Origin of the sequence: Pseudomonas lalkuanensis (assembly GCF_008807375.1) — a bacterium.
GTDB classification, from domain to species: domain Bacteria; phylum Pseudomonadota; class Gammaproteobacteria; order Pseudomonadales; family Pseudomonadaceae; genus Metapseudomonas; species Metapseudomonas lalkuanensis.
Genome location: NZ_CP043311.1, coordinates 4947590 through 5060484, shown reverse-complemented (window position 1 = coordinate 5060484; position 112895 = coordinate 4947590). Strand labels below are relative to the sequence as shown.

Genomic DNA, 112895 nt, shown 5'->3' with positions numbered 1-112895 from the left:
TACGCTTCGATGACCGCCTACCGCCGCAACAACGCTGCTCACCCGATCGAGCAGGTTGGTGAGCGTCTGCGTGCGATGATGCCGTGGATCTCCGCCAACAAGATCGTCGACAAGACCAAGAACTAAGGTCTTTTCCGATCCAGAAAGAACGCGGCCCCGGCCGCGTTCTTTCGTTATGGCGGCAGGGTTCTGGTATAAAGCCTGTCTGCCGGGCGCTGCATCCCGCGTGTCGCCCACCACAAATCGTATTCGTTGCAAGGATGTTGTTCATGAGTGACCGTCCCGAAGAGCCGAATCAGCCCACCGAGGGCGAGAGCCTGTTGCCTATCGACGAGCATGTCGAGGAAGGCCAGGACGCCGATGGGCGCAAGGTTCGCCACCGCGGCATCTACCTGCTGCCCAACCTCTTCACCACCGCTAATCTGTTTGCCGGCTTCTATGCCATCGTCAATGCCATGAACGGCAACTTCTCGGTGGCCGCCGCTACCGTTTTCGTTGCCATGGTGCTGGATAGCCTCGACGGCCGCGTTGCTCGACTCACCAATACCCAAAGCGCTTTCGGTGCCGAGTACGACTCGCTGTCGGACATGGTCGCCTTTGGCGTTGCGCCGGCCCTGCTGGCTTTCGAATGGGCCTTGAGTGGCTTGGGCAGCGTAGGTCTGACCGTCGCCTTCATCTATGTCGCAGGCGCCGCACTGCGTCTGGCGCGTTTCAATACCCAGATCGGCAAGGTGGACAAGCGCTACTTCATCGGCCTTGCCAGTCCGGCTGCCGCAGGCGTAGTGGCCGGTACCGTCTGGGCGTTCAGCGACTTCGGTATCAAGGGCTCGAACATGTCGTTCATCGTTGCCCTGCTGGTCGCCCTGGCCGGCATGCTGATGGTCAGTAATATCAAGTTCTACAGCTTCAAGGATCTGGATCTGAAGGGGCGCGTGCCCTTCGTGGCCATTCTCGTGGTCGTGCTGGTCTTTGCCGTGGTGTTCAGCGACCCGCCGCGCATCCTTCTGCTGATCTTCCTGGCTTACGCCGCTTCCGGCCCGGTGCAATACTTGCTCCAGCTGCGTCGCCGCAAACAGGTCGAGTGATGTAATTTCCTCGCGGCTCCGCAGTCTACTGGGCATCCCTGCCCAAGTTGCGGAGCCGCCATGCTGATCCAGATTCCCCCTTCCTCTGCGTGCCGCGAGAGCGAAGTCACTCCCGAGTCCATCTACCTCTCCCGTCGCCAACTGCTCGGTGCGGCCGGCACCCTGGCGGCCGTGGCTGCGTTGCCTGGTCAGGCCCAGGATGCGTCGGCCTATCCGGATGTCGAGCCAGCGCCGGCACCCGCGTGGTTCAGTGAGAAGCTCGCCAGTACCCGATGGCAGGCGGTTACGCCGGGGAACGAGTCGATCACCCCGTTTCAGGATGCGACCCACTACAACAACTTCTACGAGTTCGGGACCAACAAAGGGGACCCGGCGCGCTATGCGGAGAAGATGCAGGTCGAACCCTGGACCGTGCGAGTCGATGGTGAAGTGGCCAAGCCGGGTACTTACTCAATAGAGGACCTGGTCGGGCCCCACGGGCTGGAAGAGCGCATCTACAGGCTGCGTTGCGTCGAGGCCTGGTCCATGGTCATTCCCTGGCTGGGCTTCCCCTTGGCTGAGTTGCTCAAGCGGGTCGAGCCCACGAGCAAAGCCAAGTACGTCAGCTTCGAGACTCGTCTTGCTCCAGAGGAGATGGCTGGCGTGCGGTCTGGTTTCTCCCTGATTGATTGGCCTTATGTGGAAGGGCTCAGGCTGGACGAGGCCATGCATCCGCTGACGATTCTTGCTGTGGGGATGTATGGTCGCGTGCTACCGAACCAGAACGGAGCGCCGTTACGTCTGGTGGTGCCCTGGAAGTATGGATTCAAGGGCATCAAGTCCATCGTGCGTATCAGCCTGGTCAGTGAACAACCGCCTACGACATGGCAATCCATCGCACCTGAGGAATATGGCTTCTTTTCGAACGTCAATCCTGAGGTGGATCATCCCCGCTGGAGCCAGGCCCATGAACGACGCCTCCCCAGTGGCCTGTTCAGTCCGAATATCGTGCCGACGCGTATGTTCAATGGCTATGACGAAGTGGCCAGCCTCTATACCGGGCTGGATCTGAGGAAGTACTACTGATGCGGTTCAGACTCTGGAGACTGTTCGTCTTTCTCGTGGCGCCGATCCCGGTCGGTCTGTGGCTCTATCAAGCCTGGATATTTGCCCTCGGGCCGGACCCGGGCAAGGTTCTGGTGGATCGTCTGGGGCTGGGGGCGCTCTGGTTGCTGCTCATCACCTTGTCCATGACTCCGCTGCAGAAGCTGACCGGTTGGGGCGGGTGGATTGCGGTGCGCAGGCAAGTAGGGCTCTGGTGCTTCACTTATGTAATGCTGCATATCAGCGCGTACGCTGTTTTTCTGCTGGGCCTGGACATGCAGCAATTACTGATTGACCTGGGCAAGCGTCCCTACATATTCGTAGGTGCTCTGGGGTTCTGTGGGTTGCTGGCCCTGGCGGTAACTTCGAATCGGTTCAGCGTCCGGCGCCTGGGTAAGCGCTGGAAGCAATTGCATCGGCTGGTGTATGCCATCCTGGCGATCGCTTTACTTCATATGCTTTGGGTTGTGCGGGCAGACATGGCTGAATGGTCCGGCTATGCCGTTACAGGTATTGGGCTACTTCTGTTGCGAGTTCCAATCGTGGAGCGTTACCTGCCCAGGGGGTTCGCGCTGTTCAGGCGGGATGACAAAAAAGTTTCAATTTAGTGTTGACGGCAGATTCTGCATCCCTATAATGCGCCCCACTTCCGGCGCAGTCGTCAAGCAAAACTCCTTGTAGATCAATGAGTTAAGTGTTTGGCGGGTGTACTGGAAGGTTCCGCTTCGAAAAGTTCGCCGCTGGCGAATGAAGCTGAATCGGAGGTGTTGACAGCAAGTTGTAACGCTGTAGAATGCGCCTCCCGCTGACGAGAAGAGTGAATCGGATCGGAAGCGCAAGCGGTTGAGTAGAAACGAAAATTTCGAAAAACAGCTTGACAGCAAGAATGGCTAGCGTAGAATGCGCGGCCTCGGTTGAGACGAAAGACTTGATCGAAACGCTCTTTAACAACTGAATCAAGCAATTCGTGTGGGTGCTTGTGAGGTAAGACTGATAGTCGACTGATTATCAGCATCACAAGTAACACTCGTGAATTCGAGAGTTTATTTGCGATTGCTGAGCCAAGTTTAGGGTTTTCTCAAAACCCAAGCAGTATTGAACTGAAGAGTTTGATCATGGCTCAGATTGAACGCTGGCGGCAGGCCTAACACATGCAAGTCGAGCGGCAGCGGGTCCTTCGGGATGCCGGCGAGCGGCGGACGGGTGAGTAATGCCTAGGAATCTGCCTGGTAGTGGGGGATAACGTTCGGAAACGGACGCTAATACCGCATACGTCCTACGGGAGAAAGTGGGGGATCTTCGGACCTCACGCTATCAGATGAGCCTAGGTCGGATTAGCTAGTTGGTGGGGTAAAGGCTCACCAAGGCGACGATCCGTAACTGGTCTGAGAGGATGATCAGTCACACTGGAACTGAGACACGGTCCAGACTCCTACGGGAGGCAGCAGTGGGGAATATTGGACAATGGGCGAAAGCCTGATCCAGCCATGCCGCGTGTGTGAAGAAGGTCTTCGGATTGTAAAGCACTTTAAGTTGGGAGGAAGGGCAGCTAGTTAATACCTGGTTGTTTTGACGTTACCAACAGAATAAGCACCGGCTAACTTCGTGCCAGCAGCCGCGGTAATACGAAGGGTGCAAGCGTTAATCGGAATTACTGGGCGTAAAGCGCGCGTAGGTGGTTCAGCAAGTTGGAGGTGAAATCCCCGGGCTCAACCTGGGAACTGCCTCCAAAACTACTGAGCTAGAGTACGGTAGAGGGTGGTGGAATTTCCTGTGTAGCGGTGAAATGCGTAGATATAGGAAGGAACACCAGTGGCGAAGGCGACCACCTGGACTGATACTGACACTGAGGTGCGAAAGCGTGGGGAGCAAACAGGATTAGATACCCTGGTAGTCCACGCCGTAAACGATGTCGACTAGCCGTTGGGATCCTTGAGATCTTAGTGGCGCAGCTAACGCGATAAGTCGACCGCCTGGGGAGTACGGCCGCAAGGTTAAAACTCAAATGAATTGACGGGGGCCCGCACAAGCGGTGGAGCATGTGGTTTAATTCGAAGCAACGCGAAGAACCTTACCTGGCCTTGACATGCTGAGAACTTTCCAGAGATGGATTGGTGCCTTCGGGAACTCAGACACAGGTGCTGCATGGCTGTCGTCAGCTCGTGTCGTGAGATGTTGGGTTAAGTCCCGTAACGAGCGCAACCCTTGTCCTTAGTTACCAGCACCTCGGGTGGGCACTCTAAGGAGACTGCCGGTGACAAACCGGAGGAAGGTGGGGATGACGTCAAGTCATCATGGCCCTTACGGCCAGGGCTACACACGTGCTACAATGGTCGGTACAAAGGGTTGCCAAGCCGCGAGGTGGAGCTAATCCCATAAAACCGATCGTAGTCCGGATCGCAGTCTGCAACTCGACTGCGTGAAGTCGGAATCGCTAGTAATCGTGAATCAGAATGTCACGGTGAATACGTTCCCGGGCCTTGTACACACCGCCCGTCACACCATGGGAGTGGGTTGCTCCAGAAGTAGCTAGTCTAACCGCAAGGGGGACGGTTACCACGGAGTGATTCATGACTGGGGTGAAGTCGTAACAAGGTAGCCGTAGGGGAACCTGCGGCTGGATCACCTCCTTAATCGAAGACATCAGCTTCTTCATAAGTTCCCACACGAATTGCTTGATTCAATTGCGAAGGCGATTGGGTCTGTAGCTCAGTTGGTTAGAGCGCACCCCTGATAAGGGTGAGGTCGGCAGTTCGAATCTGCCCAGACCCACCAATTGTCGCGGGGTCGAATGACCGGTTGACATTGGGGCCATAGCTCAGCTGGGAGAGCGCCTGCTTTGCACGCAGGAGGTCAGGAGTTCGATCCTCCTTGGCTCCACCACTCTCAGTTAGGCAGACCAAGAGCTCAGAATTGAATATCCGTGGTTGGATATTGAATTCTGAACTTTGTTTCAGAATCGTTCTTTAAAAATTCGGGTATGTGATAGAAGTGACTTATTGGGTGTTTCACTGCACTCAATAATTCAAGGCAAAATTTGCGAGTTCAAGCGCGAATTTTCGGCGAATGTCGTCTTCACCCCTATGATCGCAGGCAGATTGCTTGGGGTTATATGGTCAAGTGAAGAAGCGCATACGGTGGATGCCTTGGCAGTCAGAGGCGATGAAAGACGTGGTAGCCTGCGATAAGCTTCGGGGAGTCGGCAAACAGACTTTGATCCGGAGATCTCTGAATGGGGGAACCCACCTAGGATAACCTAGGTATCTTGTACTGAATCCATAGGTGCAAGAGGCGAACCAGGGGAACTGAAACATCTAAGTACCCTGAGGAACAGAAATCAACCGAGATTCCCTTAGTAGTGGCGAGCGAACGGGGACTAGCCCTTAAGCTTCTTGGATTTTAGCGGAACGCTCTGGAAAGTGCGGCCATAGTGGGTGATAGCCCCGTACGCGAAAGGGTCCAGGAAGTGAAATCGAGTAGGACGGAGCACGTGAAACTTTGTCTGAATATGGGGGGACCATCCTCCAAGGCTAAATACTACTGACTGACCGATAGTGAACCAGTACCGTGAGGGAAAGGCGAAAAGAACCCCGGAGAGGGGAGTGAAATAGAACCTGAAACCGTATGCGTACAAGCAGTGGGAGCCTACTTTGTTAGGTGACTGCGTACCTTTTGTATAATGGGTCAGCGACTTATATTCAGTGGCGAGCTTAACCGTATAGGGGAGGCGTAGCGAAAGCGAGTCTTAATAGGGCGTTTAGTCGCTGGGTATAGACCCGAAACCGGGCGATCTATCCATGGGCAGGTTGAAGGTTAGGTAACACTGACTGGAGGACCGAACCGACTACCGTTGAAAAGTTAGCGGATGACCTGTGGATCGGAGTGAAAGGCTAATCAAGCTCGGAGATAGCTGGTTCTCCTCGAAAGCTATTTAGGTAGCGCCTCACGTATCACTCCAGGGGGTAGAGCACTGTTTCGGCTAGGGGGTCATCCCGACTTACCAAACCGATGCAAACTCCGAATACCTGGAAGTGTCAGCGTGGGAGACACACGGCGGGTGCTAACGTCCGTCGTGAAAAGGGAAACAACCCAGACCGTCAGCTAAGGTCCCAAAGTTCTAGTTAAGTGGGAAACGATGTGGGAAGGCTTAGACAGCTAGGAGGTTGGCTTAGAAGCAGCCATCCTTTAAAGAAAGCGTAATAGCTCACTAGTCGAGTCGGCCTGCGCGGAAGATGTAACGGGGCTCAAACTAGACACCGAAGCTACGGGTTCGTCGTAAGACGAGCGGTAGAGGAGCGTTCTGTAAGCCTGTGAAGGTGAGTTGAGAAGCTTGCTGGAGGTATCAGAAGTGCGAATGCTGACATGAGTAACGACAATGCGAGTGAAAAACTCGCACGCCGAAAGACCAAGGGTTCCTGCGCAACGTTAATCGACGCAGGGTGAGTCGGCCCCTAAGGCGAGGCAGAAATGCGTAGTCGATGGGAAGCGGGTTAATATTCCCGCACTTCTAGTTACTGCGATGGAGGGACGGAGAAGGCTAGGCCAGCTTGGCGTTGGTTGTCCAAGTTTAAGGTGGTAGGCCGAACACTTAGGCAAATCCGGGTGTTCAAGGCCGAGAGCTGATGACGAGTGTTCTTCTAGAACACGAAGTGGTTGATGCCATGCTTCCAGGAAAAGCTTCTAAGCTTCAGGTAACTAGGAACCGTACCCCAAACCGACACAGGTGGTTGGGTAGAGAATACCAAGGCGCTTGAGAGAACTCGGGTGAAGGAACTAGGCAAAATGGCACCGTAACTTCGGGAGAAGGTGCGCCGGTGAGGGTGAACGATTTACTCGGTAAGCCCATGCCGGTCGAAGATACCAGGCCGCTGCGACTGTTTATTAAAAACACAGCACTCTGCAAACACGAAAGTGGACGTATAGGGTGTGACGCCTGCCCGGTGCCGGAAGGTTAATTGATGGGGTTAGCGCAAGCGAAGCTCTTGATCGAAGCCCCGGTAAACGGCGGCCGTAACTATAACGGTCCTAAGGTAGCGAAATTCCTTGTCGGGTAAGTTCCGACCTGCACGAATGGCGTAACGATGGCGGCGCTGTCTCCACCCGAGACTCAGTGAAATTGAAATCGCTGTGAAGATGCAGTGTATCCGCGGCTAGACGGAAAGACCCCGTGAACCTTTACTGTAGCTTTGCACTGGACTTTGAGCCTGCTTGTGTAGGATAGGTGGGAGGCTTTGAAGCGAGGACGCCAGTTCTCGTGGAGCCATCCTTGAAATACCACCCTGGCATGCTTGAGGTTCTAACTCTGGTCCGTCATCCGGATCGAGGACAGTGTATGGTGGGCAGTTTGACTGGGGCGGTCTCCTCCTAAAGAGTAACGGAGGAGTACGAAGGTGCGCTCAGACCGGTCGGAAATCGGTCGCAGAGTATAAAGGCAAAAGCGCGCTTGACTGCGAGACAGACACGTCGAGCAGGTACGAAAGTAGGTCTTAGTGATCCGGTGGTTCTGTATGGAAGGGCCATCGCTCAACGGATAAAAGGTACTCCGGGGATAACAGGCTGATACCGCCCAAGAGTTCATATCGACGGCGGTGTTTGGCACCTCGATGTCGGCTCATCACATCCTGGGGCTGAAGCCGGTCCCAAGGGTATGGCTGTTCGCCATTTAAAGTGGTACGCGAGCTGGGTTTAGAACGTCGTGAGACAGTTCGGTCCCTATCTGCCGTGGACGTTTGAGATTTGAGAGGGGCTGCTCCTAGTACGAGAGGACCGGAGTGGACGAACCTCTGGTGTTCCGGTTGTCACGCCAGTGGCATTGCCGGGTAGCTATGTTCGGAAGAGATAACCGCTGAAAGCATCTAAGCGGGAAACTCGCCTCAAGATGAGATCTCACTGGGATCTTGAATCCCCTAAAGGGCCGTCGAAGACTACGACGTTGATAGGTTGGGTGTGTAAGCGCTGTGAGGCGTTGAGCTAACCAATACTAATTGCCCGTGAGGCTTGACCATATAACACCCAAACAATCTGGTGATTGTGGGTGCGACTGGTGAAGTCGACAGACCGAAAATTGGCCTGAACCGCAAAGCCAGACTGTCACATACCTGATTCGGGGTAGCGTCCCAGACGATGCCCCAACCGAATTGCTTGACGACCATAGAGCGTTGGAACCACCTGATCCCATCCCGAACTCAGCAGTGAAACGACGCATCGCCGATGGTAGTGTGGAGCTTCTCCATGTGAGAGTAGGTCATCGTCAAGCTTCTATCCCAAAGCCCCGGTATGCACAGCGCATGCCGGGGCTTTGCCTATTAGTGAAAGCCATCGAAAGATGAACTTTCTGCGGTCGCCGAAAGGCACTGTTGGGTTGTTCCTGGATAAGAAATGACTCAAAACGCAAGCGGTTGAGTAGAAACGAAAATTTCGAAAAACAGCTTGACAGCAAGAATGGCTAGCGTAGAATGCGCGGCCTCGGTTGAGACGAAAGACTTGATCGAAACGCTCTTTAACAACTGAATCAAGCAATTCGTGTGGGTGCTTGTGAGGTAAGACTGATAGTCGACTGATTATCAGCATCACAAGTAACACTCGTGAATTCGAGAGTTTATTTGCGATTGCTGAGCCAAGTTTAGGGTTTTCTCAAAACCCAAGCAGTATTGAACTGAAGAGTTTGATCATGGCTCAGATTGAACGCTGGCGGCAGGCCTAACACATGCAAGTCGAGCGGCAGCGGGTCCTTCGGGATGCCGGCGAGCGGCGGACGGGTGAGTAATGCCTAGGAATCTGCCTGGTAGTGGGGGATAACGTTCGGAAACGGACGCTAATACCGCATACGTCCTACGGGAGAAAGTGGGGGATCTTCGGACCTCACGCTATCAGATGAGCCTAGGTCGGATTAGCTAGTTGGTGGGGTAAAGGCTCACCAAGGCGACGATCCGTAACTGGTCTGAGAGGATGATCAGTCACACTGGAACTGAGACACGGTCCAGACTCCTACGGGAGGCAGCAGTGGGGAATATTGGACAATGGGCGAAAGCCTGATCCAGCCATGCCGCGTGTGTGAAGAAGGTCTTCGGATTGTAAAGCACTTTAAGTTGGGAGGAAGGGCAGCTAGTTAATACCTGGTTGTTTTGACGTTACCAACAGAATAAGCACCGGCTAACTTCGTGCCAGCAGCCGCGGTAATACGAAGGGTGCAAGCGTTAATCGGAATTACTGGGCGTAAAGCGCGCGTAGGTGGTTCAGCAAGTTGGAGGTGAAATCCCCGGGCTCAACCTGGGAACTGCCTCCAAAACTACTGAGCTAGAGTACGGTAGAGGGTGGTGGAATTTCCTGTGTAGCGGTGAAATGCGTAGATATAGGAAGGAACACCAGTGGCGAAGGCGACCACCTGGACTGATACTGACACTGAGGTGCGAAAGCGTGGGGAGCAAACAGGATTAGATACCCTGGTAGTCCACGCCGTAAACGATGTCGACTAGCCGTTGGGATCCTTGAGATCTTAGTGGCGCAGCTAACGCGATAAGTCGACCGCCTGGGGAGTACGGCCGCAAGGTTAAAACTCAAATGAATTGACGGGGGCCCGCACAAGCGGTGGAGCATGTGGTTTAATTCGAAGCAACGCGAAGAACCTTACCTGGCCTTGACATGCTGAGAACTTTCCAGAGATGGATTGGTGCCTTCGGGAACTCAGACACAGGTGCTGCATGGCTGTCGTCAGCTCGTGTCGTGAGATGTTGGGTTAAGTCCCGTAACGAGCGCAACCCTTGTCCTTAGTTACCAGCACCTCGGGTGGGCACTCTAAGGAGACTGCCGGTGACAAACCGGAGGAAGGTGGGGATGACGTCAAGTCATCATGGCCCTTACGGCCAGGGCTACACACGTGCTACAATGGTCGGTACAAAGGGTTGCCAAGCCGCGAGGTGGAGCTAATCCCATAAAACCGATCGTAGTCCGGATCGCAGTCTGCAACTCGACTGCGTGAAGTCGGAATCGCTAGTAATCGTGAATCAGAATGTCACGGTGAATACGTTCCCGGGCCTTGTACACACCGCCCGTCACACCATGGGAGTGGGTTGCTCCAGAAGTAGCTAGTCTAACCGCAAGGGGGACGGTTACCACGGAGTGATTCATGACTGGGGTGAAGTCGTAACAAGGTAGCCGTAGGGGAACCTGCGGCTGGATCACCTCCTTAATCGAAGACATCAGCTTCTTCATAAGTTCCCACACGAATTGCTTGATTCAATTGCGAAGGCGATTGGGTCTGTAGCTCAGTTGGTTAGAGCGCACCCCTGATAAGGGTGAGGTCGGCAGTTCGAATCTGCCCAGACCCACCAATTGTCGCGGGGTCGAATGACCGGTTGACATTGGGGCCATAGCTCAGCTGGGAGAGCGCCTGCTTTGCACGCAGGAGGTCAGGAGTTCGATCCTCCTTGGCTCCACCACTCTCAGTTAGGCAGACCAAGAGCTCAGAATTGAATATCCGTGGTTGGATATTGAATTCTGAACTTTGTTTCAGAATCGTTCTTTAAAAATTCGGGTATGTGATAGAAGTGACTTATTGGGTGTTTCACTGCACTCAATAATTCAAGGCAAAATTTGCGAGTTCAAGCGCGAATTTTCGGCGAATGTCGTCTTCACCCCTATGATCGCAGGCAGATTGCTTGGGGTTATATGGTCAAGTGAAGAAGCGCATACGGTGGATGCCTTGGCAGTCAGAGGCGATGAAAGACGTGGTAGCCTGCGATAAGCTTCGGGGAGTCGGCAAACAGACTTTGATCCGGAGATCTCTGAATGGGGGAACCCACCTAGGATAACCTAGGTATCTTGTACTGAATCCATAGGTGCAAGAGGCGAACCAGGGGAACTGAAACATCTAAGTACCCTGAGGAACAGAAATCAACCGAGATTCCCTTAGTAGTGGCGAGCGAACGGGGACTAGCCCTTAAGCTTCTTGGATTTTAGCGGAACGCTCTGGAAAGTGCGGCCATAGTGGGTGATAGCCCCGTACGCGAAAGGGTCCAGGAAGTGAAATCGAGTAGGACGGAGCACGTGAAACTTTGTCTGAATATGGGGGGACCATCCTCCAAGGCTAAATACTACTGACTGACCGATAGTGAACCAGTACCGTGAGGGAAAGGCGAAAAGAACCCCGGAGAGGGGAGTGAAATAGAACCTGAAACCGTATGCGTACAAGCAGTGGGAGCCTACTTTGTTAGGTGACTGCGTACCTTTTGTATAATGGGTCAGCGACTTATATTCAGTGGCGAGCTTAACCGTATAGGGGAGGCGTAGCGAAAGCGAGTCTTAATAGGGCGTTTAGTCGCTGGGTATAGACCCGAAACCGGGCGATCTATCCATGGGCAGGTTGAAGGTTAGGTAACACTGACTGGAGGACCGAACCGACTACCGTTGAAAAGTTAGCGGATGACCTGTGGATCGGAGTGAAAGGCTAATCAAGCTCGGAGATAGCTGGTTCTCCTCGAAAGCTATTTAGGTAGCGCCTCACGTATCACTCCAGGGGGTAGAGCACTGTTTCGGCTAGGGGGTCATCCCGACTTACCAAACCGATGCAAACTCCGAATACCTGGAAGTGTCAGCGTGGGAGACACACGGCGGGTGCTAACGTCCGTCGTGAAAAGGGAAACAACCCAGACCGTCAGCTAAGGTCCCAAAGTTCTAGTTAAGTGGGAAACGATGTGGGAAGGCTTAGACAGCTAGGAGGTTGGCTTAGAAGCAGCCATCCTTTAAAGAAAGCGTAATAGCTCACTAGTCGAGTCGGCCTGCGCGGAAGATGTAACGGGGCTCAAACTAGACACCGAAGCTACGGGTTCGTCGTAAGACGAGCGGTAGAGGAGCGTTCTGTAAGCCTGTGAAGGTGAGTTGAGAAGCTTGCTGGAGGTATCAGAAGTGCGAATGCTGACATGAGTAACGACAATGCGAGTGAAAAACTCGCACGCCGAAAGACCAAGGGTTCCTGCGCAACGTTAATCGACGCAGGGTGAGTCGGCCCCTAAGGCGAGGCAGAAATGCGTAGTCGATGGGAAGCGGGTTAATATTCCCGCACTTCTAGTTACTGCGATGGAGGGACGGAGAAGGCTAGGCCAGCTTGGCGTTGGTTGTCCAAGTTTAAGGTGGTAGGCCGAACACTTAGGCAAATCCGGGTGTTCAAGGCCGAGAGCTGATGACGAGTGTTCTTCTAGAACACGAAGTGGTTGATGCCATGCTTCCAGGAAAAGCTTCTAAGCTTCAGGTAACTAGGAACCGTACCCCAAACCGACACAGGTGGTTGGGTAGAGAATACCAAGGCGCTTGAGAGAACTCGGGTGAAGGAACTAGGCAAAATGGCACCGTAACTTCGGGAGAAGGTGCGCCGGTGAGGGTGAACGATTTACTCGGTAAGCCCATGCCGGTCGAAGATACCAGGCCGCTGCGACTGTTTATTAAAAACACAGCACTCTGCAAACACGAAAGTGGACGTATAGGGTGTGACGCCTGCCCGGTGCCGGAAGGTTAATTGATGGGGTTAGCGCAAGCGAAGCTCTTGATCGAAGCCCCGGTAAACGGCGGCCGTAACTATAACGGTCCTAAGGTAGCGAAATTCCTTGTCGGGTAAGTTCCGACCTGCACGAATGGCGTAACGATGGCGGCGCTGTCTCCACCCGAGACTCAGTGAAATTGAAATCGCTGTGAAGATGCAGTGTATCCGCGGCTAGACGGAAAGACCCCGTGAACCTTTACTGTAGCTTTGCACTGGACTTTGAGCCTGCTTGTGTAGGATAGGTGGGAGGCTTTGAAGCGAGGACGCCAGTTCTCGTGGAGCCATCCTTGAAATACCACCCTGGCATGCTTGAGGTTCTAACTCTGGTCCGTCATCCGGATCGAGGACAGTGTATGGTGGGCAGTTTGACTGGGGCGGTCTCCTCCTAAAGAGTAACGGAGGAGTACGAAGGTGCGCTCAGACCGGTCGGAAATCGGTCGCAGAGTATAAAGGCAAAAGCGCGCTTGACTGCGAGACAGACACGTCGAGCAGGTACGAAAGTAGGTCTTAGTGATCCGGTGGTTCTGTATGGAAGGGCCATCGCTCAACGGATAAAAGGTACTCCGGGGATAACAGGCTGATACCGCCCAAGAGTTCATATCGACGGCGGTGTTTGGCACCTCGATGTCGGCTCATCACATCCTGGGGCTGAAGCCGGTCCCAAGGGTATGGCTGTTCGCCATTTAAAGTGGTACGCGAGCTGGGTTTAGAACGTCGTGAGACAGTTCGGTCCCTATCTGCCGTGGACGTTTGAGATTTGAGAGGGGCTGCTCCTAGTACGAGAGGACCGGAGTGGACGAACCTCTGGTGTTCCGGTTGTCACGCCAGTGGCATTGCCGGGTAGCTATGTTCGGAAGAGATAACCGCTGAAAGCATCTAAGCGGGAAACTCGCCTCAAGATGAGATCTCACTGGGATCTTGAATCCCCTGAAGGGCCGTCGAAGACTACGACGTTGATAGGTTGGGTGTGTAAGCGCTGTGAGGCGTTGAGCTAACCAATACTAATTGCCCGTGAGGCTTGACCATATAACACCCAAACAATCTGGTGATTGTGGGTGCGACTGGTGAAGTCGACAGACCGAAAATTGGCCTGAACCGCAAACAGACTGTCACATACCTGATTCGGGGTAGCGTCCCAGACGATGCCCCAACCGAATTGCTTGACGACCATAGAGCGTTGGAACCACCTGATCCCATCCCGAACTCAGCAGTGAAACGACGCATCGCCGATGGTAGTGTGGAGCTTCTCCATGTGAGAGTAGGTCATCGTCAAGCTTCTATCCCAAACCCCCGATACGCCCAGGCGTGTCGGGGGTTTGTCTTTGCGCGTGAGAAAGATTCAGGCCGGGTCGTGAAGTTGGTAGCGACCGGAAACTCTTGAATCGCCACCGCTTTCGGTCCGCTCGACTAGAATAGCCGCGATACCCTGAGAGCCTTGCCGCCATGCCTGAACAGGCTGAACAACGTCCACTATCCGAACTACCGCTGCATGATCTGATTGCTTGCCATGAGTGCGACCTGCTGATGCGTCGCCCGGAGATTGGCGAAGAGCAGAAGGCCTGCTGCCCCCGCTGTGGCTATGAGTTGGTGGTGCACCGTTCCCAGATGGAGCGCCGCGCCCTGGCTCTGGTGCTGACCGCATTGCTGCTGTTCGTGCCAGCCAACTTCCTGCCCATCATGAAGCTCAATCTGCTCGGGCAGACCACTCACGACACCGTTTGGACAGGGGTTGTAGGTCTCTATAACACCGGTATGGAAGGCGTCGCCTTGCTGGTATTCCTGTGCAGCATGGTCATCCCCCTGATCAAGCTACTCTGCCAGTTGGCCGTACTGATCTGCATCAACACCCGTCGTGCGCTCGGCCTGGGTGTGACGTTCTATCGCCTGTACCACCATCTCAAGGAGTGGGGGATGCTCGAGGTCTATCTCATGGGCATCCTCGTTTCCATCGTCAAATTGATCGACCTCGCCGACCTGCACCTGGGCATCGGCCTGGTCTGCTTCATCGGCCTGCTGCTGGCCCAGGTGTGGCTGGAAGTAACCATGTCGCCGCACCAGGTCTGGGATGCGCTGGATGCCGAAGGAGAAACCCATGCGCGCCATTGATGCCGGCATCATCGTCTGCGACGAATGCCATCAATTGAACCGCCCCGAATCGGACGACGACCATGGTCACTGCAGCCGTTGCGGCGCTGTCCTGCATCCGCGTCGCCCGGACAGCATCGTCCGCACCTGGGCGTTGCTGATTACCGCCACCATTCTCTACATACCGGCCAACGTGCTGCCGATCATGACGGTGAACTTCTTTGGCAACGGGGCACCGTCCACCATCATGGGCGGCGTGCTCGAACTGATTCATGCCGAGATGGTTCCCATCGCGCTGGTGGTGTTCGTGGCCAGCATCCTGGTGCCCACTTTCAAGCTGGTAGGCATTGCGCTACTGCTTTATTCAGTACAGCGGCGGCTACCCATGTCGCCGCGTCAGCGAATCCTGATGTACCGCTTCATTGAATGGATCGGCCGCTGGTCCATGCTGGATATCTTCGTCATCGCCATCCTCGTGGCGCTGGTGAACTTCGGCAACCTGGCAAGCATCGAAGCGAACCTGGGTGCTGCTGCCTTTGCCAGCGTCGTGGTGATCACCATGATCGCGGCAGTGACCTTCGACCCCAGGCTGATCTGGGACAACACCGATATGGACGACGAGAATGCCTGAGCTGCCAACGCCCAAAACCCGCAAAACCACGAGCTGGTCCGCCATCTGGGTGCTACCGTTGGTGGCGCTGCTCATCGGCCTCTGGCTGGCCTGGAAGGCCATGAGCGAAGCAGGCATCGAGATCCAGATCCGCTTTGAAAACGGTGACGGCATCCAGGTCGGCAAGACCCAACTGATGTACAAGGGCATCCAGGTCGGCAAGGTGGTCGACCTGCATGTCAGCCAGGACATCAAGGGGGTGATCGCCACGGTCGAAGTGATGAAGGAGGCCGAGCCCTACCTGAGCAAGGAGACCCGCTTCTGGCTGGTTCGCCCGCGTGTTTCGCTGGCGGGGGTTACCGGGCTGGAAACCCTGGTTTCCGGTATCTACATCGCCATCGACCCGGTGAAGGGTGAACTCACGCGCAAATACACCGCGTTGGCCGAACCACCGCCACTCTCCGATTCCCTGCCGGGCCTGCACCTCACCCTGAAGGCCGAGCGCCTGGGCTCCCTGGAGCAGGGCAGCCCGGTCTATTACCGGCAGATCCAGGTCGGCCAGGTGAAGAGCTACCAGTTGGCTGAAGACCAGCGCACCGTCGAAATCAAGGTGCACATCGACCAGCCCTATGCGCATCTGGTGCGCAAGCACACGCGTTTCTGGAATGCCAGCGGCCTCAATGTCACCGCCGGCCTGTCCGGGGTGAAGATCCGCACCGAATCCCTGTTCAGCATCATGGCCGGCGGCATTGCGTTCGCCACCCCGGAGCATCGCCAGGACAGTCCGCCCACCGACCCCAGTATCCCGTTCCGCCTGTATGACGGTTTCGAAGCCGCCGAGGCCGGCCTGCGCGTGTTGCTGCGCATGGACGATGTCAGTGGCCTCAGCCCGGGCAGCACCCCGGTGATGTACAACGGCGTGCAGGTCGGCACCCTGAAGAAGCTGGACATGGACAAGGATTTCACCGGCGCCACTGCTGAGCTGACCATGGAGCCGCGTACCGAAGATTATCTGGTGGAAGGCACCGAGTTCTGGACAGTGAAACCGTCCATCTCGCTGGCGGGCATCACCGGCATCGAGGCACTGGTGAAGGGCAACTACATTGCCGTGCGCTTCGCCAAGGAAGGAACGCCCACTCGCGAGTTCAAGGTCCGGCCCAAGGCTCCGCCGCTGAACACAGATGCGCCCGGCCTGCACCTGGTCTTGACCAGCGACCGCCTCGGCTCCCTGGAAGTGGGCAGCCCGATCCTGTTCCGCCAGTTGCGCGTGGGCAGCGTACAGAGCTACCAGCTCTCCCGCGACCAGCAGCGCGTGGTGATCGGCATCCATATCGAGCCCGAGTTCACCAAGCTGGTGAACGAGTCCACCCGCTTCTGGAACTCCAGCGGCATCACCCTCAAGGGCGGCCTGTCGGGCGTCGAGGTGAAGAGCGAATCGTTGCAGACCTTGCTGGCCGGCGGCATCACCTTCACCACGCCGGATCCGAAGGCCAAGCCGGTGACTCGCCCGCGTCGCTTCACGCTGTACGACGACGAGTCCCTGGCCATCGTCAAAGGCACCGCGATCGAAATCGCCGTTCCCCAGGCCGAGGGCGTCAAGGAGGGCACACCGATCCGCTTCAAGGGCATCGACATCGGCGAAGTGGAGAGCGTGAGCCTGAACAACGACCTCTCCGGCGTGACGCTAAAAGCGCGCCTGACCCAGGCCGCCGATCGCATCGCCCGTGCCGGTACCCAGTTCTGGGTGGTGCGTCCGGAGCTCGGCCTGCTGCGTACGGCCAACCTGGAGACACTGGTCAGTGGCCAGTACCTGGAAGTGCTGCCGGCGCCCAAGCCGGGTGCCGCACAGACCCGCTTCACCGCGTTGCCGGAGGCACCGGATGCGCTTGCGCGCCAGGAGGGCCTGCGCATCACCCTCAGCGCGCCACGCCGTGGCTCCATCAAGCCGGGCGTCATCGTCAGCTACCGTGAAGTGCCGGTGGGCAAGGTGTTGTCCTATGAGCTGGGCAAGACCGCCGACCGCGTGTTCATCCACGTGCTCATCGAACCGCGCTTCGCGCCCCTGGTGCACAGTGGCAGCCGCTTCTGGCACACCAGCGGGGTTGGCGTGGATGCCAGCCTGTTCAACGGCGTGAAGGTCCGCACCGGGTCCCTGGAGTCCATGGTGGAAGGCGGGATTTCCTTCGCCACGCCGAACGAGGCGCAGATGGGCAACGCTGCGCTCAATGGCCAGACCTTCGCGTTGCATGACGACGCCGAGGACGAATGGCTGACCTGGGCGCCGAAGATTCCCCTGGCGAAATGACCTCCCCGTAAAACAAAGGGCCGCATAGGCGGCCCTTTGTTTTTGCAGCGAAGTTATCAGGCGGGTTCGGCCGCCTCGTCCGTCGCGTCCTGGGTGGCCTTGGCCACATCGCGACGCTTGATGAACTTCCAGTCCGCCTCGTCGATGTAGATGCCGTTCGGACCGCTGCCACCTTCCAGGTCGATGGCGACGTTGGCCGATACCTGTGGCTTCACCGACGCGAGGATCGGCGTGAAGCCCAGCTGCTGGCTGGTCTCGATCAGCGCCTGCTGGTTGCGCTCGTCGATATCCGCGGCCTCGTCCAGGTAGTAGGGGAGGCGGATGCGGCCGGCCTGCTCGCGGTCCATCAGGTGCAGCAGCAGGTACATGTTGGTCAGGGCCTTGATGGTCATGGTGGTGCCGTTGGAAGCGGCGCCATCGATGTCCGTGTGGATGACCGGTTGGCCGTGCACCTTGGTGATCTCGAAGGCGAGCTCGAACAGGTCCTTCAGGCCCAGCTGGTTGCCGTTGGCCGCCACCAGGCGCGCGAGGTATTCCTTGGCCTCTTCGTTCTTCGCATCCTGGTCGCTGGAGTTGGTCAGGTCGAACACCGAAAGGGTCTCGCCTTCCTCGTACTGACCGGCGCTGTGGATGATCTGGTCGATGTGGCGCAGGGCTTCCTTGTTCGGCGCGAGGACGATGCGGAAGCTGGCGAGGTTGGAGACCTGGCGCTTGTTGATCTCGCGGTTGAACAGGGCCAGTTGATGCTCGAGGTTGTCGTAGTCGCTGCGGATATTGCGCAGGGTACGGGCAATGTCGGTGACCGCCGCACGACGTGCCTTGGCCAGGGTCAGTGCCTCGTCCTGGCGGTGCGCGTAGGCGTTGATCAAGAGTTGCAGGCGGCGCTCGGCATCGTCTTCGCTGTCGAACTTGGCCACACCCTTCAGGCGTACCTGGGCGTACAGCGCCTCGATCTGGCCGTCGATGCGCTGCAGTGCCTGCCAGGTGTCCTGGTAGTCGTTGAGCAGCGGCAGCAGGTTGTCCAGGCTGTCGTCCACGGGGTCCATGAAGGGGGTGCCGAAAGGCAGGTCGGCAGGCAGCAGCTGGCGACGGCGCAGGGCGTCTTCCAGGGTGCGTTCCTTGGCTTCCAGATCGGCGAGCTGGCGACCCACCAGCTGCAGCTTGGCGGACAGTTGCTGGACGCGTTCGGTGAAGGCGTCGGCAGAACGCTTGAGCTCGTCCTGGGTGGCTTCCAGCTGCGCCAGCTCTTCCAGCTTGGCCGGCTCTTCGGCGGACAGGGTCTGGGCCTTGCGGAAGTCTTCCAGGGCCTTCTGCGCGTCCAGCACGTCCTGATAAAGCTTCTCGGCCTGGGCCTTGCTCGCGGCGCGGTCGGCGGCCACGGACTGCTGGGTCCTGAGCTGCTTCAGCTCGCGCTCCAGGCGGTCCTTCTGGTCGCGCAGGGCGGCGCGGTCGGCCAGGGCCTGCAGGGCCGGCGGCTCGATGTGGGACAGGTCGATGGACAGGCCGGGCACCTCGAACTGGCTGCCCTTGAACTGGTCGAGCACGGTTTCCAGGGTCTTCACCCAGGCTTCACCGTCGTCCAGCTGAATGCCTTTCTCGCCGAGGGGCAAGCTGAACAGCTGGCCATTGAACAGGCGCATCAGGCGGTCCACGTCGGCTTGGGAGAACTCTTCGCGCAGACGCGAGTAGCTGTTGTTGTCGGCGTGGTCGAGCTGCTGCTTGACCGCCTTCAGGCGTTTTTCCAGGTCACGCAGGCGTTCGTCCAGATCCTCGGCGGAGAATTGGCGGGACTGCGCGAGGGCGCCGGCCAGTTCGTCGTGGGCGTCCTTGGCGGCGAGCAGCTGCTGCTCCAGCACCTTGGCGTCGTCCACCAGGGCGAAGCGGTTCTTCAGCACCGCCAGTTCGCCCAGCCAGCGCTGGTTCTCGGTGATGGCACGCTCCAGGCGCATCATTTCCTGGGTGCCGCCACGCTGCTCGTTCTGCAGGCCGTCCTGCTCGCCACGGTAGTGCTCGGCCTGGATCACCAGCTCCTCGCGACGGGCGCCGGAATAGTCCTGCCAGGTGCCCAGCAGGGAATCGAGCAACGGCGAGATGCGGTGCAGCTTGCCGCGCAGGATTTCGCGCTGGGTCACGCCATTGGCCAGGGCCTCCACCAGCGGGCCGGCGGCCACCAGTGCCTGGTAGTCCTGCTCCATGCGGCGTACGTCGCGGAAGGCCTCTTCGCAGGCGGCGATGTAGTCCACGCTGCCCGAGCGCAGGCTGTGCTCGAAGGCATCGAGGAACAGCTGCTTGAGCTTGGCCGCGGTGATTTCGCGCATGTGCAGCAGGTTGATGAACAGCGAGCGGAAGGTCTTCAGGCTCTGTTCACTGGTGGAGCGCAGCGGGATCAGCGTCAGGTCCAGCGGGATGGAGGTGTGGCCGCCCACCAGCAGGCGGCGCAGCTCATCGGGCTTGAGCTCGTAGGCCTTGATGCCTTCGCGCTCGAGGTTGTTGAACAGCTCGCGCTGGCGCAGGCAGGTGCCGTCACGCTGGTAATGGTCCAGGTCCAGCTCGCCACGGTAGGCGAAGAACTGGTGGCCGAAGCCGCCGCCCGGGCCGCGGCCGGCGACGCCGATCACGTGGGGGCCGTGGGGCAGGGAGACTTCGACGAGAATGTAGCTGGTGTCGGTGGCGAAGTAGAACTTGCGCGATTGCTCCAGGCTGTACTTGCCGAAACTCATGTCAGACATGCGCGCCAGGATCGGGAACTGCAGCGCATTGATCGACGCCGATTTACCCAGGTTGTTGGCGCCGTAGATCGACAGCGGGGTTTCCAGCGGGAACAGGCCGAGGCTGTAGCCGGCGGTGTTCAGCAGGGCGAAGCGGCGGATGCCGTAGCGTTCCTGGCTCATGCGTCTTCCTCCTGGACTGCGCGTTCTTCGGCCATGGCGCGAGCCAGGGCGTCTTCTTCCGATTCCTCGACGGACTCAGACGTCTCGATGGGAATGATGGTGTCGCCGCTGTCGTCATCCATCAGCACCGGAGCTCGCAGCTCCAGGTCAGTGCTGTGCAGGCTGGCGGCCAGGTCGCGGTCGTGCTGCACCGCCAGGCAGACGTCGAGGAATCGGTGCATCGGCGGCAGGAAGCGGTACACGCCGTTGCTGTCTTCGGCGAAGCCCAGCTGGGTGAGGCGGCGGATGACCTTCTCTTCCAGCTCTTCATGGGTAGTCACCTCGGCCTGCATGAACAGGTCGCGGTATTTCTCCAGCAGCGCGGGCAGCTCATCCCGGCCGATGGTGCCGCCGTCGAGCACCGAGAGCGGGTCCCGGCCCTGATCGGCCAGGTGCTCCACCAGAATGAAGGTGAACAGTGCCAGGCGCTGGGCGGTCTTGTTCACCTGGGCGCCCATCTGCTCGGGCACGAAGTAATAGAAACCACGCGGATCGCACACCAGCTCGAAGCCGAGCGCCTTGAACAGGGCGCGGTACTGGTCCTGCATGGTGGACAGCTGGGCGTAGCACTCCGGCTCACTGCGGGAGAGGTGATAGCCCTTGAACAGCTCGCGGAAGATGGGGGCGAGCTGGGTCATTTCTTTCAGGTCGATATTCATCAGGAAGTCTTCTCGGCCGCGGCGGTGGGGCTCTTGATCAGGGCGTAGGAACTCAGGCTGACCTGGTGCTCGGCGGTCAGGTAGTCACGGCGCTCCAGGCGATCGCGCGAGAAGCGCGCATCGCGGGACAGACGCGAGAACCAGTAGAGGAGTTCGTCGGTGGCGCCTTCGGGCTCCTGCTCCAGCAGCCAGACCATCAGGTCCGGCAGCGGCAGGGCCTGCTCGCAACGGTCGAGCATTTCCCGCGCGGTCTTCGGCGAACGCGGAGCGGTGGCCTTGCGCGGGCCGCCGGATTTGGGGAATTGCGCCGGTTTCGGCTGGAAGCGCGCCAGGGCGTAGACGTACGCCTCCACCTGGGAGCCGCTGCCGAGGAAGGTGGTCTGCGGGCGGGTGAACAGCGGCATCGCTGCCTGGGGCACGGCGTCCAGGCCCTTCTTGCGGATCACCGACAGCGCCAGGGCGGCGCCACGGGTCACGGCGTTGTGCCGGCGGGCCTCTTCACGTAGCGGCAGCAGCAGCTCGCGGGCCTTGCGCAGGGTCAGCTGGGCGCTGGTCTGCATCTCCAGGATACGTGCGTGGGTGCGCAGCAGCAGGTCGTCGTCCACCAGTTGGCCCAGGCGCTGCTGTTCGCCCAGCAGGCGCAGCAGCACCTGCTCGACACGCCGCACGCCCTGTTCGAAGGCGCCGTCTGCGGCCACCAGCTGGATCATCGGCTCGACGTATTCGTCCCAGGTGGCCAGCACTTCGGCGTAGCGCTGGCGCAGCGGAATCTGCCGGTCGCTGGTCTTGGCGCGATCAGCCACGGCCACCAGGGCCTGCTCGTCGTTGTCGAGCTTCTTCAGCACGTCGCGCACGCGCATGTCGAGCAGGCGCAGCTGGCGCGCCAGGTCGTTGCCGTCGCGGATTTCGAAGGCCTCCTGGATATAGCCGGCGAGGCGTTCCAGGTGGCGCAGATAGGCTTCGATCTCCAGGCACAGGCCGAGGCGGTGTTCGCGCCGCAGGTAGGCGAGGAAGTCATGGATCTGCGCGTTCAGCTCGAAGCGGTTCGGGCTCTTGGCCACGGGAACCAGGATGTCCAGGCGCACCCAGAGGTCGAGCAGGGCGGTGATATCGGTGGGCGTGCCCTCCGGCAACTGGCCGGCGAGCTGCACGCGCAGTTCCACCAGGCTCAGGGTGCCGGTATCGAAGCGCTCGCAGAGCGGCTCGAGCAACGTCCAGTGTTCGGCGAGGGCGCGCAGTACGCGCTTGGGATCGATCATCGATTGGCCGGTGTTCGCTGAAAAAAGAGGCGATTGTACTTCAGGTTGCCGGTGGCGACTGAGCTTCAACCGATCAGAGGAGCGACACCCGTCGCGGACTGACAATTTTGGGCAGTTTTCGACTGGCATCGTGCCATCAATTGCACCGAACAGGCTCGTACCCCCTGTCCAAGTGATTGAATTCGCTGGCATGTTTTCTGCGTTAGGAGCGTGACTGTCGTACGACCGCAGGAACCATGAGCCCCGAATCCGCACTACTAGCCGACGCCCGCTGGGCCGAGCTGGAACGCCAGACCGACCTGGACTGGGACCTCGACGCCATCACCAACCGGCAAGAGGCCATCGACTTCCTGCTGCACTTCGAGAACCGCCTGTGCGTGTATTCCGGCTACGTGGAAAAGCTCTACAGCCGCTACAGCTTCGTGGTGCCTGAGGAAGAGCACGGCAGCATCACGATCCTTCCCGACGAGATGGCCTGGCACGACACCTTCCACGACATCCCGGCCGATGCCGTGCTGCCCACCGGCATCCATATCCTGCCGGGCGAAGTGTTGGGCGCGTCCGGCCTTTTCCTGAAGATTCCCGGTGAGCATCGCCTGAGCCCCTCCCACGAACTGCCCTTCCAGGACGGCCTGAAAGTGCTGATCCAGCGTTACCAGAACCGTGGCCAGCAGTTCCTGCCGGTCCTGGCCAAGGGCGACCTGCGCGAGTACGAGGCACGCATGCCGTCGCTGCATCTGCATCGCATCGATACGAGCCGTTTGGGACGCAACTCCCGGCTGGATATTTCGAACATCAAGGGGGCCATCGCCGACCACCTGATCGGCCTGTTCCGCCAGGGCTGACCTTGGCGTTACCCCGTTGTTGCGATGGGTAACAGCTGCCCGTCGCAGACGTCCTGACAGGCGCCCTCAACTCGACTATGGGTCGGGACGCTTCCCTTCCGCGCTCCCTATAGTGGCTAGAAAGGGGACGAGTCTTCGTCGCTTGCCCATACAAGAACAATCAGGGAAGTCGCCATGCGTTCGAAATCGTTGCTTGCCTGGAAGCTCAAGGCCGTATTCGTGGCCGGGCTGTTGTCCACGTCCATCGCCCAGGCGCGCATGGAAGAGCTGGCCGATAGCGAACTGTCCAATGTCACCGGCCAGGCCTTCATCAACCTGACCACCGACGCCAATGCGGGGATCAACTACACCCGGGTCAACTTCGGGGTGAACGTCGACACCCAGCTGAACATGAAGAAGCTCCAGCTCGGCCAGTACGACGACACCCTCACCCGGACCGGCGAGACAGCCGGCTCGTCCGACATCCTGATCAACAACTTCGCCCTCGGCACGGTGAATGCCGATGGCTCGGTGAACCCCTTCAAGATCGCCAACCCCTTCGTCGAGCTGGCCTATTCCGGCAGCAAGGTGGTGGGGGTGCGCATCGGCTTCGGCGAGTCCAAGGGCGTGCTCTCCGGCGACATACAGAGCCTGACCGGCAGTATCCCGGTGCACATCAAGGGCACCGGCAATGCCATCTACGACAAGTCCAACTTCCTGCAACAGAGCGCCCTGTTCCTGGCTGGCGTGTACCGCAGCAGCGTCGTCGAGGCCGACGCGGAACTGGTGACCGCCCAGGGCGTGGCGGACCCCGTCCGCGCCGGCATGTCCGGCATCAAGAACGGCGACGGCCTGACCTGCACCTCGGGCTGCGCCGGCGGCTGGACCGATGCCCTGCTGGGCGCTTTCGCCTCGCAGAACTGCAGCATCCTCGGCATCGCCACCTGTTTCCCCTTGTCGCAGTTCCAGTCCCTGCCGGTGGGCAACATCAGCAACATGAGCAACATGGAAGGCGCGGCCCGGGGCTTTTTCATCTCTTTCCAGACCCAGGACCTGGCCTGGAAGGACATGGACCGCAACACCTTCCTGACTGCCCTCAAGGGGGCCTTCATGAACATGCCCAAATACCGGGACGCCAACGGCAACCTGGTGGCGCCGATCAATATCGACTTCGACCAGGCGTTCAATGGCATTCCGCGCCAGGACACCTGCCTGGGCACAGCTGCCGCGGGGTGCTGACCATGGGCCGGACGACTTTCCTGTTGGTCCTCGCGCTGTTCGCCGGTACCACCCGTGCGGAGCTGCAGGCCCTGGACGACCATGAGCTTTCCGACGTGCAGGGGGCGGGCATCGGCTTCGTGCTGGACCAGGTGCTGCTGGATGCCAACAACGCCACCATCACCATCAACGACATCACCAACGCCGCCAAGCAGAACGTCCCGATCTCGGTGAAGGAGTTCTACCTCGGTGCCGCCGGCAGCAACAAAGGCGCGAACCTGAGCCCCGTGACCATCGGCCGCCTCGATCATCCCTTCGCTCTCAACCTGGCCAAGGGCGAAGACATGCGTACCCTGCGAGACGACGGGCAATGGGTGCAGACCACGCCGAGCAACATCACTGTCCTCGAGTTCATGTTCCCCGAGCGTCTCACCGGCGCCGCCGGCCAGGCCTGCATTTCTGGCTTCGCGGCAGCTGGCAACAACTGTTCCAGCCGTGCCAGCGAAAAGGTGGACCTGGGGATTCGCTTCGACTTCCAGGTCGCCGCCGGGCGCACCGATATCCTCAACCTGGACTTCGCCGAGCTGGCGATGGACGGTTCCTACCTGCGCCTGTGGGGCGACAGTGGGCGCAGCCAGATGGTGGGCGAAGCGCGCATCAACATTTTCACCAGGAGTCTGCAGATCATGAGCTGCGCGGCCGGCACCACGGGCTGCACCACCGCCACCGAGCAGCGTGACCGCACCATCTTCCTCAACAACGCCTACGCCAACATCTCCCTCGGCTACGGCAAGACCCAGCCATTGCTGTTCGACGTGAGCAGCAATGGCCAGTTCGTACTGGAACTGCCCAACCCCACCGCGTCGGGCACCACCCAGGCGCAGAAGGACGCACTGGCCGCCGACTTCTACGCCAACGCACCGCGCACCAACATTGTCATCAACGGCCTCCAGGCCGGCAGCGGCAGCGCCGCCAGCGGCGGCTACAACTTCGGCTACAACGCCATCCAGGGCCTCAGCATCAACTACCTGAAGGTGACCAGCCATGATCTCTAGGGCGCTCTACCTGGTGCTGTTGGCGCTGCCGACGTTGTCGCAAGCCGAACTGCAGGCGCTGGAAGACGCCGACCTGAGCCAGATGAGTGGGCAGGGCGGGGTGTACCTTTCCGGTGAATTCAGCATCAACAAGAACGGTGGCGTGCTGTGGAACACCCCGGCGTCCAATGACCCGACCACCTGGAAAGCCAATGAACGCAGTTGCGCCATCGCCGGCGCCGGCAGCCCGGAAAGCTGCGGCCTGCGCATCGCCATCCGCTCCGAGGCCAACGGCGGCTGGTACGTGCTGGACAACCTCAAGGGCATCTTCAGTTTCGAAGGCCTGACCCTGAATACCCGTCTCATCAACAGCGGCTTCGGTGGCGACGGCGCGGCCTTCAACCAGGATGTGCTGGCACTCGGCCTGCCCAACGAGGTGCGCTTCAAGAACGGCAGCTTCGCCTTCGGTGTGGCCAGCCAGGGTGGTTGGCAGAACAAGTCCGGCACCGTCGCCAATGGCGGCAATGCCAGTTACCAGCAGACCAATATCTTCTCGGCGAAGATCGACGGCAGCATCCGCATGCAAGGCAGCGTGCTGGTCTTCCCGAAGAACTGAGGAACCGACCATGCGCCCAGCCCCCTTGCTGTTCGGCATGCTCCTCGCCTCCCAGGTGCAAGCCATGGAGGCCCTGGACGACTCGTCTATGGCGGCGGTCAGCGGCCAGGGCGGCATCAACCTGGAAACTTCCAGCCAGGGCTGGTCGGCCAGCAATATCAGCTACACCCAGGATGGCCGCAGCCTGAACCTTCGCGATGTGAGCAATCGCGCCGCCAGCGGCTCCACCAGCACCTCCCAGACGACCCTCGACGTGCAGGACGGCCAGCTGCAGGTCCAGCACAGCGCCAGCCCCCAGGTGCTGGCGGTGAACAACATCGAGATGGATGGCAGCAGCAAGAGCTTCGGTGCCTTCCGTGCCTTCTACACCCTGGGGGCCACCCTGAAGCTCAAGGGCGGCGGGGCCAGCGGCGTCAGCGGGATTGCGGTGGACGACAGCCGGCTGTCCCTCACCGACGTGACCTTCTACTACCGCGACAACGGTTACGACCTCGTCGTCAAAGGGCTCTCCTTCGACACCTACCTGGACAACGCGTACCTCGACATCGTCAGCGGTGGCAACGGCAAGGAGGTCAAGCTCAACCTCGGCGACGCGCGTTTCATCGGCACCATCGGTGGCATCAGCCTGGACCTCGCCCACGGCGACCCTACCGCTTCGCCCGTGACACCCTCCGCGCCGGACCTGCGCGACCCCAACGCCAGCCGCAGCTTCGGCAAATTGAGCATGGACCTGCGCCTGGGCGGCAGCCTCAGCGTCGCCAGCGGAGGCGCCAGCGGCGAAGGCATCCGCATTAGGCCGGACCTGAATATCGGCAGCAGCCTGTTCCAGTACCAGGATGAAGGCATCCTGCGCGCCGAGAACTTCTCCGGCACCCTGCGCAGTCTTGGCGGCTTGACCATCGACCTGGCCCAGGACGCGGGTGGCAGTTATGCACAGGTGGCGTTCCAGGACCTCAAGCTCAACGCCACGCTGGGCGGCCTGATCATCGGCAACCCGACCAACCAGAAGCTCGGCAGCCTGGCCATCGACCTCAACTTCGCCGACGACGGCGCCAAGCAGAACTGGCTCAAACTGCGTCCGGGCGGCGACCCCAACTCCGGTGCCAAGGGCCTGACCGCCGATGTCAGCTGGAACATGGCCAACAGCTCGGTTTCCCTCACCGATAACGACAACAGCATGTGGTTCAGCGGCCTGCGCACCAACGGCACCGGCCAGATCACCCTGGACCTGACCAAGAGCTGCGCCGGCGGGGCCAGCACCGGTTGCTACGCCGGCACCCAGAGCGACATGAGCAAGGGGAGCTACAACGGCCATTTCGACGGCCTGCGCCTGGGGCTTTCCAACATCAAGGGCGGCTACAGCTTCGACGGCCTGCGCGTGGGTTCGGCCAACGCGCCGCTTCAGGGCGGCACCGAGTTGCTGGTGCTGATGGAAATATTCCCGGCCTACGACTTCACCCTGAACGGCCAGATCACCCTGTTGCCGGGTGGCAGCAGCGGCGACGGTGTGCGCTACAACGCCGATTTCGTCTTCAGCGATGCCCGCGCCGCCATCACGGTGGACGAAACCGGTAAGGGCCTGTGGCTGGCCGGCACGACCTACGACATGCATTTCCGCGATGGCTCGGTGGACGTGAGCAACAACGGCGTGGAGCTGCGCAAGGGCTCCTACTGGTCGAAGCTGGAAGTCAGCGACCTGCGCTGGGGCGACCGCGCCACTGGCACCAGCCTCGGCCGGCTGGTGCTGAAACGCTACGAGCTGGGTTCCACGCTGGCGCTCAGCTCCGGCGGTGCCGGCGCCCTCTGCGTGGGCGGTAGCGGCACCAACGCCGGTGCCTGCTCGGCCAGTGGTGGCCGCTGGGAAGACCGTGGCAATGAAGGTGTGTCGGTCAAATTGAAGAACGTCTTCGTCCGCGACACCGCCATCGAAAGCACGACCAACGGTGTGGCCACGGACGAGAAGCGCAACCAGGTCGTATGGGAAACCAACCGCGTCAATAGCGCCGCCGGCAGCGGCAGCCAATTGGTTGTGGATAACTTCTATACCTCCGACGGCAATCCCAGCGACCCCAACGCCAACACCTATGGCTTCAACGCCGACCTCAACCTGGACGTGGCGCCCACCAGGGTCTGCGCCACGAACGGCGGCAACTGCACCCCGGTCAGCCCCGACCCGCTGGGTTTTGCGGTCAACGGCCGCATCCACTTCAAGGAAATCAACGTCGACCGCCTGCAACACGTGCACCCCACCGGCGGCGCGGTCACCTCCATGTACGGCATCAAGGTGCAGAATGCCGATATCAGCGCCAACCTGACGGCGACGCCGATCAATTGAGAAGGAGGGCTCCAGATCTCCGTGGGGGCGAATTCATTCGCTGACCGAGCCGAAGGTTCGGCTTGTGGCTGCCCACGAGAATCTGCAGGAGCCCAACTTTTTCGCACCTGCAGGGGAATCCCCGCGCAGAATCCACCCGCCCACCGCCCTTTCCGCCTACCGCTTTTCACGCCACAATTCCCTGATCTGGAGCCGTCGCCACAAGCAGTCCGGCACCATCAGCCTGAGCCCCGGCCGCATGCACGGTGGGGCCGTGAGGAGCGAGCCATGAGCAGCCAAGATCGCGTCATCATCTTCGATACCACCCTGCGGGACGGCGAGCAGAGCCCCGGCGCTTCCATGACCAAGGAAGAGAAGCTGCGCATTGCCAAGGCCCTGGAACGGCTGCGGGTGGACGTGATCGAGGCCGGCTTCGCCATTGCCAGCCCCGGTGACTTCGAGGCAGTCAAGGCGATCGCCGACAGCATCAAGGACAGCACCGTATGCAGCCTGTCCCGCGCGGTGGATGCCGACATCGATCGCGCCGCCGAAGCGCTGGCCGGGGCCAATTCCGGACGCATCCACACCTTCATCGCCACCAGCCCCATCCATATGCAGTACAAGCTGCGCATGGAGCCGGACCAGGTGGTGGAACAGGCCGTCCGCGCTGTGAAGCGCGCGCGCAACCTCTGCGCCGACGTGGAGTTCTCCTGTGAAGACGCCGGTCGCTCCGAGATCGACTTCCTCTGTCGCATCATCGAGGCCGCCATCGATGCCGGCGCCCGCACCATCAACATCCCCGACACCGTGGGCTACGCCATTCCGCACCAGTACGCGGACACCATGCGCCAGTTGCTGCAGCGCATCCCCAATGCCGACAAGGCGGTGTTTTCCGTGCACTGCCACAACGACCTGGGGCTGGCAGTGGCCAACTCCCTGGCGGCGGTCGCCGTGGGCGCGCGCCAGGTGGAATGCACCATCAACGGCCTGGGCGAGCGCGCCGGCAACGCCGCGCTGGAAGAAATCGTCATGGCCATCAAGACCCGCCAGGACGTGCTCGGCGTCTACACCAACATCGACACCCCGCACATCCTCAGCACCTCGCGCATGGTCTCCGGCATCACCGGCTTCCCGGTCCAGCCGAACAAGGCCATCGTTGGCGCCAACGCTTTCGCCCACGAGTCCGGCATCCACCAGGACGGTGTGCTCAAGCACCGCGAGACCTACGAGATCATGTCCGCCCAGTCCGTCGGCTGGCACACCAACAAGATGGTGCTGGGCAAGCACTCCGGGCGTAACGCCTTCCGCACCCGGCTGGAGGAATTGGGCATTGCGCTGGGCAGCGAAGCCGAGCTGAATGCCGCCTTCGCCCGCTTCAAGGAGCTGGCGGACAAGAAGCACGAGATCTTCGACGAAGACCTGCAGGCGCTCGTCTCCGATACCCTGGGCGAGGAAGCCCCGGAACATTTCAAACTGGTCTACCTGGAAGTCGCATCCAAGACCGGCGAAGTGCCCCACGCCAAGCTGGTCCTGTCCATCGATGGCGTGGAGCAGGGTTCCAGTGCCGAGGGTTCCGGCCCGGTGGACGCCACCTTCAAGGCCATCGAAAGCCTGGCCACGTCCGAGTCGAGCCTGCAGCTCTACTCGGTCAACGCCATCACCCAGGGCACCGATTCCCAGGGTGAAGTTACCGTCCGCCTGGAAAAAGCCGGACGAATCGTCAACGGAAACGGTGCGGATACCGATATAGTTGTCGCCTCCGCAAAGGCCTACCTCAACGCGCTGAACCTGATGCAGGCAGGCGTGCGCAAGGCTCATCCACAGGTTGCTGACGTTTGATCACAGAACACCGTCGTCGCGCGTATCTCGATGCCATGCAGGTAGCCACCTGGCTACCTCGCACGGTATTGCCCTTTGCCGCGCCCTCCAACCCCGAATTGCTGGCGCTGGCCCCGGAAATCCCCCTTGAGGACGCCCCCGCGCCAGTGGCCGACGTAATCCCCGAAGCGCCAGCCGCCGAGGCCCGTCCGGCAGCGACGTCGGTGCGCGCCAGGATCGAGATTCCGCGCCCTGGCAGCAACCCGCGCCCGGCCGTGCAGTCCGCCCCCGAAGCTGCCGCCGAGCCCGAAGCCGCCCCGGCCAAGCAGGAAGCGCCGCCTCCGCCGCGCTTCTCCTTGCAGCTGTTGCGTGCCGGCAACTGCCTGCTACTGGTGGAACTGCCCACCGGCGAGCCCTTCCAGAGCCGCGACCCGGCCTACCTGCTGCTGAAGGACCTGCTGCGCGCCGCCGGCCTGCCGGACAGCCCGCAGATACTCGGCGAGCCGGTGCGCTGGCCGTTGCTCAGCCGCGGCAACATGGACCAGGGACCCGACGCCGCCCGTGACTTCGTCCAGGGCTTCGTCGGCATGCGAATGGAAGAGCAGGGCGACTGCGCCTGTCTCTGGCTCGTGGGCCTGCCGGCAGTGCGCTTCGCCGGTGAAGCCGATGCCGGCGCATTCAATCGCGAACTCCAGGTCGAGGGGCTGGGCGCCACCTGGGCCCTGCCGGGCCTTGAACTGCTGATGGACGAGCCCGAGCGCAAAGGCGAACTCTGGCAAGCCATGCGCCGTGTGATGCGCCGCTGGAAGCATACTGAATGACCGATGCCGTTTCCTTCCGCCCGATGACCGAGGCGGACCTCGATGCCGTCCTGAAAATCGAGTATGCCGCCTTCAGCCACCCCTGGACGCGCGGCATCTTCACCGACAGCCTCAAGTCCTATGATTGCTGGCTGATGTTCGAAGGCAGCCAGCAGGTCGGCCATGGCGTGATCAACGTCATCGTTGGTGAAGCCCACCTGCTGAACATCACCGTCAAGCCGGAAAGCCAGGGCCGTGGCCTGGGCCTGCTCCTGCTGGAGCGCCTGATGGACCGCGCCCGCGAGCTGCAGGCCGGCGAATGCTTTCTGGAAGTGCGCGCCAGCAACCAGTCCGCCTACCGACTGTACGAGCGCTATGGCTTCAATGAAATCGGCCGTCGCCGCGACTATTACCCCGCCGTGGGTGGTCGCGAAGACGCCCTGGTGATGGCCTGCACGCTGATCGACTGAACCCCGCGCAGGCCATTGCCAAAGCTCCCGGCGCTCCGTAAGGTGCCGCCAGCCTCGAGAGGAGAAGACGCATGAGCGACCTGCAACAGCTGATCGACAACAACGCCCGCTGGGCCGAGAAGATCAAGCAGCAAGACCCCGACTTCTTCGCCAAGCTGGCCAAGCAGCAGGTGCCGGAATATCTCTGGATCGGCTGCTCGGATGCCCGCGTGCCGGCCAACGAAATCGTCGGCATGCTGCCCGGAGACCTGTTCGTCCACCGCAACGTGGCCAACGTGGTGCTGCACACCGACCTCAACTGCCTGTCGGTCATCCAGTACGCAGTGGACGTGCTCAAGGTGCGCCACATCCTCGTCACCGGCCATTACGGCTGCGGCGGTGTCCGCGCTGCCATGCGCGACACCCAGTACGGCCTGATCGATGGCTGGCTGCGGACCATCCGCGACCTCTACTACGACCAGCGCGAGCACCTGGCCACCTTCGCCACCGAGGAAGAGCGCGTTGATCGCCTGTGCGAGCTCAACGTGATCCAGCAGGTGGCCAACGTCAGCCACACAACCATCGTCCAGAACGCCTGGCACCGTGGCCAGGAGCTCTCCGTCCACGGCTGCATCTACGGCATCAAGGACGGCATCTGGAAAAACCTCAACGTCACCGTCAGCGGCATGGAACAACTGCCGCCGCAGTACCGCCTGCGCCCTCTCGGACAGAGCTGAACCATGTCAGACCCCAATAGCCGGGCCGTTACCCTGGCCTGGCTCGGCCTGCTTGTGGCCAGCGTTTTCTGGGCCGGCAACGCCCTTGTGGCCCGCGCCTTCCACGATGCCATTCCACCATTCACCCTGGCGTTCTGGCGTTGGAGCCTGGCGCTGGCCATCCTCCTGCCCTTCGTCGCCCGGCCCATGTGGGAACATCGCAGCGCGTTGTGTCGTGCAGGCTGGCGCCTGCTGGTGGTGGCCGCCCTTGGCATCAGTACCTACAGCGTGCTGCTCTACTTCGCCGCGCGTACCACGGTGGCCATCAACCTCACGCTGCTCAATACCTGCCTGCCGCTGGCCACCTTCATTGGTGCCGGTGTGCTGCTCAATGAGTGGCCACCCCGGCGCGCCTGGCTTGGCATGGCGGTAGCGACCTGCGGCCTGCTGGTCCTGATCGCCCAAGGGCAGTTGGCGCAACTTGCCGCGCTGTCGTTCAACCCGGGCGACTTGATCATGCTGCTTGCCGTGGTCGACTGGGCGCTCTACACCCTTCTGCTGCGTCGATGGAACAACTACTTCAAGCTGCCGCCGCTGGTGCTGCTGGGTGCGCTGGTGGCGTGTGGCGTGCCCATGCTGCTGCCGTTCTATCTGCTGGAACTGGCCAGTGGGCAGCGCTTCGAACTTTCCGCCGAGAACTTCGCCGCCATCGGCTACACCGGACTTTGCGCCTCTCTTCTGGCCTACCTGTTGTGGAACCAGGGCATCCGTGTGCTGGGTGTGGCCAAGGCGGTGCTCACCAACTACCTGATGCCAGTGTTCACCGCGCTGCTCGGTTACCTGCTGTTGGGCGAGGGATTGCAGGCCTACCATTGGTTGGGTGGGGCGATGATCTTCGCCGGCCTGCTGTTGGCGACGCGCCCCTCATTGAGGTGAGCCCATGCACACGCTAGTCGTAATCCCCGGGGACGGCATCGGCCGCGAAGTGGTGCCAGTGGCAGTCGAGGCCCTGGAGACACTCCTGCCCGACCTGAAAACGGTGGAAGCCGAGGCTGGCTGGGACTGTTTCCAGCGCACCGGCAGCGCCGTACCCGAAGCCACCTTCCAGGCGCTGCGCGACAGCGGGGCGGGCATTTTCGGCGCAGTGTCGTCTCCCACCGGCCAGCGTGTACCCGGCTATCGCAGCGCTATCCTGCAACTGCGCCAGGTTCTCCAGCTCAATGCCAACCTGCGCCCGGTGCGCAGCTGGCCCTGCGTTTCGCATCGGACCGGGGTAGACCTGATGATCCTGCGTGAGAACAGCGAAGGTCTCTACAGCGGCCGCGAGCACTGGGAATCCGAAGGCGTCGCCATCGCAGAACGGGTCATCAGCCGCGGAGCCTGTGAAGCCCTGGCCCGTCGCGCGCTGGAAGTGGCCAAGGCACGCAAGGCACGGCGCATCACCCTGGTCCACAAGGCCAACGTCCTGCCCGTGACCTGCGGCCTGTTCCGCGACACTTGCCGCGAAGTGCTGGAAGGGGAGGGCTGGGCCGCAGAAATCGACGAACGCCTGGTGGACCTTGCCGCCCTGCAACTGGTGGAACAACCGGAGGCCTTCGATCTGATCGTCACCACCAACCTCTTTGGCGACATCCTCTCCGACATCGCCTGCCATTGGAGCGGCGGTCTCGGCCTGGCCCCGTCCCTGAATTGGGGCAACGGCATCGCCCTCGCCGAACCCGTCCACGGCAGCGCCCCCGACATCACCGGCAGCGGCCGCGCCAACCCTATCGCCGCCATCCTCAGCGCGGCCCTGCTGCTGCGCTACCACTGGCAGAAGCCGGCCCCGGCTAAACGCCTGGAAACCGCTGTGGAAAACTTCCTGCGGGAAGAAGGCAAGGCCGACTTCGGCTTCGAGACAACCCAGGTAGTGCGGCGGGGCATCCTGGCTGCTCTCTAGGGCTTTTGCTCCTTTCTCCTCTTCAGGGAGAGAGGCCGGGGGAGAGGGCAACCAACCCGGACGTCGATCGTCCATTCCTCCAAAAGAAAACCCCGCCAAAGCGGGGTTTCCACAATCATCCGGAATCAGTCTCCGGCGGGCCCGGCAGAGCCTTCTCCACCAGGACCAGCATCCGTTTTGGCGCCCGAACCTCGATCCGCGCCGAGCCATTCGAAATTGGCCCAACTACGATTTCGATCCCCTCCGCCTTCAACATCTCCATCAACACTGATTCGCAGACTCCTTCCAGCACCCTCAGCGTAAGCACGTCACCTTCCCTGCGTTCGCCAACATGAATTTGCATGTGGATTGCCTCGCATGGACGACCGCGCAAGGTCATCACGAAGCGTGGGGATGGTCTATGCGATCAGGAATGAATCGGATTACTCCTACGCAGGTATTCGTGGATGCTGATATTCATGTCCTGCAGGGTGGTATTTCGGAGTGCGTACCAACGCTGTGGCCTCCACACACCAGGGCAGATGACCCACATCCTCCGGCACACCTTTGCCAGCCACTACTTGATGGGTGGAGGGGACATCCTCAGCCTGCAGCGGATCCTCGGGCACTCGTCGATTGCGATGACCATGCGCTATGCGCATCTTTCGCCGGATCACTTGGAGTCTGCATTACGTCTGTCGCCATTGGCGCAAAGCAGGCACCTTCCAGTATGATTTCAGTGATTGCAATGATTCCACTGGAGGTCCCTATGGCTAGCATCACGATTCGCAACCTGGACGATGAGCTGAAAGCTCGGCTTCGTGTCGTCGCCGCCAGCCATGGTCGCTCGATGGAGGAAGAGGTGAGGGTGATCCTTGCCGAGGCACTTGCGAAGCAGAACAAGCCCAGCGGAATGGGCACTCGGATTCACGAACTTTTTGCCGCAGCGGGCGGTGTGGACTTGGAATTGCCTCCCCGCAACACAAAGGCACGTGCAGCGGACTTTGATGAATGATCCTGTTAGACACCAATGTCCTTTCGGAGATGATGAAAACCAGGCCTGACCCAAACGTCGTTGCATGGCTGGATGCTCAGCCAGGCGGCGAACTGGTGATCTGTTCCATCTCAGTGGCTGAGATCCTTTATGGGATCGCCAGGATGCCAAACGGTAAGCGGAAGGATTTGTTGGCGATGGGCGCCGACACGCTTTTCAACAAGCTCTTTGCCGGTTGCATTCTGTCTTTTGATGCGGATGCAGCTGTGCACTACGCGGCCCTGGTTTCGGCCAGTCAGGCCAAGGGAAGGGCGACGGATATGGCGGATGCACAGATTGCGGCGATAGCCCGACTCTACAGCGCCCAGGTCGCTACTCGAAACACCCGTGACTTCGAAGAGTTGGGGGTGGCCCTCGTGAATCCTTGGGAAGGTGCCTAGCAAAGGCTCGGTAGTCGGGATGTAGTCTGTTTGTAGTCTGCCGCCCAAAACAAAAAAGGGTTAGCTTGCGCTAACCCTTTGATTTGTATGGTGGCTACACCGGGACTTGAACCTGGGACATCAGCATTATGAATGCTGCGCTCTAACCGACTGAGCTATGTAGCCGAGTGGCGCGCATTTTCCGTATCTCGCGGGGGGCTGTCAACCCCTTCGCTTAGATAATTTTGTGATCTTTCAAGCGTTTAGGCGGTAAGGGGGTTTTCAGGAGGGCGCGGTGGCATTCGGCGGGGCGAGGGAGGGGGCAGTGATGGGCTTCGCTTCGTTCTCCGCCATCCTGCGGAAGCAAAAAGCCCCGGAGGTCCGGGGCTTTCTGTGGATCAGACGTTAAAGCGGAAGTGCATCACGTCGCCGTCCTTGACGATGTAGTCCTTGCCTTCCAGGCGCCATTTGCCGGCTTCCTTCGCACCGTTTTCACCCTTGAACTGGATGAAGTCGTCGTAGGCGACCACTTCGGCGCGGATGAAGCCTTTTTCGAAGTCGGTGTGGATGACGGCGGCTGCCTGCGGGGCGGTGGCGCCGACGCGGACGGTCCAGGCGCGGACTTCCTTCACGCCAGCGGTGAAGTAGGTCTGCAGGTTGAGCAGGTCGTAACCGGCGCGGATCACGCGGTTCAGGCCGGGCTCTTCGAGGCCGAGGGCTTCGAGGAACATGTCCTTTTCTTCGCCGTCATCGAGCTCGGCGATTTCGGCTTCGATCTTGTTGCACACCGGAACCACGATGGCGCCTTCTTCTTCGGCGATGGCTTTAACCACGTCCAGGTGCGGGTTGTTCTCGAAGCCGTCTTCGGCAACGTTGGCGATGTACATCACCGGCTTGCTGGTGAGCAGGTGGAAGCCGCGTACCAGGCGCTTTTCGTCGTCGCCCAGGTTCTTCAGCAGGGAGCGCGCCGGCTTGCCTTCGCTGAAGTGGGGGATGAGTTTTTCCAGCAGGGCCTTCTGGGCCAGGGCGTCCTTGTCGCCGCCCTTGGCGTTACGGGCGACTTTCTGGAGTTGCTTCTCGCAGCTGTCGAGGTCGGCGAAGATCAGTTCGAGGTCGATGATCTCGATGTCGCGCTTGGGGTCGACGCTGTTGGAGACGTGGATGACGTTCTCGTCTTCGAAGCAGCGCACCACGTGGGCGATGGCGTCGGTTTCGCGGATGTTGGCGAGAAACTTGTTGCCCAGGCCTTCACCTTTCGACGCGCCCGCTACCAGGCCGGCGATGTCGACGAATTCCATGGTGGTGGGGATCACGCGCTCGGGCTTGACGATCTCTGCCAGCGCGTTGAGGCGCAAGTCGGGCATCGGCACGATGCCGCTGTTCGGCTCGATGGTGCAGAAGGGGAAGTTCTCCGCTGCGATGCCGGACTTGGTCAGGGCGTTGAACAGGGTGGACTTGCCGACGTTGGGCAGGCCGACGATGCCGCAATTGAATCCCATGGAATGTGCCTCTGCGCGGAGTGGGTTCAGGCCTTGCGACTGTGCAGCTTCTGCATGGCGCGGGTAAGGTCACCGGCGAGCAGTTCTGGCATCACGTCGAGGGCGAAATCGATGCTGGTGTCTAGCAGTTCCTGTTCGCTGCGCGGGGCGCGGCTGAGTACGAAACCGGATACCAGGCTGCTGTGCCCCGGATGGCCGATGCCAAGCCGCAGGCGATGGAACGAATTCTGGTTGCCGAGCTGGGCGATGATGTCGCGCAACCCGTTGTGGCCGCCGTGGCCGCCGCCGGTCTTGAGCTTGGCGACTCCAGGGGGCATATCGAGTTCGTCGTGGGCCACGAGGATGGCTTCGGGCGGAATGCGGAAGAACCCGGCCAGGGCCGCTACGGACTGGCCGCTGCGGTTCATGTAGGTGGTGGGGATCAGCAGACGAACATCGCGACCTTGGTGGGAGAACTTCCCGACCAGGCCGAAGTACTTCTTGTCGAGGCTCAGGTTGACGCGTTCGCGGTCGGCCAGGCGCTCAACGAAAAGGGCCCCTGCGTTATGCCGGGTCTGGTCGTATTCGGGGCCGGGATTACCCAGGCCGACGATCAGTTGAATGGCAGTCACTACAGGGGCCCTTTGTCAGGCTGATACAGAGTAAGAAATTACTCGGCTTCGCCTTCTTCCTTCACCACGCGGGAAGCATGGATGTTGGCAACTGCCAGGTCGTTGCCGTGGGCCAGGGCCACCAGCTCGACGCCTTTCGGCAGTTTCAGGTCGGACAGGTGAACGGTCTGACCTACTTCGACCTTGGCCAGGTCGACTTCGATGAACTCCGGCAGGTCTTTCGGCAGGCAGGAGACTTCGACTTCAGCGATGGTGTGGGAAACTTCGCCGCCGCCTTGCTTCACGCCAACGGAGGTAGCTTCGTTGATGAAGTGCAGGGGGACGTGGGCGGTCAGTTTCTGGCCGGCCACTACGCGCTGGAAGTCAGCGTGCAGTACGAAGCCTTTGGCCGGGTGACGCTGCAGGGCCTTGATCAGAACGGTTTCGGTAGCACCGGAAACGTTCAGGGCGATCACGTGGCTGAAGGCAGCTTCGTTTTCCAGCAGCTTGGCCAGGTCTTTGGCCAGCAGGCTTACGGATACCGGGGCTTTCTCGCCGCCGTATACAACAGCGGGAACCAGGTTGGCATTACGACGCAGGCGGCGGCTCGCACCTTTCCCCAGGTCGGAACGCGCTTCGGCATTCAGGGCGAAATCAGTCATTACAGTTCTCCAAAATAACCAAAACGCCCGTAATGCTTGCGACCAGCATCCGGGCGGTTGGGCAAAAAGCCCCGCCTGAGCGGGGCGCGTTTCGTCAGGGATGGCCGCTTAGCGGAACATCGCGCTGATCGATTCCTCATTGCTGATGCGGCGAACCGCTTCAGCCACAACCGGCGCGATATCCAGTTGGCGGATACGCGAGCAGGCTTGTGCCGCGGCGGACAGGGGGATGGTGTTGGTCACCACCAGCTCGTCCAGCACGGAGTTTTCGATATTCTCGATGGCTCGGCCAGACAGCACCGGGTGGGTGCAGTAGGCGTAAACCTTGGCGGCGCCGTGGTCCTTCAGGGCCTTGGCAGCGTGGCCCAGGGTGCCAGCGGTATCGACCATGTCGTCGACCAGCACGCAGGTGCGGCCTTCGACATCGCCGATGATGTGCATGACTTCGGACTGGTTGGCCTTCGGACGACGCTTGTCGATGATCGCAAGGTCAACGCCGAGGGACTTGGCCACGGCACGGGCGCGAACCACGCCACCGATGTCCGGGGAAACGATCATCAGGTTTTCGAAGCGCTGGTCTTCGATGTCGTCGACCAGGACCGGGGAGCCGTAGATGTTGTCCACCGGAATGTCGAAGAAACCCTGGATCTGGTCGGCGTGCAGGTCGACGGTGAGTACACGGTCGATGCCGACGACGGTCAGCATGTCAGCCACTACCTTGGCGCTGATGGCCACGCGGGCGGAACGCGGGCGGCGGTCCTGGCGGGCATAGCCGAAGTAGGGGATGACCGCAGTGATGCGGGAGGCCGAGGAACGGCGGAAGGCGTCAGCCATCACCACCAGTTCCATCAGGTTATCGTTGGTCGGTGCGCAAGTCGGCTGGATCAGGAAGACGTCCTTGCCGCGGACGTTTTCATTGATTTCAGCACTGATTTCGCCATCGGAGAATTTGCCTACGGAGGCATCACCGAGGGGAATATGCAGTTGACGTACGACGCGACGCGCCAGATCGGGGTTGGCATTCCCCGTGAAGACCATCATCTTGGACACGCGCAGTACCTGCCGGCTGAGGGTAGACCTGATGAATCAAAAAGCCGTTCAAAGGCCGTGGGCTTTTGAACAGCTTTTCAAGTGTATGGCAGGGGCGGCTGGATTCGAACCAACGCATGGCAGGATCAAAACCTGCTGCCTTACCGCTTGGCGACGCCCCTATGTATGTAACTCGCTCTGCAGGACTTTCGTTTCGTTGTACGCATAACCCGTTGGGTTAATGGCAGGGGCGGCTGGATTCGAACCAACGCATGGCAGGATCAAAACCTGCTGCCTTACCGCTTGGCGACGCCCCTGTATCGGACAACCGACTGTCTTGCATTCCTTCTCAAACCAGACTTTGAAGCTTGCGGTGCAACATGGAGATGTTGCGGCCTTGGGCTACGAAGCTCGGCAGAGTGGCCGGAAGTTGGCGGCGAACTTTATCAGCATCGCCCTTGTTTGGGAAGCTCCCAAACACACAAGCTCCAGTGCCGGTCAATCTAGCTGAAGTGAATTTATTCAACAAGATCAGCGCGTTACGTACATCTGGGTAACGCTTCTCGACCACCGGCTGGCAGTCATTACGACCACCCCCCTCAAGAAGGCTGCGAACTTTAATGGGCGGAGTATCCCGTGTCAACTCGGGATCGGAGAAAACTTCTGCTGTGCTGACAAAGACTTGCGGCGCTGCGACGAGGAACCATGGCTCCGGCAGGTCCACTGGGGTCAGCTGTTCGCCGACACCTTCCGCAAAGGCCGCCCGACCACGCACGAATACCGGTACGTCGGCACCCAGGCTGAGCCCCAGCGCGGCCAGGCGATCCTCGCTCCAGCCCAGGTTCCACAGGCGGTCCAGGGCAAGGAGGGTGGTGGCCGCATCAGAGCTGCCTCCACCGATGCCGCCGCCCATGGGCAGGCGCTTGTCCAGCCAGATGTCGGCGCCCAGCTGGCAACCGGATTCGGCCTGCAGCTTGCGGGCCGCCCGGACGATCAGGTTGCTGTCATGGGGGACGCCCGGGACGTCGGTGCGCAGGTGGATTTCTCCATCCTGGCGAACGGAAAAACCCAGTTCGTCGCCGTGGTCGAGGAATTGGAAGAGCGTCTGCAGCTCGTGATAGCCATCGGCGCGACGGCCGAGGATGTGCAGCATCAGATTGAGCTTGGCCGGAGCCGGCAGGATGAGTTGAGCGTCCTGCATGTCACTGGCCGAGCTGGCGCGGCTGCCAGTCCTTGATCACCAGGGTGACATCAAGGTTCTCGCCGCTGAGCTTGATGCGCTCGGGCAAGGCATAGCCGTTCTGTTCCACGTAACTCAGGTACTGCACCTGCCAGCCGTCCTGCTCAAGACGGGCCAGGCGACTGTCGCCATCGAGGGTCAGGCGGCTGCGGCTGTCCGGGGCGGGCAGGCCGCGCACCCACCAGAGCAGGTGGGATACCGGCAGGCGCCAGCCGAGTTGTTCTTCCAGCAGGGCTTCAGGGGTTTCGGCCTGATAACGGCCTTGGTTGGCCACTTCTAATTCGATCTTGCCCGGGCGGCCGGTCAGGCGAGCCGCACCACGACCCAGCGGGCCGGACAAGCGAATGTCGTAATAGTCCTGGCGTTGCAGCCAGAACAAGGTGCCACTGCCGGAATCCTTGGGGGCGCGGATGCCCACCTTGCCGCTGATCTGCCAGCCATCGAGGGCACTGACCTGGGTCTTGTGGGCGTCCCAGCTGGCCTGGTTGCCCTGGCCTTCGAGGGTTTCGTGGGGGGCGAGGGCGGCGCAACCGGTGAGCAGGATGAGCGCACCGGCGGCCAGGAAGTTACGTAAACGCATGGATCAGATGTTTCCGGAGCCGGTCAGGCGTTGCAGGGTGTCTCGGAGGATGGCGCTGTCAGGCTGCTTCTGCAGGGCATCGGCCCAGACCTTGCGGGCTTCGACCTGCTTTCCCTGGGCCCACAGCACTTCGCCCAGGTGAGCGGCTACTTCGTGGTCGGGGAACTCCTGCAGAGCCTGGCGCAGCAGGCGTTCGGCCTCCGGCAGGTTGCCCATGCGGTAGTTGACCCAGCCGAGGCTGTCGAGAATCGCCGGGTCGTCCGGATTCAGCTTGTGAGCCTGTTCCACCAGCTTCTTGGCTTCGTCGTAGCGCGTGGTGCGGTCGGCCAGGGTGTAGCCGAGGGCGTTCAGCGCCATCGCGTTTTCCGGCTCGCGCTCGATGATGAAGCGCAGGTCCTTCTCCAACTGGGCCAGGTCGTTGCGCTTCTCCGCCAGCATGGCGCGGGTGTAGAGCAGGTTGAGGTCGTCCGGGAACTGTTGAAGGCCCTGGTGGACGACCTTCCAGGCGCGTTCCGGCTGCTGGCGCTCGGCCAGGCTCTCGGCTTCGATCAGGTAGAGCTGGATGGCATAGTCGGGCTGGGTATCGCGGGCCTTGGCCAGGCGGGTTTCGGCCTCGTCGGCGCGGCCGCTGTCCAGAAGGATGTCCACCTGGCGCATCTGCGCCGGCAGGTAGTCGTTGCCAGGGCCGACCAGCGCGTACTCGATCAGCGCACTTTCCTTGTCGCCGCGCTTCTCGTAGACCTGGCCAAGGTTGAAGTGGGCGGAATCGAGGTGGCTGCCACGGTCCACCAGTTCTTCCAGGTAGACCTGGGCTTCGTCCCAGGCTTCGCCTTCCAGGCAGACCAGTGCCAGGGAGTAGCGCAGGTCGTCGTCATCGGGGAACTGCTGGACCAGTCCGGAAAACTCGGACTTTGCCTCATCCAGGCGACCTTGCTCCACCAGCATGCGGGCGTAGGTCAGGCGCAGGCGCTTGTCGTCCGGATGCTGCTTGATGGATTTCTGCAGCAGTGGCAGGGCCTCGTCGCCGCGCTTGAGCGCCTGCAGCAGGCGGGCGCGGAGCAGGAGCGGGGCGATTTCCTTGTCGTCGGCGGGCACCCCTTCGAGCAGCTTGAGGGCTTCTTCGGTGCGTCCATCCTGCTGCAGCAGTACGGCTTTGCCGAACACCAGCTGGCTGTTGTCAGGGTGCTTGGCCAGCAGGCGGTCGAAGCTCTGCAGCAGGCCGGCGCGGGTGTCGGCGTCGGTTTCGGCAGCGGAAAGGGCAAGGAAGTCGAAATGGGTGTCGCCCTGGCCCTGGAGCACCTTCTCCATGTAGGCCATGGCTTCGTCATAGCGGCCGGCGCGGGCCAGCTGCACGGCGGCGGCGCGCTGGGCATCGAGGTTGTCGGGGGCGTTCTTCGCCCAGATCAGCGCGGTATCCAGGGCTGCCTGGTCGGCGCCGAGGTATTCGGCGATGCGGAAGGCGCGCTCGGCCACGGCTGGATCCTGCGTCGCGTTGGCCTGTTGTACATAGTTGCCGAGGGCGATGTCGAAGCGGTTGCGTTGCCCGGCCAGTTCAGCCGCGAGCAGGGCGTAGAGGGTTTCGCGGTTGAACGAGCCATAGACCTCAGGCTTGGCGGGCGTGGAGGCCTGGTTGCCTTCCTCGACCGGCGGAGTGCCGTCCGGGGACTTGTGGGTCAAGCTCTGACAGCCGCCGAGAAACAGGAGGGCGGTCAGCAACGCGAGGGATCTATTCATAGGAAGGAAGGCGACTAACCAGCGAGTGGCTCATCATGACACAAGCCGTCAGGCTAGCACATGGGGCGGGGCCCAACCTGCGGCTGGGGAAAACCTGTTCGGCCAGACAATTATCGTCGGTGGTTGTCGTCGTTCGGGTGAAGTAGGACAATTGCGCGCCCTCCTGTTTCTGTTAGCGACCCTGCATGGCCTTCATTGCTCTTGGTATCAACCACAAGACCGCTTCGGTGGACGTCCGCGAACGTGTGGCCTTCACTCCCGAGCAGTTGGTGGAGGCCCTGCAGCAGCTGTGTCGCATCACGCCCAGCCGCGAGGCGGCCATCCTCTCCACCTGCAACCGCAGCGAGCTGTATCTGGAGCAGGATCATCCCAGCACCGATGAAGTGCTCGCCTGGCTGGCCGGCTATCACAACCTGAGCCTGGAAGAACTGCGTGCTTGTGCCTACGTACATCAGGATGATGCTGCCGTCCGTCACATGATGCGCGTCGCATCCGGGCTGGATTCCATGGTCCTCGGCGAGCCGCAGATCCTTGGCCAGATGAAGTCCGCCTACGCAGTGGCGCGCGAGGCCGGTACCGTCGGTCCGCTGCTCGGCCGCCTGTTCCAGGCCACCTTCAGCACCGCCAAGACAGTGCGCACCGACACTGCCATCGGCGAAAACCCGGTTTCTGTGGCCTTCGCCGCCGTCAGCCTGGCCCGGCAGATCTTCTCCGACCTGCACCGCAGCCAGGCACTGCTGATAGGTGCCGGTGAAACCATCACCCTGGTCGCCCGCCACCTGCATGAGCAGGGCGTGAAGCGCATCGTGGTCGCCAACCGCACCCTGGAGCGCGCCAGCCTGCTGGCCGAGGAATTCGGTGCCCACGCTGTGCTGCTGGCCGATATGCCCCAGGAGCTGGTCAACAGCGATATCGTCATAAGCTCCACTGCCAGCCAGTTGCCGATCCTCGGCAAGGGCGCGGTGGAGCGCGCGCTGAAGCAGCGCCGGCACAAGCCGATCTTCATGGTCGACATCGCCGTCCCGCGTGACATCGAGCCCGAAGTGGGTGAACTGGACGACGTCTACCTCTATACCGTGGACGACCTGCACGAGGTGGTCGCGGAAAACCTCAAGAGCCGCCAGGGCGCGGCCCAGGCCGCCGAAGAGCTGGTGGGGGCCGGTGTCGAGGACTTCATGCAGCGCCTGCGCGAGCTGGCGGCAGTCGACGTGCTGCGTGCCTATCGCCAGCAGGCCGAGCGTCTGCGTGATGACGAGGTCGCGAAGGCCCAGCGCATGCTGCAGAACGGCGTTGCGGCCGAGGACGTGCTGGCCCAACTGGCCCGTGGCCTGACCAACAAGCTGCTGCACGCCCCCAGTGTGCAGCTGAAGAAACTCTCCGCCGACGGCCGCTTCGACGCGCTTGCCGTAGCCCAGGAGCTCTTTGCCCTCGACGAGGGCTCGGATAAAAGTTCGCAATGAAAGCTTCCCTGCTGAACAAGCTCGACCTCCTCCAGGACCGCTACGAGGAACTCACCGCCCTGCTTGGCGATGCCGAAGTCATCAGTGACCAGGGCAAGTTCCGTGCTTACTCGAAAGAGTTCGCCGAGGTCGAGCCGGTGATCCTCGCATTCCGCGAGTTCCGCAAGGTCCAGGGCGACCTCGAGGGCGCCCAGGCGCTGCTCAAGGACAGCGACCCGGACCTGCGTGAAATGGCCGAGGAAGAAGTGGCCCAGGCCCGCGAACAACTGGTTGATCTGGAAGACCGCCTGCAGCGCATGCTGCTGCCCAAGGACCCCAACGACGGCCGCAACGTGTTCCTGGAGGTTCGCGCCGGTACCGGTGGCGACGAAGCGGCGATCTTCTCCGGCGACCTGTTCCGCATGTATTCCCGTTATGCCGAGCGCCAGGGCTGGCGCGTCGAGATTCTCTCCGAGAATGAGGGTGAGCACGGCGGCTACAAGGAAGTGATCGCCCGCGTCGAGGGCGACAACGTCTACGCCAAGCTCAAGTTCGAATCCGGTGCGCACCGCGTGCAGCGCGTGCCGGAAACCGAATCCCAGGGCCGCATCCATACCTCCGCCTGCACCGTCGCCGTGCTGCCGGAGCCGGATGAGCAGGCCGCCATCGAGATCAACCCGGCCGACCTGCGCGTCGATACCTACCGCGCTTCCGGCGCCGGTGGCCAGCACGTGAACAAGACCGACTCGGCGGTGCGCATCACCCACATCCCGTCGGGCATCGTGGTCGAGTGCCAGGAAGAGCGTTCCCAGCACAAGAACCGCGCCAAGGCCCTGGCCTGGTTGGCCGCGAAGCTGAACGACCAGCAGGAAGCCGCCGCCCACAAGGAAATGTCCGATACCCGCCGTTTGCTGGTGGGCTCCGGCGACCGCTCCGAGCGTATCCGCACCTACAACTATCCACAGGGCCGGGTCACCGACCATCGCATCAATCTCACCCTCTACGCGCTGGACGACATCATGGCCGGTGGCGTGGAAGCGGTGATCGAGCCGCTGCTCGCCGAGTACCAGGCGGACCAACTGGCGGCTCTGGGAGACTGACGTGACCATCATCGCCAGCCTCCTCGGCGAAGCCCGCCTGCCGGACTCGCCCACCCCGCGCCTGGATGCCGAATTGCTGCTGGCCGCCGCCCTCGGCAAGCCGCGCAGCTTCCTGCATACCTGGCCGGAGCGCGTGGTTTCCAGCGAAGTGGCCGAGCGCTACGCCAGCTACCTGGAACGTCGCCGCAGCGGCGAGCCGGTGGCTTACATCCTCGGCCACCAGGGATTCTGGAGCCTGGATCTGGAGGTGGCGCCAGACACCCTGATCCCGCGTCCGGACACCGAACTGCTGGTGGAAACCGCGCTGGCGCTGCTGCCCGCGAATCCGGCCGAGGTGCTCGATCTGGGTACCGGCACCGGTGCCATCGCCCTGGCCCTGGCCTGTGAGCGCCTGGGCTGGAAGATCACCGGTGTCGATCGAATTTCCGCCGCCGTGGAACTGGCCGAGCGCAACCGCGCGCGACTGAAACTGAACAATGCCCGGTTCTTGGAAAGCCACTGGTTCTCCGCGCTGGGCGAGCAACGCTTCGCGATGATCGTCAGCAACCCGCCGTACATTCGCGCCCAGGACCCGCACCTGGTCGAGGGCGATGTGCGCTTCGAGCCCGCCAGCGCGCTGGTGGCCGGCGCCGATGGCCTGGACGACATCCGCCAGATCATCCAGAACGCGCCCCGGCACCTGTTGCCCGGCGGCTGGCTGTTGCTGGAGCATGGCTACGACCAGGCCCCGGACGTACGCGATCTGCTGTCTCGCCAGGGTTTCCAGCAGGTGGATAGCCGCCGCGACCTGGGCGGTCATGAACGCATCTCCCTTGGGCAATGGCCATGCTGAGTGATCAGGAACTCCTTCGCTACAGCCGGCAGATCCTGCTGCCGCAGATCGACGTCGACGGCCAGCTTCGCCTGAAGCAGGGCCGCGTCCTGATCGTCGGCCTCGGCGGCCTGGGCTCCCCGGTTTCCCTCTATCTGGCCGCAGCCGGCGTCGGTGAGCTGCACCTGGCGGACTTCGACACAGTCGACCTGACCAACCTGCAGCGGCAGATCGTCCACGACAGCAACAGCGTAGGGCAGAGCAAGGTCGATTCGGCCATGGCACGCCTTTCCGCACTGAACCCGGACATTCGCCTGGTGCCGCACGCCCGCGCGCTGGACGAAGACTCCCTGGCCGCTGCCGTGGCGGCAGTCGACCTGGTGCTGGACTGCACCGACAACTTCGGTACCCGAGAGGCGGTCAACGCCGCCTGTGTGGCGGCCGGCAAGCCGCTGGTATCCGGCGCGGCCATCCGTCTCGAAGGCCAGCTTTCTGTGTTCGATCCGCGCCGCGACGACAGCCCCTGCTACCACTGCCTATATGGCCACGGCAGCGAAGCCGAACTGACTTGTAGCGAGGCCGGCGTGGTCGGTCCGCTGGTGGGGCTGGTGGGCAGCCTGCAGGCCCTGGAAGCCCTGAAGCTGATCGCCGGCTTCGGTGAGCCCATGGTGGGCCGTCTGCTGCTGGTGGACGCCCTGGGCAGCCGATTCCGCGAGCTGCGGGTCAAGCGCGACCCGGCCTGCGAAGTCTGCGGGGCGCGACATGCCTGAAGCCGCCACAATCGGGGTCTTCGACTCGGGCGTCGGCGGTCTTTCCGTCCTGCGGGAAATCCGCTCCCTGCTGCCCGGCGAGTCGCTGCTCTACGTCGCCGACAGCGGCCATGTCCCCTATGGCGAGAAGAGCGCCGACTTCATCCGAGAACGCAGCCATCGCATTGCAGAGTTCCTGCTCGAGCAGGGCGCCAAGGCGCTGGTGCTGGCCTGCAACACCGCTACCGTCGCCGCAGTGGCTGACCTGCGCGAGCGTTATCCACAGCTGCCCATCGTCGGCATGGAGCCGGCGGTCAAGCCTGCCGCTGCCGCAACCCGCAGTGGCGTAGTGGGTGTGCTGGCAACCACCGGAACGCTGAAGAGCGCCAAGTTCGCAGCGTTGCTGGATCGATTCGCCGGGGATGTACGGGTGATCACCCAACCCTGTCCGGGCCTGGTGGAGCGCATCGAGGCGGGCGACCTGATGGGGGCGGACACGCGCGCGTTGCTGTCAGGCTATGTCCAGCCTTTGCTGGCCGAGGGCTGCGATACCCTGATCCTCGGCTGCACCCATTACCCCTTCCTGCGTCCGCTGCTGCAGCAGATGGTGCCGGACTCGATCAGCCTGATCGATACGGGCGCTGCGGTGGCTCGTCAGGTGCAGCGTCTGCTGGAGGCTGGCGAGTTGCTGGCGGAGGGTCCAGCAGAGCCTTGCCGTTTTTGGTCCAGCGGAGATCCGGCGGCGATGCAGGAAATTCTGCCAATACTGTGGGATGAGTCTGCCGGGGTGGACAAGTTTCCAAACTGACAGAAAGTTCCGTTAGATTTCTTTCCCCGATTAAAAAGCTATCTATAATCGCTGCCAGGTATTAACGAATTCTGTCAGCACTTCAGAAAAAGGACTGTTTTCATGAAGAAACTTTTCTGCTGGGCCGCCGCGGCAGCCGTTTCCCTGGGTCAGATGGTTTCCGCGCAGGCCGCTGATGTTTCTCTGGACATCGGCCAGACCGGCGAATCCACCATGGTGTATCGCCTGGGCACCCAGTTCGATTTCTCCAGCAGCTGGTTCCAGAGCGACGTGGGGCGCCTGACCGGTTACTGGGACGCCGCATACAGCTACTGGGACGGCGACGAGACGGCCAGCAACCACAGCATTTCCTTCTCCCCGGTATTCGTCTACGAGTTCGCTGGAGAAACCGTGAAGCCCTACATCGAAGCCGGTATCGGCGTGGCGCTGTTCTCGGACACCGACCTGGAAGACAACGACCTGGGCTCTTCCTTCCAGTTCGAAGACCGTCTGGGCCTCGGCCTGCGCTTCGCCAATCAGGAAGTCGGCCTGCGCGCCATGCACTATTCCAACGCGGGCATCAAGCAGCCGAACGACGGTGTTGAGTCCTACAGCCTGCACTATCGCCTGTCCTTCTGAGGCGAAACCGCAGCAAGGAAACCGGGCCAGGCGCCCGGTTTTTTATTGCCCGCCGATTGAGGTCCATCGACGCGCGCGGGCTCGTCACACCTCCCGCCCAGCCAGATCCCTGAAGGCTGCCAGTGCCCGCTCGCGGCTGGCGGAGAGGTCCACCAGCGGCGTCGGATAACCCTCCACGCCGAACAGGCCGCCGAGCCCGGCCGGGTTGTGGATATCCCGATCGCCCAGGTGCGCCAGTTCCGGCAGCCAGTGGCGAAGGAAGTGGCCGTCCGGGTCGAACTTCCGTGACTGGCTGACCGGATTGAAGATGCGGAAGTAGGGGGCCGCATCGGTGCCGGTGGATGCGCTCCACTGCCAGCCGCCATTGTTCGCCGCGAGGTCGCCGTCGATGAGGTGGCGCATGAACCAGCGCTCGCCTTCGCGCCAGTCGATCAGCAGGTTTTTGGTGAGGAACATGGCCACTACCATGCGCAGGCGGTTGTGCATCCAACCGGTGGCCAGCAGCTGGCGCATGGCGGCATCGACTATGGGGATGCCGGTGCGCCCCTGCTGCCAGGCTTCCAGCTCCTCCGGCGCATTGCGCCAGGCCAGGGCTTCGGTTTCCCGGCGGAAGGGGCGGTGCTGCGATACGCGAGGGAAACCAACCAGGATGTGCTTGTAGAACTCACGCCAGAGCAATTCGTTGATCCAGCAGACAACGCCCGGGCTGCCGCTGTCGAACTCTCCCTGGTTGTTGCGAAGCGCCGCGTGCAGGCACTGGCGGGGCGAGAGCACGCCGGCGGCGAGGTAGGGCGAAAGTTGGCTGGTGCCGGGTTGGGCCGGGAAGTCGCGGCGTTTCTCGTAGCACCAGAGTTCTTCGAGGGCGAAGGCCTCCAGCCGTTCCAGGGCCGCCTCTTCGCCAGCTGGCCAGAGCCGGCGCAGGCTTTCCGATGGTACGGGGAAACCATCCACCGCGGCCGGCAGTGTGTCACTGGGGATTCCCAACGCCTCCTGCGCCCTGGGAGGCGGCAGGCAGCTTGGCAGGGCGGTGTGCAGGCGCTGATAGCAGATCTTGCGGAACTGGCTGTAGACCTGGAAATAGCTGCCGGACTGGCTCAGCACGCTGCCGGGGCGAAAGAACAACTGGTCGATGTGGCTGCGCAGGACGATGCCGTGCGCTGCCAGGCGTTCGGCCACCGCGCGATCGCGTCGAGTCTCGTTGACACCATATTCCTCGTTGACCTGCACCGAGCCGATATCGAGTTCGTGGCAGAGGTCGCGCACCACTCCCGGGGCATCGGCCCAGGTATCGGCCTGGCGGATCAGCAATGGTACGTTCAACCGACCGAGCGCCCAGGCCAACTCCGCCAGGTTGCGCAGCCAGAAGTCCACCTTGGCCGGCGCGTCGTCATGGGCTCGCCACTGGCCGGGGCTGATGAGGTAGAGGGCGATGGTCGGGCCGGTGGTGAGGGCCGCGTGCAGGGCGGTGTTGTCCTGAACGCGCAGGTCGGTACGGAACCACATGAGTTGGCGCATTGCGTGTTCCTTCAGCGGTTGTGCAACAAGCCCAGGTCGGACAGGGCTTGGAGGACGTCCAGCGGGCCTTCGGCCGCGATGGCGCCGGAGTCGAGTTCGGCCCGGTGGATGGCCGCGGCGGGGCCGCCCAGCAGGCAAGGGCAGGGGTGGCCGGCCAGCAGCCGAGGCCATTGGCCGGGGACGAGCGGCTGGCTGGAGTAGAGCAGCAGGGCACGGGGCTGGATGCGCGCGACGGCCAGGGGCAGTTCGTTGGCCGGGATCGGCCAGTCGAAGACTTCCACCGCGCAGTCGGCGCTGCTGGCAAGCCAGGCGGTGAGCCAGAGGCCAGGCTCCATGGGCAGCTCCGAGAGGTTGATCAGCAGGATCGGCGCCCCGCTGTGCTGGCGGTTGTTGTGATAGAGGCGTGCGCCGAGCTTGGTGCGTAGCCAGGAGTACAGGAACACGCGCTCCGACTGTCCGCCGAACTGGTCGCGCCAGCGCAGCTCCAGGGCTTCCAGCAGGGGGTGCAGCAACTGCTTGTAGACGGTTTGCGGCGGGTAAAGCGCCATGGCGGCGTTGAAGCGCTCGTCGAGCTGACGTTCGGCGAGGTTGCTGATGGCTTCCTGGAGGTGCTGGCGCTGCTCTTCCCAGGGGGACGCATCAATGGCTGCGGGCACTGCCTGGTCCTTGAGCAGGGCCTTGACCTGGCTGACGGCAACGCCGCGGTCCAGCCAGGCGAGGATCAGGCGGATACGTGCCACATCCTCACTGCTGTAAAGGCGGTGCCCCTTGCCGGTGCGCAGCGGCACCACCAGAGCGTAACGGCGTTCCCACGCTCGCAGGGTCACCGGATTGACGCCGGTCTGGCGCGCCACCTCGCGGATCGGCAGCAGGCCTCGGCCCATGGCGGCCTGGTAGTCGTTCTCCCGTGGGGTATCGATCGGCGTATCCATGGCTAGAGGGCGTTGCGCAGGCTGAGCTCTTCCGGATGCGGCTGCAGGTAGGCCTGCTGGGCGATGTAGCGATCCGGGTGGCCATTGAAGTGATGCTTGAGCAGGGTAATCGGCACCACCAGCGGAATCACGCCAGTGCGGTACTGCTCGATCAGGCGCTGCAGCTCTGCCTTCTCGGCGCGGTTGAGGTGAGCCTTGAGGTAGCCGCTGAGGTGCTGCAGCACATTGCTGTGGGTGCCGCGGGTGGCGCACTTCTTCAGGGCTGCCATCAGCGCCGAGAAATAGCGCGGGCCTATTTCCTCCGCCGGGTGTTCGCCGAGGCTGCCGAGCAGGCGGCCGAGGGCCCTGTACTGCGCCGGATCGTGGGCCATCAGTTGGTACTTGTAGCGCGCGTGGAAATCGATGATCGCCTTGTGCGTCAGGCCCTCGTGACACAGCGCCTGCCATTGGGCATGGGCGTAGACGCGAGTGAAGAAGTTCTCGCGCAGCACCGGGTCGTGGAGACGGCCGTCTTCTTCCACCGGCAGGTTCGGGCGCCGGGAGCAGAACGCGCTGGCGAAGATTCCCCGACCGCCATTGTTCACGGCGTGACCGTCGGCCTGATAGACCTTGACCCGTTCCAGTCCGCAGGAAGGCGACTTCTGCATGAAGATGTAGCCGCTGATATCGGCGAGCTGCCCGGCCATGATCTCGCCGAACTCGGCCAATGCCTCGGTGTGGTCCTGCTTGCGCTGGTGGCCGCCCATCGCACGTGGGGCAGCCGGTTCGCCTACCAGGCGGATGGGCTCGCGGGGGACGCTCAGGCCGATGGCGACTTCTGGACAGAGGGGAACGAAATCGAAGTGATTCGCCAGGCTCTGGCTGCACAGCCGCGACTCCTTGTGCCCGCCGTTGTAGCGTACAGGGTTACCGAGAAGGCAGGCGCTGATGCCCAGTTTGGGGCGCTGCGGCAGCTCGAAGGGCATGAACATGAAGGAATGCCTGGACAAGAGTTATACAGGGATTGATTCGTGTATAGGTTTTTGGCAATCATAGAACCGAACTTGTACAAGTCAAATAGCTTGTACAAGTTCTGGACAGGAGGGGCGGTGCCGTTGAGCGGTCTATGAAGCGGACGACGAGGTCGGTGTGGCGGCGTCAAAAGCAAATGGACGGCCAAAGGACCGTCCATTTCGAGAACTGGATTTCGTGCCAGGCGGGTCCTGTGACGGTCACAGGTGCTCCAGCAGGCGGCGGGCAGCTTCCTGGCCGCTGAGCCATGCACCTTCAACCCGGCCGGACAGGCACCAGTCGCCGCAGGCATAGAGGCCGAGGTCGGCATCGGCGAGGGCGCCCCACTGGTGCGCCTGGCTGGGACGGGCGTAGAGCCAGCGGTGAGCCAGACTGAAGCTCGGGGCGGGTACGGCGCAGCCGATGGTTTCGGCGAAGGCGCCATGGAGGTGTTCGATCACGGTTTCCTTCGGCAGGTCAAGGTGCTGCTTGCTCCAGGTGTTGGTGGCATGCAGGACCCAGGTATCCAGGCTGGATTCGCGGCCGGGCTTGGAGCGATTGCGGGCGACCCATTCCAGGGCGCTGTCCTGCAGGAAGCAGCCTTCGACGCGAGTATCCAGCGGTTCGCTGAAGCCCATGGCCACGGCCCAGGTGGGCTCCATGGCGACGCTCGCGGCAGCGCCGGCCAGCTTGGGTGCGGCAGCCAGCAGGGCGGTGGCCTGGGGCGCCGGGGTCGCGACTATCACATGGCTGAACGGACCGTGGCTGAGACCCTCGGCATCCTGCAGGCCCCAGTGGCGCTCGCCACGGAAGACTTCGGTGATGCGGCAGGCGAAGTTCACCGGCAGGGCGCCGAGCAGAGCGCGGGTGATGGCGCTCATGCGGGGCGTGCCGACCCAGCGGATCTGCTCGTCAGGGGAGGGCAGCAGGCGACCTTCGCTGAAGTTGTACAGGCTTGGCGACCACTCGGCCACCCAGCCCCGGTCGCGCCATTGCTGCACCACTTCGGCGAAGCGGCGGTCGCGGGCAGTGAAGTATTGCGCGCCAAGGTCCAGGGAACCGGCGTCGCTGCGCTTGCTGGCCATGCGTCCGCCGCTGCCGCGGCTCTTGTCGAAGAGCTCTACGTTCTGCCCAGCCGCATGTAGCGCCTGGGCCGCGGAGAGGCCGGCAATACCGGTACCGATGATGGCGATAGGTGCAGTCATGGTCTACCTCGTTACCTATGGCTTCAGGCTACGCTTTAGACAAGACCTGTACAACTTTCAAACGCTGTACAGGTTGATCGGTTCCAATCGCGGACTTCTGAATTTCTGACGGTGTGTGGCCCGATCCGGGGCACGTCGGAACGTCATAATCCAGACTAGGGCGATATCCGCACTTAGCGCCATGCGAGGAGGATGCCATGCACATATTGCTGACCGGCGGTACTGGTCTGATCGGTCGGGCACTCTGTCAACGCTGGCTGGCGGACGGGCACCAGCTTACCGTCCTGAGCCGCCGGCCGCAGAGCGTGGCCAGCCTGTGCGGTCGCACGGTGCGTGGTATCGGACAGTTTTCCGACTATGGCGAAGAGCCGCTGGACGCCGTCGTCAACCTGGCCGGCGAACCCATTGCCGATCGGCCCTGGAGCAACAAGCGCAAGGCACAACTCTGGGGCAGTCGCATCACGCTCACCGAGCAACTTCTGGAATGGCTGGGAAAGCGCGACCAGATGCCGCAGGTGCTGCTCAACGGCTCGGCGGTTGGCTGGTACGGCGATGGGGGCGAGCGCGAACTGACCGAAGATTCCCCGCCCATTACCGATGACTTCGCCAGCCAGCTCTGCGTGGCCTGGGAAGAGACCGCACAACGGGCCGAAGCCCTTGGCATCCGCGTGGTGCTGGTACGCACCGGCCTGGTGCTGGCGCACGATGGTGGCTTCCTCAAACGCCTGGTGCCGCCTTTTCGCCTGGGGCTGGGTGGCCCGCTCGGCAATGGTCGTCAGTGGATGTCCTGGGTGCACCTGCACGATCAAATCGCCCTGATGGATTTTCTCTTGCGGCGGACCGATGCGCGCGGTCCCTATAATGCCTGCTCGCCGCAACCGGTACGCAACCGCGACTTCGCCCGCAGCCTTGGGCGCGCGCTGGGGCGACCGGCCTTCATGCCGGTGCCGGCCTTTGTCCTGCGTCTGCTGCTGGGCGAGCTGTCCGGCCTGTTGCTGGGGGGCCAGCGCGCGGTGCCGTCGCGTCTGAGGGCGGCGGGTTTCAACTTTGCATTCACCGATCTGGACATGGCGCTCGGCGACCTGCTGAAGCCTAAGGATGTTTGATGACTGATCACGCGCTGCTGCTGGTCAACCTGGGTTCCCCCGCTTCCACCAAGGTGGAGGATGTGCGGAGCTACCTCGACCAGTTCCTCATGGACCCTTATGTGGTCGACCTGCCCTGGCCGCTGCGGCGCCTGCTGGTTTCGCTGATCCTGATCAAGCGCCCGGCGCAGTCGGCCCACGCCTATTCGTCCATCTGGTGGCCGGAGGGCTCGCCGCTGATCGTGCTCAGCCGTGAGTTGCAGGAAGCCATCGCTCCCCATTGGCCCCATGGACCGGTGGAGCTGGCGATGCGCTACGGCCAACCCTCCATCGAAAATGCGCTGAGCAAGCTGGCCGCGCAGGGCGTCAAGCGCGTGACCTTGGCGCCGCTTTATCCACAGTTCGCCGACAGCACCACCACCACGGCTATCGAAGAAGCTCGCCGGGTGATCCGCGAACGAGGCCTGAAGCTGGACGTAGCGGTGCTGCCCCCCTTCTTCGCCGAAGCGGATTACCTGGATGCCCTGGTGGCCAGCGCCAAGCCGTACCTGGACCAGGGCTTCGACCACCTGCTGCTGAGCTTCCACGGTCTGCCCGAACGGCACATCCGCAAGCTGGTGAAGAACATCGATCCGCAGCACGACCTGCGCGCTCCGGATAGCCGTGGCGTCAGCGATGAGGTCCTTGCGGTCTGCTATCGCAGCCAGTGCCAGCGCACCGCGGAAGCCTTCGCCGAACGCGCGGGCCTGCAGACTGGCCAATGGTCGGTGTCCTTCCAGTCGCGCCTGGGCAAGGACAAGTGGATCGAGCCCTATACCGAAGCCCGTCTGGATGAGCTGGCGAAGCAGGGCGTGAAGAAGCTGTTGGTGATGTGTCCGGCCTTCGTTGCCGACTGCATCGAGACCCTGGAGGAAATTGGCCAGCGCGGCAGCGAGCAGTTCCAGGAGGCCGGCGGCCAGGAGCTGGTGCTGGTGCCATGCATGAACAGCCATCCGCAGTGGGTGTCGGCCCTGGCGAGGCTGTGCGAGACGGCGGTCCGCCCGCTCTGATGTCGACGCAGGAGTGAGCCGATGCTCGATCGCGAGCAGAGCTCGCTCCTACGATCTCCTGCAGGGGTAGCCATTAGTCGAAGGGCACGGATCGCATTCAGCCCGCCTATATGACGACCGTTCTCGTATTCAGCCTGTCCATGGCCACCTAAGCTGGAATCTCCCTTCCACCGTCGTGCGCCGCACCGGCGGCGCCGAGGAGAGCCCAGTGCAGAACAAGAACAACGGCTATCCCTCGAGTCTGAGTGCCTGGACCACCGTCGCCATCCTGATGGTGGCGTACGTGCTGTCCTTCATCGACAGGCAGATCCTCAACCTGCTGGTGGAGCCCATCCGCCGCGACCTGGTCATCAGCGATACGCAGATGAGCCTGCTGATGGGGCTCTCCTTCGCGCTTTTCTATACGGTCTGTGGCATTCCGCTCGGGCGCCTGGCGGATACCCGCAGCCGGCGCGGGCTGATCGCCGTGGGGGTGCTGTTCTGGAGCGCGGCCACCGCCGCCTGCGGCATGGCCAGGCTCTACTGGCAGTTCCTGATTTGCCGCATCGGAGTCGGCGTTGGCGAAGCGGCGCTGTCGCCGGCGGCCTATTCGCTGATCGCCGACAGCTTTCCCAAGGAACGCCGCGCCACGGCCATCAGCGTCTATTCCATGGGCGTTTATCTTGGCTCCGGGCTGGCCTTCCTGCTGGGCGGACTGGTGATCAAGTTCGCCTCGGCGCAAGGCGATGTGCACCTGCCGCTGCTGGGCGAGGTGCGACCCTGGCAACTGATCTTCCTGGCCCTCGGCGCCGCTGGCGCGCTCTTCACCCTGCTGATGCTGGCGGTACGCGAGCCGCAACGACGCGGCGTCGGCGCTGGCATGGTGGTGCCCCTCGCGGAGGTCGGCCGTTACCTGCGCAGCAACCGACGCACCGTGATCTGCCACAACTTCGGCTTCGCTGGCCTGGCCTTCGCCGGCTACGGCAGTGCGGCCTGGATTCCCACCTTCTACATCCGCACCCATGGCTGGGAAGCCGGTGAGGTAGGCGTGATCTACGGCAGCCTGGTGGCAGTCTTCGGTTGCCTCGGCATCGTCTTCGGCGGGCGCCTGGCGGACTGGATGGCCAGGCACGGCCGGCCGGATGCCAACATGCGCGTCGGCCTGTTCGCCGCCCTGGGCGCATTGCCGCTGGTGGTGGCGTTCCCGCTGATGGACGATTCGTTCTGGGTCACGGTGCTGATGGCGCCCACGGTCTTCTGCCTGAGCATGCCCTTCGGAGTGGCGCCGGCTGCGATCCAGGAAATCATGCCCAACTCTATGCGCGGCCAGGCTTCGGCCATCTACCTGTTCGTGATCACCCTGATCGGCCTGGGCTTGGGCCCCACCGCAGTCGCTTTGGTAACCGACTATGTATTCGCTGACGACCAGGCGTTGCGCTATTCGCTGGTGATCGTCACCACCATTGCGGTGGCGAGCTCGGTGCTCCTGCTGGGACTGGGCCTCAAGCCCTATCGCGAGAGCCTGCAGCAGCTGCAGAACTGGGGCGCGGAAGCGCAGGACGACAGCATGCTGCGTGAAGCACAACCTGCTTCGTAGGATGGGGCGGACGGCGTTCCGCGAGGAACGAAACCCATCAATCCGACTCGATGGGTTTCGCTCCGCTCTACTCATCCTGCGGCATTCCCCGCACGGCGAAGCGCCATGAAAAAGCCCCGCAATTGCGGGGCTTTTTCATGTTGCGGCCTCAGATATGTGGCGCATCGTCTGCGGCTTGATGCTTCCAGGTCTGGTGCCCCGGCAGGATCAGGTTCAGCGCGATGGCAACGATGGCGCAGAGGGCGATGCCCTTCAGGCCGAAGTCGTCCTGGCCGGTACCTGTGCCCACCAGCATGCCGCCGATGCCGAACACCAGGGTCACGGAAACGATCACCAGGTTGCGCGCTTCGGCCAGGTCCACCTGGTGGCGGATCATGGTGTTCAGGCCAACTGCGGCGATGGAGCCGAACAGCAGGCAGAGGATGCCGCCCATCACCGGTACCGGGATGCTCTGCAGGATGGCGCCGAACTTGCCGATGAAGGCCAGGCCGATGGCGAAGGCGGCAGCCCAGGTCATGATCTTCGGGTTGTAGTTCCTGGTCAGCATCACCGCGCCGGTCACTTCGGCATAGGTGGTGTTCGGCGGACCACCGAACAGGCCGGCGGCCGAAGTGGCCAGGCCGTCGCCCAGCAGGGTGCGGTGCAGGCCGGGCGTCTTCAGGTAATTGCGGCCTGTCACGCTGCCTACGGCGATCACCCCGCCGATGTGCTCGATGGCCGGAGCCAGCGCCACCGGGACGATGAACAGGATGGCCTGCAGGTTGAACTCCGGAGCGACGAAGTTCGGCAGTTCCAGCCAGGGCGCGGCGGCGATCTTCGCGGTGTCCACCACGCCGAACCAGAACGACAGGGCGAAACCCACCACCACGCCGGAGATGATCGGCACCAGGCGGAAGATGCCCTTGCCGAACACGGCGACGACCAGGGTGGTCAGCAGCGCCGGCATGGAGATCCACATGGCGGTGGCGTAGGGGATCAGCTCGGCGCCGTCACCGCCCTTGCCCATGGCCATGTTGGCGGCGATGGGGGCCATGGCCAGGCCGATGGAGATCACCACCGGGCCGATCACCACCGGCGGCAGCAGGCGGTCGATGAAGCCGGTGCCCTTGATCTTCACGGCGAGGCCAAGGAAGGTGTAGACGAAACCCGCCGCCACCACGCCGCCCATGGTCGCAGCCAGGCCGAACTGGCCCTTGGCGAGGATGATCGGGGTGATGAAGGCGAAGCTGGAGGCCAGGAACACCGGCACCTGGCGGCCGGTGACCAGCTGGAACAGCAAGGTGCCGAGGCCTGCGGTGAAGAGCGCTACGTTCGGGTCCAGTCCGGTGATCAGCGGCATCAGCACCAGGGCGCCGAAGGCCACGAAAAGCATCTGCGCGCCGGAGATGACCTGGCGCCAGAGCGGGTCCTTGAAGTCGTCGCTCATCGATCAGTTTTCCTTCTGCTTGGTGCCGAAGATCTTGTCGCCGGCATCCCCGAGCCCGGGAATGATGTAGCCGTGCTCGTTGAGCTTCTGGTCGATGGAGGCGGTGTAGATCATCACGTCCGGGTGGGCATCGTTGACCACCTTGATGCCTTCGGGGGCGGCGACCAGCACCATGGCGCGGATTTCCTTGCAGCCGGCACGCTTGAGCAGGTCGATGGTAGCGACCATGGATCCGCCGGTGGCGAGCATCGGGTCGATGATCAGCGCAAGGCGCTCGTCGATCTCCGGAGCCAGCTTCTCCAGGTAGGTGTGGGCTTCCAGGGTTTCCTCGTTGCGGGCCACGCCCACGGCGCTGACCTTGGCGCCCGGAATCAGGCTGAGCACGCCGTCCAGCATGCCGATGCCGGCGCGCAGGATGGGCACCACGGTGATCTTCTTGCCGGCGATCTTCTCCACCTGCACGGTGCCGGCCCAGCCCTGGATTTCGTAGTTTTCCAGGGGCAGGTCATTGGTCGCTTCATACGTCAGCAGGGCGCCGACTTCCTGTGCCAGTTCGCGGAAGTTCTTGGTGCTGATGTCGGCGCGGCGCATCAGGCCGAGCTTGTGGCGGATCAGCGGATGGCGGATCTCACGGATGGGCATGGGAAGGTTCTCCGGCGGGCTGGCAAAAAAATTGCGTTAGCTTAATCCATTGACTACAGGCTGTGCTGCACTGACTGGTGGGTCCGGGCCACTGATGTCGCGGTCACGCAAGGAACTGTCACACGCGGCGCAGCCGCTGCAGTATGGTCGACGCTCGTCCGTCGGGGCTTGCTCAGGGGCAGGCGGATGAGTACCTTTGCCGACTTTTATCTTGACGACCTGTTCAAGTTTTAACCGGGAACCGCGCATGTTCCCCGCTGAATCCAGAGGAATTGCCATGTCCGCCGATCTCGCACACATCCGCCAGGTAATGGCCGAAGCCGATTGCCTGTACACCGACGCCCAGGTCGAGGCTGCCATCTCCCAGGTCGCCGAAGCCATCAACGGCGAACTGGCCGAGCGCAACCCGGTGGTCTTCTGCGTCATGAACGGCGGCCTGATCTTCGCCGGCAAGCTGCTGCCCAAGCTGGACTTCCCCCTGGAGCTGTCCTATCTGCACGCCACCCGCTACCGCAATGAAACCAGCGGCGGCGAGCTGTTCTGGAAGGCCAAGCCGGAAATCTCCTTCATCGACCGCGATGTGCTGATCATCGACGACATCCTCGACGAAGGGCACACCCTGGCCGCCATCATCGACTTCTGCAAACACGCGGGCGCCGCCAACGTGCATACCGCCGTGCTGATCGACAAGACCCACGACCGCAAGGCCCGCCCGGACCTGAAGGCCAATTACGTGGGCCTGCCCTGCGAAGACCGCTACATCTTCGGCTACGGCATGGACTACAAGGGCTACTGGCGCAACGCCGCCGGTATCTTCGCGGTCAAGGGGCTCTGAGCCATGAGTTCGCCACGCTTCCTCGATCAGGCCTTGTTCGCCGAATTGGCCGGGAGGTCCGCGGCGAGCCCGCGCAAGCGCCAGCACCATAACTTCCACGCCATGGAAGAGCCCTGCCATCGCATGGCGGTAGGGCTGCAGCCCGGAACCTACATCCCGCCTCACCGTCACCTGTCTGCCGACAAGGCGGAAAGCCTGCTGGTGCTCAAGGGACGCCTGGGCCTGCTGATCTTCGACGAGGCTGGCAAGGTGATCGATCAGCGTGACCTCGTGGCCGGTGGTGACTGCGTCGGCGTAGACCTGCCTCCGGGGGTGTTCCACGCCCTGGTGGTGCTGGAGCCGGACAGCATCCTGTTCGAATGCAAGGCCGGCCCCTATCGCCCAGTGGGCGACGGCGAACTACCCGCCTGGGCACCTCGCGAGGGTGAAGAGGGCGTGGCGGATTACCTGGCCTGGATGACCTCGCTGTTCGCCTGATCCGCGATTGGTTCCAGCCAGCGCAATGCCTTGCTGCGAGCCTGTTCCAGGGTTTTCACGTAGGCCAGTTTTCCCGTTTCCCGATGCACGCCGGCGCGGCGAAGCTTCAGCCGCACCCGGGGTGACGTACCCACCAGTACCAGGCCGACGCCTTGTCGGCCGTAATCGTGCAGCAGGTTTTCCAGCGCTGCCAGCGCCGTCATGTCCAGCATGGGCACGGCACTCATCTCGACGATCACCACTTTCACTTCCGGGTTGAAGCGGCGCAGCACGCTCAGCGCCTTCTCCGCCGCGCCGAAGAACAGCGGCCCGCGAATGGCGTAGACCAGCACCTGTTCGGGCAGCTCGCGCAGTGCCTCGTGAAAATGGCGGGGCAGGGGCGCTGCGTCGGTGAGGTCGCTCATGCGCTTGATGAACAGGCCCGCGGCGAGCAACAGGCCGACGCCTACCGCCAGCACCATGTCGAACAACACCGTCAGCACCAGGCAGGTGAGCAGGACCAGCACATCGTTGCGCGGCGCAATGCGCAGCGTGTGCACCACATGGCGGGCCTCGCTCATGTTCCAGGCCACCATCAGCAACAGCGCCGCCAGGGCCGCCATTGGCAGGTAGCTGAACAGCGGTGCGAGCAGCAGCATGGCCAGCAGCACCACGCCGGCGTGGATGATGGCGGCGATGGGCGAACCGGCTCCAGCGCGTACGTTGGCGGCACTGCGGGCGATGGCGGCGGTGGCGGTGATGCCGCCGAACAGCGGAGCGACCAGGTTGCCCAGGCCCTGGCCAAGCAGTTCGGCGTTGGGGTCATGCCGGGTGCCTGCCATGCCGTCGGCCACCACGGCGCAGAGCAGCGACTCGATAGCGCCGAGCATGGCGATGGCGAAGGCCGGTGCCAGCAGTTGGCGGATCAGCTCGAACGACAGGCCCAGCGGCTGGCCATCCGGCCCCGGTAGCTGCCAGGGCCAGGCGAAAGTTGGCAGAAAGGGCGGGATACCGGGATGGCTGACGCCGTCGACCACATAACTGAAGCGCTCGCCCAGGGTGGCCACGGGAAGGCCCAGTACCTCCAGCATCAGTCCGAGCATTGCCCCGAGCGCCAGGGCCACCAGGTGGCCCGGCACCTTGGGTACCAAGCGCGGCCAGATCACCAGCACCGCGAAGCAGGCAATGGCCACCAGCGCATCGCCCAGGTGCGTGGTCGGCAGCGCATGGGTCAGCAGGTACAGCTGGTCCACATAGTTCTGCGGCGTCTCGGCCAACTGCAGGCCGAGCAGGTCCTTGATCTGCAGGGTGGCGATGACGATGCCGATGCCGGCGGTGAAGCCGAGCGTCACCGGATAGGGGATGAACTGGATCAGCCGCCCCAGCCGCGCGAGGCCCATGGCGATGAGGATCAGCCCGGCCATCAGCGTGCAGAGCAACAGGCCGCCGAGGCCGAACTGTTGGGTGATGGGCAGCAGGATTACCACGAAGGCCGCCGTGGGGCCGGAAATGTTGAAGCGCGAGCCGCCGCTCAGGGCGATCAGCGGTGCCGCCAGCAGCACCGTGTAGAGACCATGTTGCGGGGCCACGCCGACGGCGATGGCCAGCGCCATGGCCAGCGGGATGGCGATGATGCCGACGGTCACCCCGGCGGCCAGGTCGCCACGCAGGTTCGCCAGGCTGTAGCCCTCGCGCAGGGATTGGCGCAAGGCGGCGAAAAGAGGGGGGAGGTATGCGGACATGGCGGCTCCTTCGCTGCGACCCGCCGAGTATAGGGCGTGACGGCGGTTCGCGGGGCTGACCTGAGTCGTATGCCAGAGCGACCCGGGGCCGTGCTAGAGTGCGGCGCTCCCTCGCTGTTGGAGCTTTCGATGTCCGCCCCCTCGCGCTTTGGCGCTGCTCTCCTGCTGATCCTCTGCCTGCCCGCAGGTGCCGCTGATAACGTCCCCATGCATGCCCAGTTCCTGCCGCCGGACGACCTGTCGTTGCGCCAGGAAGAGCCCGAAATGCAACAGCTGATCCAGATCACCGAGTACGCGGTAGTGCTGGGAAGCCAGCGCCAGTCCAACCAGCAACCGATTCCCATCACCTCGCCCACCTTAGTGCGGCTGAAGGGCAAACCGCTGAGCAAGGGCGCCGATGTGCGTCAGGTGGTGATCCAGTTCGACGGCGAAGGCAAGAGCCTGAAGAAGCCCAGCTACGACCCGCAGACCCGCATCCTCAGCCTGAACTACCCGATGGCGCAGTACGCGGCGGTAGTCGATCTGCTGCGCAACGGGCCGGTTTACTGCCAGTTCCTCAGCTATCCCAACGGCCATGTCTGGGCCGACCTGCACAGCGGTGCGGTACGCCCGCGTTGAGCGTGGAGGCCGGGCGGGGGTAAACTGCCCGCCCCCGAGATACCCGGCCCGAGAGATGTGAGCGATGCGTAAAGACAAGAAGCAGGTGATTGGCGAAGAAATCTCCGATGACTCGATCAAGCTGTTCCTCACGGTCGAGCCGGCCGACTCCACACCGCCTTCGCTGCACAAGCTGATCAAGGCCTATCGCGGTCTGCGCATCGACGACTTCGAGCGCTTCGTCGGCTTCTTCATCGAGGCCGGTTACGACCTCAACGCCAAGGATGAAAAGGGCAATGACTTCATCGCCCTGATCCAGGATCAGCGCATGGCTGAGCCCTATATCGAGGTGATCAAGGCCGCCCGCGGCTGAATTCCTTCTAGCTGTTGAAAGCCCGCCCTAGAGCGGGCTTTTTCATGGGCGCGCTGATTCGCGAGCAGAGCTCGCTCCTATGGAAAGCGTTTTTTCAGGCATAAAAAAACCGCCCCGAAGGGCGGTTTGATTCAGCGTGCTGCCGGGACTCAGGCGATGCTCTGGGTCGCAGTGTTGACGCTGGTCAGGCCCAGCGCCGCGTCGGAACGGGCGCTGACGTCGCGGTACAGGGCCGCGTCGCTTTCCAGGGCCTTTTCGCGGGCCGGGAAGATTTCCTTCAGCTTGGTCGCCCATTGCTCGGAACGGGCCTGCTCGGCGAAGCAGCGCTCGATCAGGTTGAGCATGATGGAGACGGTCACCGAAGCACCTGGGGAGGCACCCAGCAGGGCGGCGATGCTGCCGTCTTCGGAGGAGACCAGTTCGGTGCCGAACTGCAGGACGCCGCCCTTTTTGTTGTCCTTCTTGATGATCTGCACGCGCTGGCCGGCCACTTCCAGGCGCCAGTCGGCCGGGTCGAGCTCTGGGTAGAACTTGCGCAGGGCATCCAGGCGCTGATCCTGGGACTGCATCACTTCCTTGATCAGGTAGCGAGTCAGGTCCATGTTGTCGCGGGCCACCGAGAGCATCGGCAGGAGGTTGCTCGGGCGGACCGACATCGGCAGGTCCATGAAGGAACCGTGCTTCAGGAACTTGGTGGTGAAGCCGGCATAGGGTCCGAACAGCAGGGACTTCTTGCCATCGACCACGCGGGTGTCCAGGTGCGGCACGGACATCGGCGGGGCGCCGACTTCGGCCTGGCTGTAGACCTTGGCCTGGTGCTGCCTGACCACTTCGGGATTGTCGCAGCGCAGCCACTGGCCGCTGACCGGGAAGCCGCCGAAGCCCTTGCCTTCTTCGATACCGGAAAGCTGCAGCAGCGGCAGCGCGCCACCGCCAGCGCCGAGGAACACGAAGCGCGCGGATACTTCGCGATTGGCGCCGGTCTGGGTGTTCTTGATGCTGACTTTCCAGCCGCTGTCGGTGCGCTTGAGGTCGGTGACTTTCTGGAAGTAGCTGACGCGAGTGCCCTGCAGGCTCTCGAGATACTGCAGCAGCTGGTTGGTGACCGCGCCGAAGTTGACGTCGGTGCCGTTCAGGGCGCGGGTCGCGGCGATCTTCTCGGACGCATCGCGTCCTTTCATCATCAGCGGCGCCCATTTGGCCATGGTGGCGCGGTCTTCGGTGTATTCCATCTCGCCGAAGGCGTGGTGCTGGCGGAGCAGCTCGAAGCGCTTCTTGAGGAAGGCGGTGTCCTTGTCACCGCGCACGAAGGAGAGGTGCGGGACAGGATTGATGAAGGTCTTGGGCGAGCCGAACGCGCTCTTGCCACTCATGTAGGCCCAGAACTGCTTGGAAACCTCGAACTGGGCGTTGATGTTGACGGCCTTCTTGATGTCGATGGAGCCATCGGCCGCCTGGGGCGTGTAGTTCAGTTCGCAGAGGCCAGCATGACCGGTTCCTGCGTTGTTCCAGGGGTTGGAGCTCTCAATGGCCCCCGACTCCCGGAGTTCTGCGATCTCCAGCTTGATGCCGGGATCGAGCTCTTTAAGCAGTACCGCCAGCGTAGCGCTCATGATGCCGGCCCCGACCAGCAACACGTCCACTGCTTCGTAATCGTTTTGCGCCATTTGCTCGCCACTCTCTCGTGAAGTAGTGAAAAACCGTCATCTCACGCTCTTTTGGAGTCGTGAACCTCAAAAGAATCGCCTGCTCCCGGACAAGCCGCTTCCGTCTGCACGCGCGTTGCCATGCGTGCGTCCCTGCAACAAACGTTTGCAATACGGGCGGAAGGATGCGGCAAGCCAACAAGTGGCAGCGCGAAAAGTGGACGGCTCTCTGTGGGGCTGTGCGGATGCCCAAGCTGGCGCGAGGTGCGGTGTTGCGAGGCCCGATCAGGAGACGACCTTATAATCGGGGGGCGATTATAACGATGAAATGAGGCGAATAGGGCGCCCGGTGTGACTTTTCTTCTTCCGCCGGTCAGGCTGCCAACGCACGGCGGCGCGAAGATTGTCCGACGACCGGTGCGACGCGCGCGCTGGCGGGGAGGGGCTGGTCGAGCCAGGCAATGCTGGCTTCGCTGACTTCGACCCAGTTGCCGCTGGCCGGCCGGTCGATTCCCTGGTGCAGGCCACGGCAGATCCCGGCCTGATCCACCAGGGCGAAGCTGCGGCGTTGCGGGCGGCGTGCGAACAGGGACCAGAAGAGGATCATCGGGGCTACTCCAAAAGGGGCAACGCCTTTATCCCATGCGGGCGTGACAGGGGCATGACAGGAACCGCACCGGCGGATGGCGGTCTGATATTGCACGGGGCTGGCGCACTGTCAGTACCCCGGCCGGCTGGTTATACTGCCGGCCGTTTTGCTTTCATTCCTGGAGAGATAAAGCATGCTGAAACGCTCGTTGCTTGGCCTGCTGGCCGCCCTCAGCCTGACTCTGGTCGGCTGTGCCCTCAGCCCGCAGCAACTCAGCCCGCAACCCAAACTCACCGGCCCGCTGACTCCGTATGGCCAAGGCCAGCCGGTGGTCGTGCGTGTTGCCGACGGTCGTCCGTCCCCGGTCCTCGGTACCCGTGGTGGCATCTATGCCGACACCAGCGCCATCAGCGTGCAGAGCCAGGACATCCTGCCGCGCCTGCAGGCTGAAGCGGAGGCCGCCGTGCGCCTGCTGGGCTTCACCCCGTCGCCCAACGCCTACAACGCGCCGCAGCTGACCCTGACCCTGGCCGACCTGAAGTACCAGTCGCCCAAGGAAACCTACGTCACCGAGGCCAACATCAGCGCCAGCTTCCGCGTCGACGTGCAGAACAGCGCCCGCCGTTACAGCGGCAAGTACGGTGCTTCGCTGAACCAGCGCTTTGGTACCGCGCCGAACCAGCAGACCAACACCAAGCTGGTGAGCGATGTGCTGAGCGACGCCCTGACTCGCGCCTTCAAGGATCCGACCATCGGTCAGGTCCTGTCCCAGCAGTAAGCGGACCCCGAATGAGAAAGCCCGGCCATGTGCCGGGCTTTTTCGTTTCCGGCAGGACAGCGGCGGCATTCGTCGGAACGTCCATCAGCCGAGCCGCTGGTTGGGTAAACTCTGCGCCATTCCGAGAACCGCCCGGAATCAGGGCGGACCGTTCCTTGTCTTGCAGGTTGCGTGCACGGCTGCACCCCTGAAGCGGAGTTTGAGATGTCGCTGCAGGCGCTTTGGGCCATGTTTCTGGCCCACCCCGCCCAGGTCGTGAATGGCCTGGCGCTGTTCTTTGCATGTGCTGGCGCCTGGGTGCTGCTGGCTACCCGTTGGCGCGAACAGCGCTCCATCGCCCGTCTGGCCGCCGAAAGCGAGCTGGAAGAGGTGGACGGCCCCACGGTCCAGGATGAGTCGACGCAGCGCCTGAATCGCTTCTTCTACGCTTTCGGCTACTTCAGCCTGGCCGTGGCCCTCGGCGTCTCCTGGGCCAGTACCCAGGTCTGACTCCGTAATGAAAAACGGCGACCTTCGGGTCGCCGTTTTCGTTTGTGCTGGGGCTTGATGCGAATCAGAGCGGCAGCCCGGCCTTGATCCGGTACTGGTTTCGCACCGGGGTGGCGTACTGCTGGATCAGGTAGGGGCGCTGTACCTCCGGGCAGGCGCCCAGACGCTTCTGCCACTCGGCCTGGGCACGGGCCAGTTCGTCCTCGTCGAAGACTTCGGCCGCCGTCGGCACGTGCAGCTCGGGGTCGCGCTCGTTCCACATGGCGTAAGCCAGGTAATGCACGGGGAACAGCCGGTAGCCGCCGAGGATCTGCTTGTCGATCTCCTGGGCCAGTTGCTTGGCATCTTCGCTGGCGCTGCCGATCTCGCTGCCGAAGGCGATGTGCACACGACCCTTGTAGCCGGTGATGCCCAGGGCAATGCTCGCGTCGTCCTCACCCGGCGCCTTGGCGTAGCCGCCGGTGCTGGCGCGAACCTGCAGCTCGCGGGCCTTGGCCTGGTCGCAGGGATCGTACTCGTAGCTGATGGACACCGGGATCAGGTGCAGGTCGCGGATCACGTCCGGGAAAGGCTCATCCTTGCGGCTCATGTGGAACATCTTGAGGATCGCCGAGTCGGTGCGGTCGTCACCGTCCTTGGCGCGTCCTTCGGCCTGGGCGATCCAGATCGACTGGCCGTCCTTGCAGATCGAGTGATTGATGTAGGCCGACAGCAACTGGAAGGCGGCCAGCTTCTCGCGGCGGCCGGCCAGGTTGCGGTGCACGATGAAGCTCTTGTTCAGGCGCATCAGGTCGCTGACGAAGGGCTTCTGCAGCAGGTTGTCGCCGATGGCGATGCGCGGCGTCGGCAGGCCTGCGTGGTACACGGCGTAGTTGACGAAGGCCGGGTCCATCACGATGTCGCGGTGATTGGCCAGGAACAGGTAGGCGGTGCCCGGCTTCAGGCGTTCCACGCCCGAGTAGGTCACGCCGTCGGTGGCGCGCTCGATGGTGTTGTCCACATAGGGTTCGATGCGGTCCTGCAGCGCGGCGACCGAATCGATGCTGGCGAACTCGCGACGCAGCCGATGAGCTATAACAGGCTTGAGGAGCCAGCCCAGCGGGCCCGCCAGCTTCGGGAAACGATAGCGGGTGAGGGTGCCGAGGAAAGCGTCGTCGGCGAACAGGCGCGAAAGCACCGTCGAGACCTCGGCATCGTCATAGGGTCGGATGGCTTCAAATTCGCCCATTGGTCACTCTTGTTCTGGAATCGGCTGGGTGTAGGTGGAGGCCCCGCAGCGCGGAGCCTGAAGTAGACCGGCGATTATACAGGCAAGTCACACGGGAGGCGGGGATGCTGGAAACGGAGGGCTATCAATGCCCCTATTGCGGCGAGCCGGCCGAAGCCGTGCTGGATCTCTCCGGTGGCGACCAGCAGTACATCGAGGACTGCCCGGTCTGCTGTCGGCCCATCCTGTTCCTGCTCTGGACCGATGGCCGGGAGTGGAGTCTGGAGGTTCGCCGGGAGGATGACTGATGCGGCGCATCTATGAGCCCAGGGATCTGATCGAAGCGGAACTGCTCATGGGCATGCTGGCCAGCGAAGGCGTGGAGGCTTACCTGGCCGGTGGCCACCTGCTGGGCGGCATCGGGGAGCTGCCGGTGTCCGGGCTGCTCGGCCTGCTGGTCGAGGACGAGGACGCCGAACGCGCCAGCGGGCTGATCGCCGCGTACAATGCCGCGCAACCCCTGGCGAGCGAAGAGCCCGACAGCTACCCCGGCACTCTGCTCTGCTGATCCCCGACCCGAACTGGCTGCCCAATGTCTGGACGCTTCGCCCTGTTCCGCTGGACGCCCGCGCTGGCGGCCCTTCCCGGATTCCCCGCCGATCACCAGCCGCACTGGAACCTTGCGCCAGGCGGCCGGGTACTGATGCTGCGCGAGCTGGACGGCCAGCGTCGCGCCGACATGGCCCGCTGGGGGCTCACCCCGGCCTGGCTCACTGACCTGACGAAGACTCCCGCTCACGCCCGCGCCGAAACCCTGGCCGACCAGCCGATGTTCCGCGAAGCCTTCCGCTCGCGGCGCTGCCTGATCCTGGCCAACGGCTTCTATGAGTGGCGCGGCGTGCGCAAGCGCCCGTACTGGATCAGCGCCGAGGGCGGGACCCTGTACATGGCGGGGCTCTGGGAGGCTTACCCGGTGGGGGATGTGGAGTATCTCAGCCTGGCGATGGTCACCCGGCCGGTCGCCGACCTGCGCCGTCCGCTGGTGCTGGATGAACGAGCCCAGCGCCTCTGGCTCGCCACCGACTCGACACCGATGCAACTGCTCGAACTGCTGAGCAATCCCGGTCCGCAATTGCGCGAACGCGCCCTGGCCAGTCTGGTGAACGATCCCAAGCTCGATGGGCCGGAGTGCCTGACGCCGGCGTGAATCGACGCGGGTAGCCGTGGGAGCGAAATCATTCGCGAATGAATTCGCTCCCACAGGAAAGAAGAAAGCCCCTCGTGTGAGGGGCTTTTGCTTTTACACCTTGAACTGATTGATCAACCGCCGCTGTTGCTCGGCGAGTTTGGTCAGTTCCGCACTGGCCTGGGAGGCCTCGTCGGCACCGCCCGCGACCTCGTTGGCCACCTGGCCGATGTTGATCACGTTGCGGTTGATGTCCTCGGCCACGGCGCTCTGTTCCTCGGCGGCGCTGGCGATCTGGGTGTTCATGTCATTGATCACCGATACCGCCTGGGTGATGGACTCCAGCGCGTGCGCGGCCTCGTTGGCGTGCTGCACGCTGGTGTCGGTCTTGTCCTGGCTGTCCTGCATCACCTTCACCACTTCGCGGGTGCCGTGTTGCAGTTGCTGGATCATGCTCTGGATTTCTTCGGTGGCCTGCTGGGTCTTCTGCGCCAGGTTGCGCACCTCGTCTGCCACCACCGCGAAGCCGCGACCCTGTTCACCGGCACGCGCCGCCTCGATGGCCGCGTTCAGCGCCAGCAGGTTGGTCTGCTCGGCGATACCGCGGATGGCGACCAGGATGGCGTTGATGTTTTCGCTGTCCTTGGCCAGGTTCTGCACTACGCCCACGGCGCGGCCGATTTCGGTGGCCAGGGCACTGATGGCTTCGGCGGTGCTGTGGACGATGCGTTTGCCGTGGTTGGCTGCCTGGTCGGCGTGGCTGGCCGCTTCCGCCGCATGGGTGGCATTGCGCGCCACGTCCTGGGCGGTAGCCGTCATTTCGTGGACCGCGGTGGCGACCAGCTCGATTTCGGCCAACTGCTTCTGCACGCCCTGGTTGGTGCGGATGGCGATGTCGGCAGTGTGCTCGGACGAATCGCTGACCTTCTGCACCGAGGTCACGACCTGGCTGATCATCGACTGGAGCTTTCCGAGGAAGGTGTTGAAACCGCCGGCGATGGCACCCATTTCGTCGGCGCGGTCGTTGTGCAGGCGCTGGGTCAGGTCGCCGTCGCCCTTGGCGATGTCGTCGAGCATGCTGACCATCTGGCGCAGCGGACGGGCGATGCCGTAGCCGACGAACCAGATCACCAGCAGGCCGAGGCCGGCGATCAACAAGCCCACCAGGGTCATGCCGAAGATATCGGCGTCGCGCTGGGCGGCCAGGTCGGCCTGCAACTGGGTCAGTTCTTTCATCACCGCCTGAACCGGCAACTGGATCAGCAGTACCCAGTGGGCGTCGGTGTCGCCGATGCCGAACGGAACTGCCAGTTCGATGCGCTGGTTGGCCTGGTCGATGCGATACACCGGCTGGTTGCCATTCAGGCTGCGCAGGCTATCCATGGTGCTGGCGTCGAGCACTGTCGAGGCTTCTGCACCCAGCTTGGAGCTGTCCCGGGAATAGGCCACCAGACGGTTGTTGCTGGCGATGAGCGCCATGTCGCCGGCGCCTTCATAGAGGTGCTGGTCCGCCTCGCCGAGAAGGTCCTGGATGAAGTTCAGGGAGAAGTCCGCGCCGGCTATGCCGCGGAACTCGCCCTTGATCAGGATCGGTGCGGTGAACGACGACAGGATCATGATCTTGCCACCCACGTCGTAGGGGGCAGGGTCGATGGCGCAGGGTTTCTTGCGTTCCTTCGAGCAGAGGTAGTACTCGCCCTCGCGAACACCGGTGTTGAGCATCTTCTGGCTTTCCATGAAGCCGATGGCGTCCTGGCCGAGGCTGCCGTCGGCATTGCGGAACCACCACGGCAGGAAGCGGCCGGTTCCGTCGTAACCGTTGCCCTTCTGGCCGGCATAGCTGGCGTCGGCACCATCGATGCCATTGGGTTCCCAGCCGATGTAGCTACCGTTCAACTTGGGGTTGCGCTCGGTGGTCTGGCGCACCAGGTTGTTCAACTGCTCGCGGCTGATGCTCAGCCGGGGATTGCCGGCATCGTCGGTTTCACCCAGAAGGCTGTTGAGGTTGGCCATGTTCTTGGCGATACCCAGCGGCAGCTCCAGTTCGCGCTGGATCTGGCTGACCTGGGAACTGGCGAGCGCCACCAGGCGCTCGTTGATCACCTGTTCGAGCAGCGCCTGGGTGCGTTGCTGCACCAGTTCCTGGGTGCGGGCGCCGGAAAACAGCGCGTAGAGCACCAGGGCGGCAACCACCGCCAGTACGCTGGCTCCTGCCAGGGCTGCGATGGAGAACTGAATGGACCTGAACTTCATGTGGGCTCCGAAAAAGCTATTTCACCGTGAATCTGTATATCGGCCGTACTGTTAAATTTCCTGAGTCGCCGATGCAGTTAAAAGCGTCGCCTGCTTGTCTACATGCGACGCGGTTGCCCGGGTCACAGGCCAGCCGTAGCATTACCGACCTTGCGAAACGATGGAGAGCCACCATGGCCAAGCTGTTTTACCTGTCCGGGCTGACCGCGGCCCTTCTCCTGGCAGGATGCCAGGCCGTCAACACCACCAGTGGCGGAGCGGTTGGCGTCGAGCGCAAGCAGTACATGTTCAGCATGCTGTCGACCAGCGAGCTCAATCAGATGTACGCCCAGTCCTATCAGCAGACCCTGAGCGAAGCCCAACAGAAGGGCGTGCTGGACAAGAACAGCAGCGACGCCCGCCGTGTCGACGCCATCGCCAAACGCCTGATCGCCCAGACTTCGGCCTTCCGTCCGGACGCGGCGCAGTGGGCCTGGGAAGCCAACGTCATCGACAGCGACGAGCTCAATGCCAACTGCGGTCCGGGCGGCAAGATCATCGTCTACAGCGGCCTGATCCATAAGCTCAAGCTCACCGACGACGAGCTGGCCGCGGTGATGGGCCACGAAATCGCCCACGCCCTGCGCGAGCACAGTCGCGAAGCCATGTCCAAGGCCTATGGCGTGCAGATGGCCAACCAGATCGGCTCGGTGCTGGGCGTCGGCCAGGCCGGCCTGGGGATGGCCAATGCGGGGGTGGAATACCTGATGACCCTGCCCAACAGCCGTTCCAACGAGAACGAGGCTGACCTGATCGGCCTTGAACTCGCAGCACGGGCAGGCTACGACCCGAACGCCGCCATCACCCTCTGGCAGAAGATGGAGCAGGCTGGTGGTGGCGCCCCGCCGGAGTTCATGAGCACTCACCCGTCGTCCAGCACGCGCATGTCTTCTTTGAAGGCGGCCATTCCGAAGGTGATGCCGCTGTACCAGCAAGCCAAGGGCCAACGCTGAGGTCAGGGTTGCCGGATGCTCACGCCTGGCATCCCGGCAACCCGCGTTCTAGACTGCTTGCCGCCACCCCGGGCGCTCCGGGGCGGCGAATCTCCAGCGGATGAGGAGTTGCAGTGAAAATCGCCGTACTTGGAGCAACAGGGCTGCTCGGCCATCACGCGGCACGGGCAGTGAAGGCCGCGGGGCACCAGTTGGTGCTGATTCACCGGCCGTCCTCACGGATCGAAAGGCTGTCCTACCTGGAGCCCGAATGCCGGGCCGCCGAACTGCTCGACCATGCGGGCCTGACCCGCGCCCTCACCGGGCTGGACGGTGTGATCTTCTGCGCTGCCAGCTACCCGAAGCGTCCGCGACGCTGGCAGGAAGAAGTTGCCAGCGCCCTCGACGAAACCAATCATTTCTACGCTGCCTGCCTCGCCGCCCACGTGCCGCGCATCCTCTATACCGGCGCGGCCATCGCCCTGCCGCGCCACCCCGAAGGCCTGCCTGGCCACGAGGGGCTGTTCTACGAAGGGATGCCGCGCTGGAAGAACCCCTACCTGCTCTGCAAGTGGGCGCTGGATGAGCAGGCCCGCGAACAGGCGCGCAGCGGTCTGCCGGTGATCATCGGCATTCCGGGCATGTGCCTGGGGGAATTCGACGTCGGCCCCAGTACCGGACGCATCGTCACCGCCATCGCGCATGGCTGGATGACCCACTACGTACCCGGCCGGCGCAACGTGGTGGATGCCGCCGATGCCGGGCGCGGCCTGTTGCTGGCGCTGGAGAAGGGGCGGGCGGGCGAGCGCTACCTGCTGACCGGGCGGAACATCGAGATGGCCGAGCTGACCGAACGCATTGCCAACCTGCTCGGCGTGCAGCCGCCGCAACCCATGCCGCTGGCGCTGGCCAAGGGTATGGCGGTGCTCGGGCGCTTGAGATTCCGGTTGTCGGGCGAGTTGCCCAAGCTGAATGACACCGCCATTGCGGTCATGGCAGGCGGGCAGTTCCTCGATGGCAGCAAGGCGCGCCACGAGTTGGGCTTCGTCGCCGAAACGCCGCTGGAGGTCACTCTCGAACGCACCATCGCCTGGTTCCGCGGCAACGGCTATCTCTAGGCGCCCTGCGAACAGCCGTGGAGCCCTGATCAGGGCAGGGCTTTTTCGGCGAAGTGCTGGGTCGAGAGACCGAGCTGGGCACGGAAGCTTTCCATGTCGAACATGGTGCAGATCTCCTGCACCTCACCCAGGCTGTTGAAGGTCCAGAAGGCCATGGCCGAGATGCTCAGCACCTTGTCGCTGGGCGGATAGCCCAGGGCGGGCTTCTGGATGCTGCCGATCAGGGTGCACCAGGTCACCACCTTGTTGCCTTCGGCTATGCATTCCTCGACCACGACTTCCAGGTCCGGCATGGCGTCGCGAATGTTCGCCACCATCTGGCTATAGCCATTGCTGGTGAAGGGACGGCTGATGAAGGAACTCTTGTAGAGGAAGTCCTTGCTCTGCAGTTGTTCGGCCAGGGCCAGGCGACCCTTGTTCCACGACAGCTCGATGTGCTGGCGAACCAGCCGCTTCATATCGTCCAGTGACACGTTGCGCTCCCGTGCGCTTGATCCAGTGCGCCACTTTACCGATTCGACCGGTGCCGCCATTGGCCGAAACGCCGCCAGCTGGCGGCATGTTCGCGGCCTGGGCGAAGGGAGATCGCCGCGATGCCCGTCAGCCGGACGCGGTGACGGGTACGCTTCACTCGAGCACTCAGAGCATTCCGCTGAGTTTCAGGGCTTCGTAGGCGGCGTAGACGGCCAGGGCGGCGAAGGCAGCGGCGGCCAGGCGACGGATCAGCGCCAGCGGCAGGCGATCGGCGGCGAAGTTGCCGGCCAGTACCACTGGTACGTTGGCGATCAGCATGCCGAGGGTGGTGCCCATGACGACCATGACGAAATGCGGGTATTGGGCAGCCAGCATCACCGTGGCGACCTGGGTCTTGTCGCCCATTTCGGCGAGGAAGAAGGCAATCAGGGTAGTGACGAAGGGGCCGTATTTCTTCAAGCCGGACTCCTCGTCGTCATCCAGCTTGTCCGGGACCAGGGTCCAGGCGGCGACGGCGGCGAAGGAGGCGGCGAGGATCCAGCTCAGGGTGGCGGCGGAAAAGAAGCTGGCGACCCAGGAACCCACGGCACCCGCGGCGAAGTGATTGGCCAGGGTGGCAGCGACTATGCCCCAGATGATCGGCCAGGGTTTGCGGAAGCGGGCGGCGAGAAGCAGCGCGAGCAGCTGCGTCTTGTCGCCGATTTCAGCGAGCGCAACGATCAGTGTCGGGACGAAGAGGGATTCCAGCATCAGGGTTCCTACGGGGGCGGGTCGACTAATCACCATGACACACGCAATCTGCCCGCCCCGGGTCAGGTTGTGTGTGTCATAGGTCTTGTCAAACCGCGGACCTGTCTATGCAGGTTCTGGGTCGCATGCGCCATGGTCTGTGGACCAAGTGTGTTGACGCACGCCGGGCGAGCAGGGCGCTCGCGGGAGACTACTCCCCTAGGACGGGGCGCATTTTGCACAAGCCGGGTTGCCCCGGCAAGCGCGAATTGTCGGGCGGTCAGTTGTCGCCGCCGCGGACGTCCATCTCCGAATAGCTCACCAGGCGGCTGCCCTTCTTCAGGCGGTAACCCAGCCAGATGGTGAGGAACAGCGGCAGGCTGATGTAGGTGGCGGCCAGGCCGGCCCAGTCGATGCGATCGCCGAAGAAGGCCTGGTAGTTCTGCCCGAGGGTGATCAGCAGGCACAGGGTGAAGGCGAACAGCGGGCCGAAGGGGAACAGCTTGGCGCGATAGGGCAGGTCGGCCAGGCGCCCGCCCTGGATCAGGTAGCCCTTGCGGAAGCGGTAGTGGGAGATGGCGATACCCAGCCAGGCGATGAAGCCGCACATGCCCGAAGTGTTCAGCAGCCAGGTGTAGAGCGTGCTGTCTCCGACGATGGAGGTGAAGAAGCACAGCGCACCCACCAGAGTGGTGGCGTAGAGCGCATTGCGCGGCACGCCGCTGGCGGACAGGCTGGCGAACAGTCTGGGCGCCTTGCCCTGCAGTGCCAGGTTGTAAAGCATACGGGTGGACGCATACATGCCCGAGTTGCCGGCTGAGAGGATGGCGGTGAGGATCACGGCGTTCATCACGCTGGCGGCCGCGGCGAATCCGGCGCGTTCGAAGAGCAGGGTGAAGGGCGACACGCTGATGTCGCTGGCGTCGTTCTTCAGCAGGTTCGGTTCGGTGTAGGGGATCAGCATGCCGATCACGAAGATCGCCAGGATGTAGAACATCAGGATGCGCCAGAACACCTGGCGGATGGCGATGGGGATGTTCTTCTTCGGATTTTCCGACTCGCCCGCGGCGATGCCGATCAGCTCGGTGCCCTGGAAGGAGAAACCGGCGATCATCGCCACCCCGACCATGGCCTGCAGGCCGCCGACGAAGGGCGCGTCACCCTGGGTGAAGTTGCTGAATCCCGGGGACTCGATGCCGCCCATGATGCCGAAGATGGTGGCCAGGCCAATGCCGATGAACACCACCACCGTCACCACCTTGATCAGCGCGAACCAGAACTCGCTCTCGCCAAAGCCCTTCACCGAGACGAAGTTGAGCAGGAACATCAGGCCGAGGAACAGAGCGCTCCAGTAAATGCCGGGTACGTCCGGCAACCAGAAACTCATGATCAGTTGGGCTGCCACCAGCTCGGCGGCGATGGTCACCGCCCAGTTGTACCAGTAGTTCCAGCCAAGGGCGAAACCGAAGCCATCGTCGACGAAGCGGCTGCCATAGGTGCTGAAAGAGCCGGAAACCGGGATGTGCGCAGCCATCTCGCCGAGGCTGGTCATGAGGAAATAGACCATCAGGCCGATCAGCGCGTAGGCCAGCAGCGCTCCACCGGGACCCGCGCTGGCCACGGTGGCGCCGGAGGCGACGAACAGGCCGGTGCCGATGGAGCCGCCGATGGCGATCATGTTCAGGTGGCGGGGCTTGAGGGAGCGGTGCAGCCCATCCTTGGCGGGAGTGGCAGTGTTCAGATCAGTCACGAAAAACTCCAGGTCGCCCCCGGCCGCAACCGGGGAACGGCGGCCTTTGACGCCGCTTGAGTATGGATAAAGGGCCAGGGCCCGCCAGGTCAGCCCCGGCGGGCGCGGTAGATGCGGAAGCCGTCTCCCTCGGCGAGGGTCTGGCAGGGGCCGAGATGGTACTCGATTAGCGGCGGGTATTTGAGGAAGCTGTTGGCCACGATGCGCAGCTCGCCACCGGGCAGCAGGTGATTCCGCGCCTCGCGCAGCAGGTCCTCGCTGGCCTGGTAGTCGGTGTGCACGCCCTGGTGGAAGGGGGGATTGCTGACGATGGCGGCCAGCTCCTCGGGGGCACCGTGAATACCGTCGGCGGCGATCACCTCGCCCTCAAGGCCGTTGGCGGCCAGGGTCAGGCGGCTGCTGGCAACGGCGAAGGCATCCACGTCCAGCAGGCTCAACCGGTTCTGTGGATAACGCCGCTTGAGCACTGCGCCGAGCACCCCGGCGCCGCAGCCGAAGTCCAGCAGGTGGCCGCTGGGCAATCCGTCCAGTTGCGCAAGGAGCAGGGCGCTGCCGCGATCCAGGCGGCCGTGGCTGAACACGCCGGGCAGGCTGACTACTTCCAGCGGGCCGTCGGCCAGGTCCAGGCGGTAGCGCTGGGCCAGGGCTTCCAGGTCGGGAATTGCGGGGGACTGCTCGACGGTCACTTGCCAGAGCTGGCAGTGGCGGGCGCTATCCAGCTTGCGCGGCTTGCCGAAAGCGGCCAGCTGTTTGGCGGCACGCTCGATGCCGCCGCGCTTCTCGCCGACGAGGAACAGCTCGCCGCCGGGCAGACGGGCGGCGAGGGCGGCCAGCAGGTAGTCGGTCAGTTCACGTGACTTGGGGAGGAACAGCACGGCGGCCTCGAAGGCATGCTCCGGCGGCGTGGTGCCGAACTGGCTGCGCCCGGCGAAGCGGCTTTCCAGGGTGGCCTGGTCGCCGGCGTGCCAGCTCCAGCCGCTGGCCTGGGGCAGGGCGCCGAGCAGGTCGTCCGCCGGCAGCCCGGCCAGCAACAGCGGGCGTTGGAACAGTTCGGCCTGTCGAAGCAGGACTTCGCTGCGTGGGTCCATCTGAAGAAGATCCTGATAAAAGCAGCGAATTTTATCAGGGTCTTGTGGGAATTATCCGATGACTCTGACGGGCGATTCCTTGAACCAGGCCGTGGCGTTCTCGGCAAGCTGCAGGACGATGCGTTGCCGCGCCTCACGGCTACCCCAGGCGCTGTGGGGGGTAACGATCAGACGCGGGATATCGGCGGCCAGCAGCGGGTTGCCATCGCGCGGCGGTTCCTGGGTCAGCACGTCGGTGGCGGCGCCCCCCAGGTGGCCACTGCGCAGGGCAGCGGCCAGGGCCTCTTCGTTCACCAGGCCGCCACGGGCGGTGTTGACCAGCAGGGCGCCAGGTTTCATCAGGGCGAGTTCGGCGGCGCCGATCATGTCGCGGGTCTGTTCATTGAGCGGGCAGTGCAGGGTCAGCGCATCCACTTGCGGCAGCAGTTCATGCAGCGGCAGGCGGTCGGCGCGGGGCGGGCGTCCCGGCAACTGGCCCAGCAGTACGCGCATGCCGAAGGCTTCCGCCAGCCGTGCCACCGCTCCGCCCAGTTCACCGTGACCGAGCAGACCGAGGGTCTTGCCTTCCAGTTCGAAGATGGGGAAGTCCAGCAGGCAGAACTGGCTGGCCTGTTGCCAGCGGCCGGCGCGTACGGCCGCCTGATAGTCCGGCAGGCTGGTGGCCAGGGCGAGCAACAGCGCGAGGGTGTGCTGGGCCACCGACGGCGTGCCGTAGGCCTGGCAGTTGCAGACGGTGATGCCATGGGCGCGGGCCGCTTCGAGGTCGATGTTGTTGGCGCCGGTAGCGGCCACCAGGATCAGTTGGAGGTCCGGGCTGGCGGCCATGGCGCTGGCGTCGATGCGGACCTTGTTGCTGATCGCCACCTGGGCGCCGCGCAAGCGTTCGGCGACTTCGTCGGCAGCGGTCTGCGCGTGCAGGTCCAGTTGGCCGAAGGCCTGCCGCAGGGGAGCCAGGTCGAGGTCGCCGAGGTCGAGGGAAGCGTGATCGAGGAAGACGGCGCGACTGCTGTTCATGCGGGCTGTACCTTTTTCGGGGGCGTGGGAAGGCGTAAGGTTGCCAGCCTACCAAAGCTTGTTGCATCCATCGGAGGTCGCATGTACTGGACGGAATTCCTCACCGTCGCCCTGATCCACCTGCTGGCTGTGGCCAGCCCCGGACCCGACTTCGCCATTGTGGTGCGCGAGAGCGTGGCCCACGGGCGCCGCGCCGGTACCTGGACCGCGCTGGGGGTAGGCACCGGCATCTTCGTGCATGTGGCCTATTCGCTGCTGGGCATCGGCCTGATCGTGTCCCAGTCGATCATGCTGTTCAACGCGCTGAAGTGGGCCGCGGCTGCCTACCTCCTGTACATCGGCATCAAGGCCCTGCGCGCCCAGCCCGCCGACCCGGTTGCCGCCGAGGCCGCCCTCATGGCCGGCGAGCGCAGCCCGCGCGGGGCCTTCGTCACCGGTTTCGTCACCAACGGCCTGAATCCCAAGGCGACCTTGTTCTTCCTGTCGCTGTTCACCGTGGTCATCAACCCGCACACGCCGCTGGCGATCCAGGCCGGCTACGGCGTCTACCTGGCCTTCGCCACCGCCGCCTGGTTCAGCCTGGTGGCGATGCTGTTCAGCCAGCGCCGGGTACGTGCCGGCTTCGCCCGCATGGGGCACTGGTTCGACCGGCTGATGGGCGCGGTCCTGGTGGGGCTGGGGGTGAAGCTGGCTTTTACCGAGCTGAAATAATCGGGTTGAAGCTCTCTCCTGTGGGAGCGCATTCATTCGCGAATGAATTCGCTCCCACAGGCTCCTGAAACGTCCTTTTCAAGTGTGGCCAGCTGACCCAGGCTGGCCACGTACTCCTTCGGGTTCTTCCCCAGCAGGCGCCGGAACATGGCGCTGAAGGCGCGGCCGCTGCCGTAACCCAGATCGACGGCCACTTTCTGCACGCTCTGCCCTGACAATAGGCGGGGCAGTGCCTCGGTGAGCCGCAGTTGCTGGCGCCAGTCGTTGAAGCTCATGCCGAGATCGCGGGCGAACAGCCGGGCCAGGGTGCGGCTGCTGGCGCCGACTTCCAGCCCCCAGTCTTCCAGCGTGCGGTCCTGTTCCGGAGCCTGTAGCAGCGCCAGGCAGATGGCTCGCAGACGTCGGTCCTCCGGCAATGGCAGGTGCAGGGGCATGCGTTCCAGGGCGGCAATTTCAAGGAGGATCAGCCGCTGCACCAGGGCCCGGTGTTCCACGGCGTCCGGATCCTCCAGCTGAATCGCCCGCAGGATCAGTTCGCGCAGCAGCGGCGAGACGGCCAGCACGCAGCACTCGTCCAGCGTCGCGGGGGCGACTTCTGCAGCGATGAACAGGGTGCGCATCTCGACCTGTCCGGACATGAAAATCTGGTGCTCCACCCCTGGCGGAATCCACACCGCCTGGGTCGGCGGGATCACCCAGGCGCCGGCCGCAGTGACCAGGCGCATCAGGCCGCGCGCGGCATAGAGGAACTGCGCTTCCTCGTGGAGATGGCGCTCGACATGGGCGCCGTCCTCATAGTCGCGGGCGACTGCGCTCATGCGTCCTTGCTGGTGGAGTCTGATCAGCATGTCCGTTTCGATGACTTCTATGGCAGGTTGGGTCTTTCTGGACAACCTAGCATGGCACTTCCAACAACCAGAACAACGCCGCCATGAATCGACCTGGAACCGTCATCCGCTTCATCAACGCCGCCCATGTGATCGACCACATGTTCATGTTGATCTTCCCGGCCGCCGTGCTCGGCATGGGCCGCGATTTCGGCCTGTCCTACGGCGAGCTGATTGGCTTGTCGCTGGGGGGCTTCATCGCCTTCGGCGCCTGTTCCCTGCCGGCCGGCTGGCTGGGAGATCGCTGGAGCCGGCGGCAGATGCTGCTGCTGTTCTTTGTCGGCATCGGCGCCGCGGCCATCTTCACCGGCCTCTGCACGTCGGTGCCGGCGCTCGTGGCGGGCCTGACCCTGGTAGGCGTGTTCGCCGCCATCTACCACCCCGTTGGTACCGCCATGCTGGTGGCCCACGCCGAGAACCGTGGGCGGGAAATCGGCATCAACGGCATGTGGGGCAACCTGGGCGTCGCCTTCGCCGCCTTGCTCACTGGTTTTCTCACTGCGCGTTTCGGCTGGCGCGCCGCGTTCATCCTGCCGGGCGTCGTGGCCCTGTTGCTGGGGTTCTGGTTCGCCTGGTGCGTGAAGGACGAAACTCCACCGGCCCTGGCCGCCGGGGCCAAGCGCATCGGGAGCGGCATGCGCGTGTCGATGCCGCTGGTCTTCGGTGTGCTGGCCCTGGTCACCGCCACCGGTGGCGTGGTGTTCAACGCCTCCACCGTGACCTATCCCAAGCTGTTCCAGGAGCGTCTGCATGATCTCTTCGCCGCTCCGGAAACCCTCGGCGTAGTGGTCAGCCTGGCCTATGCCTTCGGCGCCATCGCGCAGTTGCTGATCGGCCGGGTGATCGACCGGGTCAGCCTGAAGCTGCCCTTCGTGCTGCTGACCTTCTGCCAGGCGCCGCTGCTGCTGGCGATGGCCTGGGCTGACGGCTGGGTGGTGATCCTGCTGGGCGCGGCATTCATGTTCGCGGTGTTCGGCCAGGTGACGGTGAACGATTCGATGGTGGCCAATTTCGTCGCGCCGCAGTGGCAGGCGCGGGTGTTCGCGCTGCGCTACTTCGTTTCCTTCGGGGCTAGCGCGGCGGCGATCCCGATGATCGCGTTCATCGAACCGCGGCAGGGTCTGACTGGTCTGTACCTGGTCATGACGGGCTTTGCCGTGCTGACCTTCGGGGCGGCGTTGGTGTTTCCGAAAACGCCGGCGCATGAGGCGAAGGTGGTGGCCGCATAGATGTGTAGGGTGGGGCGGAAGCCCACCCTACGTCTTGCCCATGAAAAAGGCGCGGTATCGACCGCGCTTTTTTTGTTCCAGCAACAGCCCTTACAGCAGCTCGATCGCCACCGCGGTCGCCTCGCCGCCGCCGATGCACAGCGAGGCGATGCCTCGCTTGCCGCCCTTGTTACGCAGGGCGTTGATCAGGGTGATGATGATGCGCGAGCCGGTGGAGCCCACCGGGTGGCCCTGGGCACAGGCGCCGCCGTAGACGTTGACCCTGGCGTGGTCCAGGCCGTGTTCGCGCATGGCCAGCATGGTCACCATGGCGAAGGCTTCGTTGATCTCGAACAGGTCCACGTCGTCCTTGTTCCAGCCGGTCTTCTTGAACAGGTTGGTCATGGCGCCGATGGGGGCCAGGGTGAATTCGCTCGGGTCCTGGCTCTGGGTGGCGTGGCCGACGATCTTCGCCAGGGGCTTGAGGCCACGGCGTTGGGCTTCTTCGGCAGTCATCAGGACCAGCGCGCTGGCGCCATCGGAAATGGAGCTGGCGTTGGCCGCGGTGATGGTGCCGTCCTTGCGGAAGGCGGGCTTCAGGCCCGGGATCTTGTCCAGGTTGGCGGTCAGCGGCTGCTCGTCGTCCTTCACTACCACCTCACCCTTACGGGTGGTTACGGTGACCGGAACGATTTCGGCGGTCAGCGAGCCATCGGCGATGGCAGCCTGGGCGCGCTTGAGGGATTCGATGGCGTAAGCGTCCATCTCTTCACGGGAAACGCCGTACTTGTCGGCGGTTTCCTGGGCGAAGGAGCCCATCAGGCGGCCGGTGCGGGCATCTTCCAGGCCGTCGAGGAACATGTGGTCCTTGATCTCGCCGTGGCCCATGCGCAGGCCGGTGCGGGCCTTTTCCAGCACGTAGGGGGCGTTGGACATGCTTTCCATGCCGCCAGCCACCATCACCGAGTTGCTGCCGGCCTTGAGCAGGTCGTGGGCCAGCATCACCGCCTTCATGCCCGACCCGCAGAGCTTGTTGATGGTGGTGCAGCCGGTGGCGGCGGGCAGGCCGGCGTTCAGCGCCGCCTGGCGGGCAGGGCCCTGCTTGAGGCCGGCGGGCAGGACGTTGCCCATGATCACTTCCTGCACATCGGCCGGCTGGATGCCGGCGCGGTTGACGGCCTCGCGTATGGCCAGCGCTCCAAGGTCCACGGCGGAAACGCCGGACAGGCTGCCCTGGAAGCCGCCCATGGGTGTACGGGCGCCACTGACGATAACGATATCGGACATCTCGAACCTACCTCTGTGGATAACGGGCCGCGACCGGCCGGGGTCCCGGATTCTATCTCGTGACCGGAATGCTAAAAAGAGTCACCCATCAAATCACTCTTTTGACTGATTTGCGCCTGGACCTGGGGGCCTAAAGTCGGGAACAACAAAAAGTCCTCCAACCTCACCAGGTGCGCCTCATGCTTCAGACCCGCGTCATCAAGCCCGCCGACAACGCCTACGTCTACCCGCTGCTGATCAAGCGCCTGCTGATGTCCGGCAGCCGCTACGAAAAGACCCGCGAGATCGTCTACCGCGACCGTATCCGCTACAGCTACGCCGCCTTCAATGAACGCGTTGCGCGCCTGGCCAACGTGCTCACCGAGGCCGGGGTGAAGGCCGGCGATACCGTTGCCGTGATGGATTGGGACAGCCATCGCTACCTGGAGTGCATGTTCGCCATCCCGATGATCGGCGCCGTGCTGCACACCATCAACATCCGCCTTTCGCCGGACCAGATCCTCTACACCATGAACCACGCCGACGACCGCTTCGTGCTGGTCAACAGCGAGTTCCTGCCGATCTTCAAGGCCATCGGCAGCCAGCTGACCACGGTGGAAAAGACCCTGCTGCTCACCGACGGCACCGACCACGATGCCGATCTGCCGAACCTGGTGGGCGAGTATGAGACGCTGCTGGCCGCTGCCAGCCCGAAGTACGACTTCCCCGATTTCGATGAAAACTCGGTGGCCACCACCTTCTACACCACCGGCACCACCGGCAATCCCAAGGGCGTCTACTTCACCCATCGCCAACTGGTGCTGCACACCCTGTCCATGGCGTCCACCATCGGCGCGCTGGACAGCATCCGGCTGATGGGGACCGACGACGTCTACATGCCCATCACCCCGATGTTCCACGTCCACGCCTGGGGCGTGCCCTACGTGGCCACCATGCTTGGGGTGAAGCAGGTCTACCCCGGCCGCTACGAACCGGACATGCTCTGCAAGCTGATCCGCGAGGAAAAGGTCACCTTCTCCCACTGCGTGCCCACCATCCTGCAAATGGTGATGAACGCGCCCACCGCTCAGGGCCATGATTTCGGCGGCCTGAAGATGATCATCGGCGGCAGTGCGCTGAATCGCAGCCTGTACGAAACCGCCAAGTCCCGTGGCATCCAGCTCACCGCCGCCTACGGCATGTCCGAGACCTGCCCGCTGATCTCGGTGGCGCATCTCAACGAAGAACTGCTGGCCGGTAGCGAGGATGAGCGCATCACCTACCGCATCAAGGCTGGCGTGCCGGTACCGCTGGTGGAGGCGGCCATCATGGATGGCGACGGCCGGTTCCAGCCGGTGGACGGCGAATCCCAGGGCGAACTGGTGCTGCGTGCGCCCTGGCTGACCTACGGCTATTTCAATGAAGCGCAGAAGAGCGAGGAGCTCTGGGAGCACGGCTGGCTGCACACAGGGGACGTGGCCACGCTGGATGGCATGGGCTTCATCGATATCCGCGACCGCATCAAGGACGTGATCAAGACCGGCGGCGAGTGGATCTCCTCGCTGGAACTGGAAGACCTCATCAGCCGTCACCCGGCGGTGCGGGAAGTGGCCGTGGTCGGCGTGCCCGATCCGCAGTGGGGCGAGCGTCCCTTCGCCCTGGTGGTGGTTCGTGACAACCAGGCCCTGGATGCCAAGGCACTGAAAGAGCACCTCAAGCCCTTCGTTGAGCAAGGTCACATCAATAAGTGGGCAATTCCCAGCCAGATCGCGCTTGTTACTGAAATTCCCAAGACCAGCGTGGGCAAGCTGGACAAGAAACGAATTCGTGTCGACATCGCCCAATGGCAGGCGACAGGCAGCACATTCCTCTCCGCTCTCTGACCCGGCCCGCTTCGCTTCACCCCGGCCCAGGCCGCGCCTTGCGCGGCCTGGGCTTTTCTTTGTGCAAGCAACCAAGCAAACGCTTGGCTTGTTAATTGCTGCTTTCTGCAAATTACTGGCTATCTTTCCTACCGAAGGATCGGACTAGACCGTCGGAAGGTGCGAGCCAGAGTGCCTGGGGGTTCCAAATCACACTTTCGAGGGATCAAGCGCTAATACCCGCTGGCTATAGTCCGCAACCATCAATAACAAAAAACACATGGAGTAGCGTCGATGACAACAACCACAACGTTCTGGCGCCTGGCAAAACTGCCACTGGCCGTCAGCCTCGCTTCCACGCTTGCAGCTCCGGCATTCGGCGTGACGTTCAACATCGGTGAAATCGAAGGTCAATTCGACTCTTCGCTGTCCGTGGGGGCCAGTTGGTCGATGCGGGGAGCCGACAAGGACCTGATCGGCGTCAACAACGGTGGGGATGGTCTGTCCCAGACCTCCGACGACTCTCACCTGAACTTCAAGAAGGGCGAAACCTTCTCGAAGATCTTCAAGGGCATCCATGACCTCGAGCTGAAGTACGGCGATACCGGCGTCTTCGTGCGCGGCAAGTACTGGTACGACTTCGAGCTGAAGGACGAGAGCCGTCCGTTCAAGGACATCGACGACAGCGGCCGCAAGGAAGGCGCCAAGTCCTCCGGCGCACAACTGCTCGACGCCTTCGTCTACCACAACTACAACATCGCCGACCTGCCGGGCAGCGTGCGCCTGGGCAAGCAGGTGGTGAGCTGGGGTGAAAGCACCTTCATCGGCAACAGCATCAACTCGATCAACCCGATCGACGTGTCCGCGTTCCGCCGTCCCGGCGCCGAGATCAAGGAAGGCCTGATCCCGGTCAACATGTTCTATGTGTCCCAGAGCCTGACCGACAACCTGTCCGCCGAGGCCTTCTACCAGCTGGAGTGGGACCAGACGGTCGTCGACAACTGCGGCACCTTCTTCGCCCAGCCCGACGTGATCGCCGATGGCTGTGACCAGAACCTGGCCGTCCTGCGCACCCAGTCCCAACTGGCCAACTCGCTGGGGCGTATCTCGCCCGTCGTGCAGCGTGTGCTGCGCAATAACGGCGTCACCTGGGGCAATCCGGACGAGGGCGTGATCGTCCGTCGCGGGGCTGACCGTGACGCCGATGACGATGGCCAGTACGGCATGGCGTTCCGCTATTTCGCCGAGGAGCTGGACACCGAGTTCGGCGCCTATTACATGAACTATCACAGCCGTGCCCCGATCTTCAGTGGATCGGCTGCGCCCGCCAGCACCTTCGGCCTGTTTGCGCCCGGCAACCCGCGTGGCTTCGGCCCGCAACTGGCCCAGGCCCTGGCACAGGCCGGGGTACCCGGTGCGGCCGCGATTGCTGGCCAACTCACCCCACAGCTGGCGCCCCTGGTCGTTGCGGGTAATTCCCAGTACTTCGTCGAGTATCCGGAAGACATCCACCTCTTCGGCCTGAGCTTCTCCACTACGCTGCCCACTGGCACGGCCTGGAGCGGCGAGTTCAGCTACCGGCCCAATGCCCCGGTGCAGCTCAACACCACCGATATCCTGTTCGCTGGCCTGACTCCGCTGAACCCCAGCGTTTCGGTGCTGAGAGGCTCCCCGGGCACTGACCTGCATGGCTACCGCCGTAAGGAGATCAGCCAGTTCCAGACCACCTTCACCCATTTCTTCGATCAGGTCATGGGTGCCAGCCGCCTGACCCTGGTGGGTGAGATTGGTGTGGTTCACACTGGCGGCCTGGAAAGCACCAGCAAGGCGCGTTATGGCCGCGACCCGGTCTTCGGCCCCGGCCCGCTGCCGAACAACCAGTGCGTGGCGCTCAATATCAGCACCCTGGGCAGCGCTACAGCTGAAAACGTCAGCAAGTACTGCGAAGACGACGGCTTCGTCACCAGCACCGCCTGGGGTTATCGCATGCGCGCTGTGTGGGACTACAACGACGTGTTCGCCGGCATCAACCTGAAGCCGAACATTGCCTGGTCCCATGACGTCGACGGCTACGGCCCGAACGGCCTGTTCACCGAAGACGCCAAGGCCGTGAGCCTGGGTCTGGATGCCGAGTACCAGAACACCTACACCGCCAGCCTGTCCTACACCGACTTCTTCGGTGGCAAGTACAACACCCTGATCGACCGCGATTTCCTCGCGCTCAGCTTCGGCGTGAACTTCTAAGCGGACTGCAATCTTGAGGAAGACGATGAAAATGAAAACAACAAAGAGTCTGCTGCAAACCGGCGCGCTGGCGCTCTCCCTGCTGGCCACCAGCGTCATGGCGGCCGTATCCGCCGATGAAGCGGCCAAACTGGGCTCCACCCTGACCCCGCTGGGCGCCGAGAAGGCCGGTAACGCCGATGGTTCCATCCCCGAGTGGACTGGCGGATTGTCGAAGAGTGCCGGCACCGCTGATGCCCGTGGCTTCCTGTCGGACCCCTTCGCCAGTGAGCAGCCGCTGTTCACCATCACCGCGCAGAACGTCGACCAGTACAAGGACAAGCTGACTCCCGGCCAGCTGGCGATGTTCAAGCGCTACCCCGACACCTACAAGATGCCGGTGTTCAAGACCCACCGCACCGCCACCGTTCCGGCGGACGTGCTCGCGGCCACGCAGTACAACGCCACCCACACCAAACTGGTTGAAGGCGGCAACGGCCTGGAAGACTTCCGCACCGCCAACCCCTTCCCGATTCCGCAGAACGGCCTGGAAGCGATCTGGAACCACATCACCCGCTATCGTGGTGGCAGCGTGCGTCGTCTGGTAACCCAGGCGACCCCGCAGCCGAACGGCTCCTACAGCCTGGTGTACTTCCAGGATGAGTTCACCTTCCGCGACAAGCTGAAGGACTACGACGCGAGCAAGCCGAGCAACGTGCTGTTCTACTTCAAGCAGCGGGTGACTGCGCCTTCCCGCCTGGCCGGTAACGTGCTGCTGGTGCACGAGACCCTCAACCAGGTGAAGGAACCGCGCCTGGCCTGGCTCTACAACGCCGGTCAGCGCCGCGTACGCCGTGCTCCGCAGGTGTCCTACGACGGTCCGGGTACCGCCGCCGACGGTCTGCGTACTTCCGACAACTTCGACATGTACAACGGTGCGCCGGACCGCTACGACTGGAAGCTCGAAGGCAAGAAGGAGATCTACATCCCCTACAACAGCTACAAGCTGGATGGTCCGAACCTGAAGTACGCCGACATCATCAAGGCCGGCCACATCAACCAGGACCTGACCCGCTACGAGCTGCACCGCGTGTGGCACGTGGTTGCGACCCTGAAGCCGGGCGAGCGCCACATCTACGCCAAACGTGACTTCTACATTGACGAGGACACCTGGCAGGCCGCCGCCATCGACCACTACGACGGTCGTGGCACCCTGTGGCGCGTCGCCGAGGCCCATGCCCAGTACTACTACAACCACCAGGTGCCGTGGTACACGCTGGAAAGCCTCTACGACCTGCTGTCTGGCCGCTACCTGGCGCTGGGCATGAAGAACGAGGAGAAACAGTCCTACGACTTCAGCTACACCGCTGGCGAAAGCGATTACACCCCGGCGGCCCTGCGCCAGGCGGGCGTTCGCTGATACACCTGCAACACCTTGTAGTGAAGCCGGCCTCCGGGCCGGCTTTTCTTTGTCTGTACTTCCTTCCCGGCGGGGCTTCTATTGGGTCCCCCGAACAGCTAGGCTCGTTCGGGTTTGCGCCCCCGCACGCACAACATTCCTAGAAGCTGGGTGATGACCGTACTGACCAGTTCGCGCTCCGTGACGCCGTCCGCCCCATTGGCGGATGCGCGCTTCTTCCGCCCGCCGCGTCCCGCCGGCCATGTTCCGCGCCCGCGCCTGTGCGAGCGGCTTGCCGATGGTCTCGAAGGCCGCCTGCTGATGCTCAGCGCGCCGGCCGGTTTCGGCAAAAGCTCCCTGGCCATCGAATTCTGCGAAAGCCTGCCCCACGGCTGGCACAGCCTCTGGCTCAGCCTGAGCCGGCGCGACAGTGACCCGGGACGCTTCCTCGAGCGCCTGCTGGACGGCCTGCGCCAGTTCTATCCGGGCCTGGGCGACGAAGCCATGGGGCACCTGAAGATGCGCCAGCGGCACCAGCCGTTCGCCTTCGAGCAGTGGCTGGATGGCCTGCTCGACGAGGTTGCCGAACGCTTCGACGCCAACCAGCCCCTGCTGCTGGTGCTGGACGACTATCACCTGGCGCAGAACGCGGTGCTCGACCGCTGCCTGCAGTTCCTCCTCAACCACCTGCCGGACGGCTGGGTGCTGCTGGTCACCAGCCGCCAGCGTCCGGACTGGCACCTGGCGCGGCTGCGCCTTTCACGTCACCTGCTGGAGCTCAACGAGCAGGACCTGCGCCTGACCGAAGACGAATGCCTGGCGCTGCTCAGCAGCCAGGGCGCAAGGCTCGAGGGCGAAGAGCTGGAAGGCCTGCTGCAGCGCAGCGAAGGCTGGGTCGCGGGCCTGCGCCTGTGGCTGCTCTCCGGCCAGGATGCACCTGCCGGCACTGGCACGGGGCAGGTTGCCCGGGGCGACGAAAGCCTGATTCGTGAATACCTGCTGGAAGAAGTCATCGAGCGGCAGCCACCGGAAGTGCAGGCGTTCCTCTTCGAGACCGCGCGCTTCGAGCGTTTCTGCGCCGAACTCTGCGATGCCGTGCGCGAAAGCCACGACAGCGCCGCCATCCTCCGGCACCTGCAGGCCCACCAGATGTTTCTGGTGCCGCTGGACGAACAGGGCCAGTGGTTCCGCTATCACCACCTGTTCTCCGACCTGCTGCGCACGCGCGGCACCACCAGCCTGGCGCCCTCCGGCATGCACTTGCGGGCCTGCCGCTGGTTCAGCGCGCGCGGCCTGCTGGACGAAGCGGTGGAACAGGCGCTGCGCGCCGGCCAGCCCGATGTGGCGGCCTCGCTGGTGCAGAACCTGTCGGAAGAACAACTGCTGGCCAACCAGAACATCGCCATGCTGCTGCGCTGGAAGATGGACCTGCCCGACAGTCTCCTCTCCAGCACACCACGACTGATCGTGCTCTACAGCCTGGCCCTGGGCCTGGCCTGCCAGCTGGATGCGGCGGAAGAACTGGCCGGCAACCTGGCGCGCTTCCTGCCGGCGCCGGATGCCGCGCAACAGCGCAGCCTGCTGGTGCAATGGCAGGCCATCAGCGGCCTGATCGCCCGCGGTCGTGGCGATATCGAGCGCGCCGAACATTTCTGCACCGAGGCGCTGACTGCGCTGTCGCCGGAGAACTATGGCCAGCGCCACCTGTGCCTTTCCCTGCTGGGGAACCTCGCCCTGGTGCGCGGCGACCTCTGGCGGGCCCGTGGCCTGAACCGCGACGCCCTGGAGATGGCCCAACGCGGCGCCAACCCGCTGTTCGAGTCTCTGGTTCATTACGACCGTGCCCGCGTCCTGCAGGCGCGTGGTGAAACCCTGCGTGCCCAGGCCGAAGTGCAGCAGGGCCTGGAGTGTCTGCGCGGTGTGGATGTGCCCAGGGCCTGTGTGGCCCGTGCACGATTGATGCTCTACCAGGGCTTCCTGCTGTGCATGCGGATGCAGAACCAGGCCGCGCGGGTCAGCCTGCAGGCCGGCATCGCCGAAGCCCGCGCCTGCCGTGACATCAGCCTGTTGATCGGACACTGTGCCCTGGCGGCACTGGAGGGCCGCGAGGGCCGCTTCGCCGCCGCCTTCGCGCAACTGGCCGAGGCCGAGCGATTGATGCACATCTGGGACGTGCCGCCGGTCTATTACCTGGCCATGATCACCCTGTCCAAGTGCGAGCTCTGGCTGGCCCAGGGGCAGCTGGAGCTGGCCGAGGCCTGGCTGCCGCGTCTGGCGGAAACCTATGCCGGCGAAGGCGCCGCCGCCGCGCCCGAATTCCATCCGTTGCTGCCGCTGTGCATCGAGCAGCAATCGGCTGCGCTGGCTCGTGCCCAGGGCAAGGCCGCGGAGGCCGAGGCGCGACTGCGCGCCCTGCTGGAGAAGGCAGAGGGGCAGGGGATCATGCATGTGGCGCTGGGGGCGCGGCTGCAACTCGTGAGCCTGCTCCGCGCCGGCCGCGAGCGAGAGGCCGCGGCGCTGCTCGAACGCGCCCTGGAAAGCCTGGAAAGCGGCTCCCTGCTGCCTTATCGCGAGCTGCTGGAGCAGCACCCGCAATGGCTGCGTGAACAACTGGCGACGCACTCGCCGGACAATGTGCGGGAACTGCTCGAATTGTTGCCCGGCGCCGACGTCGTGATGCCGGTGGATGCGGGCGCCGCCGAGGCACTGAGTTCACGGGAGCTGGCGGTGCTGCAACTGATCGCCCAGGGCTGTTCCAACCAGGAGATCAGCGATCGGCTGTTCATCTCCCTGCACACGGTGAAGAGCCACGCCCGCCACATCAACAGCAAGCTGGGCGTGGAGCGCCGCACCCAGGCCGTGGCCCGGGCCAAGGCCCTGGGCCTACTTCGCTGAAGCGGCCGGCGGTACCGAGAGGTCCAGCGCCGGTTGGGCCGGCTTGGCTGGCGCCGGCCTGGCCAACTGGGCGTCCACGTCCTGCTGGATGCCGACCAGCACCGGCAGCAGGTCGGCCATGTTGCCGCGCACTTCGCTGTACTGATGCTTGTCGGCCAGTTCACCCACCCGTGCCAGTAACTGTCCGCGTACGTCGGCCGGCAGATGCACGAACAGCTCCGGCAACAGCTTGGCCAGTTCGGCGCTGTAGAGCACCAGGTCCTCGCGGTTGAACTGGCGTGTCAGGCCCAGGTAGTCCAGCGCGCTGGAGGTCAGCATGGCTGCGGCGGCCTTGGTCTCCTGCAGGCCCTGCAGGCGGATCTGGCTGGTCTGCTCCTTCTCCGAGAGCGTCATCCAGAACTCCACCGTGAGGGTGAAGAGGATGGCCTGCTGGCGCATGGAATAGGTCATCAGGCCCAGGGCCTCCGCCCCGTAGGGCTGCTGGGCGGCCTTGAAGTCGAAATACAGGCGCATCAGCTCCTTGAGCTGGAACAGCACGTCACGCGCCTCGTTCTGCCGCAGTTCCAGCGGTGCGTAGATGTTCAGCTGTGGCTTGAAGTTGTCCTCGCTGACCATGCGCGTGTAGATCGGGCCGGTGAATTCGCCGCTGCGCCGGGGCAGGGCGTTGACCTGGGTGGTGTCGATCTTCTGCAGGGCCAGGAGCAACTGGTGATAGTCGGCGCTGACCCAGGGACGCTGGATGTCCGGGATCTTCTGCCCCAGGTAGAACAGCTCGGCGGCCGGCGTGAACCGCGCGAAAACCAGCAAAAGGATGGCCAGCGGCCAGAGCAGGGGGCGTGATAGCGTCATCGGTCTGGACAATCCTGCGGGGGAGGGCCGGCCAAGAGTAGCGAGGCCGTGCTGCGCCGTCACCCGCGCCTTGGTTGGGGATGCAGGCCGATGGAAACGAGCGAGCAGGGTGCCGTACGCGCGGTGTTCGAGGACCTGGGTGGCTTCAACGCCGTGCGCCAGCAGGGAGAGGGCGAAGGGCCATTGGTGGGCCACCTGCTGCGGGCCAATATCCAACTGGCGGCCATCCCGGTGTTCGCCCGCAGGGGCATTGCCGAAACCACGGTGAACGACCTGCTGGACGCGGCCAGGGTGTCGCGGCGCACCTTCTACAAATACTTCGCCAACAAGATGGACGTGCTGGAAAGCATCTATCGCACGGCCGTGGTCCTGCTGCTGGCGCGCTTTCGCGAGATGCAGGGCGATGCCGGCAGCGCCGAGGCCTGGTTACGTGGCATGGTGGCGCGCTTCTTCGACTACCACCTGGCCGTGGGGCCCATCATCCGCCTGATGCAGGAAGAAGCGCTGCGTGCCGACTCTCCCCTGGCCAGCCATCGCCAGCGCGCCCACGAGGAAATGGGCCGCCTGCTCGCCGAGCGCCTGCACGGGGAGGGCGACGAACGCGACCCGCTGACCTACCGCGCGCTGATCTGGGCGATGGAAGCAGCGTCCCTGGAACTGCTGGCCGGTGCGGCGTCGGCGGCACGGATCGAACACGCCAAGACCGTCCTTGGCGACCTGCTGATTTCGGCGCTCTGTCGACGCTCAACCTAGGTTGGGCGCGGCAGGCCGGGCCCCGTGCTGTGATAGGCCCTCGATAACAAAAACCACGAGGTGCCCCGCATGTCCGCATCCAGCTTGCCGCTGTCGCCGCCCCTTGCCGCCGGTTTCGCCCGCCTGGGCTTCGGCTCCCTGCCGCTCGACCGCCTCAAGGCGCGCTACGCCAGCGCCGACAGCGGTTCCCGCTTCATCGAGCTGGATGGCTTCAACGTCCACTACCGCGACGAAGGCAGCCGAGACAAACCGGCCCTGGTGATGATCCACGGTGTCGTGGCCTCTCTGCACACCTGGGACGACTGGGTCGAGGCCTTCGCCCCGCACTACCGGATCATCCGCTTCGACGTGCCGGGTTTCGGCCTCACCGGGCCCAAGCGCAGCGGCGACTACTCGGCCGAACGCATGATCGGCATTCTCGGCCTGCTGATGGACTACCTGGGCGTGACCAAGGCCTCCATCGCCGGCAACTCCCTCGGTGGCTTCATCGCCTGGAACTTCGCCCTGGCCCAGCCGCAGCGGGTGGACAAGCTGGTGCTGATCGACCCGGCCGGCTACCAGATGCGCAAGGTGCCCTGGATGATCGCCGCCGCCGCGCTGCCCGGAGCGACCCTGGCCATGCCGATGTGGATGCCGCGCGCCCTGATCGCCCAGGGCATCAAGGAAGTCTATGGCGAGCCCGGACGCATCAAGCCCGGCGTGGTGGACCGCTACTACGACATCACCCGCCGGCCGGGCAACCGCCGGGCGATGATGGACATCTTCCGCGTGCTGCTGAAGGTCAACCAGCAAGAGCTGGGGGAAAGCGGCCGGCGCGTGGCGCAGATCAAGGCGCCGACCCTGTTGATGTGGGGCGAGAAGGACCGCTGGATTTCACCCAGGCACGTACCGCTCTGGCAGCGCGACCTGCCGGGTATCCAGGTGAAGACCTATCCTGGGGTGGGGCATATCCCCATGGAAGAGATTCCGCAGCAGAGCGCGGCGGATGCGATGCGCTTTCTGTTGGGGTGATCCACCGTAGGATGCGCCGCGCGCACCGAGTTGCCCGTGCGGACTTCCTGGTGCGCACGGCGCACCCTACCCAATCAAAGGAAAACGGCCCCGAAGGGCCGTTTTCTTTCATATCCACGCATCATTCAGGCCGCACTCGCCTGCGCCACGTCGAACTCTTCCCGCGTCTTGTACAGCAGGTCCAGGTTGTCGTGCTGCCAGGGGTGGAAGCCCTTCTTGAAGAAGTCCAGGTAGGTGCCGACCAGCGGGCGGAAGATGCCGTTGCGGCCCCACATCCAGTTCAGGCCGTCGCGCCAGACGCGCCAGTTCCACAGCAGGCCGTCGCGCTTGAGCATGTGGGCCAGGCCGCGGGTGGTGTCGAGGATGAAGAAGAAGGTGCCCATCAGCATCGCCCGGCGCAACATGCGGTGGCTGCCGCAGACCTGGTTGTAGACGTCGAAGGCCACCGCCTTGTGCTCGGTTTCCTCCAGTGCGTGCCAGCGCCACAGCCGCGCCATCACCGGGTGGGCGCCGGCCATGTATTCCGGATTCTTCAGCAGTCCGTCGGCCATGATCGCCGTGATGTGCTCCAGGGCCGCAGTGGCGGCCAGCTGGCGGCGGGCGGAGAACTTCTTCTGGGTGAATCGGATGCGCGCCTGGGCACGGCGTTCGATGGTGCCGATGTCATAGCCGAGGTCGCGCAGGCGGTTGCTGTATTCCAGGTGTTCGCGGCTGTGGTGGCCTTCCTGGCCGATGAAGCCGCGGATCTGTTCCTTCAGGACCGGGTCCTCGATCTGGTCGCGGAACTGGCGCACCGAGTCGATGAAGAAACGTTCGCCGTCAGGGAAAAGCACCGACATGGCGTCGAACAGGTGGCTCTTGAAGGCGTCGCCGCTGTGCCAGTGGCGGGGCAGCGGATCGGGAAACTCGAAATCCATGTGGCGCGGACGGATAACCAATCCTTCGGGTGTGGTGCTGGCCATGGGGGCTCCTTGAGGCTGTATGGACCATGGTCCCAATATCCGCTTGCCGGGTTTTGTCGGACAAGGTTATCTTCTGCCAACCTTCGGGTCATATCCGGCCACAACCAGAACAAGACGCCCAAATGAAACAACCCCTGACCTTCTCCGCCGAACTGGTGCCCGTCGCCTATGCCGAAGCCCTGTTCGGGCTGGCCGAGGAGCTGGGCGTGGCGCGCGAGGCGCTGTTCACAGGCGCCAGGGTGCGGCCGGAGATCCTCGGCAATCCGAATGGCCGGCTGTCCTTCCTCGATTTCAACCAGCTCGCCGGCGCCGCCCTGCAACTGTGCCGCGAGCCGGCCCTGGGCCTGGTGCTGGGCCAGCGCCTGAACGTGTCCACCCACGGCATCCTCGGTTACGCGGTGCTTTCCAGCGCCAACCTCGGCCGCGCCCTGCAATTCGCCCTGAAGTACTACCGGGTGCTGGGCCTGGCCTATGAGCTGGAGCTGGCGGAGCAGGGGGATTGCCTGCAACTGCGCGCCACCGAATCCTTCCCCATGGGGCCTCTGGGGCGCTTTGCCGGTGAGGGATTGCTGGCCAGCTTCTTCAGCATCGCCCGCTTCCTGGTGGGCGAAGAACTGCGTGGCCAGCAGGTGGGTTTCGCCCATTCGGCCCCCGCATATGCGGAACGTTATGCGGAGGTGTTCGGCGTACCGGCGCAATTCGGCCAGCCGTGCCACTGGCTGAGCCTGCCCAAGGCTTACCTGGAGCGCCCGATGGCGCTGGCCAACCCGGCCACGGTGCAGATGTGCGAGCAACAGTGCGAGGCGCTGCTGGCCACACTGGACGTGCAGGATGCGCTGCTGACCCGCGTGCGCCGACTGCTCCTGGCGCGCCCTGGCGATTTTCCCGACCTCGACGGCGCCGCCCGCGCCCTGCACACCAGTGGCCGCAGCCTGCGCCGGCACCTGGCGGCCATGGGGACGAGTTATCAACAGGTGCTGGATGAGGTGCGCAAGGGCCTGGCCCTGCAATACCTCAGCGCCACCCAGTTGCCGTTGTTCGAGATCGCCAACCTGCTGGGTTTCAACGACCCCTCCAACTTCCGCCGGGCCTTCAAGAAATGGACGGGCAGGCTGCCGGGCGATTATCGTTCCGGGCCGTGATGCCATTCCCCCTGCGCCGCAGAGCGCACCGCCGTACCGGAGCCGCCCGATGACCCAGTCCACCGCCCTGATCCGTGAAACCTTCCCCGTCGGCCCGTTGCAGTGCAACTGCACCCTGATCGGCGATCCGGTCAGCAGGAAGGCCATCGTCGTCGACCCGGGCGGCAACCATGAGCTGATCCTGGCGCGGCTGGAGGCCCATGGGCTGAAGCTGGTCAGCATCATCCACACCCATGCCCACCTGGATCACTTCCTCGCTTCCGGCGAGTTGAAGAAGGCCACCGGTGCGACGCTGCACCTGCACAAGGAAGACCAGTTCCTCTGGGACAACCTGGAAATGCAGTGCCGCATGTTCGGCGTGCCCTACAAGCCGGTGCCGGCTCCCGACCAGTGGCTGGCCGACGACGAGGAGCTTGCCTGTGGTTGCGGGGTGGCCCTGCACACCCCGGGGCACACGCCCGGCTCCATGAGTTTCTGGTTCCCCGAGGCCAAGCTCTTGATCGCCGGTGACACCCTGTTCCGCCGCGGCATCGGCCGAACCGACCTCTGGGGCGGCGACTACAACACCATCGAGCGGTCGATCAAGCAGCGTCTGTACAGCCTGGATGAGGAAGCCACCGTGGTCACCGGCCACGGTCCGGACACGCGCCTGGGCGACGAAATGCGCGAGAATCCGTTTGTGCGGGCCTGATATACGGAATTTTTACGCGTTCTAATGTCTAATTGCCCGCAGCCATATCGGCTAAAAGATTTTTCAGGAGTAAATCGTCCATGTTCACCCCGCGTCGCCTGATCATCGCCGCTACCGTTTTCGCCATGCTGTCGGGTTGTGCTCAGAACCCCTACAACCAACAGGGTGAAGTCCAGGCTCCCGCCGAAGGCGGCATGAGCAAGACCGCCAAGTACGGTGCCCTGGGCGCCCTGGCGGGTGCCGTAGCGGGCGCCGCGATCAACCATGACAACCGTGGCAAGGGTGCGCTGATCGGTGCCGCCGTAGCGGGAGCTGCCAGCGCGGGCTACGGCTACTACGTCGACAAGCAGGAAGCCGAACTGCGTCGCAGCATGGAAGGCACCGGTGTGCAGGTGCAGCGCCAGGGCGACAACATCAACCTGATCATGCCCGGCAACATCACTTTCGCTACCAATTCGGCGGATATCGCCAGCAACTTCTACACCCCGCTGAACAACCTGGCGACTTCGTTCAAGCAGTACGACCAGAACAACATCGAAGTGGTTGGCCACACCGACAGCACCGGCAGCCACCAATACAACATGAACCTGTCGCAACAGCGCGCCCAGAGCGTGGCCAACTACCTGATGGCCCAGGGCGTCAACGGCGCCCGCGTGAGTTCCCGTGGCATGGGCCCGGACCAGCCGGTTGCGACCAACGCCAACGAAGCGGGCCGTTCGCAGAACCGCCGCGTGGAAATCAAGCTGACCCCCATCCCCGGCGCTCAGGCTCCGCAGCAGTAATACCCGCTCTCTCCGAAAAGGCCCGCAACAGCGGGCCTTTTCGTTCCTGCCGCTCGTCGCTCGATTACTGGCTCAACGCCAGTTCGCACTTTCCTGTCTAGACTGCGTTGCAGGGCTCCGTTGAGCCCGGCCGGAACCGCTTGTGTGCATTCCTTGCGAGGTGACGGCGGCCATGGAAAGGACAGGAGACTGCATGGACGAACGTCAAATCCCCCGACTCCGCATGTACCTGTTGCCGTTGCTGGTGACGTTCACCCTGATGCTCGTTTCCGGGGGGCTGGTGCTCTGGCAATGGCTGGCCCTGGAGTCGCGCAACCGCTCCGAGCACGAGCAGCGTTTCCAGGTCGAGGCGCAGGAGATCGCCCAGCGCATCGGTATCAGGATGCGCGCCTACGAGATGGTGCTGCGTGGCATGGCCGGCCTGATGGTCGGCAGTAACTCCGTGTCGGCTGAAGAGTGGGCGCGGGCCACCGACCAGCTGCAATTGCAGGAGCGCTACCCGGGCATTCAGGCGCTGGCCTGGGCACGCTATCTCAAGCACGAGGAACTCAATGAGTTCCTCGGCGAGATCTGGGAGCAGGGCCGGCGGGATTTCCGCGTCTTTCCCACAGAACCCCGGGAACAGTATCTGGTGGTGCAGTACACCAGCCCCATGGACTGGCGCAATCGCCGCACCCTGGGCTTCGACATGCTGACCGAGGCGGTGCGTCGGGACGCCATCGAGCTTGCCTGGGCGAGTGGCGAGCCCAGTCTCACCGGACCGCTCAAGCTCCGTCAGGAGACCGACCAGCAGGCACAGACCGGGCTGCTGCTCTACATGCCGGTGTACCGCCCGGACGCACCCAGCAGCACGGAGGAAGAGCGGCGCGCGGCGCTGGTCGGCATGGTCTGCGGCGCTTTTCGCCTGAACGATCTGATGGACGGCATCCTGGGTACCCAGAGCAACTACTACCGCATAGACCTCAAGGACCTGGGCAGCCCCGACGCGCCCATGCTCGGTCACCAGGAGGAAGCTGGCCAGCCACGCTTCCACAGGGTCGAGGAGCTGAAGCTGTTCGGCCGCACCTGGGCCCTGGGGGTGGGCAGTACAGCGCAGTACGAGGCGATGCTCGGCAACAATCGCATCGCCTTCAGCCTGTGGACCGGCCTGGCCGCCGCGATGCTGCTGTCGCTGCTGGTGGGCGGCTACCTCTACCAGCGAGAGCGTCAGTTGCTGCTCTCCAGGTCTATCTCCAACGAGCTGGCCGAGCGCGAAGAGCGCTTCCGTATGCTGCTGCAGCATCTGCCGGTGGCTACCCTGACCTGCCTCGAGGATGGCCGCATCGAGATGGCCAACGCCCGTGCCGCGGACCTGTTCGGCGGCGTGGCGGAAAACCTCGTGGGGCAGAACCTGCGCCGGTTCCTGCCAGGCCTGCTGGACTTGTCGCAACAGTTGTCCCGGCAGGCACCCACCGACCTGGTGGAGACGGAGCTGCTGCAGGATGACGGCGAGCGCATCGCCGTGGCCTTCAGCCTGAGCACCATCAATCACGGCCATGACCAGCGCTACCTGTTCATCCTGGTGGATCTGCAGGCACGCAAGAGCGCCGAGGAGCGTTTCCGCCTGGTGGTCGAAGCCTCGCCCAATGCCATCGTCCTGGTGGACAGCCGTGGGCGGATCGCCATGGTCAACCGCCAGACCGAGCAGCTCTTCGGCTACGGCCGCGCGGAGATGCTCGACTCCCCTGTGGAGATGCTCCTGCCCGAGTCCCTGCGCGAGGCCCATGTGGCCATGCGCGAAAGCTTCCAGAAAAAACCCGAACAACGGCGCATGGGGAGCAATCGCGAGCTGTTCGGCCAGCACCGCGACGGTCGCCTGATCCCGCTGGAGGTGGGGCTGTCGCCGATCCGCGCCGGCCGCGAACTGATGGTCCAGGCGGTGATCATCGACATCAGCGAGCGCAAGGCTGCCGAGCAGCGGCTGCGTGACCAGGCCGAGCAACTGATGCTGGCCAACCGTTACAAGTCCGAGTTCCTCGCCAATATGTCCCACGAGCTGCGCACGCCGTTGAACAGCATCCTGATCCTCAGCGACCAGCTGCGGCAGAACATGGTCGGCAACCTCACCGAGAAGCAGACCCGCCACGCCGACATCGTCCACCGTGCCGGCAGCGACCTGCTGCAGCTGATCAACGATGTGCTCGACCTGGCCAAGGTCGAGGCGGGACGCATGCAGCTCAAGCTCGAACCGCTCAATGTGCAAGACATGCTCGCCGAACTGGACGGCAGCCTGCGTCCGATGGCCGAGATCAAGGGGCTGCGCCTCTCCACGCACATCCAGGCCGGGGTGCCCCGGGTTATCCACAGCGACCGGGTGCGCCTGCACCAGATCCTGCGCAACCTGTTGTCCAACGCCCTCAAGTTCACCGAGCAGGGCGAGGTGGAACTGTCGGTGGAGCTGGACCCGGCGGCGGCGATCGATGAGCGCGAAGTGCTCTGCTTCGTGGTCCGGGATACCGGCATCGGCATTCCCGAGGAGCAGCACGAGCGCATATTCCAGGCATTCCAGCAGATCGACGGCTCTACCAGCCGGCGCTTTGGCGGTACCGGGCTGGGATTGGCCATCACCCGTCAACTGGTGCTCGCCCTGGACGGCGACATCACTCTGGAAAGCGTTCCGGGGCGGGGCTCGCGCTTCATCGTGCGCTTGCCGGTGGCGGTGGCCGCCAGCCAGCCGAAGGACGACGAAGAGCCCGCGCAACCGGTGCGCAGCGGCCAGGGGGCTGCGGTGCTGATCGTCGAAGACGACGTCAATTTCGCTTCGGTGATCGCCGAAGAGGCACAGGCCCACGGCTTCTCCAGTGTCCACTGCCGCAGCGGCAAGCAAGCCATCGGCCTGTTGCAGAACGAGCGGTTCGCGGCGGTGATCCTCGACATCCTGCTGCCGGACATCAGCGGCTGGCAGATCTACCGGCGCCTGCGTGGCCACGCGAACCACCGTACCACGCCGGTGAACATCATCTCCTGCGTGCCCCAGCCCCAGGACTGGAACGAGGACGCCACCCGCTACCTCGTCAAGCCCATCGCCCGCGAGGATCTGGAGCAGGTATTCCAGGACCTGGAAGGCGGCCGTCCGCCGGAGGATCGCAAACTGCTGCTGGTGGAAGACGTCGAGGTGGAGCGCGAGCACTATCGCGAGCACCTGAAGCAGCTGGGGTTCGATGTGGTCGCCAGCGCCAATGGCGAGAGCGCCCGCAAGGCCTACGCGGAAGGCGAGTTCTCCGCTCTGGTGATCGACCTCGACCTGCCCGACCAGGACGGTTTCGAGCTGCTCGACAGTCTCGACCGTGAACGCCCGCTGGATGGTTCGCGCGTGGTCATCAACACCGGTGTCGACGTCAACCAGCAGAACCTGCAGCGCCTGCGCCGCTACTCGGCGGTGGTGGTGCGCAAGGCGGGCGATGACCTCGACAACCTCAGCTCCGCGGTCCAGGGCTTCTTCTCCGGCCTGCGCCAGCCGCAGAACAGCCCGGTGTTGGATCCGCTGGAGGGCAGCCGAGTGCTGCTGGTGGACGACGACGTACGCAACATCTACGCCCTGAGTGCCCTGCTCGATGAGACGGGAATGAAGGTCACCGCCGCCCGCGACGGTGTGGAAGCCATCGACTGCTTCCAGCGTGAGCCCTTCGACCTGATCCTGATGGACATGGCCATGCCCAATATGGACGGCTACACCGCCACCCGCGTGCTCAAGCAGGAGCACGGCTGCGGCATCCCGATCATTGCCCTGACCGCCCATGCGATGAAGGGCGATCGGGAGAAATGCATCACCGCCGGCGCCGACGACTACCTGGCCAAGCCGGTGAGTCGCCAGGAACTGCTGGACATGCTCTACCGCTGGCTGGAACAACCGGGAGGTCGCCATGGCGCACCTGCAGCTTAAGGAGGCCCCAGCGGACAACATCCTGCTGGTGGTGGATGACCGCCAGGAAAACCTCGCCGCCATGGAGGCGCTGCTGGAGGACGGCGAATGGCAGGTACGCACCGTGGACTCGGGCGAGGCCGCGTTGAAATGCCTGCTGGAAGAACAGGTCGGGCTGGTCCTGCTGGACGTGCAGATGCCGCGCATGGACGGCTTCGAAGTGGCCCGGCTGATGCGCAGCAGCCCGCTGACCCGCTTCACGCCGATCATTTTCATCTCCGCCATCGCCCACACCCAGGACGCCGTGCTGCGCGGCTATACCTCCGGGGCGGTGGACTTCATCCTCAAACCCTTCGACCCCCAGGTATTGCGCCACAAGATCCAGTCCCTGCTGGCCCACGAGCGCAACCGGCGCGACCTGCTGCAACTCAGCCAGCAGCTGGACAGCGCCCGCGCCTTCAACGCCTCGGTGCTGGAGAACGCCGCCGAAGGCATCCTGGTGGTCGGCGAGGACGGCCTCATCAGCTTCGCCAACCCGGCCATGGCGCAGATGCTCCAGGGCTCGGTGGACGATCTGGAAGGTCGTCCGCTGTTGAGCCTGATCGCCCATCCGGAGACGGGCAGCGATTGGAAATTCTCGGACTTCTATCGCCACTGGAAACAGAACGAGACCTACCGCCTCCACGACGCCAGCCTCAAGACCATGAGCGGCGAGTGCCTGCCAGTGGCGCTGTCGTCGTCGCCACTGCCGCGCCTGCAGCGCTCCATGGTGGTCATCGCCCTGGACATGTCGGTGGTGCGCCAACTGCATGCGCAGCTTGAATCCCAGGCCATCACCGATGCCCTTACCGGGCTGCTCAATCGTCGTGGTTTCCACCAGGCCCTGGAGGCTTCCCTGGCGCGCATCGAGCGCAACGGCAAGCGCATGGCAGTGCTGTACCTGGACCTCGATGGTTTCAAGCTGATCAACGACTCCCTCGGCCATGAGGCCGGAGACCGCGTGCTGCGGCGGGTGGCGGAGCAGTTGAAGAACTGCCTGCGTCCCTACGACATCCTGGCGCGCATGGGCGGCGACGAATTCACTGCGCTGCTGGACACCCTGGACCATCCCGAGGATGCCGCGCGGGTGGCGGAGAAGCTCATCGAGCTGGTTTCGGTCCGCCATCGCATCGAAGGCATCGACGTCACCCTCGGCGCCAGCGTCGGCATCGCCTGCTTCCCTGAGTGCGGGCAGAGCGTGGATGGCCTGTTGCGTGCGGCGGATATCGCCATGTACGAGGCCAAGCGCGCCGGTCGCCAGCAGTACCGCTTCTACTCGCCGGAGATGAACGGCCGCGCCCGCTCGCGGCTGATGCTGGAAGAAAGCCTGCGCAACGCCATCGAGCAGAATGATTTCCACCTCGTCTACCAGCCGCAGGTCCACATCGAGAGCGGCCGCCTGCGCGGGTTCGAGGCGCTGCTGCGTTGGGAACACCGGGTGGCCGGCACCGTGGCGCCCAACGTGTTCATACCGCTGTTGGAGGAAACCCGCCTGATCAACCGTCTGGGCGACTGGGTGCTGCGCGAGGGCGCCAGCCAGTGCAGCACCTGGCAGCCGTCATTCGGCGACGACCTGGTGGTGAGCCTGAACGTCAGCCCGGTGCAGTTCGGCATGCCGCAACTGGTGGACGACCTGCGGCGGGTGTTGGGCGAGTTCAACCTGCGGCCCGCACAGCTGGAAGTGGAGGTCACCGAAAGCGCGCTGATGCAGGACCTGGAGATGACCCGCGAACAGCTGCGGCAACTGCGTGCCCTTGGGGTGCGCATCGCCATCGACGACTTCGGCACCGGCTATTCGTCCCTCGCCTACCTGCGTCACTTCGAGCTGGACACCCTGAAGATCGACCGCCTGTTCATCTCCAGCATGCTGGAGTCGAGGCGCGATGCTGCGGTGGTCAGCACCATCATCGACCTCAGCCGCCACCTGGGCCTGGAAGTGATCGCCGAAGGGGTGGAAACCATGGCCCAGCGCGACTGGCTGCTGGAGCACGGTTGCACCTTCATGCAGGGTTTCCTGGTGGCACCGGGGCTGCCGGTGGCCAGGGCCGAGACCTTTCCCCGGGTGGTGGACTGGCGTGCCTTGCGGGAGGGTGTCGATAGCCTCACACCCTCGCCCTGACCGGGCGGGGGCCATCGCGCAGACCGGTATGGGCGGGCCTACACTTGATTTGTCGGGGCATCCGGGATCAGGTCCCCGGCCAATCGCGATAAGGAGGCTCCATGTACTGCTTTGTTGTGGCGTACCCCAATGCACCGGGCGCCAAGTTCGACTTCACCTACTACTGCGAGGAACACATACCACTCCTGTCCCGCCTGATCGGCGAAAACCTGGTGAAGGTCGAAGTGCGCAAGGGGCTGGCCGCAGTGGATGGCGCGGTGGCGCCTTTCATCTGCATGGCCAATATCTGGGTACTGTCGGTGGAGGAATTGCGCAGCACGCTGGAACTGAACGGCGACGAGATCAGCGCCGATATCCCCAACTACACCAACCTGGCGCCGTTGCTCCAGGTGGATGAGGTGTTACAGACCGCATAGACGTGGAAAAGAAAAAGCCCGCCGATCGGCGGGCTTTTCGTATCCGGCATCAGGCCGGCGGGAACTGCTGGTGCAGCTTCGCCAGTTGGGCATCCTTGGTTTCCCAAAGGCGGTTAACCCATTGCTGGAAGGCCAGCCGGTACTGCTCGTCCTGGTCGTAGTTGCGGCCGATGAATTCGCGGGGGATATCCAGTTTCTCGATGCGCACCACGACCTGACGCAGGCGGCCGGCCAGCAGGGTCCAGAAGTTCGGGTTGCCATCGGGGTAGTGGATGGTGACGTTGACCAGCGAATGCAGCTGCTCACCCATGGCGTCCAGCACGAAGGCGATGCCGCCGGCCTTGGGCTTGAGCAGGTACTGGAAGGGCGAATCCTGTTGATCGTGCTTGGCGCGGGTGAAGCGGGTGCCTTCGAGGAAATTGAAGATACCCACCGGGTTGTCACGGAATTTCGCGCAGGTGCGGCGGGTGGTTTCCAGGTCCTTGCCTTTCTTCTCCGGGTGCTTGGCCAGGTAGGCCTTGGAGTAGCGCTTCATGAAGGGGAAATCCAGCGCCCACCAGCACAGGCCGATCACCGGGACCCAGATCAGCTCCTGCTTGAGGAAGAAGCGAAGCAGGCGGATGCGGCGGTTGAACAGGTGTTGCAGGACCAGGATATCCACCCAGCTCTGGTGATTGCTGGTGACCAGGTAGCTGTGCTGGTAATCCAGCCCTGCCAGGCCGTCGACGTCCCAGCGGGTGTCGCGTACCAGGCGCATCCACAGCTTGTTGCAGCTGATCCAGCCTTCGGCGATGAAGCTCGCGGCCCGGTTCAGCACACCCTTCGTGGCACGGAACGGCAGCAGCAGTTTCAGCGCTGTGACGGCGAACAGCGGCACGCACCAGAACAGGGTGTTGAGGGCCAGCAGCAGCGCCGCCAGGACACCGAGCAGGGGAGAGGGGATAAAGCTGAGCATGAAGGGATGGAGCCTCACCGTGGGGTGGTCGTGGCCACCTCGTTATGGACGGGCCCGCTGCGTTCCCTGGCCGCGGGCAGAATGCTGGCAAAGGTTAACGGTTGTTCACTCAACTGCAAGCGCGAAGGGTGACCGGGTGGTCGAAGTTGCTCGCAGGAAAGCTCTTCGCTTTTTCGTGGGGGCGAATTCATTCGCTATGGGCTGCGCAGCAGCCCCCATTTGCGGTGAGTCAAGGCAGACCTGCGGTCTGCTCAGCGAATGAATTCGCCCCCACAGGAACAAGCCAGTCAGCTTTCACTGCCGCACGCCGCCTGTATCGCCGTCAGGGCGATGGTGTGGATGATGTCGTCCACCAGGACATTGCGCGGCAGGTCGTTCACTGGCTTGCGCAGGCCCTGCAGCATCAGGCCGCCGCTCACCACGGGGTGGCTCTGCTGCGCGTCCTTGTAGGCTGCATCGCCGGTGGCGAGGTCGGGGAAGACGAAGACCGTGGTGCTGCCCTCGCGGGCGGCGGCTGACCAGGGCAGGGGGCCTTCGATGGTCAACTCGGGGCGGGCGGCGCGGGCCAGGCGGGCGGCTTCGCGGACCTTGGCCAGCGCGGCCTCATCGAGCGAATCGCAGATCATCGCCACCCTCGGGACTATCCCCAAGGCTTCGGCCGAGTCCGCGCTCTGCAGGGCGATTTCCGCCAGGTCGCTGGCATCGGGCTCGGGGTTCACCGCGCAGTCGCCGTAGACCACCACCTGTTCCGGCAGCAGCATCAGGTAGACGGAGGAGGCGATGCGGTAGCCGGGTGCCGACTTGATCAGTTGCAGCGCAGGGCGGATGGTGTTGGCGGTGGGGTGGATGGCGCCGGACACCAGGCCGTCCACTTCATCCAGCGCGAGCATCATGGTGCCCAGCACGACGTTGTCTTCGAGCTGCGCGGTGGCCATCGGCGCGTTCAGGCTCTTGTTCTGGCGCAGGTCCACCATGGGCTGCACGTAGCGTTCACGGATCAGGTCCGGATCGAGGATCTCCAAGCCCTCGGGCAGCTCGATGCCGTGGGCGCGGGCCACCGCGTGCACATCCTCCGGCCGGGCCAGCAACACGCAATCGGCGATGCCACGGGCCTGGCAGGCGGCGGCGGCCTGCACGGTGCGCGGCTCGCTGCCTTCGGGCAGGACGATGCGCTTGCCGGCGAGCTGCGCCTGCTGGATCAGACGATGGCGGAAGGCCGGCGGCGACAGGCGTCGGCTCGCGCTGGGGGCGCCACAACGGGCGCGCAGCCAGTCGAGGTCGAGATTGCGTGCGACGAATTCCGTGACCTTCTCCGCGCGCTCGCGGTCGTCCACCGGGATTTCCTTGTTCATCCGGTTCAGGTTGGTCGCCGTGTCGTAGGTGCCGGTGGCCACGCCCAGTACCGGCAGGCCGCCTTGCAGGGCGCCACGGCATAGCTCCAGGGTGCGCGGGTCGGGCTGGATGTCGCTGGAGAGCAGCAAGCCGGCGAGCGGCACGCCGTTCATGGCGGCGAGGCTGGCGGCGAGGATGATGTCGTCGCGGTCCCCCGGGGTCACCACCAGCACGCCCGGCTTGAGCTGCTGCACGGTGTTGGGCACGGTGCGCGCGCAGACCACGATTTTCTGCACCCGGCGCTGGTCGTAGTCGCCGGCGTTGATGACCTGGGCCTGCAGCAGTTCGGCGACGTCGCGGGTACGCGGTGCGTTCAGTTCATCCAGCCAGGGCACGCTGCCGAGCAGGCGGAAGTCGTCGCCGCGCAGCAGGGGGGACTGGTCCTTGAGACGGCGGGCGAACCCTTCGTCGCGCACCTTGTTGAGGATCACTCCAAGCACCTTCGGGTCGCGTGGGCCGCCGAACTGCTGGGCCTGGATCTCCAGGCGGTCTGACAGTTCGGAAAGGCTTTCGTCTTCCGGCGCCGACACCAGGATCACGTCGGCATCGAGGCTTTTGGACAGGTGGAAGTTGATCCGCGCGGCGTAGCTGGCATGGCGGGTCGGCACCATGCCTTCGACGATCACCACGTCCTTGCCTTCGGCTGCCTGGTGGAACAGGCCGGTGATCTCATCCAGCAGTTCGTCCAGTTGGCCATCGGCGAGCATCCGCTCGACTTGGGACTGGGAAAGGGGCATCGGGGGCTTCAGGCCGTGGGTACGTGCCACCAGTTCGGTGGAGCGTTCCGGGCCGAGGTCGCCGGGGTGTGGCTGGGCCACGGGCTTGAGGAAACCGACCTGCAGGCCAGCCAGCTCCAGGGCGCGCACCAGGCCCAGGCTGGTGGAGGTCAGGCCGACGCCGAATCCGGTCGGGGCGATGAAAAAGCAGTGCATGGTGCTCCTTGGCAAAGGCGGTTCAGGCGAGCAGGGCCAGGGTGTCGAGGGCGATCTGGCGTTCTTCGTTGGTCGGTACCACCAGCACGCGCGGATGACCGCGCTTGTGGATGGGGCCGGCGACGCCACGCACGCAGCGTGCATTGGCTTCGCGGTCGATGGCCAGGTTGAGCAGCTTCAGGTGATCCACCGTGCGGCTGCGCACAAGGGGTGAATTCTCGCCGATCTCGCCGGTGAAGATCAGCCCATCCAGCTGCGGCAGCGCGCAGCCCACGGCGGCCAGGGTCCTGGCCAGGCGGTAGCAGAAGACTTCGATGGCCAGGGTGGCACCCGCGTGGCCCTGGTCGCGGGCCTGTTCCAGGCTGCGCATGTCGCTGGCCAGTTCCGAGAGACCGAGCAGGCCGCTTTCCTGGCGCAGCACCTGGTCGATCTTCTCCAGGCTCCAGCCAAGACTGCGGTGCAGTTGGGTGTAGAGGTGCGGGTCGATGTCACCGCTGCGCCTCGCCATCACCAGGTTCATGCTGGCGTCGCGGCTCTGGCCGTTGACGATGGCGCAGGTGGAACAGTGCTCGCCCAGATGGGCGGAGAGCCAGCAGCTGTCGCCGAGGGAAAGCCCGGCCAGTTCGGCGGCACGGCGGCTGGCATAGCGGTGGCTGTTGCCGTGGAAGGCATAGCGGCGCAGGCCGTGGTCGCGGTAGACGGCGTCCGGCAGGGCGAGGCGGTAGACGTGCTCGGGCATGGTCTGGTGAAAGGCCGTGTCGAACACCGCGACGTGGGGCAGGTTCGGCAGCAGGTGCATGGCGGCGTCGATGCCCACCAGGCTGGCTGGCATCTGCTGCGGCGCCAGCGGGACCAGGGCCTGCAGGCGACGGAGCACCTGGGTGTCCACCCGGCAGGCGGAGGTGAACAGCTCGCCGCCGTGCAGCACGTGGTGGCCGACGCCGTGCAGCTTGCCACCGGCGGCGCCCTGAACAATGGGCAGCAGCTGCGACAGCGCGGCGCGGTGGTCGGCGTTGGGGATCATCAGGCTGTCCTTGTCACCGCCGCGCTGCCAGCGCAATTCGGCGTCGCGGCTGCCGAGTCCATCGGCCATGCCGTGGAGGATGAACTGGCTGTGGGCTTCGTTGACCAGGGCGAAGCGCAGCGACGTCTTGCGCGCGTGGATCACCAGGATGTTGCGTGCGGGCATCAGGTTTCCTCAGTGGACTCGGGCGCCAGGCCCTGGGCGCACCAGCCGCAGGGGAACAGGCGGCCCAGCTGGGCGGCGCGCAGGTCGGGGTCGAGCACCCAGGCGCGTGACTGCCAGGGCGGCTGGTGCCGCAAGTGCTGGGTATGGCCGCAGGAAAGCACCGCCACCCAGTGACCGTCTTCGTCTTGCCTGTAGCCGACGAGCCGGGGCCGCCCGTCAGCGTTCGGGTCGCAATCGACCGGCCGCGCGGTTAAACTTGCGTTTTCATCATTCATTCCAGAAGGTCTCGCACCATGCTGATCGCCGCCAACAAGGCCGTGTCCATCGACTATACCCTTACCAACGACGCCGGTGAGGTGATCGACAGTTCCGCCGGCGGCGCCCCGCTGGTGTACCTGCATGGCGCCGGCAACATCATCGCCGGCCTGGAGCGCGCTCTGGAAGGCAAGCAGGTCGGTGACGAGCTGAACGTCGCCGTCGAGCCGGAAGATGCCTATGGCGAGTACAGCGCCGAGCTGGTCGCCACCCTGGACCGCGCCATGTTCGAAGGCGTCGACCAGCTGGAAGTCGGCATGCAGTTCCACGCTTCCGGCCCGGACGGCAGCATGCAGATCGTGACCATCCGCGATATCGACGGTGACGACGTCACCGTTGACGGCAACCATCCGCTGGCCGGCCAGCGCCTGAACTTCCAGGTCAAGGTGATGAAGGTGCGTGACGCCAGCGACGAAGAGATCGCCCACGGTCACATCCACGGCGAAGGCGGTCACCACCACTGACCGGTCGTCCGCGACTGCCGTCCCGGCAAATCGCTGATCGGCTGCTAAGCTGAAAAAACCGAAAAGGCGCCCCGGGGCGCCTTTTTTGTCTGCTGTGAAATCCCTGAGATTTTCGAGGAGTCAGTCATGAGTGCGTTTCACGACCTCAATTTGCGCGCGCTTGACGGTCAGGACTTGCCGTTGGCGCCGTACAAGGGCCAGGTGGTGCTGGTGGTGAACGTCGCCTCCAAGTGCGGCCTGACCCCGCAGTACGCCGGGCTGGAAAAGCTCTACCAGCAGTACCGCGACAAGGGCTTCACCGTGCTCGGTCTTCCCTGCAACCAGTTCGCCGGGCAGGAGCCGGGCAGCGAGGAAGAGATCCGCGAGTTCTGCAGCCTGAACTACGGCGTGACCTTCCCCCTGGGCAGCAAGATCGAAGTGAACGGCTCGGCACGCCACCCGCTGTACCGCCTCCTGGCAGGCGAGGGCGCGGAGTTTCCCGGCGAGATCACCTGGAACTTCGAGAAGTTCCTCGTCGGCAAGGACGGTCGCGTGCTGGCGCGCTTCTCGCCACGCACCGCACCGGAGGATCCCGCGCTGATCCAGGCCGTCGAAAAGGCCCTGGCCTGATTCATCTTCCTCACTCATGACGACCGGGGCGAAAGGAATCGCCCCAGGTTTCCCCCGCCGATTCGTTCCATTCCTGTAGTCGCCAATCACGCATATCAATAGTGCTGGGCAGGGCGAGACGACCGGTCATATGCTCGCCGCCATGACCAGTATCCGACTCGACAAACGCGACCTCATCCTCGCCAAGGGCTCCCAGGTGATGACCCGCCGTGGCTATCACGGCACCGGCGTGCAGGAGATCGTCCAGGCCGCCGGGATCCCCAAGGGCTCCTTCTATCACTACTTCGCCAGCAAGGAAGACTTCGCCGTCCAGGCCCTGGAGTATCTCTACCTGCCGCGTCTGGATCGTTATGCACAGGCCCTGGGCAATTCCGCGCTGAGCCCGTGCCAGCGCATCCTCGGCTATTACCGCGAGCTGTTGGCGCACTTCTCCAGCCGCGAGAAGCCCGAGTACCACTGTTTCATCGGCAGCCTCGGTTTCGAGATGGCCGAACTCTCGCCCGCCATCGGCGAGCAGGTGGAAAGCATCCTGCAGGGCTCGGTGGACATCCTCCAGGCCTGCCTGGAAGAAGCCGTGGCCGCGGGCGAACTGCCGGCTGATGAAGACTGCGCCAACCTCGCGGCCTTCATCACCAACGCCTGGCAGGGCGTTCTCACGCGACTGAAGGTGGGCGGCGGCACGGCGCCCATGAATGCATTCGTCGACCGCCTGGAGCTGCTGCTCCGGGCCTGATTTTTAAATGCCTTGAAACCGAGACGACCGGTCATATGGCCGGCCACAGGAGAACCCATGACCGCTCCCGTACAAGCCCTGTTCGAACCCTTCCGCCTCGGCGGCCTGGAACTGCCCACCCGCGTGGTGATGGCGCCGATGACCCGTTCGTTCTCCCCGGGTGGCGTGCCCAACGCCAAGGTGGTGGAGTACTACCGCCGCCGCGCCGCCGCCGGCGTGGGCCTGATCATCACCGAGGGCACCACCATCGGTCACAAGGCCTCCAACGGCTATCCCCATGTACCGCGCTTCTTCGGTGAAGACGCCCTGGCCGGCTGGAAGGAAGTCGTGGATGCCGTGCACGCCGAAGGCGGCCGCATCGTTCCGCAGCTCTGGCACGTGGGCAACGTGCGTCGCCTGGGCACCGAGCCGGACGCCAGCGTTCCCGGCTATGGCCCGACCGAGAAAGTGAAGGACGGCCAGGTGGTCGTCCACGGCATGACCAAGGACGACATCCAGGAAGTGGTCGCTGCCTACGCCCAGGCCGCCCGCGACGCCAAGGCGATCGGCATGGACGGCGTGGAAATCCACGGCGCCCACGGTTACCTGATCGACCAGTTCTTCTGGGAAGGCAGCAACCAGCGCACCGACGAATACGGTGGCAGCCTGGCCAACCGCTCGCGCTTCGCCATCGAGGTGATCCAGGCCATCCGCGCCGCCGTCGGCCCGGATTACCCGATCATCTTCCGCTTCTCCCAGTGGAAGCAGCAGGACTACACCGCGCGCCTGGTGACCACGTCCGAGGCCCTGGGCGAGTTCCTCAAGCCTCTGTCCGATGCCGGTGTGGATATCTTCCACTGCTCCACCCGCCGCTTCTGGGAGCCGGAGTTCGAAGGCTCCGAACTCAATCTGGCCGGCTGGACCCGCCAGCTCACCGGCAAGCCCACCATCACCGTCGGCAGCGTCGGCCTGGATGGCGAGTTCCTGCAGTTCATGGTCAAGACCGACAAGGTCGCCCAGCCGGCCAATATCGAAGGCCTGCTGGAGCGCCTGAACAAGGAAGAGTTCGACCTGGTCGCCGTGGGCCGCGCCCTGCTGGTGGACCCGGACTGGGCCGTCAAAGTGCGTGAAGGGCGCATGCAGGACATCCTGCCGTTCAGCCGGGATGCGCTGGGCAGCCTGGTGTAAGGCACTGGCATGAAGAAGCCCCGCTCAGGCGGGGCTTTCTCTTTTGCTTGTGATTTGGGTAAGGGAGTTCAGCTCGTTGCGGAGCGGGCTTCGGGTTCCTGTTTCGCCTTCCCAGGCGAGTCCCCTTTTTCAAACGTCGGAATGCCGCCCACAAAAGGGAACCAAAACGCTTGCCCCTGCATCCGGCCCCGGCTGAGCCGGGGTACCCTCGCTTCATCGTTGCTCCGGGGGCACGGCACGAGGGGCCATCCATGGCCCCACACGCCTCTCGCGGCATCCATGCCGCTCTTCCCCCTGACTCGCTGCGCACGCCCCTCGGGCCAGCCTTCGGCTGTTACTTCGCTTCGATGCGTTTTGCAACGATTCCGCTCGGCCTCCCAAGCGGCGGAGTCGCTGCCCCACCGCTTCTGCCCGGTTTCAGGCCCGTGTGGGCGTCAGGATGACCAGTGCCTCGCCGGCGCGAGTCCCCTTTCGCTCTCTGGGAGAGGGGCCGGGGCGGGCCGCGATCGGAGGAGGGAAGCATCCGCCGCGCCGGGTTCTCCCCAAACCCTCATTCAGTTGGGCTGACACCCCCACCTTCGCCCGTCACTGTGCGCGCATCACAACAAGCGCCGGCACACCGGCCGAAGGAGTAACCCATGCGTATCGGCCTGGTAGTGGACGCCACCTGTGACCTGCCCCAGGACTTTCTCCAGAAGCACCGCATCCCGGTGCTGCCCATCCGTATCCGGCTGGGGGACCATTCGCTGGTGGACCGTCGTGTACCCCAGGCCACCCAGGCCTTCTACAGCGAGTTGCTGCCCAAGGCCGGGCCGGCGGATCGCAGCGAGCCGCTGCAGGTCATGGAAATGCAGGAATGGTTCCTGGAAGAGCTGGTCACCCGCTACGACCATGTGATCTGCCTGACCATCTCCTCCCGGCGCAGCCCGATCTTCGAGCACGCCACCCAGGCCTCCTTCGGCCTGCTCCAGCGCTACCGCGACCGCCGTGCAGCCGCTGGCGTGGCCGGGCACTTCGCGATGCGGGTGGTGGATGGCGGCAACATCTTCGCCGGCACCGCCGTGCTGGCTGCCGAGGCCATGCGGCTGATCGGCGATGGCGCCCATCCCAACGCCGTAAGGACGCGGCTGGAGCAGTTGTCCGGGCAGGTCTGCACCTTCCTGTTGCCAGACGATCTCGGTCACCTGCGCCAGCGTGGCTTCCAGAAGGGCGAACGCAGCGGCCTGCTTGACCGCCTGCGCGGGGCGGCGCTGGGGCTGGGATCGCTACTGGACGTGAAGCCGGTGATCAGCGTGCTGCAGGGCGAAGACAAGCCCGTAGCCCTGGCACCCAGCTTCGACAAGGCAGCGGAAAAGCTGCTGGTCCACGCCCGCTCGCAGGTGATGGCTGGCGAGCTGCTGGCGCCGCAGCTGTGCATGAGTTTCGCCGGGGAGTTATCGCAGGTGCGCGACCTGCCGGGCTTCGCCGAACTGGAGGCGGCCTGTGTGGAGCGGGGGGTGACGCTGCATCTGGCGATGCTCAGTCCGACCGGGGCGATCAACCTCGGACGTGGCGCCCTGAGCCTGGCCTACGCCGCGCCCACTGCCGCGTTCTCCTAAGCCTGCGGGGGCAGGGTGCTGCCGGCTGGCGCTTCCAGTTCAGGACGGCGGGCGTGCAGCAGGTATTGCTCGAACTGCTGGACGATGGCTTCCCAACCCAGGCGTCCGGCGTGCATGCGCGCATTGAGGCGAACGCGGCGCAGGCATTCCGGGTCTTCCAGCAGCCAGGTGGCGGCCTCGA

At 63.5% G+C, this 112895-nt stretch carries 94 protein-coding genes, 7 tRNA genes, 6 rRNA genes, 2 pseudogenes and 1 riboswitch (2 of these 110 running past the window's edge); of the genes and pseudogenes, 70 read left to right on the top strand and 39 right to left on the bottom strand.

What is annotated here, in order from left to right:
- From ilvC to FXN65_RS23400, 17 genes are all read left to right on the top strand, one after another.
- Positions 1-126: the 3' end of a ketol-acid reductoisomerase gene (gene ilvC, locus FXN65_RS23490; protein ID WP_044874116.1), read on the top strand. 891 nt of this gene lie to the left of the window's left edge; the window shows 126 of its 1017 coding nt (coding positions 892-1017); the start codon falls outside the window, past its left edge; it ends in the stop codon at positions 124-126.
- A 143-nt stretch (positions 127-269) separates the two neighbouring features.
- Complete coding sequence (gene pssA / locus FXN65_RS23485; protein WP_151136912.1) at positions 270-1085, top strand: CDP-diacylglycerol--serine O-phosphatidyltransferase; 816 nt, start codon at positions 270-272, stop codon at positions 1083-1085.
- Between the two features lie 60 nt (positions 1086-1145).
- Positions 1146-2150, top strand: a complete 1005-nt coding sequence (msrP, locus tag FXN65_RS23480) for a protein-methionine-sulfoxide reductase catalytic subunit MsrP (protein ID WP_151136910.1) — start codon at positions 1146-1148, stop codon at positions 2148-2150.
- Positions 2150-2776: a protein-methionine-sulfoxide reductase heme-binding subunit MsrQ gene (msrQ, locus tag FXN65_RS23475; RefSeq protein WP_151136908.1), complete on the top strand. Its 627-nt coding sequence runs from the start codon at positions 2150-2152 to the stop codon at positions 2774-2776. Before msrP ends, msrQ begins: the two co-directional genes overlap by 1 nt.
- A gap of 489 nt (positions 2777-3265) precedes the next feature.
- Positions 3266-4801, top strand: a 16S ribosomal RNA gene (locus FXN65_RS23465).
- Between the two features lie 65 nt (positions 4802-4866).
- Positions 4867-4943 (top strand) — tRNA-Ile (locus FXN65_RS23460).
- A gap of 32 nt (positions 4944-4975) precedes the next feature.
- Positions 4976-5051, top strand: a tRNA-Ala gene (locus tag FXN65_RS23455).
- Between the two features lie 231 nt (positions 5052-5282).
- A 23S ribosomal RNA gene (locus FXN65_RS23450) occupies positions 5283-8173 on the top strand.
- 135 nt (positions 8174-8308) lie between these two features.
- Positions 8309-8424 (top strand): 5S ribosomal RNA (gene rrf, locus FXN65_RS23445).
- A gap of 396 nt (positions 8425-8820) precedes the next feature.
- Positions 8821-10356: ribosomal RNA gene (locus FXN65_RS23435) — 16S ribosomal RNA — on the top strand.
- Positions 10357-10421: 65 nt separating this feature from the next.
- Positions 10422-10498 (top strand) — tRNA-Ile (locus FXN65_RS23430).
- 32 nt (positions 10499-10530) lie between these two features.
- Positions 10531-10606: transfer RNA gene (locus FXN65_RS23425), tRNA-Ala, on the top strand.
- A 231-nt stretch (positions 10607-10837) separates the two neighbouring features.
- Positions 10838-13728: ribosomal RNA gene (locus FXN65_RS23420) — 23S ribosomal RNA — on the top strand.
- A gap of 133 nt (positions 13729-13861) precedes the next feature.
- Positions 13862-13977, top strand: a 5S ribosomal RNA gene (gene rrf, locus FXN65_RS23415).
- Together the 16S, 23S and 5S rRNA genes with 4 tRNA genes alongside form the textbook arrangement of a ribosomal RNA operon.
- Positions 13978-14145: 168 nt before the next feature.
- Positions 14146-14808: a paraquat-inducible protein A gene (locus tag FXN65_RS23410; protein WP_151136906.1), complete on the top strand. Its 663-nt coding sequence runs from the start codon at positions 14146-14148 to the stop codon at positions 14806-14808.
- The gene (locus tag FXN65_RS23405; protein ID WP_151136904.1) at positions 14795-15418 is read left to right on the top strand and encodes a paraquat-inducible protein A; all 624 of its coding nucleotides are present in this window, start codon (positions 14795-14797) and stop codon (positions 15416-15418) included. Before FXN65_RS23410 ends, FXN65_RS23405 begins: the two co-directional genes overlap by 14 nt.
- Positions 15411-17702: a PqiB family protein gene (locus FXN65_RS23400; RefSeq protein WP_151136902.1), complete on the top strand. Its 2292-nt coding sequence runs from the start codon at positions 15411-15413 to the stop codon at positions 17700-17702. The genes FXN65_RS23405 and FXN65_RS23400 overlap by 8 nt, the downstream gene beginning before the upstream one ends.
- 56 nt (positions 17703-17758) lie before the next feature.
- On the opposite strand, the gene mksF is transcribed toward FXN65_RS23400, so the two are convergent.
- From mksF to mksB, 3 genes are read right to left on the bottom strand one after another with little or no spacing between them, the layout of a single operon-like run.
- A complete protein-coding gene (mksF, locus tag FXN65_RS23395) occupies positions 17759-20593 on the bottom strand; it encodes an Mks condensin complex protein MksF (RefSeq protein WP_151136900.1) in 2835 nt (944 codons plus the stop codon).
- Positions 20590-21291 (bottom strand): Mks condensin complex protein MksE, encoded by a 702-nt coding sequence (gene mksE, locus FXN65_RS23390; protein ID WP_151136898.1) that lies wholly within the window; start codon positions 21289-21291, stop codon positions 20590-20592. The genes mksF and mksE overlap by 4 nt, the downstream gene beginning before the upstream one ends.
- Complete coding sequence (gene mksB / locus FXN65_RS23385) at positions 21291-22550, bottom strand: Mks condensin complex protein MksB (RefSeq protein ID WP_151136896.1); 1260 nt, start codon at positions 22548-22550, stop codon at positions 21291-21293. The genes mksE and mksB overlap by 1 nt, the downstream gene beginning before the upstream one ends.
- A 236-nt stretch (positions 22551-22786) precedes the next feature.
- On the opposite strand from mksB, the gene FXN65_RS23380 reads away from it, so the two are divergent.
- From FXN65_RS23380 to FXN65_RS23330, 11 genes are all read left to right on the top strand, one after another.
- Positions 22787-23395: a hypothetical protein gene (locus tag FXN65_RS23380; protein WP_151136894.1), complete on the top strand. Its 609-nt coding sequence runs from the start codon at positions 22787-22789 to the stop codon at positions 23393-23395.
- Between the two features lie 174 nt (positions 23396-23569).
- On the top strand, positions 23570-24613 hold the full coding sequence (locus FXN65_RS23375; RefSeq protein WP_226282627.1) for a DUF6160 family protein: 1044 nt from the start codon (positions 23570-23572) through the stop codon (positions 24611-24613).
- Positions 24614-24615: 2 nt separating this feature from the next.
- The gene (locus FXN65_RS23370; RefSeq protein WP_151136892.1) at positions 24616-25647 is read left to right on the top strand and encodes a hypothetical protein; all 1032 of its coding nucleotides are present in this window, start codon (positions 24616-24618) and stop codon (positions 25645-25647) included.
- Positions 25637-26242, top strand: coding sequence for a DUF6160 family protein (locus FXN65_RS23365; RefSeq protein WP_151136890.1), 606 nt, complete (start codon positions 25637-25639; stop codon positions 26240-26242). Before FXN65_RS23370 ends, FXN65_RS23365 begins: the two co-directional genes overlap by 11 nt.
- A gap of 10 nt (positions 26243-26252) precedes the next feature.
- Positions 26253-28577: a DUF6160 family protein gene (locus FXN65_RS23360; protein ID WP_151136888.1), complete on the top strand. Its 2325-nt coding sequence runs from the start codon at positions 26253-26255 to the stop codon at positions 28575-28577.
- 267 nt (positions 28578-28844) lie between these two features.
- Complete coding sequence (locus tag FXN65_RS23355) at positions 28845-30395, top strand: 2-isopropylmalate synthase (RefSeq protein ID WP_151136886.1); 1551 nt, start codon at positions 28845-28847, stop codon at positions 30393-30395.
- Positions 30392-31195: an energy transducer TonB gene (locus tag FXN65_RS23350; RefSeq protein WP_151136884.1), complete on the top strand. Its 804-nt coding sequence runs from the start codon at positions 30392-30394 to the stop codon at positions 31193-31195. The genes FXN65_RS23355 and FXN65_RS23350 overlap by 4 nt, the downstream gene beginning before the upstream one ends.
- Positions 31192-31644: a ribosomal protein S18-alanine N-acetyltransferase gene (gene rimI / locus FXN65_RS23345; RefSeq protein ID WP_151136875.1), complete on the top strand. Its 453-nt coding sequence runs from the start codon at positions 31192-31194 to the stop codon at positions 31642-31644. Before FXN65_RS23350 ends, rimI begins: the two co-directional genes overlap by 4 nt.
- 71 nt (positions 31645-31715) lie before the next feature.
- Entirely contained in the window at positions 31716-32360 is a 645-nt protein-coding gene (can, locus tag FXN65_RS23340; protein WP_151136873.1) for a carbonate dehydratase, read from the top strand.
- Between the two features lie 3 nt (positions 32361-32363).
- A complete protein-coding gene (locus FXN65_RS23335; RefSeq protein WP_151136871.1) occupies positions 32364-33275 on the top strand; it encodes a DMT family transporter in 912 nt (303 codons plus the stop codon).
- A 4-nt stretch (positions 33276-33279) separates the two neighbouring features.
- Complete coding sequence (locus FXN65_RS23330) at positions 33280-34278, top strand: isocitrate/isopropylmalate dehydrogenase family protein (protein WP_151136869.1); 999 nt, start codon at positions 33280-33282, stop codon at positions 34276-34278.
- Positions 34279-34393: 115 nt separating this feature from the next.
- Here FXN65_RS23330 and FXN65_RS23325 read toward each other — a convergent pair whose 3' ends face one another.
- Entirely contained in the window at positions 34394-34621 is a 228-nt protein-coding gene (locus FXN65_RS23325) for a hypothetical protein (RefSeq protein WP_151136867.1), read from the bottom strand.
- 109 nt (positions 34622-34730) lie between these two features.
- Here FXN65_RS23325 and FXN65_RS23320 point away from each other — a divergent pair.
- From FXN65_RS23320 to FXN65_RS23310, 3 genes and pseudogenes are all read left to right on the top strand, one after another.
- Positions 34731-34991: pseudogene (locus tag FXN65_RS23320) on the top strand (tyrosine-type recombinase/integrase); the annotation flags it as partial.
- Between the two features lie 35 nt (positions 34992-35026).
- Positions 35027-35272, top strand: a complete 246-nt coding sequence (locus FXN65_RS23315; protein WP_028629912.1) for a FitA-like ribbon-helix-helix domain-containing protein — start codon at positions 35027-35029, stop codon at positions 35270-35272.
- On the top strand, positions 35269-35691 hold the full coding sequence (locus tag FXN65_RS23310) for a type II toxin-antitoxin system VapC family toxin (protein WP_151136866.1): 423 nt from the start codon (positions 35269-35271) through the stop codon (positions 35689-35691). Before FXN65_RS23315 ends, FXN65_RS23310 begins: the two co-directional genes overlap by 4 nt.
- Positions 35692-35779: 88 nt before the next feature.
- Here FXN65_RS23310 and FXN65_RS23305 read toward each other — a convergent pair.
- The 10 genes from FXN65_RS23305 to FXN65_RS23260 form a co-directional block, all read right to left on the bottom strand.
- Positions 35780-35856 (bottom strand) — tRNA-Met (locus FXN65_RS23305).
- Positions 35857-36068: 212 nt separating this feature from the next.
- Positions 36069-37169, bottom strand: a complete 1101-nt coding sequence (gene ychF, locus FXN65_RS23300; protein ID WP_151136864.1) for a redox-regulated ATPase YchF — start codon at positions 37167-37169, stop codon at positions 36069-36071.
- Between the two features lie 26 nt (positions 37170-37195).
- On the bottom strand, positions 37196-37780 hold the full coding sequence (pth, locus tag FXN65_RS23295) for an aminoacyl-tRNA hydrolase (protein ID WP_077524268.1): 585 nt from the start codon (positions 37778-37780) through the stop codon (positions 37196-37198).
- 38 nt (positions 37781-37818) lie between these two features.
- Positions 37819-38421, bottom strand: coding sequence for a 50S ribosomal protein L25/general stress protein Ctc (locus FXN65_RS23290; RefSeq protein WP_151136862.1), 603 nt, complete (start codon positions 38419-38421; stop codon positions 37819-37821).
- 108 nt (positions 38422-38529) lie between these two features.
- Positions 38530-39471: a ribose-phosphate pyrophosphokinase gene (locus FXN65_RS23285; RefSeq protein ID WP_028629917.1), complete on the bottom strand. Its 942-nt coding sequence runs from the start codon at positions 39469-39471 to the stop codon at positions 38530-38532.
- Positions 39472-39557: 86 nt separating this feature from the next.
- A tRNA-Gln gene (locus FXN65_RS23280) sits at positions 39558-39632 on the bottom strand.
- A gap of 60 nt (positions 39633-39692) precedes the next feature.
- Positions 39693-39767 (bottom strand) — tRNA-Gln (locus FXN65_RS23275).
- A gap of 32 nt (positions 39768-39799) precedes the next feature.
- Positions 39800-40651 (bottom strand): 4-(cytidine 5'-diphospho)-2-C-methyl-D-erythritol kinase, encoded by an 852-nt coding sequence (gene ispE, locus FXN65_RS23270; protein WP_151136860.1) that lies wholly within the window; start codon positions 40649-40651, stop codon positions 39800-39802.
- A gap of 1 nt (position 40652) precedes the next feature.
- Complete coding sequence (gene lolB / locus FXN65_RS23265; RefSeq protein ID WP_151136858.1) at positions 40653-41270, bottom strand: lipoprotein insertase outer membrane protein LolB; 618 nt, start codon at positions 41268-41270, stop codon at positions 40653-40655.
- 3 nt (positions 41271-41273) lie between these two features.
- Positions 41274-43004 (bottom strand): tetratricopeptide repeat protein, encoded by a 1731-nt coding sequence (locus FXN65_RS23260; RefSeq protein ID WP_151136856.1) that lies wholly within the window; start codon positions 43002-43004, stop codon positions 41274-41276.
- Positions 43005-43189: 185 nt separating this feature from the next.
- Here FXN65_RS23260 and hemA point away from each other — a divergent pair, with 185 nt between their 5' ends.
- From hemA to FXN65_RS23230, 6 genes are all read left to right on the top strand, one after another.
- Complete coding sequence (gene hemA / locus FXN65_RS23255; protein ID WP_151136854.1) at positions 43190-44464, top strand: glutamyl-tRNA reductase; 1275 nt, start codon at positions 43190-43192, stop codon at positions 44462-44464.
- Complete coding sequence (prfA, locus tag FXN65_RS23250; RefSeq protein ID WP_151136852.1) at positions 44461-45543, top strand: peptide chain release factor 1; 1083 nt, start codon at positions 44461-44463, stop codon at positions 45541-45543. Before hemA ends, prfA begins: the two co-directional genes overlap by 4 nt.
- Before the next feature lies 1 nt (position 45544).
- Positions 45545-46375 carry a peptide chain release factor N(5)-glutamine methyltransferase gene (prmC, locus tag FXN65_RS23245; protein WP_151136850.1) on the top strand — a complete coding sequence of 277 codons (831 nt, stop codon included), beginning with the start codon at positions 45545-45547 and terminating at the stop codon, positions 46373-46375.
- Entirely contained in the window at positions 46369-47124 is a 756-nt protein-coding gene (locus FXN65_RS23240; RefSeq protein ID WP_151136848.1) for a molybdopterin-synthase adenylyltransferase MoeB, read from the top strand. Before prmC ends, FXN65_RS23240 begins: the two co-directional genes overlap by 7 nt.
- Positions 47117-47911, top strand: coding sequence for a glutamate racemase (gene murI / locus FXN65_RS23235; protein ID WP_151136846.1), 795 nt, complete (start codon positions 47117-47119; stop codon positions 47909-47911). The genes FXN65_RS23240 and murI overlap by 8 nt, the downstream gene beginning before the upstream one ends.
- A gap of 102 nt (positions 47912-48013) precedes the next feature.
- Positions 48014-48529 (top strand): acyloxyacyl hydrolase, encoded by a 516-nt coding sequence (locus tag FXN65_RS23230; protein WP_151136844.1) that lies wholly within the window; start codon positions 48014-48016, stop codon positions 48527-48529.
- A gap of 84 nt (positions 48530-48613) precedes the next feature.
- Here the strand turns inward: FXN65_RS23230 and phrB are convergent, their stop codons facing one another.
- From phrB to FXN65_RS23210, 4 genes are all read right to left on the bottom strand, one after another.
- Entirely contained in the window at positions 48614-50044 is a 1431-nt protein-coding gene (gene phrB / locus FXN65_RS23225; protein ID WP_151136842.1) for a deoxyribodipyrimidine photo-lyase, read from the bottom strand.
- 11 nt (positions 50045-50055) lie between these two features.
- A complete protein-coding gene (locus tag FXN65_RS23220; RefSeq protein ID WP_151136840.1) occupies positions 50056-50976 on the bottom strand; it encodes a MerR family transcriptional regulator in 921 nt (306 codons plus the stop codon).
- A gap of 2 nt (positions 50977-50978) precedes the next feature.
- Entirely contained in the window at positions 50979-51947 is a 969-nt protein-coding gene (locus FXN65_RS23215) for a YbgA family protein (protein WP_151136838.1), read from the bottom strand.
- A gap of 240 nt (positions 51948-52187) precedes the next feature.
- Positions 52188-53171 (bottom strand): NAD(P)/FAD-dependent oxidoreductase, encoded by a 984-nt coding sequence (locus FXN65_RS23210; protein ID WP_151136836.1) that lies wholly within the window; start codon positions 53169-53171, stop codon positions 52188-52190.
- A gap of 197 nt (positions 53172-53368) precedes the next feature.
- Between FXN65_RS23210 and FXN65_RS23205 the strand changes: the two genes are divergently transcribed.
- From FXN65_RS23205 to FXN65_RS23195, 3 genes are all read left to right on the top strand, one after another.
- Entirely contained in the window at positions 53369-54277 is a 909-nt protein-coding gene (locus FXN65_RS23205) for a TIGR01777 family oxidoreductase (RefSeq protein WP_151136834.1), read from the top strand.
- Positions 54277-55305 (top strand): ferrochelatase, encoded by a 1029-nt coding sequence (gene hemH, locus FXN65_RS23200; protein ID WP_151136832.1) that lies wholly within the window; start codon positions 54277-54279, stop codon positions 55303-55305. Before FXN65_RS23205 ends, hemH begins: the two co-directional genes overlap by 1 nt.
- Positions 55306-55513: 208 nt before the next feature.
- On the top strand, positions 55514-56881 hold the full coding sequence (locus FXN65_RS23195) for a spinster family MFS transporter (protein WP_151136830.1): 1368 nt from the start codon (positions 55514-55516) through the stop codon (positions 56879-56881).
- 148 nt (positions 56882-57029) lie between these two features.
- On the opposite strand, the gene FXN65_RS23190 is transcribed toward FXN65_RS23195, so the two are convergent.
- A complete protein-coding gene (locus FXN65_RS23190; RefSeq protein WP_151136828.1) occupies positions 57030-58307 on the bottom strand; it encodes a uracil-xanthine permease family protein in 1278 nt (425 codons plus the stop codon).
- A 3-nt stretch (positions 58308-58310) separates the two neighbouring features.
- Entirely contained in the window at positions 58311-58949 is a 639-nt protein-coding gene (gene upp / locus FXN65_RS23185; protein ID WP_137821721.1) for a uracil phosphoribosyltransferase, read from the bottom strand.
- 277 nt (positions 58950-59226) lie between these two features.
- On the opposite strand from upp, the gene FXN65_RS23180 reads away from it, so the two are divergent.
- Both FXN65_RS23180 and FXN65_RS23175 read left to right on the top strand, forming a co-directional pair.
- On the top strand, positions 59227-59784 hold the full coding sequence (locus tag FXN65_RS23180) for a hypoxanthine-guanine phosphoribosyltransferase (RefSeq protein ID WP_151136826.1): 558 nt from the start codon (positions 59227-59229) through the stop codon (positions 59782-59784).
- Between the two features lie 3 nt (positions 59785-59787).
- Positions 59788-60261 carry a WbuC family cupin fold metalloprotein gene (locus FXN65_RS23175; protein WP_151136824.1) on the top strand — a complete coding sequence of 158 codons (474 nt, stop codon included), beginning with the start codon at positions 59788-59790 and terminating at the stop codon, positions 60259-60261.
- Here FXN65_RS23175 and dauA read toward each other — a convergent pair.
- Entirely contained in the window at positions 60228-61982 is a 1755-nt protein-coding gene (dauA, locus tag FXN65_RS23170; RefSeq protein WP_151136822.1) for a C4-dicarboxylic acid transporter DauA, read from the bottom strand. The genes FXN65_RS23175 and dauA overlap by 34 nt on opposite strands.
- Before the next feature lie 129 nt (positions 61983-62111).
- Between dauA and FXN65_RS23165 the strand changes: the two genes are divergently transcribed.
- Together FXN65_RS23165 and FXN65_RS23160 are read left to right on the top strand one after the other, a co-directional pair.
- Positions 62112-62600 carry a hypothetical protein gene (locus tag FXN65_RS23165; RefSeq protein WP_151136820.1) on the top strand — a complete coding sequence of 163 codons (489 nt, stop codon included), beginning with the start codon at positions 62112-62114 and terminating at the stop codon, positions 62598-62600.
- Positions 62601-62664: 64 nt separating this feature from the next.
- Positions 62665-62952 (top strand): PA4642 family protein, encoded by a 288-nt coding sequence (locus FXN65_RS23160; protein WP_151136818.1) that lies wholly within the window; start codon positions 62665-62667, stop codon positions 62950-62952.
- A 149-nt stretch (positions 62953-63101) separates the two neighbouring features.
- On the opposite strand, the gene mqo is transcribed toward FXN65_RS23160, so the two are convergent.
- Together mqo and FXN65_RS23150 are read right to left on the bottom strand one after the other, a co-directional pair.
- Positions 63102-64619 (bottom strand): malate dehydrogenase (quinone), encoded by a 1518-nt coding sequence (gene mqo, locus FXN65_RS23155; RefSeq protein WP_151136816.1) that lies wholly within the window; start codon positions 64617-64619, stop codon positions 63102-63104.
- Between the two features lie 352 nt (positions 64620-64971).
- Positions 64972-65205, bottom strand: a complete 234-nt coding sequence (locus tag FXN65_RS23150) for a hypothetical protein (RefSeq protein WP_178119384.1) — start codon at positions 65203-65205, stop codon at positions 64972-64974.
- A gap of 175 nt (positions 65206-65380) precedes the next feature.
- Here FXN65_RS23150 and FXN65_RS23145 point away from each other — a divergent pair, with 175 nt between their 5' ends.
- Positions 65381-65965, top strand: a complete 585-nt coding sequence (locus tag FXN65_RS23145) for a YajG family lipoprotein (RefSeq protein ID WP_151136814.1) — start codon at positions 65381-65383, stop codon at positions 65963-65965.
- Between the two features lie 204 nt (positions 65966-66169).
- On the top strand, positions 66170-66454 hold the full coding sequence (locus FXN65_RS23140) for a hypothetical protein (RefSeq protein WP_151136812.1): 285 nt from the start codon (positions 66170-66172) through the stop codon (positions 66452-66454).
- Between the two features lie 64 nt (positions 66455-66518).
- On the opposite strand, the gene FXN65_RS23135 is transcribed toward FXN65_RS23140, so the two are convergent.
- Positions 66519-67682 (bottom strand): 1-acyl-sn-glycerol-3-phosphate acyltransferase, encoded by a 1164-nt coding sequence (locus tag FXN65_RS23135; RefSeq protein WP_151136810.1) that lies wholly within the window; start codon positions 67680-67682, stop codon positions 66519-66521.
- A gap of 104 nt (positions 67683-67786) precedes the next feature.
- On the opposite strand from FXN65_RS23135, the gene FXN65_RS23130 reads away from it, so the two are divergent.
- The 3 genes from FXN65_RS23130 to FXN65_RS23120 are packed head-to-tail and all read left to right on the top strand — an operon-like array spanning position 67787 to position 68868.
- Positions 67787-67969 (top strand): CPXCG motif-containing cysteine-rich protein, encoded by a 183-nt coding sequence (locus FXN65_RS23130; RefSeq protein WP_151136808.1) that lies wholly within the window; start codon positions 67787-67789, stop codon positions 67967-67969.
- Positions 67969-68229: a putative signal transducing protein gene (locus FXN65_RS23125; protein ID WP_151136806.1), complete on the top strand. Its 261-nt coding sequence runs from the start codon at positions 67969-67971 to the stop codon at positions 68227-68229. Before FXN65_RS23130 ends, FXN65_RS23125 begins: the two co-directional genes overlap by 1 nt.
- Positions 68230-68253: 24 nt before the next feature.
- On the top strand, positions 68254-68868 hold the full coding sequence (locus FXN65_RS23120; protein WP_151136804.1) for an SOS response-associated peptidase: 615 nt from the start codon (positions 68254-68256) through the stop codon (positions 68866-68868).
- Between the two features lie 93 nt (positions 68869-68961).
- Here the strand turns inward: FXN65_RS23120 and FXN65_RS23115 are convergent, their stop codons facing one another.
- Positions 68962-71100, bottom strand: a complete 2139-nt coding sequence (locus tag FXN65_RS23115; RefSeq protein ID WP_151136802.1) for a methyl-accepting chemotaxis protein — start codon at positions 71098-71100, stop codon at positions 68962-68964.
- Positions 71101-71273: 173 nt separating this feature from the next.
- Between FXN65_RS23115 and FXN65_RS23110 the strand changes: the two genes are divergently transcribed.
- Positions 71274-72092, top strand: a complete 819-nt coding sequence (locus FXN65_RS23110) for a M48 family metallopeptidase (RefSeq protein WP_151136800.1) — start codon at positions 71274-71276, stop codon at positions 72090-72092.
- Positions 72093-72205: 113 nt separating this feature from the next.
- Entirely contained in the window at positions 72206-73189 is a 984-nt protein-coding gene (locus tag FXN65_RS23105; protein ID WP_151136798.1) for an NAD-dependent epimerase/dehydratase family protein, read from the top strand.
- A 29-nt stretch (positions 73190-73218) separates the two neighbouring features.
- On the opposite strand, the gene FXN65_RS23100 is transcribed toward FXN65_RS23105, so the two are convergent.
- The 5 genes from FXN65_RS23100 to FXN65_RS23080 form a co-directional block, all read right to left on the bottom strand.
- Positions 73219-73662: a ketosteroid isomerase-related protein gene (locus FXN65_RS23100; protein ID WP_151136796.1), complete on the bottom strand. Its 444-nt coding sequence runs from the start codon at positions 73660-73662 to the stop codon at positions 73219-73221.
- Between the two features lie 166 nt (positions 73663-73828).
- A complete protein-coding gene (locus tag FXN65_RS23095) occupies positions 73829-74410 on the bottom strand; it encodes a TMEM165/GDT1 family protein (protein WP_151138923.1) in 582 nt (193 codons plus the stop codon).
- A 30-nt stretch (positions 74411-74440) separates the two neighbouring features.
- Positions 74441-74624, bottom strand: a riboswitch (yybP-ykoY riboswitch).
- 48 nt (positions 74625-74672) lie between these two features.
- Complete coding sequence (locus FXN65_RS23090; protein WP_151136794.1) at positions 74673-76142, bottom strand: amino acid permease; 1470 nt, start codon at positions 76140-76142, stop codon at positions 74673-74675.
- 89 nt (positions 76143-76231) lie between these two features.
- Positions 76232-77230 carry a class I SAM-dependent methyltransferase gene (locus FXN65_RS23085; RefSeq protein WP_151136792.1) on the bottom strand — a complete coding sequence of 333 codons (999 nt, stop codon included), beginning with the start codon at positions 77228-77230 and terminating at the stop codon, positions 76232-76234.
- A gap of 51 nt (positions 77231-77281) precedes the next feature.
- Positions 77282-78244, bottom strand: a complete 963-nt coding sequence (locus FXN65_RS23080) for a 2-hydroxyacid dehydrogenase (protein WP_151136790.1) — start codon at positions 78242-78244, stop codon at positions 77282-77284.
- A gap of 81 nt (positions 78245-78325) precedes the next feature.
- Here FXN65_RS23080 and FXN65_RS23075 point away from each other — a divergent pair, with 81 nt between their 5' ends.
- Positions 78326-78955, top strand: coding sequence for a LysE family translocator (locus FXN65_RS23075; RefSeq protein WP_151136788.1), 630 nt, complete (start codon positions 78326-78328; stop codon positions 78953-78955).
- A 32-nt stretch (positions 78956-78987) separates the two neighbouring features.
- On the opposite strand, the gene FXN65_RS23070 is transcribed toward FXN65_RS23075, so the two are convergent.
- Positions 78988-79803: an AraC family transcriptional regulator gene (locus FXN65_RS23070; protein ID WP_151136786.1), complete on the bottom strand. Its 816-nt coding sequence runs from the start codon at positions 79801-79803 to the stop codon at positions 78988-78990.
- A gap of 83 nt (positions 79804-79886) precedes the next feature.
- Between FXN65_RS23070 and FXN65_RS23065 the strand changes: the two genes are divergently transcribed.
- The gene (locus FXN65_RS23065) at positions 79887-81071 is read left to right on the top strand and encodes an MFS transporter (protein ID WP_151136784.1); all 1185 of its coding nucleotides are present in this window, start codon (positions 79887-79889) and stop codon (positions 81069-81071) included.
- Between the two features lie 90 nt (positions 81072-81161).
- Here FXN65_RS23065 and FXN65_RS23060 read toward each other — a convergent pair whose 3' ends face one another.
- Positions 81162-82337 (bottom strand): thiolase family protein, encoded by a 1176-nt coding sequence (locus FXN65_RS23060; RefSeq protein WP_151136782.1) that lies wholly within the window; start codon positions 82335-82337, stop codon positions 81162-81164.
- Positions 82338-82516: 179 nt separating this feature from the next.
- Here FXN65_RS23060 and FXN65_RS23055 point away from each other — a divergent pair, with 179 nt between their 5' ends.
- The 4 genes from FXN65_RS23055 (at position 82517) to FXN65_RS23040 (ending at position 90695) form a co-directional block, all read left to right on the top strand.
- Positions 82517-84199 (top strand): fatty acid--CoA ligase, encoded by a 1683-nt coding sequence (locus FXN65_RS23055; protein ID WP_151136780.1) that lies wholly within the window; start codon positions 82517-82519, stop codon positions 84197-84199.
- A 273-nt stretch (positions 84200-84472) separates the two neighbouring features.
- Entirely contained in the window at positions 84473-86422 is a 1950-nt protein-coding gene (locus FXN65_RS23050) for a DUF1302 domain-containing protein (protein WP_151136778.1), read from the top strand.
- A gap of 31 nt (positions 86423-86453) precedes the next feature.
- Complete coding sequence (locus tag FXN65_RS23045) at positions 86454-87821, top strand: DUF1329 domain-containing protein (protein WP_151136777.1); 1368 nt, start codon at positions 86454-86456, stop codon at positions 87819-87821.
- 153 nt (positions 87822-87974) lie between these two features.
- Positions 87975-90695 carry a LuxR C-terminal-related transcriptional regulator gene (locus tag FXN65_RS23040; RefSeq protein ID WP_151136775.1) on the top strand — a complete coding sequence of 907 codons (2721 nt, stop codon included), beginning with the start codon at positions 87975-87977 and terminating at the stop codon, positions 90693-90695.
- Here the strand turns inward: FXN65_RS23040 and FXN65_RS23035 are convergent.
- Entirely contained in the window at positions 90684-91544 is an 861-nt protein-coding gene (locus FXN65_RS23035) for a hypothetical protein (RefSeq protein ID WP_151136773.1), read from the bottom strand. The genes FXN65_RS23040 and FXN65_RS23035 overlap by 12 nt on opposite strands.
- A 90-nt stretch (positions 91545-91634) precedes the next feature.
- Here FXN65_RS23035 and FXN65_RS23030 point away from each other — a divergent pair, with 90 nt between their 5' ends.
- Positions 91635-92297, top strand: coding sequence for a TetR/AcrR family transcriptional regulator (locus FXN65_RS23030; protein ID WP_151136771.1), 663 nt, complete (start codon positions 91635-91637; stop codon positions 92295-92297).
- A 69-nt stretch (positions 92298-92366) separates the two neighbouring features.
- The gene (locus tag FXN65_RS23025) at positions 92367-93308 is read left to right on the top strand and encodes an alpha/beta fold hydrolase (RefSeq protein WP_151136769.1); all 942 of its coding nucleotides are present in this window, start codon (positions 92367-92369) and stop codon (positions 93306-93308) included.
- Between the two features lie 125 nt (positions 93309-93433).
- Here the strand turns inward: FXN65_RS23025 and FXN65_RS23020 are convergent, their stop codons facing one another.
- Positions 93434-94270 (bottom strand): metal-dependent hydrolase, encoded by an 837-nt coding sequence (locus tag FXN65_RS23020; RefSeq protein WP_151136767.1) that lies wholly within the window; start codon positions 94268-94270, stop codon positions 93434-93436.
- A 122-nt stretch (positions 94271-94392) separates the two neighbouring features.
- On the opposite strand from FXN65_RS23020, the gene FXN65_RS23015 reads away from it, so the two are divergent.
- The 6 genes from FXN65_RS23015 (at position 94393) to FXN65_RS22990 (ending at position 103360) form a co-directional block, all read left to right on the top strand.
- Positions 94393-95412, top strand: a complete 1020-nt coding sequence (locus FXN65_RS23015; protein WP_151136765.1) for an AraC family transcriptional regulator — start codon at positions 94393-94395, stop codon at positions 95410-95412.
- A gap of 49 nt (positions 95413-95461) precedes the next feature.
- On the top strand, positions 95462-96103 hold the full coding sequence (locus FXN65_RS23010; RefSeq protein WP_151136763.1) for an MBL fold metallo-hydrolase: 642 nt from the start codon (positions 95462-95464) through the stop codon (positions 96101-96103).
- A gap of 80 nt (positions 96104-96183) precedes the next feature.
- Positions 96184-96885, top strand: a complete 702-nt coding sequence (locus FXN65_RS23005; RefSeq protein ID WP_151136761.1) for an OmpA family protein — start codon at positions 96184-96186, stop codon at positions 96883-96885.
- A gap of 193 nt (positions 96886-97078) precedes the next feature.
- A complete protein-coding gene (locus tag FXN65_RS23000) occupies positions 97079-100807 on the top strand; it encodes a response regulator (protein WP_151136759.1) in 3729 nt (1242 codons plus the stop codon).
- The gene (locus tag FXN65_RS22995; protein WP_151136757.1) at positions 100788-102944 is read left to right on the top strand and encodes a putative bifunctional diguanylate cyclase/phosphodiesterase; all 2157 of its coding nucleotides are present in this window, start codon (positions 100788-100790) and stop codon (positions 102942-102944) included. The genes FXN65_RS23000 and FXN65_RS22995 overlap by 20 nt, the downstream gene beginning before the upstream one ends.
- A 101-nt stretch (positions 102945-103045) precedes the next feature.
- Positions 103046-103360 (top strand): EthD family reductase, encoded by a 315-nt coding sequence (locus FXN65_RS22990; RefSeq protein WP_151136755.1) that lies wholly within the window; start codon positions 103046-103048, stop codon positions 103358-103360.
- A 49-nt stretch (positions 103361-103409) separates the two neighbouring features.
- On the opposite strand, the gene FXN65_RS22985 is transcribed toward FXN65_RS22990, so the two are convergent.
- The 4 genes and pseudogenes from FXN65_RS22985 to FXN65_RS22970 form a co-directional block, all read right to left on the bottom strand.
- Complete coding sequence (locus FXN65_RS22985) at positions 103410-104315, bottom strand: acyltransferase (protein ID WP_151136753.1); 906 nt, start codon at positions 104313-104315, stop codon at positions 103410-103412.
- A gap of 287 nt (positions 104316-104602) precedes the next feature.
- Positions 104603-106639, bottom strand: coding sequence for a phosphate acetyltransferase (pta, locus tag FXN65_RS22980; protein ID WP_151136751.1), 2037 nt, complete (start codon positions 106637-106639; stop codon positions 104603-104605).
- A gap of 22 nt (positions 106640-106661) precedes the next feature.
- The gene (locus tag FXN65_RS22975; protein WP_151136749.1) at positions 106662-107828 is read right to left on the bottom strand and encodes an acetate/propionate family kinase; all 1167 of its coding nucleotides are present in this window, start codon (positions 107826-107828) and stop codon (positions 106662-106664) included.
- Positions 107828-108153, bottom strand: a pseudogene (locus tag FXN65_RS22970) (DUF3565 domain-containing protein). Before FXN65_RS22970 ends, FXN65_RS22975 begins: the two are co-directional and overlap by 1 nt.
- Here FXN65_RS22970 and FXN65_RS22965 point away from each other — a divergent pair.
- The 5 genes from FXN65_RS22965 to FXN65_RS22945 all read left to right on the top strand — a co-directional run bounded on the left by FXN65_RS22965 (position 108122) and on the right by FXN65_RS22945 (position 112714).
- Positions 108122-108607, top strand: coding sequence for an FKBP-type peptidyl-prolyl cis-trans isomerase (locus FXN65_RS22965; RefSeq protein ID WP_151136745.1), 486 nt, complete (start codon positions 108122-108124; stop codon positions 108605-108607). The pseudogene FXN65_RS22970 and the gene FXN65_RS22965 sit on opposite strands and share 32 nt — an antisense overlap.
- Positions 108608-108733: 126 nt before the next feature.
- Complete coding sequence (locus tag FXN65_RS22960) at positions 108734-109216, top strand: glutathione peroxidase (protein WP_151136743.1); 483 nt, start codon at positions 108734-108736, stop codon at positions 109214-109216.
- Positions 109217-109358: 142 nt separating this feature from the next.
- Entirely contained in the window at positions 109359-109949 is a 591-nt protein-coding gene (locus FXN65_RS22955) for a TetR/AcrR family transcriptional regulator (RefSeq protein WP_151136741.1), read from the top strand.
- A gap of 57 nt (positions 109950-110006) precedes the next feature.
- Entirely contained in the window at positions 110007-111116 is a 1110-nt protein-coding gene (locus FXN65_RS22950; protein ID WP_151136739.1) for an NADH:flavin oxidoreductase, read from the top strand.
- A gap of 638 nt (positions 111117-111754) precedes the next feature.
- Positions 111755-112714, top strand: a complete 960-nt coding sequence (locus tag FXN65_RS22945) for a DegV family protein (RefSeq protein ID WP_151136737.1) — start codon at positions 111755-111757, stop codon at positions 112712-112714.
- On the opposite strand, the gene FXN65_RS22940 is transcribed toward FXN65_RS22945, so the two are convergent.
- On the bottom strand, positions 112711-112895 hold the 3' end of the coding sequence (locus tag FXN65_RS22940) for a glycosyltransferase family 4 protein (RefSeq protein WP_151136735.1). Its footprint extends 1003 nt past the window's final position; 185 of the gene's 1188 nt are visible here — the last part of the coding sequence; the start codon falls outside the window, past its right edge; its stop codon occupies positions 112711-112713. The genes FXN65_RS22945 and FXN65_RS22940 overlap by 4 nt on opposite strands.

What these genes read in the sequence shown, in the direction of transcription:
- pssA (WP_151136912.1), top strand. Translation starts at nt 270, where the DNA reads ATGAGTGACCGTCCCGAAGAGCCGAATCAGCCCACCGAGGGCGAGAGC.
- msrP (WP_151136910.1), top strand. Translation starts at nt 1,146, where the DNA reads ATGCTGATCCAGATTCCCCCTTCCTCTGCGTGCCGCGAGAGCGAAGTC.
- msrQ (WP_151136908.1), top strand. Translation starts at nt 2,150, where the DNA reads ATGCGGTTCAGACTCTGGAGACTGTTCGTCTTTCTCGTGGCGCCGATC.
- FXN65_RS23410 (WP_151136906.1), top strand. Translation starts at nt 14,146, where the DNA reads ATGCCTGAACAGGCTGAACAACGTCCACTATCCGAACTACCGCTGCAT.
- FXN65_RS23405 (WP_151136904.1), top strand. Translation starts at nt 14,795, where the DNA reads ATGCGCGCCATTGATGCCGGCATCATCGTCTGCGACGAATGCCATCAA.
- FXN65_RS23400 (WP_151136902.1), top strand. Translation starts at nt 15,411, where the DNA reads ATGCCTGAGCTGCCAACGCCCAAAACCCGCAAAACCACGAGCTGGTCC.
- mksF (WP_151136900.1), bottom strand. Translation starts at nt 20,593, where the DNA reads ATGAGCCAGGAACGCTACGGCATCCGCCGCTTCGCCCTGCTGAACACC.
- mksE (WP_151136898.1), bottom strand. Translation starts at nt 21,291, where the DNA reads ATGAATATCGACCTGAAAGAAATGACCCAGCTCGCCCCCATCTTCCGC.
- mksB (WP_151136896.1), bottom strand. Translation starts at nt 22,550, where the DNA reads ATGATCGATCCCAAGCGCGTACTGCGCGCCCTCGCCGAACACTGGACG.
- FXN65_RS23380 (WP_151136894.1), top strand. Translation starts at nt 22,787, where the DNA reads ATGAGCCCCGAATCCGCACTACTAGCCGACGCCCGCTGGGCCGAGCTG.
- FXN65_RS23375 (WP_226282627.1), top strand. Translation starts at nt 23,570, where the DNA reads ATGCGTTCGAAATCGTTGCTTGCCTGGAAGCTCAAGGCCGTATTCGTG.
- FXN65_RS23370 (WP_151136892.1), top strand. Translation starts at nt 24,616, where the DNA reads ATGGGCCGGACGACTTTCCTGTTGGTCCTCGCGCTGTTCGCCGGTACC.
- FXN65_RS23365 (WP_151136890.1), top strand. Translation starts at nt 25,637, where the DNA reads ATGATCTCTAGGGCGCTCTACCTGGTGCTGTTGGCGCTGCCGACGTTG.
- FXN65_RS23360 (WP_151136888.1), top strand. Translation starts at nt 26,253, where the DNA reads ATGCGCCCAGCCCCCTTGCTGTTCGGCATGCTCCTCGCCTCCCAGGTG.
- FXN65_RS23355 (WP_151136886.1), top strand. Translation starts at nt 28,845, where the DNA reads ATGAGCAGCCAAGATCGCGTCATCATCTTCGATACCACCCTGCGGGAC.
- rimI (WP_151136875.1), top strand. Translation starts at nt 31,192, where the DNA reads ATGACCGATGCCGTTTCCTTCCGCCCGATGACCGAGGCGGACCTCGAT.
- can (WP_151136873.1), top strand. Translation starts at nt 31,716, where the DNA reads ATGAGCGACCTGCAACAGCTGATCGACAACAACGCCCGCTGGGCCGAG.
- FXN65_RS23335 (WP_151136871.1), top strand. Translation starts at nt 32,364, where the DNA reads ATGTCAGACCCCAATAGCCGGGCCGTTACCCTGGCCTGGCTCGGCCTG.
- FXN65_RS23330 (WP_151136869.1), top strand. Translation starts at nt 33,280, where the DNA reads ATGCACACGCTAGTCGTAATCCCCGGGGACGGCATCGGCCGCGAAGTG.
- FXN65_RS23325 (WP_151136867.1), bottom strand. Translation starts at nt 34,621, where the DNA reads ATGCAAATTCATGTTGGCGAACGCAGGGAAGGTGACGTGCTTACGCTG.
- FXN65_RS23315 (WP_028629912.1), top strand. Translation starts at nt 35,027, where the DNA reads ATGGCTAGCATCACGATTCGCAACCTGGACGATGAGCTGAAAGCTCGG.
- FXN65_RS23310 (WP_151136866.1), top strand. Translation starts at nt 35,269, where the DNA reads ATGATCCTGTTAGACACCAATGTCCTTTCGGAGATGATGAAAACCAGG.
- ychF (WP_151136864.1), bottom strand. Translation starts at nt 37,169, where the DNA reads ATGGGATTCAATTGCGGCATCGTCGGCCTGCCCAACGTCGGCAAGTCC.
- FXN65_RS23290 (WP_151136862.1), bottom strand. Translation starts at nt 38,421, where the DNA reads ATGACTGATTTCGCCCTGAATGCCGAAGCGCGTTCCGACCTGGGGAAA.
- ispE (WP_151136860.1), bottom strand. Translation starts at nt 40,651, where the DNA reads ATGCAGGACGCTCAACTCATCCTGCCGGCTCCGGCCAAGCTCAATCTG.
- lolB (WP_151136858.1), bottom strand. Translation starts at nt 41,270, where the DNA reads ATGCGTTTACGTAACTTCCTGGCCGCCGGTGCGCTCATCCTGCTCACC.
- FXN65_RS23260 (WP_151136856.1), bottom strand. Translation starts at nt 43,004, where the DNA reads ATGAATAGATCCCTCGCGTTGCTGACCGCCCTCCTGTTTCTCGGCGGC.
- hemA (WP_151136854.1), top strand. Translation starts at nt 43,190, where the DNA reads ATGGCCTTCATTGCTCTTGGTATCAACCACAAGACCGCTTCGGTGGAC.
- prfA (WP_151136852.1), top strand. Translation starts at nt 44,461, where the DNA reads ATGAAAGCTTCCCTGCTGAACAAGCTCGACCTCCTCCAGGACCGCTAC.
- FXN65_RS23240 (WP_151136848.1), top strand. Translation starts at nt 46,369, where the DNA reads ATGCTGAGTGATCAGGAACTCCTTCGCTACAGCCGGCAGATCCTGCTG.
- murI (WP_151136846.1), top strand. Translation starts at nt 47,117, where the DNA reads ATGCCTGAAGCCGCCACAATCGGGGTCTTCGACTCGGGCGTCGGCGGT.
- FXN65_RS23230 (WP_151136844.1), top strand. Translation starts at nt 48,014, where the DNA reads ATGAAGAAACTTTTCTGCTGGGCCGCCGCGGCAGCCGTTTCCCTGGGT.
- phrB (WP_151136842.1), bottom strand. Translation starts at nt 50,044, where the DNA reads ATGCGCCAACTCATGTGGTTCCGTACCGACCTGCGCGTTCAGGACAAC.
- FXN65_RS23220 (WP_151136840.1), bottom strand. Translation starts at nt 50,976, where the DNA reads ATGGATACGCCGATCGATACCCCACGGGAGAACGACTACCAGGCCGCC.
- FXN65_RS23215 (WP_151136838.1), bottom strand. Translation starts at nt 51,947, where the DNA reads ATGTTCATGCCCTTCGAGCTGCCGCAGCGCCCCAAACTGGGCATCAGC.
- FXN65_RS23210 (WP_151136836.1), bottom strand. Translation starts at nt 53,171, where the DNA reads ATGACTGCACCTATCGCCATCATCGGTACCGGTATTGCCGGCCTCTCC.
- FXN65_RS23205 (WP_151136834.1), top strand. Translation starts at nt 53,369, where the DNA reads ATGCACATATTGCTGACCGGCGGTACTGGTCTGATCGGTCGGGCACTC.
- hemH (WP_151136832.1), top strand. Translation starts at nt 54,277, where the DNA reads ATGACTGATCACGCGCTGCTGCTGGTCAACCTGGGTTCCCCCGCTTCC.
- FXN65_RS23190 (WP_151136828.1), bottom strand. Translation starts at nt 58,307, where the DNA reads ATGAGCGACGACTTCAAGGACCCGCTCTGGCGCCAGGTCATCTCCGGC.
- upp (WP_137821721.1), bottom strand. Translation starts at nt 58,949, where the DNA reads ATGCCCATCCGTGAGATCCGCCATCCGCTGATCCGCCACAAGCTCGGC.
- FXN65_RS23180 (WP_151136826.1), top strand. Translation starts at nt 59,227, where the DNA reads ATGTCCGCCGATCTCGCACACATCCGCCAGGTAATGGCCGAAGCCGAT.
- FXN65_RS23175 (WP_151136824.1), top strand. Translation starts at nt 59,788, where the DNA reads ATGAGTTCGCCACGCTTCCTCGATCAGGCCTTGTTCGCCGAATTGGCC.
- dauA (WP_151136822.1), bottom strand. Translation starts at nt 61,982, where the DNA reads ATGTCCGCATACCTCCCCCCTCTTTTCGCCGCCTTGCGCCAATCCCTG.
- FXN65_RS23165 (WP_151136820.1), top strand. Translation starts at nt 62,112, where the DNA reads ATGTCCGCCCCCTCGCGCTTTGGCGCTGCTCTCCTGCTGATCCTCTGC.
- FXN65_RS23160 (WP_151136818.1), top strand. Translation starts at nt 62,665, where the DNA reads ATGCGTAAAGACAAGAAGCAGGTGATTGGCGAAGAAATCTCCGATGAC.
- mqo (WP_151136816.1), bottom strand. Translation starts at nt 64,619, where the DNA reads ATGGCGCAAAACGATTACGAAGCAGTGGACGTGTTGCTGGTCGGGGCC.
- FXN65_RS23150 (WP_178119384.1), bottom strand. Translation starts at nt 65,205, where the DNA reads ATGATCCTCTTCTGGTCCCTGTTCGCACGCCGCCCGCAACGCCGCAGC.
- FXN65_RS23145 (WP_151136814.1), top strand. Translation starts at nt 65,381, where the DNA reads ATGCTGAAACGCTCGTTGCTTGGCCTGCTGGCCGCCCTCAGCCTGACT.
- FXN65_RS23140 (WP_151136812.1), top strand. Translation starts at nt 66,170, where the DNA reads ATGTCGCTGCAGGCGCTTTGGGCCATGTTTCTGGCCCACCCCGCCCAG.
- FXN65_RS23135 (WP_151136810.1), bottom strand. Translation starts at nt 67,682, where the DNA reads ATGGGCGAATTTGAAGCCATCCGACCCTATGACGATGCCGAGGTCTCG.
- FXN65_RS23130 (WP_151136808.1), top strand. Translation starts at nt 67,787, where the DNA reads ATGCTGGAAACGGAGGGCTATCAATGCCCCTATTGCGGCGAGCCGGCC.
- FXN65_RS23125 (WP_151136806.1), top strand. Translation starts at nt 67,969, where the DNA reads ATGCGGCGCATCTATGAGCCCAGGGATCTGATCGAAGCGGAACTGCTC.
- FXN65_RS23120 (WP_151136804.1), top strand. Translation starts at nt 68,254, where the DNA reads ATGTCTGGACGCTTCGCCCTGTTCCGCTGGACGCCCGCGCTGGCGGCC.
- FXN65_RS23115 (WP_151136802.1), bottom strand. Translation starts at nt 71,100, where the DNA reads ATGAAGTTCAGGTCCATTCAGTTCTCCATCGCAGCCCTGGCAGGAGCC.
- FXN65_RS23110 (WP_151136800.1), top strand. Translation starts at nt 71,274, where the DNA reads ATGGCCAAGCTGTTTTACCTGTCCGGGCTGACCGCGGCCCTTCTCCTG.
- FXN65_RS23085 (WP_151136792.1), bottom strand. Translation starts at nt 77,230, where the DNA reads ATGGACCCACGCAGCGAAGTCCTGCTTCGACAGGCCGAACTGTTCCAA.
- FXN65_RS23080 (WP_151136790.1), bottom strand. Translation starts at nt 78,244, where the DNA reads ATGAACAGCAGTCGCGCCGTCTTCCTCGATCACGCTTCCCTCGACCTC.
- FXN65_RS23075 (WP_151136788.1), top strand. Translation starts at nt 78,326, where the DNA reads ATGTACTGGACGGAATTCCTCACCGTCGCCCTGATCCACCTGCTGGCT.
- FXN65_RS23070 (WP_151136786.1), bottom strand. Translation starts at nt 79,803, where the DNA reads ATGCTGATCAGACTCCACCAGCAAGGACGCATGAGCGCAGTCGCCCGC.
- FXN65_RS23065 (WP_151136784.1), top strand. Translation starts at nt 79,887, where the DNA reads ATGAATCGACCTGGAACCGTCATCCGCTTCATCAACGCCGCCCATGTG.
- FXN65_RS23060 (WP_151136782.1), bottom strand. Translation starts at nt 82,337, where the DNA reads ATGTCCGATATCGTTATCGTCAGTGGCGCCCGTACACCCATGGGCGGC.
- FXN65_RS23055 (WP_151136780.1), top strand. Translation starts at nt 82,517, where the DNA reads ATGCTTCAGACCCGCGTCATCAAGCCCGCCGACAACGCCTACGTCTAC.
- FXN65_RS23050 (WP_151136778.1), top strand. Translation starts at nt 84,473, where the DNA reads ATGACAACAACCACAACGTTCTGGCGCCTGGCAAAACTGCCACTGGCC.
- FXN65_RS23045 (WP_151136777.1), top strand. Translation starts at nt 86,454, where the DNA reads ATGAAAACAACAAAGAGTCTGCTGCAAACCGGCGCGCTGGCGCTCTCC.
- FXN65_RS23040 (WP_151136775.1), top strand. Translation starts at nt 87,975, where the DNA reads ATGACCGTACTGACCAGTTCGCGCTCCGTGACGCCGTCCGCCCCATTG.
- FXN65_RS23035 (WP_151136773.1), bottom strand. Translation starts at nt 91,544, where the DNA reads ATGACGCTATCACGCCCCCTGCTCTGGCCGCTGGCCATCCTTTTGCTG.
- FXN65_RS23030 (WP_151136771.1), top strand. Translation starts at nt 91,635, where the DNA reads ATGGAAACGAGCGAGCAGGGTGCCGTACGCGCGGTGTTCGAGGACCTG.
- FXN65_RS23025 (WP_151136769.1), top strand. Translation starts at nt 92,367, where the DNA reads ATGTCCGCATCCAGCTTGCCGCTGTCGCCGCCCCTTGCCGCCGGTTTC.
- FXN65_RS23020 (WP_151136767.1), bottom strand. Translation starts at nt 94,270, where the DNA reads ATGGCCAGCACCACACCCGAAGGATTGGTTATCCGTCCGCGCCACATG.
- FXN65_RS23015 (WP_151136765.1), top strand. Translation starts at nt 94,393, where the DNA reads ATGAAACAACCCCTGACCTTCTCCGCCGAACTGGTGCCCGTCGCCTAT.
- FXN65_RS23010 (WP_151136763.1), top strand. Translation starts at nt 95,462, where the DNA reads ATGACCCAGTCCACCGCCCTGATCCGTGAAACCTTCCCCGTCGGCCCG.
- FXN65_RS23005 (WP_151136761.1), top strand. Translation starts at nt 96,184, where the DNA reads ATGTTCACCCCGCGTCGCCTGATCATCGCCGCTACCGTTTTCGCCATG.
- FXN65_RS23000 (WP_151136759.1), top strand. Translation starts at nt 97,079, where the DNA reads ATGGACGAACGTCAAATCCCCCGACTCCGCATGTACCTGTTGCCGTTG.
- FXN65_RS22995 (WP_151136757.1), top strand. Translation starts at nt 100,788, where the DNA reads ATGGCGCACCTGCAGCTTAAGGAGGCCCCAGCGGACAACATCCTGCTG.
- FXN65_RS22990 (WP_151136755.1), top strand. Translation starts at nt 103,046, where the DNA reads ATGTACTGCTTTGTTGTGGCGTACCCCAATGCACCGGGCGCCAAGTTC.
- FXN65_RS22985 (WP_151136753.1), bottom strand. Translation starts at nt 104,315, where the DNA reads ATGCTCAGCTTTATCCCCTCTCCCCTGCTCGGTGTCCTGGCGGCGCTG.
- pta (WP_151136751.1), bottom strand. Translation starts at nt 106,639, where the DNA reads ATGCACTGCTTTTTCATCGCCCCGACCGGATTCGGCGTCGGCCTGACC.
- FXN65_RS22975 (WP_151136749.1), bottom strand. Translation starts at nt 107,828, where the DNA reads ATGCCCGCACGCAACATCCTGGTGATCCACGCGCGCAAGACGTCGCTG.
- FXN65_RS22965 (WP_151136745.1), top strand. Translation starts at nt 108,122, where the DNA reads ATGCTGATCGCCGCCAACAAGGCCGTGTCCATCGACTATACCCTTACC.
- FXN65_RS22960 (WP_151136743.1), top strand. Translation starts at nt 108,734, where the DNA reads ATGAGTGCGTTTCACGACCTCAATTTGCGCGCGCTTGACGGTCAGGAC.
- FXN65_RS22955 (WP_151136741.1), top strand. Translation starts at nt 109,359, where the DNA reads ATGACCAGTATCCGACTCGACAAACGCGACCTCATCCTCGCCAAGGGC.
- FXN65_RS22950 (WP_151136739.1), top strand. Translation starts at nt 110,007, where the DNA reads ATGACCGCTCCCGTACAAGCCCTGTTCGAACCCTTCCGCCTCGGCGGC.
- FXN65_RS22945 (WP_151136737.1), top strand. Translation starts at nt 111,755, where the DNA reads ATGCGTATCGGCCTGGTAGTGGACGCCACCTGTGACCTGCCCCAGGAC.